Below are 111619 nucleotides of genomic sequence, written 5' to 3' on the forward strand. Positions count from 1 at the left end.
GAGATCGGGTCGCTGACAGCCCGAGCCGGCGACAATCCAGCGAGAAGAAAACAGACAACAAGCATGACACGTAGCATGGCGTATCCATCTGGGAATGAAGATGTCCCCAAGCATAGCAGTTTTTGGATAATTGTCTTTGACACGGGGAAGGTTCACTGGTGCAGGAATTTATCAGACCAGCAGCTGCAGCGGTTCTTCCTGCAGGGCGGCCAGCTGTTCGCGCAGTGAGACGATCTGCTCGCCCCAGAACCGCATACTGTTGAACCAGGGAAAGGCGCGCGGGAAGGCGGGGTCATCCCAGCGTCGTGCCAGCCAGGCGCTGTGGTAGAGCATGCGCAGGGTGCGCAGCGGCTCGATCAGGCGCAGTTCCCGCAGGTCGAAGTCGCAGAACTGGTGGTAGCCTTCAAGGATTTTGCCGAGCTGCTGTTGTTGTCGCGTCCGGTCGCCGGAGAGCAGCATCCAGAGATCCTGCACTGCCGGGGCGCTGCGGGCGTCATCGAAGTCGACGAAATGGGGCGCGCCGTCCCGCCACAGCATATTGCCGCTGTGGCAGTCGCCGTGGACCCTGATCCAGCGGCAGCTGCCGCCTTCCTCGAGGGCCTGTTCAAGTGCCTGCAGCAGTTGCCCGGTCAGGGCCTGCCAGCTTTCCCGGTATTCCGGCGGCACGAATCGTTCACTCAGCAGTTCGACACTTTCCCGGCCGTAGTGCGCGAGGTCGATGGCGGGGCGGTGGATGAAATCCCGGCCGGCACCGATGGCGTGGATGCGGCCCAGCAGGCGGCCGAGAATGAACAGGTTGTCGAGGTTGTCGAACTCGGGAGCGTGCCCGCCGCGGCGAGGAAAGAGGGCAAAGGAAAAAGGACCGAAGTGGAACAGGCTTTGTCCCGCCGGATCACGCCAGGGGGCGACCACCGGCAGTTCATGCTCGGCCAGTTCGAAGCAGAAGGCGTGTTCCTCGCCGATCTGGGCATCGCTCCAGCGCTGCGGGCGGTAGAACTTGACGATCAGCGGCGCGTCGTCTTCGAGGCCGACCTGGTAGACGCGGTTCTCGTAGCTGTTGAGCGCCATCACCCGGCAGTCACAGGTGAAGCCGAGGCTTTCCACCGCATCCATGACGAAATCGGGGGTGAGGGCGTCGAAGGGATGCCCGGTGGTCTTCGGCACGGTCATTTGCCTCCGGTTTCGTCAAGCAGGGCAAGGATCTTCGGTGTGCAGCGTTTGCCGCCGCAGGGTCCGGAACCGGCGCCGGTGGCGGCGCGCAGCTCTTCGAGCGTCCTCATGCCGGTGGCGATATGTTTCAGGAAAACCCGCTTCTTGACGTTTCTGCACAGGCAGACCGGCTTCAGCCCTTCGATGATGTCCTGCTGATCCATGACTCTGATTCCTTTGCGGCTTAAGCGGCCGCGCCCTTTTTAATCGCCGGGTTCAATTCCGTCAGCCGGGTCACGGTCACTGTCGGCTGGATCTCCCAGGGGTCGAAAACGGCCTGCGGGGTGCGTCGCACCCAGGCGCCGTTCATCCCGGCCGAGATCGCGCCGATAACATCGAACGGGTTGCTGGAAACCAGCCAGCTGGTGCCGCCGTGGGCGCCCGCCCGGCGGAGAAAGTGAGCGTAGACGGCCGGGTTGGGCTTGAAGCTGCCGATCTCGTCACAGCTGACAACATCCTCGAAACAGTCGCCGATGTCGGCGTGGGCGAGCAGCGACTGAAGATCATCGGCGCAGCCGTTGGAAAAGGCGAACAGTCTGAAACCCGCCGCCTTGAGGTCCGTCAGGGCCGGTTTCACTTCAGGGAAGGCCGGCAGCACCCGGTAACCGGCGAGCAGCAGTTCACGGTCGCTGCCATCGAGGACGACGCCGAGCCGGGTGCAGGCGTAGTCCAGGGCCTGGGCGGTACAGGTGGGGAAGTCGCGGTAGTTCTGCATCAGTCCGCGGCGGAAGGAATACTCCAGCTGTTTCTCCCGCCAAAGTTGCGACAGGGGCGCCGCCCGGTCACCGACCAGGCGTTTAAGGACGGTAATCACGCCGGCGGTATCGATCAGGGTTCCGTAGACATCGAAGGCCAGGGTCGCTGTCATCGTCGTTTCTCCTTCGGTTTCCCGGGGCAGGATTGCCGCTGGTTACTGCAGACTCTTCAGATCGCCCGTTCGGCAAGGTAGGCCTTGATGACGGCGGTGTCGGCGTCGACGATTTCACAACGCTGCTCCCGCTGTTCGATTCCTGCCAGACCGGCGGGCCGTTGCGGTTCCCGCCCGGTCGCCTCGCGGACCGCCTGGTCAAACTTGGCCGGATGGGCAGTGGCCAGGCAGACGGTTGGGTAGCGTCCGGAACCGAGTTTCCCGGCGGCGTGGACCCCGGTCGCGGTGTGGGGGTCGAGCAGGTAGTCGGTCCGGCGGAAAAAGTCGCCGATGGTCGCGATGGTCTGCTCGTTGTCGACCGTAAGGGCGGCGAACTCGTTCTGGACGCTGTGCAGCTGCTCCGCGCTGAATTCCAGCTTGCCGTCGCGGTTGAAGTCCTCCATGGCCTTTCTCAGAGCCCGGCTGTCGCCATCCAGCAGGTAATAGAGGTAACGCTCGAAGTTGCTCGCCTTCTGGATGTCCATCGACGGCGAGGGGGTGGGGCGGACCTCGCCAATCGAATAATCGCCGTGGTTGATGAAGCGGCTGAGGATATTGTTTTCGTTGCTGGCCAGGATCAGCTGGTCGATCGGCAGCCCCATCCGTTTGGCGATGTAGCCGGCGAAAATATCGCCGAAATTGCCGGTCGGCACCGAAAAATTGATTTTTTTGCAGCTGGTGTCCTTGTGGACCCGGCCCCAGGCGTAGAAGTAGTAGACCACCTGAGCCAGCACCCGCGCCCAGTTGATTGAATTCACCGCGCCGAGGCTGTGCCGCTGTTTGAAGGCGACGTCGCCGAAGATCTCCTTGACGATCGCCTGGCCGTCGTCGAAGGTGCCGCGGATCGCCAGGTTGAAGACGTTGGGATCGGTGACGGTGGTCATCTGCAGTTCCTGGATCGGTGAGACCTTGCCGTGCGGATGAAGGATGAAGATGTTGATGTTCTGCTTGCCGCGCACGCCGTAGATGGCCGCCGATCCGGTATCCCCCGACGTGGCGCCGATGATGTTCATCTTCTCGCCGTTCTGCCTGAGGAGATACTCGAACAGGTTGCCGAGAAACTGCAGGGCGACATCCTTGAAGGCCAGGGTCGGACCGTGAAAGAGTTCGAGGATGTAGACCCCGTCCCGGTGGACCACCGGGGTCACCTCGGGATGAGTGAAGGTGGCGTAGGAACGGTCGATCAGGTCTTTCAGATCGGCGGCCGGGATGTCGGTGGCGTAGCGGGAAATGATCTGAAAGGCCAGCTCCGGGTAGGCGAGCCGGGACCAGGCTTCGAGTTCGCCGCTGTTGACGCGGGGGATCTCGGCCGGCAGCAGCAGTCCGCCGTCATCGGCCAGGCCCATCATCACCGCCTGTTTGAAACTGAGGCCGTTGACCCGGCCGCGGGTGCTGAGATATTGCATCGGGATGTCTCCTCGGGTGTGATTGGAGGGTCATCATAGCAAAAAGGGCGGGAGAGCAAAAGCTCTCCCGCCCCGTCAGACGACTGAAAATGCCTGTCTTCCGTCCAGGTCAGTTGTTTCCCTGGGCGTCGACCACCGCCACCGCCGCCATATTGACGATGTCGGCGACATCGTCGCCGCGCTGCAGGACGTGGATCGGTTGTTTCATGCCCATCAGGATCGGACCGACCGCTTCGGCTTCTCCCAGTTTGTTGAGCAGCTTGTAGCTGATATTGCCCGACTGCAGGTCGGGGAAAATGAAGACGTTGGCATCCCCCTTGAGATCGGAGAAGGGGTATTCGGAGGCGATCAGTTCCGGGTCAAGGGCGACGTTGGCCTGAATTTCTCCATCGACGCTCAGGTGCGGAGCCCACTCCTTGACCAGCGAAGTCGCCTTCCTGACTTTGATCGCCAGCGGGTGCTGGGTCGAACCGAAGTTCGAGAAGGAGAGCATGGCGACCTTCGGCTCGATATCGAAGTGCCGAGCCTTTTCGGCGGTCAGGATGGCCGTTTCCGCCAGCTCCTCGGCGGTCGGCTCGATGGTCACGGTGGTGTCGGCGAAGAAGACCACCTGTTTCTTGGTGACGATCATGTAGGCGCCGTGCACCTTGGAGAGCCCTTCCTTCTTGCCGATGATCTCCAGGGCCGGCCGGATGGTATCCGGATAGTGGTGTTCGATGCCGGACAGCAGGGTGTCGGCGTCGCCCATGTGAATCATCATGGCGCCGAAGTAGTTGCGGTTTTTCTTGATCTGCCGTTTGCCTTCGGCCCGGGTGATGCCCTTGCGCTGGCGCATGGCGAACAGCTCGTCAATATATTTGCCGCGTTCGGCAAAGGTGTTGGGGTCGATAATCTCGACACCGTTCAGGTCAAGGTCCAGTTCCTCGATCCGGGCGCGGATTTCCGTTTCCTCGCCGAGCAGGATCGGTTTGGCGATCCCCTCGTCGAGGAGAATCTGGGCGGCGCGAAGAATCTTTTCGTTGTCTCCTTCGGGGAAGACCACCCGTTTCGGATCACACTTGGCCTTGTTGATCAGGTTGCGCATGATCTCCTTGGAGCGGCCCTGCAAAGCTTCAAGATGTTCGATGTACTTTGCCATGTCTTTGATCGGACGCCGGGCGACGCCGCTGTCCATGGCCGCCTGGGCGACCGCAGGCGCGACCCGCAGCAGGACCCTCGGATCGAAGGGCTTGGGAATCAGGTATTCACGCCCGAACTTGATCTCTTCACCGCTGTAGGCCTTGCGCACCGAGTCGGGAACATCTTCCTTGGCCAGTTCGGCCAGGGCCTTGACGGCGGCGGCTTTCATCTCCTCGTTGATGGCGCTGGCGTGAACGTCGAGGGCGCCGCGGAACAGGAAGGGGAAGCAGAGGACGTTGTTGACCTGGTTGGCGTAGTCACTGCGGCCGGTGCCGACGATGGCGTCCGGACGGACCGCCTTGGCTTCCGGCGGGGTGATTTCCGGGTCGGGGTTGGCCATGGCGAAGATGATCGGATCCTTGGCCATGGACTTGACCATCTCCTGGGTCAGCGCCCCCTTGGCCGAAACGCCGAAGAAGATATCGGCACCGACCAGGGCTTCGGCGAGAGTGCGGGCTTTGGTGTCGCTGGCGAGGCGCTGTTTGTACTCGTTCATCCCTTCGGTGCGTCCCTTGTAGATGACGCCCTTGGTGTCGCAGAGGATAAGGTTTTCCTGCTTGATGCCGAGGGTCATGGCGAGGTTGGCGCAGGCGATGCCGGCGGCACCGGCGCCGTTGACCACCATCTTGGCCGTATCAAAGGACTTGCCGACCAGTTCGAGGGCGTTTTTCATCCCCGCCGCGGCGATGATCGCGGTGCCGTGCTGATCATCGTGGAAGACCGGGATGTTCATGATCTTCTTCAGTTCTTCCTCGATGTAGAAGCATTCCGGCCCCTTGATGTCTTCCAGGTTGATGCCGCCGAAGGTCGGTTCCAGCAGTTTGACGGTGCGGATCAGTTCATCGCAGTCCTGAGTGTCGAGTTCGATGTCGAACACATCGACATCGGCGAAGCGTTTGAAGAGAACGCCCTTGCCTTCCATGACCGGTTTCCCGGCCAGGGCGCCGATGTTGCCGAGACCGAGGACCGCGGTGCCGTTGCTGACCACCGCGACCAGGTTGCCCTTGGCGGTGTACTGGTAGGCATCGTCCGGATTCTTCTCGATATCGAGGCAGGGCTCGGCGACTCCGGGGCTGTAGGCGAGGGACAGATCGCGACTGGTGGCGCAGGGTTTGGTGGTGATGACTTCGATTTTTCCTTTGCGTCCCTGACTGTGGTAGTCGAGGGCTTCCTGTCGTTTCGACATCTGATGTGCCTCCGTTGACGTGGTTTTACTCTCCCTAAAAAATACCCCATGAGACATGGGGTTCCAGATCGTGTGTGCTGGCTAAAAACAGTGTTTTAGAAAAAATACCTTGTCAATAAATTTAGTAAAATTAAAGGCGAACATAGTCCCGGTCCGAGAATGTGTCAAGCCTAAAGTGGTTGAAGCTCAGCAAGGCCGATGCCAAGGTGGTTTCTCCTAAGATATCCCCGGTTTTCGCGGCGTCAAGCGGGGTTCTGGTTTCCCCGTGGGGCGGAACGCGGGAGAGAAGTTGCCGTTCCTGGCGAAAATCAGCCGCTTTGCGGTTTGCCGGGGCAAGGGATTGCCGATGTCGACGGCGGTTTGACAGGACCGGTGGCAAGGGGTACAAACGACAGGAATTGAGAATCCGGGGTCTTCCGGTCCGTCGCCCGTGGGTGGGATGGGCCGGGGAAATAGAATGATTGATGACGATGATTGCAGGTGTTCTCTCTGATACCCATTTTTCCGATCTCGCGGAAGCCGACGCGGCGATCGGGGAACTGCTCGCCGGCTGTTTTGCGGATGTCGACCTGGTGTTGCATGCCGGTGATCTCGGTCCGCCGGAGGCCTTGTTCAGCTTTGCTCCCCTGCCGGTACTGGCCGTGCGCGGCAACACCGATGCCGGGCATGCCGATCTGCCGCCACAGCGGCTTCTGACCCTGGACGGTGTCCGTGTCGGCCTGGTTCATGGCTGGGGGGCGGCCGCCGGGCTGGATTCGCGGGTGATCCGGCATTTCGACGGGCAGGAACTGGACCTGCTGATTTTCGGACACAGCCATGTTCCGGTTTGCACCCGGCGCAACGGCTTGCTATTGTTCAACCCGGGCAGCCTCAGTCGGCCGCGATCATCCCGCGGACCGACCGTCGGTCGCCTGATATTGGACCGGGGAACCGTCAGCGGTGAGATTCTGACGCCCTGATCCCGGCATCATCAGTAAATTTTTTACCAATGCGGCAAGGAATGGCCATGAAACAACTCTGGGCACCCTGGCGGATGAGCTATATCAACGGCGACGACAAAGACGCGACAGCGGGCTGTATTTTCTGTGTGCGTGACTCTGCGGACGAGGATGGTGACCGGTTGATTCTTCATCGCGGGGAACATGCTTTCATCATCATGAACAAGTATCCCTATTCAAACGGCCACCTGCTGGTTGCTCCCTACCGGCACACCGCCGATCTCTCCGAATTGAGTGATGCCGAAGCGCTGGAAATGCATCGCCTGACGGTTTTGGCCCGCGACGCGCTGCGGTCGTGGGGCAACCCCGACGGCTTCAATATCGGCATGAACTGGGGCCGGGTGGCCGGGGCGGGCATCGAAGATCACCTGCATCTGCATATCGTGCCGCGCTGGAACGGCGACACCAATTTTATGCCGGTCTTTTCGGATGTCAGGGTGATTCCCCAGCATCTGCAGGAAACCTACACCCTGCTGGCGAAAGCGATGGCTTCTTTAACCTGATTGAAGCCTGAATCAGTGGGCCCCTTGTCGGAGGACAGCACAACGAGGGACTCACTGATTCAGGCGAACCTGAGGATGACGGAACAGACTATGTTTGAATTGTTCAACAAGGGCGGATTCCTGATGTGGGTACTGCTGGGCTGTTCGGTGCTGGCCCTGGCGATTTTCCTGATGAAACTTTTCTGGTACCGGCAGATTCGCGGCAGCGGACAGATCCTCTTCAGGGATGTCATCGACCTGGTGCAGAAAAAGAAAATCGATGAGGCGCTGGTGGTCTGCCAGCGGACGCCGTCACCCCTCTCGCGGGTGGTTCTTGCCGCTCTCCGCCAGTCAGGCCGCCCCCGCGAGCATATCAAGACCATCGCTTCGGAAGTCGCCAGCCGGGAAGGGGTGGCGCTCGAGTCCTACCTCGGTCTGCTGTCGACCATCGCCACGATCTCGCCGCTGCTCGGCCTGCTCGGAACCGTGCTCGGCATGATCCAGGCGTTCAATGTCATCGCCACCGCCGGGGTGAGCACCCCGGCGACCCTCGGCGGCGGCATTTCCCAGGCTCTGATCACCACTGCCGCCGGCATGGCGGTGGCGATTCCGGTTATCCTCGCCCACCGTTTTCTGACCGGTCAGATGAATCGCCTGGTGGTTGAAATGCAGGAATTCATCCTGCGGATTGTCGACCTGCTCGGTGGAGGCAGTGATGATGTTCAGCAGTAGGCGCGGCAGCGAAGAGCCCAAGGTTGACATGACGCCAATGGTTGACGTGGTCTTCCTGCTGCTGATCTTTTTCATGATTTCAACCACTTTCGTCGAAACTCCCGGCATCGATGTCAATCTTCCCAAATCCTCTCTCGAGGTGACCGAGAAGAAGCCGCAGGAGATCAAGGTGTTTATCGACGCCCGCGGGAAGATCGTGATTGATGAGAAGCAGGTCAGTCTCAAGGGGCTGAAAGAGCGGTTGAAGGCGATGGGCGCCAAGACCGCTGAAACCACCTTTGTCCTGATGGCCGACCGCGATGTCCGTCACGGGCGGGTGGTCGAGGTGATGGATGCCGCAAAAGAGGCCGGTTTCGTGCAGCTTGCCATCGCCACGGAAAAAACGTCGCGGTAAGGGAACTCCGCGAACGGACAAAGAATCACTTGACCCCGGTTTAAAATAAGTTAACATTGCCATATTATTGATTCTTTCGCGCCGCCCGGAACAGATCGCAGCGGAGGGCGCAGGAGGGTACGCGATGGCTCAGAGCAAAGGCCACGGATCTCTGGACCGGGCCGGGATATACGCGCTGCTCGGCTTTTGTCTGGGCGTCTCGGCCCCGGTCGGCTGGCTGCTGTTGCGGCTGGTTTTTTTCTGGCAGCCCGGCGTCGGAGTCGTTGCCCAGCTGGAGCAGGAGGTTTTCCGTTCCGGACAACAGCTTGCTCTCTATCTCTACATGGGGCTCGGGACCGCCCTGGTTCTCGCCTCTTTCGGTTTCCTCATCGGTCGCGCCTGGCAGCAGCTGCATGACCGGGCCGAACGCCTCGATCGTCTTCATCACGCCGTCGATGAGCAGAAGCAGGATTTCGAACGGCGCTTCCGCAATCTCAACAACGGCATCAAGAATTTTCACGCCATCAACACCTATATCCAGAAAACCGACGATCCCGGCGAGGTCCTGAAGCTTGCCGCCGACGGTCTGCACAATATTCTCGGCTACGACCGGGTCAATATCCTCATGGTCGATGATGACCGGAAGCGGCTGCGGCTGGTGGCCAGTCACGGTACCGAAGGAGATTTCAGCGACGCTGAATTTCCGCTCGATGAACGACTCGGCGTCATCTACAAGGCGGTTGTCGAACAGCGCCTGTTCCTGATCGATGACATGCGCAAGATGCCGGATGATTTTCACATCGCGGTCGATTTCAGCTCCCACCCGATTCTGCGTTCCCGGGTCTTTATCATCTGTCCGATCATTGTTCACGAAGAGGTCGTCGGCCTGTTCGGGGTCGACAACAAGCACAGTCGCGGCCAGCTTGATGAAACCGATGTCGACACCGTCAAGCTGTTTGCCGACCAGGTCGCCATGACCCTGACCAAGCTCAACCTGCTCGACGCGGTCGATTCCCTGACCCGCGAACTGGAACATACCTTCAGCGAAATGCTGCAGTATCGGTCCGAACACCAACGTCTCGACGGTGCCCTCAAGGACGCCAGCCGTTCGACCGGCGAAGCGATCCGCGATATTTCCGGTGCCGCCGGCGTGGTCCAGGAGGCGGTCGACGAAACCCGTTCCGCCGCCGGCGAGATCTCGGTCTCGATCCAGCAGGTGTCGGAAAATATCGGCACCCTGCAGGAATTCATGGACAACGCCGTGGCTTCGATCACTGAAATCGCCGCCACTATCAAGGAGGTCGAGGCGAGCGCAGTCAAATCGCAGGCGATGACCGAAGGGGTGCAGGAGAAAGCGGCCGGCGGGGTTGACCGGGTCGATCGCGCCATCTGCAGTCTGCAGGGGATTGCCGAAGCGGTGGAAACCGCCTACGCCGGTATTGAACGCCTGTCGGATATCGGTGAGGAGGTCGGGGGCATCACCACCGTGATCAACGAAATCACCCAGAAGACCAACCTGCTGGCTCTCAACGCCGCCATTATCGCCGCCCAGGCCGGTGAACACGGTCGCTCCTTCGCGGTGGTCGCCGACGAGGTCGGCAGCCTGGCGCGGGAAACAGCGCAGTCAACCGAGGCGATTTCGGCCCTGATCGGCGACATCCAGCAGGCGACCCGCGAGGCTGTCGGACACATCGCCAAGACCCGCAACCTGGTTCGCGAGGGGCTGGGGCACGGCGAAGAGCTGGAAACGGCTCTGCAGCAGATACTGCAGGGTACCGAGCAGGCGATGACCATGTCGCGGGATATCCGCCGCGCCACCTACGAGGTGGCGCGCAGTGCCGAATCGATCAACAAGGCGGTGGTGCATCTCGGTGAGATGGCCGCGCAGATCTCCCACGCGTCCAAGGAACAGGCCAACGGGACGCGCAGCATCGTGCACGCCATCGAGGAGGTCAAGCAGATGTCCGACGATATGGTCGACGCGACCGAGCGGCAGCGGCGCAACATGGACGATATCGACCGCTCCGTCGACCTGGTCAGCGGCATGGCCAAGCGCATTTTCGCCGAACTGGAGAAACGCCAGCAGGGCAGCCGTGATGTGCTGGAGAAACTTGAAGTGCTGAAGATGCAGGGACGGCGGATTGAGTAGCGGGAAGCCGGGGAAGGAAGCGCAGCGCATGCTGGGGTCAGGTTTGACTTTCTGCTCTCCCGAGGTATCCTGTTCGCATGCCCCGTAAACCCCGCATTCATTTTCCCGGCGCGGTCTATCACGTCATGCTGCGCGGCAATGCCGGCGATCCGGTATTTTTCAATGATCAGGACCGGTTTCGCTTCTACCTCTTTCTGCAACAGGCCATCGAAAAATTTCACTGCCGCATTCATGGCTTTTGCCTGATGGATAACCATATCCACCTGATTGTCCAGGTCGCGGAAATACCCCTTTCACGGGTGATGCAAAACATCTCTCTGCGTTACACCAAGTGGATCAATTATTCCCAGGGGCGCGTCGGGCACCTTTTTCAGGGACGCTACAAGGCTCTTCTGATCGATGCAGACGCCTATCTGCTGCAACTCGTCGGCTACGTTCATCTCAATCCGGTGCGGGCGGGAATGACAACTGTGCCGGAGCAGTATCGCTGGAGCGGGCACCTCGCTTATCTTGGCAGAGACGAGATCTCCTGGCTCACCACCGACTGGGTCCTTTCGCAGTTCTCGCCAAACCTCGCAAGAGCACGCCAAGGCTATGAGGAATATGTCCTCAATCATCTGGAAGAGGGGAAACAGGCGAAGTATCACTCCGGCACCGTTGAAGGAATTATTCTCGGAGAAGACCATTTTGCCGAAGAGGCCCTGCGGCACGTGGCCTGCGATATGGCGCCACGCTACTCAGTCGTGGATATCGTTTCCGGCGTCTGCCAGGCCTACTCGGTGGACATTGAACAGCTTCGGGCCACCGGCAAACAGCGGCCGTTCACCGAGGCGCGCGCTCTCGCGGCCTGCATGGTTCTGGAAGCCCCGCACCTGACTTTGACCGAACTCGGCAAAAAACTGAATCGCACGGTGGTCCCCCTCGGCCGTGCAGCCCGCAAGCTGGCACAAAGGATTGAGAAAGACCCTGAGCTGAGGAAACGGAAAACGGAAGTCATCGAGGTTTTGAAAAAGGCAGAAAGTCAGACCTGACCCCATTTGTTGACCTGACCCCATTTGTTGAAGATGCAGGGACGGCGGACCGAGTAGTTGAGTTGGTGAGATAGATCCTTCCGTTTGTTTTAGCTTGCAAGTTTTGATATTTTCTTCAGTATCTCTTTGTCATCGCCAAATTTACAAATTGCATCACAATTGTCCTTTAGTTCAGAAAACAATATATAGTGTATTTTAATTTCGCTATTTTTAATAGACGGCCTCTGTAGCTGTAGCAGTACTTCTTTTTCTCTATTGTCCGGTATTATAAGATACAATGTTGGTGGGTTTTCTTTGAAGGAAAAATGAAGATCGGTAAGTCTTAATATGCCAGAATAAATAGATGTGCTTTTTTCCACCTCAAACGCACAAGCAATCTTATTTGTTCCTTTTTCAAACCATACAGCATCAATGAGTGTAATGGTTTTGTATGTATCTTTGTCTACATCTATCTCTGGAAATTTACCAAGACTGATAAATGACAGGCTTTGACCATTATGGCATTTTGAACGGTCATTGGATGCAGCGATAACATCGTATCCTATTGAATTACCTATAGTCATTATGTGGTACTGCATTTCCGTATGAAGGTCTTCCTCCTCAATTTCGCTAATTACTTCTTTATGTCTTTTTTTAAGTTTCTTTTCAATCTTTGTTCGCTCTTCTTCTGATATATGATCATCACTGACTAATAGTTTCTTTTCGCCAATATCAAACAATAGGCCTGCAAAAGCACCTAGGTCATTTGAAAGGTATGGTTTAAACTCATTATTTTTTTCAATTATTATCTCTCTCATTCTTAGATATTCAGTCCATGACCCAAGTTTTATATTGTCTCTGAATAATGTATTGAATCCATTTACAATGGCAGTATTGAATGGCGGAATAATTGTTGGGTGTAAAAAATATAGAATGCTTGCAACAGCAGGACCTAGGCCTTTTATTTTCTTTTTGTCAAGCAGAATGATTTCTTTTAATATATGTTCTTCTTTTGTTGCATTTATACATTTTTCTAAAAATTGACCAAAAGCTAATTTGTTTTCTTCATTCTCATATATGTCTGGTATTCGTAGTTTAGGCTTCCAGTAAAACGGATGAGATGCACCCTTGAATACCTGCTTTTGTTCTGTGATGCAATTTAAAACAAATTCTAAAGAAGATCCTTTAAAATCATTGCCGAACTTGCTTGTTTTTATATCTTGTATTACGTCAAATACACCTCTGCGAATTGATCGAAATGCTTTTAATCTTTCATCATTATTAACAAACCAACTATTATAAACCGTTTCTTGGTCTTCTTTGTAATTTTTTATTATGGATTTAAAATCTTGACTCATAGTTCATTCCCGTTAGTTCATATTTCTACACAGCAAGGTATTGTTCAGATCTGTACAATCTGCCAACTCTCTATTCTTTGGCAAAGATAAATTTTGACAACACTTAAGTTCCGAACTGGATCTCAGAAAAAAGTTGAATATTTACGATAAGGATAACTCCGGGGCTATCAAAGCTTCTATCATGTCCATTCCTATCTGCTATAGCCCCTCCGGCCACTGTGCGACACGGTGATATTCTCCCGGCTGTACCACCCGTTCCCAGACGGGGAGGGCTATGCGGGGTTGCCGCGCAAGCGGATTGGGAGGCCCTGCCGCAGTGTTCGCTTTCACGGCAAATGACTACAGCGATAAATGTTCGGGGTTACGATGATATTTTCATGAGGAGCCACAGGCATACCCCGGCGATCAACAGACCAACTCCAATAAAGAGAAAATAAAGGAGCATTTTCAGTCCCCCCCCCCTGCAACTGACTATGGACTTGAGGGGGACTATTTTACTCTCGGGTTCTCAAAAAAATCTCAAATTTTTGGCAGATCAGCTTCCGGTGGTGGAAAAAATGGTGAACCAGGCCCGAAACAGTCATCATTTCACGACGGGAATGCAGTTCCACTTCGTCGTATAGGCCGGTGACAGATGCTCCTGCCGCATGAACCAGTCCTTCCGCGGGCGCTGTCCGCCGAACCGGATCATCCCCCGGCCGTCCCGGTTGATGCTGTCGACGGCCCGCATCAGGTTGTCGTTTCGCCGGTGGTCGGTCCCGGTGTCGAAGAGGTCGAGCTGGAGAATGTCCGGTGAACAGAAATCCCCGAGCATGACCCCGGCCTTGGCGTAGCGGCCGCCATTCTTCCAGACCATGTCGAACAGGCGGCTCACCAGGTGCAGAATCTCCAGGGTGTCGGAACTCGGCCGGGGCAGGGTGCCGGTGGCGGTGTTGCCGTAACCGGTGCCGGTTTCGTCAAACGGGCTGGTGCGGATGAAGACGCTGACCATCCGGGCCAGCAGTTTTTCCCGGCGCAGCTTTTCCGCCGCCCGGGCGGTAAACTCGCAGACCGCCTCGCGCACCTCGCGGTTATCGGTCAATTTTTCCCCGAAGGACCGCGAGCAGACGATCTGTTGTTTCGGCGTCGCCTCCTCCAGCGCGATGCAGTTCTCCCCGTTCAGTTCCCGCACCGTTCTCTCCAGGGTTACGGAAGAGAGCCGCCTGGCCCGGTGTGGCTCCATCCGCGCCAGGTCCAGAGCCGTCTTCACCCCGCGCCGTTGCAGGACGCGGGTAAGGTTGCGGCCGATCCCCCAGATGTCAGAGGCCGGAGTAATCGCCAGCAGCCGTTGCTGCCTGCGCGGGTCGCACAGTTCAACAACCCCCCGGGTCGCCCTGAACCTCTTGGCCGCAGAGTTGGCCAGTTTCGCCAGGGTCTTGGTCGGGGCGATGCCGATGCTGACCGGAATGCCGACATGCTGTTTCACGGTCGTCCGGATCTGCCGGCCGTAGTCATCCAGTTTGCCGATGCCGGACAGGTCGAGGAAGGCCTCGTCGATGGAGTAGATCTCCATCCGCGGAGTGAACTGTTCGAGGGTCTGCATCACCCGGGCGGAAATGTCGCCGTAGAGGGTGTAGTTGGAGGAAAAGATCCGGATGCCGTGCCGTTTGATGTCGTCCCGGACCTTGAACAGGGGCACTCCCATCCCGATCCCCAGGGCCTTGGCCTCCGGGCTGCGGGCGACAACGCAGCCGTCGTTGTTGGAGAGCACGACCATGGGAACCTGTTTCAGGTCGGGCCGGAACAGGCGCTCGCAGCTGCAGTAGAAATTGTTGCAGTCGACCAGGGCGAACATGGTCACGGGTTGCGCAGGGAATGGATGACGGTGGTGACCACGCCGAAGATTTCCAGCTCGGCCCCGTCCGGGATGGGAACCGGGGCATGCCGGCTGTTCATGGGCACCAGGCGGGTTTCGGGTTTCAGCTCCAGTTTCTTGACGGTCAGCTCGCCGTTGAACTCGGCGATGACGATATCCCCGTGCTTCGCCTCCAGGGAACGGTCAACCACCAGCACGTCGCCGGAGAAGATGCCGGCCTCGATCATCGAATCCCCCTGCGCCCGGACGAAATAGGTCGCGGCGGGAGTCCGGATGCACAGCTCGTTCAGATCCAGGGCACGTTCGCAGTAATCGGACGCCGGGGAAGGAAACCCCGCCGGGACTTTGTCCAGAAACAGGGGAATGGCCAGGGCATCAAAATGGTCGGCCCGGCCGAGCAGTTCAGCTTTCATGCGAAGGTCCTTCTTTCCGGGGAGTTCCCGCAGCATGCCCGCGTTCCGTGACAGGACAGGTCACGCCGTCGGCCGGGGCTTAAGCCTGGTCTTGTCCTGTTCGCATTCGTCATGTCCGGGGCAGTGGTCGGAGCCGCAGGGCTCCATGTGGATGGTGACATCGGCTCCCGGCAGGCTGTCCTCGATCCGTTTCTCCAGCGCGTCAGCGATGTCGTGGGCCTGCTCGATGGTCAGGTGGCGACAGACGGTGAGGTGGAAATCCATGATCTTCTGCGAGCCGGCGCGGCGGGTGCGCAGGTTGTGGTAGTCGATCAGGTCGTCGGGGTGACTTTCGATCAGGCGGGTGATCTCGGCGCGAACCGATTCCGGCAGTTCTTCATCCAGCATGTCGCGCATGCCGTGACGCAGCAGCTTGATCGCCTCGAAGATAATGTAGGCACCGACCAGCATGGAGAGAATCGGATCGAGCCAGGGAGCCTTGAGGATGTTGATCAGGATCAGGCCGAGCAGCAGCGCCAGGTTGGTGTAGACATCCATGGAGAAGTGCAGGCTGTCGGCCTGCAGGGCGGAGGAATCGGTCAGGCGCGCGGTGCGGCGCAGGTAGCGGCTGATGGCGCTGGAGACGGCGACGCTGAACAGCAGCACGATCATCCCCCCCTCGATGCGGGCCAGTTCGATCTCGCCGGTCAGCCGACGAACGGCTTCGAAGCAGATCCACGCCCCGGTCAGGGCGATGATGGTGCTCTGGATCAGGGTCGCCGCGGTTTCAAACTTGCCGTGGCCGAAGGGGTGGGATTCGTCGGCCGGCTGCTCGGCGTGCTTGATGGCGAAATAGTTGACACCCGACATCAGGATGTCGAGCAGCGAGTCGACTGCCGAGGCCAGCACCGCCAGGGAACCGGTCAGGACTCCGGCCACCAGCTTGATGGCGGCGAGGCCGGCGGCGGTGGAAACCGAGATCCGGGCGGCGCGGATTTTCAGACGGGAGGTGTCCATCAACGGCTCAGTCGGTCGGCAGCGGACAGGCGGCGGCCCAGCGGCTGTAGCCGTCCCCCTCGATGTCCCAGAAGCTGTCGATCCGCTCGCGGTAGAAGTCGCGATCGCCGCAGGCCCGGGCAATAGAGCCGCTCAACTGCGATGAACAGCGATTGTCGCTTTCGAGCCAGGCGTAGAAGGCCGCGACGCCGTCGAGGATGTCACCCAGTTCGACCGGGTTCGGCTCCAGGTTGCGGACGATGTACCAGTTGCCGGCGAACTGCCTGATCCGTTCGGCCGGGATCCGGTAGATGTTTTCGCGCCGGTCGCCGATGATGAATTCGCGCAGGAAATAATCGGCGCCGCGTGCCAGGCGACCGGCGTCCTCGGCGTCATCATCATGCCGGGTGATCCGGTACTGGAGAAAATCGCGCAGCAGCTCTCCCAGCAGGCGGTCGGCGCGGATCTCGTCTTCGAGATCGGCAATCTGGAAAGATGCCTCGTCAAGGGCCTCGGACGTGGCCCGGTCAGAATTTTGATCTGTCATGAAACCTCCGTGAAATCAGCCTTCTATTAACATTCCGCGGGTCCGTCGGTCAAGCTGGATCACGACTGAATTTGGGGCTGACAGGGGTCCGGTGGTCTGTTACCATGAGCGGCGTTGCAGCGCGACATTTCTTTCCCCGCTAAATAAAGATTTTGACAGGTAGTTCAGGCATGCCCCAGCAGACCCCGATGATGCGTCAGTACCTCCAGATCAAGAGCGAGTATCCTGACGCGATCCTCTTTTTCCGGCTCGGCGATTTTTACGAAATGTTCAACGAGGATGCGGTCAAGGCGTCACGCATTCTTGACATCACCCTGACCTCGCGCAACAAGGGAGCGGCCGAAGAGGTTCCCCTGTGCGGCATTCCCTACCACAGCTGCCAGCCCTATCTGAACAAGCTGGTCGCCAGCGGTCACAAGGTGGCGATCTGCGAGCAGGTCGAAGACCCGAAGGCGGCCAAGGGGATCGTCCGGCGGGAAGTGGTGCGGGTGGTGTCGCCGGGACTGGTGGTCGATACCGACAGCCTGACGCCGAAGGAGAACAATTACCTGCTCGCCCTGGCGCCGGGAGAGAAGGAGCAGTGGGGGGTGGCGGTTCTCGATATCACCACCGGCGAGTTCCGGGTCACCGAGGTGGCGGGCCTGGCCGGCGTGCGCGGCGAACTGGCCTCGCTGCAGGCCCGCGAGGTGATTCTGCAGGAAGACGGCTGGGGCGACGAGGTTGCTCGTGAACTGGCCGACCTGTTCGCCGGCCGGGCGCTGACCCGGCTTCCGGAATGGGCCTTTGCCGTCGACCGGGCCACGATCGAACTGCAGGAGTTCTTTGCCGTGTCGAGCCTCGAAGGTTTCGGCTGCCGGGGGCTTCCCGGCGCCATCGCCGCGGCCGGAGCGGTGCTGCACCTGCTCAAGGAGACGCAGAAAGAGGGCTTGACCCATATCCGGTCCCTGTCCACCTACCAGTCCAGCGAATACATGGTGCTCGACGAGGCGACCCGCCGCAACCTGGAGCTGACCGCCACGCTGCACGACGGCAGCCGCAAGGGGGCCCTGATCGGGGTGCTCGACCGCACCATGACCGCCATGGGCGGACGCCGGCTGAAGCAGTGGATCAGTCACCCGCTGCTCGATGTCGCCCGCATCCAGTCACGCCAGCAGGCGATCGCGGAGCTGGTGGAGCGCAGCCTGGAGCGCAACGATCTGCGGGTCGCCCTCGACGGCATCTACGACCTGGAGCGGCTCAACGCGAAAATTTCCATGGCGACCGCCAATGCCAAGGACCTGGTGGCCCTCAAGCTTTCCCTGCAGCGGCTGCCGGAACTGGTTGACCGCATGGCCTCGCTTGAGGCCGAATTCAGCCGGGAGCTGGCCGGTCGCATCGACCCGTTGCCGGATCTCTGTGAACTGATCGAAACGGCGATTGCCGACGAGCCGCCCTTCGTGCTCCGCGAGGGCGGGTTGATCAAGACCGGGTTCAACGCCGAACTGGACGAACTGCGGGCGATCGCCCGCGAGGGGAAGGGCTGGATCGCCGGTCTCGAACAGCGGGAACGGGAGCGGACCGGCATCGGCAATCTGAAGATCCGCTTCAACAAGGTGTTCGGCTACTTCATCGAGGTCACCAAAAGCCACCTTGACCGGGTGCCCGAGGACTACCAGCGCAAGCAGACCCTGACCAACGCCGAACGGTTCATCACGCCGGATCTGAAGGACTATGAAAGCAAGGTCCTCGGTGCCGAAGAGAAGCTGATCGACCTTGAATACCAGTTGTTCCAGCAGGTGCGGCAGCAGGTGGTCGCCGAAGGGCCGCGAGTGCAGGAAGTGGCCGACGCCCTGGCCGCCCTCGACGTCATCTGCGGGCTGGCCGACCTGGCCCATGAACGCAACTACGTCTGTCCGCAGGTGGATGACGGCGACCAGCTGAAGATCGTCGACGGCCGCCACCCGGTGGTCGAGGCGATGAATCTCGGGGAACGCTTCGTCCCCAATGACACCCTGCTCGACAACCGCAAGAACCAGCTGCTGATCATCACCGGTCCCAACATGGCCGGTAAGTCGACCTTCATGCGCCAGGTCGCCCTGATCACCCTGCTGGCCCAGATCGGCAGCCTGGTGCCGGCGCGGGAGGCTCATGTCGGGGTGGTCGACCGGATTTTCACCCGGGTCGGAGCGAGCGACAATCTCGCCCGCGGCCAGTCGACCTTCATGGTCGAGATGACCGAGACCGCCAACATCCTCCATCACGCCACCCCGCGCAGCCTGATCGTGCTGGATGAAATCGGCCGCGGCACCTCGACCTTCGACGGCGTCAGTATCGCCTGGGCGGTGGCCGAGTATCTGCACGATCATCCGTCGGTGGCCGCCAAGACCCTGTTCGCGACCCACTACCACGAATTGACCGACCTGGCGCTGACCCGCGAGCGGGTGCAGAATTACAATGTCGCCGTCAAGGAATGGAATGACCAGATTGTTTTCCTGCGGCGCATTGTCAAGGGCGGCGCCAGCCATTCCTATGGTATCCAGGTCGCCCGCCTGGCGGGCCTGCCGCGTCCGGTGATCGATCGGGCCAAGGAGGTTCTGAAGAATCTCGAAACCGGCGAATTCGTCGGCGAGGGTCAGCCGCGGCTCGCCAGGGAGAAGCGCGCTCCGGTGGAGCAGACACCGCAGCTTTCCCTGTTCGGGGCGGGGGACGATCAGTTGCGTCGCGCCCTGGAAGAGGTGGATGTCAGCGTACTGACGCCGCTTGAGGCCCTGAACCTGCTTGATCGATTGAAACGGATGCTCTGATGGTGGCCCTGCGCGCGAAACTCTCTGTCCTGCTGGCCCTGGTCGTGCTGCTCGGTTGCGTTGCGCCGGCCTCGGCCCTGGATGCCGAAAGCGCCTACCGGAAGGCCAAGCAGGGTTATATCCGCCTGCAGCAGTCGGCCAAAAAACAGCTCTACCGGGACAACTGGATGCGGGTGGTGGATGATTTTGTCGGCATCGCCCAGGCCTGGCCGGAAGATGATCGCGCGGCCGACGCGCTGTACATGGCCGGCAAGGCCTGTCGCGGCCTGTCGCGGGTTTCTCTGCTGGCGTCCGACGCCCGGCGGGCGGTCGGTTATTTCGATCGGGTGGCCGACAACTACCCCGCCAGTTCCCTGGCCGATGACAGCCTGCTGCTGGCCGGGGAACTGCTCGAAGATCCGCTGGCTGATTTCAGTGCCGCCTACCTCCATTATGCGCGCATTGTCCGTGATTATCCCCGCGGTGACATGTTTTCCCGGGCCCGGCCCCGCGCCAAGCGCCTGGCCGCTTTCGCCCCGGCCGAGACCCCGCCGGTTCGCGCGCGCTCAGCGGGCGGCAACAAGGCGGAACTGGTTGCCATCCGTAGCTGGAGCGGCAGCAACAAGACCCGCATCGTTCTCGATTTCAACCGCAAGGTCGGTTTTCGTTCCCATTTCCTTGCCGCCGGCAGCGGTAAGATTCCGGCTCGCATCTATCTCGATCTGAAAGGTGCCGACAGCCGCAGGGGGCTGGAAAAAGAGTGGAACTACCGAACCGGCCTGGTCAGCCAGATCCGTACCGGTCACCCCCGGGACGGCACCCTGCGGGTGGCCCTCGACCTGACGAAAGCGGTTGACTATCACATTTTTTCGCTGGCCGATCCCTATCGCATCGTCGTCGACCTGTCGCCCGGAAAGGGCAAACCGCCGGTCGCGGCCGGGCCGGAACTGCACGCTCCACCGCCGGCTGACGGCATCAGCGACGTTCTGGCCAACGCGCCCGCCGAACGGAAGATCAAGGTCCATATCCCCAGTCAGCAGAAGGACGGCAGCCTGCGGCTGATCGTGGTCGATGCCGGTCATGGCGGCAAGGATCCCGGGGCGATCGGACCCGGCGGCACCCGGGAGAAGGACGTGGCCCTGGCCATCGCCCGCGAGGTCGCCAGGCAGTTGCGCAAGACCCTGAAATGCAAGGTGGTGCTGACCCGCGACAGGGATGTCTTTCTGCCGCTTGACCGCCGTACCGAGATTGCCAACCAGCTCAATGCCGACCTCTTCATCTCGATCCACGCCAACGCCAGCCGCAACCGCAGGGCCTACGGTATCGAGACCTATTATCTCAACTTCTCCAAAAGTGATGCCGCGGTCGCTGTGGCCGCCCGCGAGAATGATACCAGCCTGAAGGAGGTCGGCGATCTGGAGCTGATCCTTTTCGATCTGATGGCCAATTCCAAGATCAACGAGTCGAGCCGGCTGGCGACTGAAATCCAGTCCTCTCTGGTCGGTGCCCTCGGTCGGAATTACAAATATGTCAAGGATCTCGGCGTTCGTCCCGGCCCTTTTTATGTCCTGCTCGGCGCGACCATGCCGTCGGTGCTGGTGGAAACCGCCTTCATCAGCAACCGGCGTGAGGAAAAGCGTCTCAAGGACCGTCGTTACCACCAGAAAACCGCCATCGCCATCGCCAGGGGCGTCCGGGATTATGCCCGGGCCCTGAAGCTGATTGCCACCAGGTGAACAGGACGGAAATGCCATCATCGATCGACAGCTGTTTCGCGTCTCCCCGGTTGACCGATACCGCTCTTCCCTATGAGGAACGCCGCGTCCTGCTGCTGCAGGCATCGCGTGACTACCTTGAGCGGGAACGGGCCGCTGTCCGTCGGCAGCATGAACAGGGGGCCTCCGGCCGTGAGGTGGTCCGGTTGCTGACGGTGATGACCGATGAGCTCATCCGGCGCCTTTATCATGCCGTGGCCGTCGATCTGACCGGGGTCGAGGATGTCGCCTGCGCCCTGCTGGCCATCGGCGGTTACGGGCGGGCCGAGCTCAATCCCCGTTCCGATATCGATCTGATGTTCTACTATCACGGCAGGGATCGGAGTATCGCCGAACAGATATCCGAGCGCATGCTCTACCTGCTGTGGGACCTTGCCCTCGATGTCGGCTACAGTGTCCGCACCGCCGCCGACTGCATCGAAATGGCGGATCGGGATATCACCGCCCGCACCGCGCTGCTTGATGCCCGCTACCTGGCCGGCAGCGAAAGTCTGTTTGAGGATTTCGAGAAACAGGTCCTCGGTATTGTGCTGGGGAAAAATTCCAACCAGTTCATCCGGCACAAGCAGGAAGAGAGCCAGCGGCGCCTGACCAAGTACGGGTCCACGGTCTACCTGCTGGAGCCGAATATCAAGGAAGGCGAGGGGGGACTGCGTGACCTGCAGGCGGCGGTCTGGATTCTGCGGGTCAAGTTCAAGGCGTCCGGCCTGCGGGAACTGGTGATCAAGGGGGTGATGACCGAACAGGAAAAAGAGGCGGTCGAAAACGCCTGCGACTACCTGTGGCGCATCCGCAACCAGCTGCACTACCTCTCCAGCCGCAAGAACGATCAGCTGCATTTCGAGCAGCAGGAGCAGATCGCCCGTTTTCTCGGCTACCGGGACAGCAAAAAAGCGCCGGCGGTCGAAGAGTTCATGCAGGATTACTATTCCCATGCCACCCAGGTCGAGCATCTCGCCTCGGTATTGATCAACCGGGCCGCCAACCGGGATCAGAACCCCAGTTTCTTTTCCTCATTCTCGAAACGCAAACTGGAGGACGGTTTCTACCTGCTGCGGCGCGAGTTGCGCGCCGGCAAACCTGAACTTTTTGAACAGAATCCGATTTTGCTGATGCGGGCCTTCCTGCTGGCGCAACGCCATGGCGTGGTACTCAGTCTTGATCTGAAAACCCTGATCCGGGACCATCTGCACCTGATCAATGACCAGTTCCGTCGTTCTCGCGAGGTGAACCGGGATTTTTTCGAGATCCTGCGCGGGCAGAGTTGCGGTCAGATCCTGCGGGATATGCATCACCTGCGTTTTCTCAACGCCTATATTCCCGAATTCGAACGCATCTACTGTCGTGTACAGCATGATGCCTATCACATCTACACGGTCGATATTCACACCCTGTTCGCGGTCGAGGAAATCCTCAAGCTCTGGGCAGGAGAGTATGCCGAAGAACGACCGCTGTTGACCGCGGTGGCCAATGATATCGAAAAACGTGAACTGCTGCTGCTGGCGGTGCTGTTCCATGATATCGGCAAGGGAGAGGGGAAAAACCACAGCGAAAAAGGGGCGAAACTGGTCAGGACCATCGCCCGGCGCATGGGGTTGAACAAGGAGGACAGTGAGCGGCTCGAATTCCTGGTGCTGCATCACCTGGAGATGGCCCACATCTCCCAGCGTCGCGACCTGCACGATGACAAGCTGATCGACCAGGTGGCGCGCAGCATGGGGATGACCGAGAATTTGAAGATGCTTTTCCTGCTGACCTTCGCCGACCTGCGGGCCGTGGGCCCCGATGTCTGGTCGGAGTGGAAGGGATTTCTGCTGCAGGAACTGTACGAGAAGACCTTCGATGCCCTCGAGCGCGGTAATTTCCGCGCCGATGCCCGCAGTGAAAGGGTGCGCAACCGCAAGCGCAAGGTCTATGACAACCTGGCCGAAGATTTCGGCCGCAGCAAGGTCAAAGCGGTGCTGCGTTCGCTCGGCAGTCGTTACCTGCTCAGTCACCGTTCGCCGGAGATTACTGAACACCTGCGGGTCTATTTCGGCCGCGGCAAGAAGCCGCTGGCCATGCGCGTCGAGCATCAGCCCGGCAGCCAGTTCTCGCAGCTGATGCTTTCGACCCTGGACAGTCCGGGACTTTTCTCTCTGGTCGCCGGGGTGCTGGCCGCCAACGGGGTGAGTATTCTCGGTGCGCAGATCTACACGCATAAAAACGGCGAGGCCTTTGACCTGCTGCAGGTGGTCGGCAGCAACGGTGAAATTATTGACAATCCCCGCCGCTGGCAGAAGGTTGAACAGGAATTGACCGCCGTCATCGAGGGGCGGCTGCAGGTCGATGCCCTGGTCGAAAAGAGCAGGCCGCCCAGTTTCCTGAGTGGAAAGGCGCTGCCCCAGTATCCCAGTCGGGTCGAGTTCGATACCGAGGTTTCCGATGATTATACGGTGGTCGATATCTATACCCATGACCGGGTCGGCCTGCTTTACGAAATAACCCGCAGCTTTGCCGACCTGGGGCTCTATATCGGGGTGTCGAAAATTTCCACCAAGGTGGACCAGGTGGCCGACACCTTTTACCTGCAGGACATCTTCGGTCAGAAGATCACGGCCGAGGACAAGTTGGATGAACTGCGTCGCGTGCTGCTTGACGTTCTGGAAGACAAGACGACGGAAGGGAGTGCCGCTGTCGATTAGGAATTTCCCCTCGCTCAGACGGCTTGTTATGGATCAATACCTCGACCTTTTTCTGAATTACCTGGTGGTGGAGAAAGGTCTCTCGAAAAACACCCTTGACGGCTACGGACGCGATCTTGTCCGCTATCTCGCCTATCTGAAGGAAGAGGGCATCACCGCGCCGGACGCCATTCGCACCGTGCACCTGCTGCGCTTTCTGGCGCTGCTCAAGCAACAGGGGCTGGCGCCGCGCAGCCGGGCCCGGGCCCTGGTCAGCCTGCGGAATTTTCATCGCTTTCTGCATGCCGAAGATCATTGCCGGCAGAATCCGGCGGATCGTATCGAAGCGCCGAAAAATCTTCCCGCTCTGCCCGGGATCCTCTCCATCGCCGAGGTTGACAGCCTGCTGGCCGCGCCGCGTGGTGACGAACCCCTTGCCCTTCGCGACCGGGCGATGCTTGAAGTTCTCTACGGCACCGGCCTGCGGGTTTCCGAACTGATCGGCCTGCAGCTCGGCCAGCTGCATCTCGATGCCGGATTCCTGCGCGCCAGCGGCAAGGGCGCCAAGCAGCGGGTGGTTCCCCTGGGGGAGCCGGCCATCGAGGCGGTTGTCATGTATATCGATGCGGCGCGGCCCTCACTGCTGAAGGACAAGTCCAGCGAGGCGCTGTTTCTCAACCGTTCCGGGCGGGGCTTGACACGCCAGGGCTTCTGGAAGATGATGAAGCGCCGCGCCCGCGAGGCGGGAATTTTCAAGAACATTACACCACACACCCTGCGCCATTCGTTTGCCACCCATCTGCTGGAAAATGGAGCCGATCTGCGGACCGTCCAGACCATGCTCGGCCATGCCGACATCGCGACGACCCAGATCTACACCCATGTCACCCGCGAGCGGCTGCGCAAGGTGCATGAAAAACATCATCCGCGCGGTTGACGCGCTACGGGGACAGATATGAAATACCTGGTATTGCTCGGTGACGGCATGGCCGACGAGCCGATGGAGGAACTGGGCGGCCTGACGCCGCTGGAAAAAGCATCGACGCCGCACCTGGACCGACTGGCCGGCGCCGGCACCCTGGGACTGGCACGAACCGTCCCGGTCGGCTTTCATCCCGGCAGCGATGTCGCCAACCTGTCGGTGTTCGGCTACGATCCGCACGACTGTTACAGCGGCCGTTCTCCCCTCGAAGCCGCCAGCATGCATGTCGACCTGGCTCCCGAAGATGTCGCCTTCCGACTCAACCTGGTGCATCTGGAGCCCCATTTCGCCCACCTCTACATGTCGGACTTCTCGGCCGGGCATATCCCTACCGACCAGGCCCGTGAACTGATCACGTCGCTCCAGGACCATCTTGGGAATGATGAATTCAGCTTTCATCCCGGTATTTCCTATCGTCATCTGCTGGTCTGGAAGGGGGGCAAGGACAGGCTGCAGTGCACGCCGCCGCATGACATCAGCAATCAGTGCGTCGGCGACCACCTGCCGCGCGGAGAGGGGGCCGAAGAGCTGATTCACCTCACCACCCAGGCGCAGATCATTCTCGGCAATCACCCGCTCAATCGCCGTCGCGAGGAGGCCGGTGAGGTGACCGCCAACTCGATCTGGCTTTGGGGACAGGGGCGGGCACCGCAGCTGGCCGATTACCGGCAGCTCTACGGCCTGAACGGCGCGGTGATCTCGGCTGTCGACCTGATCAAGGGCATCGGTGTCTATGCCGGACTCGACATCATCGAGGTTCCCGGTGCCACCGGTTATATCGATACCAATTATCGCGGCAAGGCTGACGCCGCCCTTGCCGCCCTGCAGAGCCGCGACTTCGTCTACCTGCACGTCGAGGCTCCCGATGAGGCGGCTCATGCCGGAAACCTGGAAGCCAAGATCCAGGCGATCGAGGATTTCGATGCCAAGGTGGTCGGCCGGGTGCTGGAGGGACTGAACGGCGGAGATGATTTTCGGCTGCTGGTGCTGCCCGACCATCCGACTCCGGTCAGCAAGAGGACTCATACTTCCGATCCGGTTCCCTTCGTGCTTTACGACTCGCGTCGCGGCGGAGAAGAAGAAACCACTGCGGTCTACAGCGAAAAGTCAGCCGCCGCGACCGGTCTGGTTGAAGTCGGCCATCAGCTGCTGCCGCGGTTGTTGGAACGCAAGGTTTAAGGTTCCTGGTCTGGCGGGTTTTCTGAAGATGTCTGCTCCCCGGGCTGAGTAAAAATGCCCAGATGCAAGGCGTCCGCAGCCCCGCGGCATAAGGCGTACCGGCAGGTACGTCGTTGACGCAGGGGAAGGACAACGCCGCAGATGGGCGTTTTTCCTCAGCCCGCTAAAACTGTCCCGGGCGGAAGTCGTAGGGGGTGTAGGGATACGCGTCGTAGTAACCCGGGTCATAGGGGTTGCCGTGCGGTTTTGCGTCCGGTCCGACGTAGGTCGGTGCGTAGCGGTTGGGACCGGGATGAATCATGGTGCGGAAAGGGGTATCCCAGAGATATTCCCGCTGCAGATGGAAGACCGGGTAGCGGCGGACGCCGTAGTTGTCGGAGCGGATCTGCTGACCGCGGACATCGGCGGTGAAGGTGATCAGCCGGCCGGTGAGGAAGCGTGCCGGGTCGAGCAGCCGGTCGCTTTCAACCAGGATGCGTTCGCTGCCGTCATCGAGGTCGATCGGTTCTCCCCAGCGGTCGAGTCGCCAGGGAGTGATCTCCAGGACTGAACCCTCCCGTTCATTGTCCAGTCCCATGATGACGCCGCCGAGCAGCAGGGTTTTTCCTCGATAGGCCTCGGGATCAGCACGAACCTCGGCCAGGTTGACGTCGCTGTCGATCCGGCTGCGTGCCTGCTCCGACAGCACGTGTCCGCAGCCGGTGAGGCCGACAAGGATCAGCAGGAGAATGAATCTGCGCATGGTGGCTCCTTCGCTGCTGTGAAGAAACGCATTTCTCATTTGATTATATCGGAACCATCGTCGTTTTGCTTTAACCTGAATCCGTGAGTTCCTGTTGGATGGAGAGTGCAAGTGCTTGGTCTGAGTGAGATTTCCAAAAATCTGAAGCGCACCCACAGGTTCGCTGGTGATTTTTGGGAAGCTCAGGCAGATCAATGACTTGTGCTATCCGCCTACAAGGCGCTCACTGATTCAGGTTTAACATCGAAAGCACTTATGCCCAAAGCCTATTTCGTCAAACTTCAGCGGCCGGAACGCGCCCGGCATCTCTGTGAACTGGCCGAGCGTTTCTATCTCCAGGGCTATCGGGTGCTGGTGACGGTGATGGATGAAAACCAGGGGGTCACCCTCGACCGCTTCATGTGGAGCTGGCAGAAAGGCTCTTTCGTTCCCCACGCTTACGACAACGGCGCGGTCGAGTGCCATGCCGAGCCGGTCGTCATCGGCAGTTGCGAACAGAACCCGAACTCCGCCCAGGTGCTGATCATGGGCGGGCACTGTTCACTCGAATTCATGCGGCGCTTCGAGATCGTTGTCGATTTTGCCGAGGTCTATGATCCCGGGGCGGCGGCGCGGTCCCGACAGCGCTTCAGTCGTTACCGCGAGGCCGGTTTTGCCCCCGAGATGCTGCAATAGCGGTGGTCATCCGAGCCGGTTGCTGCTGCCCGTGGTCCCGGTGGCCGAAGAGCCGCTTGTCCTCGATGGCACCGCCGTTGAGCGTCTGCGGCTCTGGCGGGCCAGGCCGGGAGAGATTCTCACCTTCGTCGATCCGTGTCAGACCGCCTGGCGGGGCCGGCTTGAGCGGGACGGGTCGTGCTGGCGGGTCGTCCCGTTTCAGTCTCTGAAACGGAATCCGGCCGGACCGTTGCGGATTGACCTTTTTCAGGCCCTTCCGCAGCGCGAACGTTTCGAGCTGGTGCTGGAAAAGGCGACTGAATTGGGTGTGGGCCGCCTCATCCCCTACCAGTCCGAGCGGTCGATTTCCCTGGCTGAACGGGACGCCAGGCAGAAGAAGTCGCATCGCTGGCCGGAGCTGGTGCTGCGCGCCGCGCGGCAATGCCGCCGCTCCGAACTGCCGGAACTCTACACCTGCTGCGGCTGGAATGAGGCGCTCGATATGGGAAGTCGTGCCGACCTGCGGCTGATGCTCTACGAGGGCGGCTGTTCCCAACAGATGGGAGAGGCGCTGGCGGTGTCCCGTGCGGAATCCCTCGCGCTGCTGATCGGTCCGGAGGGTGGATTCAGCGATGTCGAGGTCGCCGCGGCCGTCCGTCGCGGATTCCAGCCCGTCAGCCTCGGCCCCCGTCTGCTGCGGACCGAAACCGCGGCCATTGCCGCCATCGCCGTGGCCCAGGCTTGTCTTGGAGATTTCAGATGAAGGATGTCAATGCCCGCCTGGAGAATATCCTGGTGGTCCTGGTCGAGCCCCAGGGAGGACTGAATATCGGTTCGGTCTGCCGGGTGATGGCCAATTTCGGTCTCAGTCGTCTGCGGCTGGTCAATCCGCAGGTCGATCATCTCGGTGACGATGCCCGGCGGATGGCGGTCAAGGCCGCTCCGCTGCTGGAGCGGGCGGAGGTTTTCTCCGATCTGCCGTCGGCGCTTGCCGATTGCACCTGCAGCATCGGCACCACCCGTCGTTTCGGCAAGTACCGGGAGAACCTGTTCCATCCGGACCAGGCGGCCCGGCACTTTCTGCCGTTGAGCGCCGCCGGGCAGGTGGCGCTGATCTTCGGCCGCGAGGACCGGGGGCTGCACAACGAGGAACTCGATCTCTGCCAGCGGTTGATGACCATTCCGACCCGGGAACCGGTGGCCTCGATGAACCTCGCCCAGGCGGTGGCGGTCTGTCTCTACGAGGTGCAGAAGGTCTGGGGTGAACTGGCGGGAAAGGCGGCCGGGGGCAAACGTCTCGCGTCCGGCGAGGATCTTGAACAGATGTTCCGTCACATGCGCCGGACGCTGCTCGACATCGAATTTCTTGATCCGCAGAATCCTGATCATATTCTGCGCGCTTTCCGGCAGATTCTCGGCCGGGCCGGACTCTCCGCCCGCGAGGTCCGCATCCTGCAGGGGCTCTGGAGCCGGATCGACTGGGTCGAAGGCGAAAGGCGCAAATCTGTGGTGAAGGGTGAAGGATGATGACCGCAACCGGACCGTTTCGCAGCATCCCCCTTGAAGGTGGGTTGAAACTCGACTTTTTCGATCTCGGCAACCGGTATTTCGGCGACTACCATCGCATCAAGATCCTGGTGCGCTGCGAAGTTCCGCTGCGGGAGACGATGTTTGCCGCCGAGAGTGACCCGCGACGCGCCTTTGACCGTGCCCGGCGCCGGCTCGGCGAGCGGGTGGTTTATGAAAGGAGCCTCGAACGGATGGGGGTTGCCGGGGCCGATGTCGAGGCTGTGCGCGATCGGATGATCGATGCCTTTCTGAGCAGCGCCGGCCCCTACCTGCGCCACCCCGAGTTTCCCCGACGGCTGGTCGAAAGTCGATTGCGCTCGCATCGGGTCCACCCGCTGACGATCGCGGGACGCTGATGATCGAGGTTCGCATCGAGAGCCTTGCCTTCGGCGGTGACGGGGTCGGTCGTCACCGGGGGCAGGCGGTCTTCATTCCGCTGACGGCCCCGGGTGACCTGGTGCACTGCCGGGTGACCGAGCGGCGACGGCGTTATCTGCGCGGCGAACTGGTGGAGCTGCTCGAGGCCGGTGAAGGCCGGTGCCGGCCGCGCTGCCCGGTTTTCGGCCGCTGCGGCGGCTGCCACTGGCAACATCTCGATGAACAGACCCAGCAGCACTGGAAGGAACGCTTGTTCAGCGACATTCTCAGGCGTCAGTTGCGGCGTGACGCGTTGCCGCTGCAGCCCCTGCTCGCCGCGCGGCAGGCCTGGAATTATCGCAGCCGGGTGCAGTTCAAGTGTCACGCTCTCAAGGAAGGGATGGCGATCGGTTTCTTTCGTCGCGGCAGTCATTTCGTTGAGGCCGTCGACCACTGTGCGATTGCCGCCGATGCCGTCAACCTGGTTCTCCCCTGGTTGCGTGACCAGCTGCCGCAGGTCCCCCGCCCGGACCGGGTTCCGCAGGTCGACGTCGGTTGTGATGACCATGATCGGCTGCGGCTGGTGGTGCATGATATCGCCCCCGCCGGGGCAGGCGCCGGGCCGCGGTTGCGGACGGCGGCGGAAGACGCCGGCTGGGCGCTTTTTTCCCAGTCAGGACGCAAGCAGACCCTGCGGCAGCTGGTCGGTCCGTCTGAACTGGAGATTCTGGTCGATGAGCCGCCCCTTCGGCTCGGATACGGACCGGGTGGTTTTGCCCAGGTTCATCTCGAACAGAACCGGCAACTGGTCGCCGCCGCCCTGGAGATGCTCAGGCTGCAGGGAGACGAGCGGGTGCTTGACCTGTTCTGCGGTATGGGCAATCTCAGCCTGCCACTGGCCAGGCGGGTCGCCCGGGTTGACGGCGTCGAAGCTCATGCTCCGTCGATTGAGCAGGCACGGAAGAACGCCGCGGTCAACGGTATCGGCAATGCCGCGTTTTTCGTCGCCGACGCCGCCCGCTTCCTGCGTCAAGCCGACACGAGCTACGATCTGGTCGTTCTTGATCCCCCCCGCGGCGGCGCCCGGGACGTCACGCGCGCGCTGCTGAGCCACCGCCCGCGGCGAATCCTATACATCTCCTGCGATCCGATGACTCTCGCTCGTGATCTGAGCCCCCTGCTCGGCCAGGGTTATCGGTTGCTCTCCGCCCGTGCCGCCGACCTCTTCCCGCAGACCTATCACCTGGAAAGTCTTTCCCTGCTCGAAGCCGGATAACAGGTCCCGCGGGAGCTTTTTCTCTTGCACTTTCGGTCCCTTCATGCTAAGACATGTCAGGTTTTACCGTTCACTCGAAAAGTGAGCTTTCAGCTCGCTTTTTTTATTTTTGATGGTCGCAAAAAATTACCGGCAGCTGCGTTGCTGCGCTGGCTCTCGCTGCTTCGACGTACGGAAGTACGTCTCATTGCTCGACAATCACGCGCCTTGCTGCTGATGTTTTTTGCTCAGCCAACCTCTCTTTTGCTTTCTTGCGAAAGCATCTATATTGGGGATACGGGTGGTGCAGCAAGTCATGACAGAGCGGGTTGCCGAACTGGTGGCCCCGATTATCGAAGAATTCGGCCTGGAACTGGTCGATGTTGAATACAAGCGGGAGCGCTCGGACTGGTTCCTGCGCCTGTTCATCGACAAGCCGGGCGGCGTGACCCTTGATGATTGTGCCGATCTGAGTCGCGAGGTTGATCCGCTGCTTGAGGTTGAGGGTCTGATTCCGCATGCTTACCGGCTTGAGGTTTCATCGCCGGGGCTCGATCGGCCGCTGAAGAAAGCCGCTGATTTCGTGCGTTTTGTCGGCGAGCGGGTCCGGGTCAAGAGCCGGGACCCGCTCGATCCGGATCATCGCGGTCACGCCCGGAAGACTTTTCGCGGGATCCTGCAGCGGGCTGACGATGAGAGCCTGACCATTGCCCAGCAGGACAAGCGGGGCGGTGAAGTGACTTTCCGTTATGACGAGTTGGCGGAAGCCAATCTCGACCCGCAATTCTGACAGAGAACAAAAGACAGTCCTGATACAGGGGGATATTGATGGAGCAGAACCTGAACCAGATTATTGACCAGGTGGTCAAGGACAAAGGCATTGACCGGTCCGTCCTCGTGGAAGCCCTGGAGGCCGCGATCCTTTCGGCCGCCAACAAAAAATATCGCAATACCCGCGACCTTGAGGCGCAGTTCAATGACGAGATCGGCGAGGTCGAATTGTTCGAGTTCGTGACCGTGGTTGACGAGGTGGAAGATTCCTACCGGGAAATCGATATCGAAGAGGCACGCGAGATCGACCCCGAGGTTGAAGTCGGCGACTCGCTCGGCATGAAGATGGACGCCACCGGGTTCAGTCGCATTGCCGCCCAGACCGCCAAGCAGGTTATTATTCAGAAGGTCCGGGAAGCCGAGCGGGAAGGGATCTACAACGAGTTCAAGGACCGGATCGGGGAGTTGGTCAACGGTATCGTGCGACGTTACGAGCGTGGTGACCTGATCGTCGACCTCGGCCGTGCCGAAGCCCTGCTGCCGCATCGTGAGCAGGTGCCGCGCGAGAACTATCGCCAGGGGGATCGGGTTCGCGCCTATGTCGCCGATGTGCGCATGTCGACCAAGGGGCCGCAGATCATTCTCTCTCGTACCGCTCCCGGCCTGGTGGCTTCCCTGTTCAAGACCGAAGTTCCCGAGATCAGCGAGGGTATCGTCGAAATCGTTGGTGTCGCTCGTGAGCCGGGCAGTCGCGCCAAGATCGCCGTGGTGTCTCACGACTCCGATGTTGATCCGGTCGGCGCCTGTGTCGGGATGCGCGGTTCCCGGGTGCAGAATGTTGTCTCCGAATTGCGTGGTGAAAAGATCGACATCATTCCCTGGACTCCCGATATCGCCCGTTTCGCCTGCAGCGCCCTGTCACCGGCCGAGGTGACGCGGGTCTATGTCGACAACGAGGAGCAGGCGCTGGAGGTCATTGTTCCGGATGATCAGCTTTCCCTGGCGATCGGCAAGAAGGGGCAGAATGTCCGTCTGGCCGCCCGTTTGACCAGTTGGAAGATCGATATCAAGAGTGAGACCCGGGCCGCTGAAGCCGAGCTCGAAGAAGAGATCGAGAACGCCAATTTCGACAATGTCGCGGTTGAGGAAGAGGCTGTGGCCGATGTCGTGGTTGAGGAAGCCGCCGCCGAGTCGACCACCGTGACCGATCCCGCCGAGTTGAGCCGTGATCAGCTGTATGAGTTGGCCAAGGAACACAAGCTCGCCGGTCGCAGCGGCATGAGCAAGCAGGAACTGCTGGACAAGCTCCAGGAACTCGGCGTTTTCGCCGCGGCGGAGGATGATGACGCCGGCGGCGGGGAGCAGGAGTAGGTCGCTGGTGGCCGCCGGGCGCAAGCCGCAGCGGACCTGTCTCGGATGTCGTGAGACCTTCGATCAGCACTGCCTGATCCGTTTTGTCCCGGCTCCGGACGGAACCTTGCTGGTCGACTACCGGCGCAAGCTTCCGGGTCGCGGAGCCTATGTCTGCGCCCGCCGGCAATGCCTGCTGCAGGCTGCCGCGAAAAGCGGGTTCAGTCGTTCCTTCAAGCGCGAGTTGCGTGTTGAAGGTCAGCAGTTGCTGGCCCGGGTTGCCGAACAGCAGCGCCAGGCCATCGACAATCTCATCGGCATGGCGCGCAAGGCCGGCCAGGGGGTCGGCGGCAGCAATCTTGTCCTTGGTGAACTGCAGCGGGGCAGCGATATCGCTCTGGTGCTGCTGGCGAAGGATGTTTCAGCCGGCATCGGCGACAAGGTCCGCCGTGCTGCCGGTAACAGACCTGTCAGACAGCCGGACTGGCTTGACAAGAGCCGGTTGGGCGTCTTGTGTGGACGAGCGGAACGCAGTGTTCTGGCCTTGAGGTCGGGGCCGATAGCTGAAAAACTGCTGTACGAGTTTTCAAGATACGATCAAATTGCAGGGGATTGTTAATGTCAAAGATCAGGGTTTACGAATTGGCGCAGAAGCTCGGGCTCGAGAACAAGGATCTGCTGGCCAGGCTCAAGGATGCCGGCATTGAGGCGAAGACGCATATGAGTGTGCTCGAAGCAGATGCCGTGCAGAAGTTTGAAGCCGGCAGGGAACAGGCCGAGGATAAGCCGGCCATCATCGAGGAACGCCGCATCTCCTCGGGGTTGATTCGCCGTCGTCGCAAGGCGGTTCCCAAGCCGGAGCCCAAGCCGGAGCCGGTTGCTGAATCCGAATCTGTCGAGAAAGCGGCAGCCGCCGCGCCTGTGCCTGAAGCACCTGCTGCCGATGAGTCGTCCGCTGCTGCCGCTGCTGCTGAAAAAGCAGTGCCGGTTACGCCCGATTCCACCCCGCAGATTGACGTTGAGCCGACGGTCGAAGAACCGGCGGTCGAGGCTGCTCCGGAGGTATCCACCGAGAAAGAGGTCAAGACGGGGGCCAAGGTTAAAACCGAGGCCAAGGTCGGGGAGAAGGTTGAGGCCGAGGTCGAGGAGAAGGTCGAGGCCGAGAGTGCCGCGCCCGCTGCCGCGGAAAAGTCGCCCGCGACTGAAACTGCGCCGTCCAAGCCGTCCGCGCCCGCCGTGGTTGAAAAAGCTTCCCCGAATCGCGCCAAGATTCTCGGCCGGGTCGAACTGCCGCAGGCGGCCCCGCCACAGCGTCGCCAGGGCCGTCCCGCTGGAGGTCAGCCGGGTCGTCGACCGGCCGGCAATGCCCCGGGGCGTCCGGGTGCCCCCGCCCGTCCCGGAAGACCCGCGCCCGGCCCGGCGCCGGCGCCGGTGGGTGATATCCCCGGCGGCAAGGAAACCCGCAACAAGCGCAAGAAGAAGGGCAAGGGCGGCGATGGCCCGGCGGGTGCCGATCGGCATGAACGTCGCAGCAAACGCGCCCGCATGGAGGTCTTCGAGCCGGACCGGAACGACCGTTATCGTCGCGCCAAGCGTTCCGGCAAGCAGCAGAAGAAGACCGAAATCACCGTGTCCAAGGCGATCAAGCGCAAGATCAGAATTTCCGATGTCATCACTGTCGGTGAACTGGCGAAGCGCATGGGGGTCAAGGCCAATGACCTGATCCGCGAGCTGATGAGCCAGGGGAATATGGTGACCATCAACCATCCCCTCGATTATGAAACCGCCGCCATCCTCGCTGCGGAGTTCAACTACGAGGTCGAAAATGTCGGTTTCAACGAGGAAACCATCCTCAACGTCGACAAGGCTGCTGTTGGTGAGGACAAACCTGAAGATCTCGAACCGCGGCCGCCGGTGGTCACCATCATGGGCCATGTCGATCACGGCAAGACCAGCCTGCTCGATGCCATCCGCGCGACCAACGTGATTGCCGGCGAGGCCGGCGGCATCACCCAGCATATCGGTGCCTATGACGTTGAACTGGACGGCAGGAAGATCGCCTTCCTCGACACTCCCGGCCATGAGGCGTTCACCGCCATGCGTGCCCGCGGGACCAGCGTAACCGATATCGTGATCCTGGTTGTGGCCGCCGATGACGGCGTCATGCCGCAGACCCGCGAGGCGATCAACCACGCCAAGGCCGCCGGAGTGCCGATCATCGTCGCGGTCAACAAGATCGACAAGCCGGGCGCCAACCCGGAGAAGGTCAAGCAGGAACTGACCGAGTTTGAACTGGTTCCTGAAGACTGGGGCGGCGATACCATCTTCGTCGAGGTGTCAGCCAAGGAAAAGACCAATATCGACGGCCTGCTGGAGATGATCCTGCTGCAGGCCGAGGTCCTCGATCTCAAGGCCAATGCCAAGAAACACGGCTGCGGCGCCATCGTCGAGGCCCGTCTCGACAAGGGACGCGGCCCGGTGGCGACCCTGCTGGTCCAGGAGGGTACCCTGCGCATCGGCGACCCGCTGGTGTCCGGCGCTCACTACGGTCGGGTACGGACCATGACCAATGATCGCGGCGAGCAGGTTCAGGAGGCCGGACCGTCGACGCCGGTTGAGGTGACCGGCCTGTCAGGTGTTCCCGACGCCGGTGATACTTTCAACGCCCTCGATGACGAAAAGGCGGCCAAGGAGGTTGCCCAGCATCGTGCCCAGAAACAGCGCGAGGCCGAGCTGGCCAAGACCAGCAAGGTGTCTCTTGACCAGCTTTACGCCCGTCTCCAGGAAGGAGACGTCAAGGAACTCAAGGTCATTCTCAAGGCCGACGTCCAGGGTTCCGTCGAGGCGGTCAGGGATGCACTGGTCAAGCTCTCCAACGATATCTGTCGGCTGGTGGTCATTCATACCGGGGTCGGCGGCATCATCGAGAGCGATGTCACCCTGGCGACCGCGTCCGATGCGATTATCATCGGCTTCAATGTCCGTCCCGAACCGAAGGCCGCGACCCTGGCTGAGCACGAAGGGGTCGACATCCGCCTCTACAGCATCATCTACGATGCCGTGGCGGATGTGAAGAGCGCCATGGAAGGTCTGCTGGCGCCGACTCTCAAGGAGGTCGCCCTCGGTCGCGTTGAAGTCCGTGATACCTTCCATGTCTCCAAGGTCGGCACCGTTGCCGGCTGCTACGTCCTTGACGGCAAGGTTTCGCGCAACGCCCAGGTGCGGCTTGTGCGCGACAGCGTGGTCATCTGGGAAGGCAAACTCAACAGCCTCAAGCGTTTCAAGGATGACGCCCGCGAGGTTCAGGCCGGTTACGAATGCGGTATCGGGCTGGAGAACTACAATGATGTCAAGGTCGGTGATATCATCGAAGCCTTCGAAATCGAAGAGACGGCAACCAAGCTTGACTGATGCCCGTCGCGGCGGCTTCTGCTACCGCGCGGAGCGAAGGGTGGGGAATGATTGTCGGTATCCTGCGGCTGGAGTTGCTGCTGCACGGTCCTCAGAGCCTGAAGGAGAAGCGCGGGTTGCTGAAAAAGCTGATTGCCCGGTTGCGCAACCGTTTTCCGATCAGTATCGCCGAGGTTGATCACCAGGATTGCTGGCAGCGGGCCGGTCTCGGTATCGTTGTGGTCGGGGTCGAATCCGCTCCGATCGAAAGACTTGCCGATCGTCTGGAAGAGGAAATCGCCCATTCCGGTCTGGCGGAAACCGGTCTTCGGCATTTCGAATTGCTGCATTACTCCGGAGTTGACGATTCCGGTTGTATTTAAAGTGGAGAAAAATATTACGTGGAATTCCAGCGTTCACAAAGGGTTGCCGAGGTTCTGCACCAGGAAATCTCGCGCCTGATTCAGTTTGAATTAAAAGATCCCCGGCTCGGTTTTGTCACCATCACCGCCGTTGATGTCAGCCGGGATGTGCAGCATGCCAAGGTCCATTACACGGTGATTGGTGACGAGGCGGCACAGAAGGACTCCGGTCGTGCTCTGCAGAGTGCCGCCGGGTTCATCCGCCGACAACTCGGACGGGTTCTGCATCTGCGCACCGTGCCGGAGATTGTTTTCCTGTACGATAAGTCGATCGCCTACGGAAACCACATCGAATCCCTGATCCGGGATGTCAACAAAGACCGGGATGATGCTGCAGAAGATAAGTGAACTGATCAACAGCAGCCGTTCTATCCTGATCGCCTCTCATTCGAGTCCGGACGGAGATGCGATATCCTCCACGCTCGCCCTTTACAATGCCCTGAAAAAAATCGGCAAAGAGGTGGTGGCCTACAATCGTGACGAGGTCCCCGGTGATCTGCGTTTTCTTCCGGGAAGTGACGCGTTGACCCGTGAGCTGCCGCCCGGGTGTTCCTTTGACCTCGGGCTGGTGCTTGATGCCGGCGAGTTGCGTCGTGCCGGGACCGAACTGCGTGACCGTTGCGCCCGACTGGTCAATATCGATCACCATCCCCACTCCGAAAACTTTGGTGAAATCAACTATGTTGATGTCAAGGCCAGCGCCACCGGTATCCTGATCTACCGCCTGCTGAATGAACTCGGCTACGCCATCGATTATCCGGTCGCGCTCTGTATCTACACCGCCATACTGTCCGATACCGGATCCTTCCGTTACTCAAATGCGGACCCGGAGAGCTTCGAGGTCGCCGGAAAGCTGGTGGCGATGGGCGTCGATCCCTGGCAGGTGGCCTCCGGTCTCTATGAAAGCCAGGAAGAGGTGCGCCTGAAGCTGCTCGGTCTGGCATTGCAGACCCTGGAGGTTTCTCCCTGCGGTCGTTTCGCCGCCCTGACGGTGACCGGCGAGATGCTCGCCGCGACCGGAGCGACGGCCGAGCATACCGATCGCTTCATCAATTATCCCCGTTCCATCGAAGGGGTCGAAGTGGCGGTTTTCTTCCGCCAGGTCGATGCCGGACAATTCAAGGTCGGGTTTCGCTCCAAGGGACATGTTGATGTCGGGTCCCTGGCCCGCGAGTTCGGTGGGGGCGGGCACCACAATGCCGCCGGCGCCCTGCTCAAAGGGACCGCCGCTGCCATCCGCCGACAGGTGTTTGAACGTCTCGGTGAACTGCTCTCCAATCCATGACCGGACTGCTGCTGATCGATAAACCCGAGGGGCTCAGTTCCTTCGATGTCGTCCGACGTGTGCGTCGTTCCCTGAAGATCAAACGGGTCGGGCACGGCGGCACCCTCGATCCATTTGCCACCGGCCTGCTGCCGGTGGCGGTCGGGGACGCGACCCGGCTGCTTGAATACCTGCTCGGTGACTGGAAACGTTATCGGGCCGTCATGCGTCTCGGCATCGCCACCGACACTCTCGACAAAACCGGGAAGGTGATCGCGCAGTCCCGCCCGGATGACGGGGTCCACAACCGGCTGGGTGAGGTTTTTGCCGCCCACACCGGCCTGGTCATGCAGGTTCCGCCGATGTATTCAGCTCTCAAGCGTGACGGAGTTCCCCTGTACAAGCTCGCCCGCCGGGGAACCGAGGTCGAGCGAAAGGCCCGGCAGGTTGAGATCCGCGAGCTGAAGCTGCTGGCGGTCGAGGGTGACGATGTCAGCTTCGAGGTCTATTGTTCCAAGGGAACCTATGTGCGGACCCTGGCCGATGACATCGGTCGCGAGCTCGGTTGTGGGGCACACCTGACGGCGTTGCGGCGCCTGGCCAGCGGCCCCTTCAGTCTGGATGACGCCCTGCCGCTGGAGACGATTGAAACCTGGGACTGGAGCACCCCCCATCCGCGCCTGTTGAGTCCGCTGCAGGCCATGTCCGGATATCCGGTGGGACAGTTGTCCTGCTCCGCGCGGCGTCGGCTGGCCCATGGTGTGCCTCCGGCCGCCGTGGATGTCGCTTTCGACCATGCGCCCGAGGCCGGCGAACTGGTCTGCCTGGCCGCCGGCGGACAACTGCTGGCGATGGCCCGCTGCGCGCCGGATCGCGAGCGGGAGAAAAGGGGTGATTTTGAGCTCCGCAAGGTGTTTAATACCTGAATGGATAATCTCTCCGAGCTTTACAGGTCGGGGGTTTTGTGTTAAAAGGTCCGGTACTCTGAACGCCGGTATGGCCGGCATGAATCAACACATCACGTAAGAAGGAGGTGGCAACGTGTTCGCCACGGAACGTAAACAGGAAATCATCAACAAATTCCAGAAGCACGAGGGTGACACCGGGTCTCCCGAAGTCCAGATCGCCCTGCTTTCTGAGCGCATCACCTATCTGACGGATCATTTCCGCACCCACAAGAAGGATCATCATTCCCGACGTGGCCTGCTGAAGATCGTCGGTCAACGCCGTCGTCTGCTCGACTACCTGAAGAAAAAGGATGTTGAGCGTTATCGGACGATTATCAAGGAACTCGGCATCCGTCGCTGATCGGGCAACAGGTTCTTCGTCTGGGCGAAGGGCGGTTGCCCTTCGTTTTTTTTGGGTTCGGTGGAGGTTGTCCTAAGAGAGGGTTTGCTGTCGCGACATTGCGGCACGAATTCTGTCTCAGGCCATCCTCCTTCAGCCGGTCCTTGTCCGCGACGAAGAACCTGCCGTTTCATCGATTGATGCCCCAACAGGCTTGAGGAGGAACTCACATGGCCTATCACAAGGTAGAAGTAGAATTCAATGGACAACCGTTGTCCCTTGAAACAGGAAAAATGGCTCGTCAGGCTGACGGAGCGGTGGTCATCAGTTATGGTGGCACCAAGGTGCTCTGTACGGTTGTTTCGGCGCGAAAAATGCGCGAAGGTCAGGATTTCTTTCCCCTGACCGTCAATTACCAGGAAAAATTCTATGCCGCCGGCAAGATTCCCGGCTCCTTCTTCCGCCGCGAACGCGGCGCGACTGAGCGTGAAACCCTGATCTGCCGGTTGATCGATCGTCCGATGCGGCCGCTCTTTCCCAAGGGTTACCTGTTCGAAACCCAGATCATGCCGACCGTCATTTCGGCTGACTGCGTCAACGATCCCGATACCCTGGCGATGGTCGGGGCCTCGGCCGCCGTGGTCGTCTCCGATATTCCCTTCGAGGGTCCGATCGCCGCCGTGCGCGTCGGCCGGGTCGATGGGAAGCTGATTGCCAACCCGACCCTGGACCAGCTGCAGGAGAGCGACATCGAAATCGTCGTTTCCGGTTCGCGCGAGGCGGTGATGATGGTTGAAGGCGAGGCCGACCTGATTTCCGAAGATGAGATGCTTGAAGCGATCTTCTTCGGTCATGAGGCCCTGCAGCCGTTGATCGACCTGCAGCTCAAGCTGCAGCAACTGGTCGGCAACGAGAAGCGCCCCTTTGAAGTGGCCGAGGTCGATACTGAACTCGAAGCGAAGGTTGTCGAACTGGCCGAGGCCCGTCTCGCTGAGGCGGTGCGCATCCAGACCAAGCAGGAGCGCTACGCTGCCATCGACCAGGTCAAGGCCGATGTCAAGGAAGCGCTGGCCGAAGAGTACGAGGGTCGCTCCGAAGAGATCAGCAGCATCCTCGGCGCCATCGCCAAACGCCTGGTACGGCAGATGGTCACTAAAGAGAAAGTACGGATCGATGGTCGCGACATGACCACCGTGCGGCCCATCAGCTGTGAAGTCGGCGTACTCCCCAATGCCCACGGCAGCGCGCTGTTCACCCGCGGGGAAACCCAGGCGCTGGTTGCGGTGGCGCTCGGTACCTCGATGGACGAGCAGCGGATGGACAATATCCAGGGCATGGAATTCAAGAAATTTCTGCTGCATTACAACTTCCCGCCGTTCTGCGTCGGCGAGACCAGCATGCGGCTCTTCCCCGGTCGGCGTGAAATTGGTCACGGCATGCTGGCCGAGCGGTCGGTTGCCAAGATCCTGCCGGAGCATGACGATTTCCCCTATACCATCCGCCTGGTCTCCGACATTCTCGAGTCGAACGGCTCTTCGTCGATGGCCAGCGTCTGTGGTTCCTCCCTCGCCCTGATGGACGGCGGCGTACCCACGAAGGACGCGGTCGCCGGTATCGCCATGGGGCTGATCAAGGAAGGGGACGATATCGCCATTCTCTCCGATATCCTCGGTGATGAGGATCATCTCGGCGATATGGACTTCAAGGTGACCGGCACCAAAGACGGCGTTGCCGCCCTGCAGATGGACATCAAGATCACCGGGGTCGACAAGGCGATCATGAAGCAGGCGCTGGAACAGGCCCGTGAAGGCCGGATTCATATTCTCGGCAAGATGGCCGAAGCGCTGCAGGCTCCGCGTACCGAACTTGCGCCGAACGCTCCGCGCATCACCATCGTCCAGGTCAAGCCCGAGCAGGTGCGTACCGTCATCGGTTCCGGCGGCAAGACCATTCGCAGTATTATCGAGGCGACCGGCTGCCAGATCGACATCGAGGACGACGGCAAGGTCAAGGTCTTCTCCTCCGATGCCGCTGCCGCCGAGGCCGCCAAGAAAATGATTCGCGACCTGACCGAAGAGCCGGAAGTCGGCAAGCTTTACCAGGGAACGGTCAAGCGGATCATGGAATTCGGCGCTTTCGTCGAAATCATTCCCGGAACCGACGGCCTGGTGCATATCTCCGAACTCGCCAAAGAGCGGGTCAAGGCCGTGACCGACATCCTCAAGGAAGGGGACTCGGTGCTGGTCAAATGCATTGGTATCGATCGCCAGGGGAAAATCAAGCTCTCCCGCAAGGAAGCCCTTGGTGAATCCGTCCCGGAAGAGAAGTAATATCAGCGGCGGGGCATGATTCAGTCCACGACGCTGCAGAATGGCCTGCGGGTCATTACCGAATACGTGCCGGGAGTCCATTCCGTATCCATAGGTTTATGGGTCGCGAATGGTTCCCGGCACGAACCTTTTGAGCACAATGGCGTCGCTCACTTTGTCGAACACATGTTGTTCAAGGGGACGACCCGTCGCACGGCTCGTGCCATCGCCCGGGAGATCGACGCGGTCGGTGGCTTTCTCAATGCCTTCACCACGCGTGAATTCAGCTGTTTTTATGCCAAGGTCATGGGAGACAAGCTGCCCATGGCGCTCGACCTGCTGGCTGACATCATCCTCGATTCGACCTTCGATCCCGAAGAGGTGGAAAAAGAACGGAAGGTTATTCTCCAGGAACTGCACATGGTGGAGGATGCTCCCGAGGATTGCATCCATGATCTTTTCTGCCAGTTGTTCTGGAAAAAACATCCGCTCGGTCTGCCGACGGCCGGCACGGCGAAAACCGTTTCCGGGCTGCAGCGACAGCAGCTGATTGACTATCGCGACCAGCGATTCGTCGGTCGAAACCTGATGGTCTGCGCCGCGGGGGCGGTCAATCATGATCGCCTGCTCAATGATGTTGAACGGTTGCTCGGGAGTCTGCCCGCCGGCTCCCTTCCCGCCGGCGGCGGCGGATTTGAACCCCAACGTCGGGTCAGTATTGAACACCGGGACCTGGAGCAGGTCCATTTCTGCCTCGGGACCAGGGCCTTGCCGCAGAATCATCCCGACCGCTTTGCCGGTTTTTTGCTCAACGCCATACTCGGTGGCGGCATGAGCTCTCGCCTTTTTCAGGTGATCCGCGAGGAACGCGGACTTGCCTATTCTGTCTACAGTTATCTCAACTGTCATGTCGACAGTGGTTGCCAGGTGGTCTATTCCGCCACGTCGCCGACCGATTCAGCGGATGCCATCCGCCTGGTGCTGGCGGAAATGCGGCGCCTCAAGGAAGAGCCGGTTGAAGATGACCTGCTCCATGACATCCGTGAGCAGTTGAAGGGCAACCTGATCCTTTCCCTGGAAAGCACCGACAACCGGATGAGCCGGCTGGCCAAAAATCAGTATTATCTTGGTGGACAACTTGAAATTGACACCGTTATTGAACAGTTTGACCGGGTGACCGCAGAGGATGTGCGTCACCTGGCCGCTGAACTTTTCACCAACCGGAGTCTCAACCTGCAGTTTCTCGGCAAGCTGGAGGTGAGCGGTTTTCCGATGTTCGATCTAAACCTGGACCCGAATCCGTGAGTACCTTGCCTGTGAGTAGTACTTGCACTCTTCATCCGGCATAAACTCACTGATTCAGGTGGACTGAGAGGTTTTCGTGTCATTACCAGTCGTTCGTTGTCTTCGTCTGCATCCCGATGCCGTTTTGCCGCGTTACATGACCGCCGGGGCCGCCGGTATGGATCTGCATGCCGTCATCGACGGGAGCCTGCTGCTGACGCCCGGTGAACGCTGCCTGGTACGCACCGGCCTGGCGCTGGAAATCCCTCCCGGTTTCGAAGGTCAGGTTCGTCCACGGTCCGGTCTCGCTCTGCGTCATGGCCTGAGCATGGTTAATGCGCCGGGGACCATTGATTCCGATTACCGTGGTGAAATCGGGGTGCTGTTGATCAATCTCGGCCAGGAGTCGATTCGAATCAGCAGCGGCGACCGGATCGCCCAGTTGGTGATCGCTCCCGTTGTCCGGGTGGAACTGGCCGAGGTCGCCGAACTGAACGACAGTGAACGGGCCGATGGTGGTTTCGGTCATACCGGTATCCGCAGGGAGGTGTGATCGTGGGTCAGGCGGATTCCCCGGAAGAGTTGTTTGATTTTCCCTGTGATTTCCAGTTCAAAGCCTTCGGTGAGACGGCGTGTGAGGAAAGCTTCTGCCGCGAGGTCCTGCAGGCGGTCAGCCGGGTGATTCCGGTGGATCGGGAGGCCCTGTGTTCGCGGACCAGTTCCGGCGGTCGCTATGTCTGCGCGACCATCACCGTCCGAGTGAGCAGCCGTGGCCAGATGGAGGCCATCTATGCCGAGCTGCGGACTCTTGAAGGCCTGCGTTACCTGCTCTGACCACTGTCGCGCGGAGGTGGCGGTTGTTGCAGATGCCGGTTAATCAGTGTATTCTCACAGCTGATTCAGACGATATTCATACCTGAATCCGTGAGTCCCTTGTCGGCGGATAGCGCAAGTCATTACCCTGCCTGAGCTTTCCAAAAATCACCGGCGAACCTATGGGTGCGCCTCAGATTTTTGAAAAACCCATTCAGGCCAAGCACTTGCACTCTCCACCCAACAGAAACTCACGGATTCAGGTCATAGTCAGGAGCCCCGATCATGCTGATGCCCATCAATGCTGAAACTCCACAGCTCCGTCTCGTCCGCCGGGTTGTCGAGACCCTGACCCGGGGCGGAGTGATTGCCTATCCCACCGACACGATCTACGGGATCGGTTGCGATATCTTCAACAAAAAAGGGGTCAGGAAGATCTACCAGATCAAGCAGCGGGATGCCCGCAAACCCTTTTCCTTCATCTGTTCCGACCTTTCCGAGGTTGCCAATTATGCCCGGGTCAGCAATTTCGCTTTCAAATTGATGAAACGCCACCTGCCGGGCCCCTATACCTTTGTTCTTGAGGCGAGCCGCGTGGTTCCCGATCTGCTGGTGACCCGGCAGAAAACGGTCGGCATCCGGATTCCCGACAATCCCATCGCCACCGCGATTGTCCGGGAACTCGGTCATCCCCTGGTAACGACCAGCGCCAACCTGGCCGGTGATGAAATTATTCAGGATCCCGCCGATATCGAAGAGAGTCTTGGTAAAAAACTCGACCTGGTGGTCGACGGCGGCATCCTCAACAGCCAGCCTTCGACCGTGATCAGCCTGGTGAATGATCAACCCGAGGTCCTGCGCCTGGGATGCGGTCCGGTGGACTGGTTGGAGCAGGGCTGATGCGTAAAGAGGTGACGGTAGCCTTTCATCCCTGTCGCTTTGAAACGGAGACCTGGTCATACGAGATCGACCGTACCCTGATCAACGCCCGGCTTGAGTCTCAGGGGGCGGAGTTGGCCGGGCTGGGTGTGCGGTTGCGGATTGTTGATGACAACAGTCGGACCATCGAGGTCAGGGGGTACGGTGATCTGCTCAACAGCATTCGCCTTCGGTCTCCGGCCGACGGGATTTCCAACCTCTGCCTCGGACATATCATCGGCCCGAGTCGTGACTGTGACCTGATCGAAGATATCCGGCGAGGGATCAACCGCGTCGCTTTCGCGCCGGAAATGATTCGCCCCGAGGATGAAAACCTTCGAGTTTGTCATAATTGCGGTTGCGGCTGCTGAAATCGCCGGGATTTCTTTCCGGTTCCTGTTTTTTGTTCCGAATTTTAAAAATTTCATTGTCCACAGTGGTACACTGCATCTATACCCCGAACCATGAATCCGGAAGGATGAGCTGTTAATGGCTCGAAAGATTTTCATTGCCGCCACCAGTCAGAACTGCGGCAAGACCACCACCAGCCTGTCATTGATGCACATGGCCCGCAAAAAGTATCCGCGGGTCGGTTTCATCAAGCCGATCGGACCGAAACCGGTACTTTACCGTGGCCTCAGCGCCGACAAGGACGCGGTGGTCATGGCGCGGGTTTTCGGCCTTGAAGACGATCTGCGGCTGATGTCACCTTTTGTTCTGCAACCGGGCGATACCCGCCGCGTTCTGGACGGCAAGATTGACCGCGGCCTGATCGCCGAACGGATGCTCGAGGCGATTGAGGAACTTGACGCCAAAAATGATTTCCTGATTATCGAAGGCGCCGGTCATCCGGGCGTCGGTTCGCTGCTCGGCTGCAACAACGCCCGCCTGGCCGCGGAATCAGGCGCGGCGGTGATGCTGGTGACCGGCGGCGGACTCGGCAACGTGGTCGACAGCGTCTGCATGAACCTGGCCTTGTTCGAGAAAGAACAGGTCGATGTCAGGGCCGTGCTGGTGAATAAGATCATACCTGACAAGCGCGAGCGGACCCTGGATTACCTGGAACGCGCTTTCGCCGACCATGCTCTCAAGCTGATCGGCGGTTTCAACTATCAGCCGATCCTGGCCAACCCGACTCTGCGGCGGATTGCCGGGGTGCTTGATATCGAACTGCATGCCGACGAGGAGGAGGCGCAGCGGATCGTTCATCACGTCCAGCTTGGCGCGGCCAGCGCCCAGCGGGTCGCGGGGCTGTTGCAGGATTCAACCCTGGTTATTGTCAACAGCAGTCGGGATGAGTTGATCGTCACCCTGGCGAATCTCTATCAGATCCCCGAATGGCGTACCAAGCTGGCCGGGATCATCATTCCCGGAACGGGTGAGGTCAGCGCCATCTCCCAGCAGATCATCGAAACCAGCGGTATCCCGTACATGCGTGCCGGGCGGACATCGACCAGGGTGTTTGAAATCATCAAGGAAGATGTTTCCAAGCTGACCGCTGAAGATACTCACAAAATAGCTTTGATCAGTGAACTGGCTGAAAAACGCTTTGATTTCGAAGCGATTGACGCCTTGTTCGACCAGGAGACCAGGTCTCCCGGACGACCGACAACCTCCAACGACACGGAGCATTTATGAACGACTGGGGCCAGGGTTCTCCTGGCGATGAATTTGAAAAGAAAGTTGTCGAGATCGGTAAGCATATCAAGAATAATTTTCGTCCGAAAAAGGAGCTGCTGATAGTCATCGTGCTGCTGGTGCTCGGTTTTGGCGCCTTCAACAGCTTCTACGAGGTCGACACCGAGGAGACTGGTGTCCTGCTGCGGCTGGGCAAATTTGTCGGTTATACCGAGCCGGGCCTGCATTTCAAGCTTCCCTTCGGTATCGATCAGGTCTACCTGGTAAAAACCGGACGGGTTCTCAAGGCCGAGTTCGGGTTCCGGACCGTGAATCCCGGTGTGCGGACGACCTACACCAAACGGGGGCTGGAGGAGGAAGCTCTGACCCTGACAGGGGATCTCAACGTCAGCGATGTCGAGTGGATCGTGCAGTACCAGGTCGCCGATCCGTTCAAGTATGTTTTCCGCATCAAGGACCCGGTTGAAACCATTCGCGACCTGTCCGAAGCGATGGTGCGACGGGTGATCGGCAACTCCAATGTCAGCGCGGTGCTGACCACTGAACGCGCGCAGTTGGCGACCGAAATCCAGAAGGACCTGCAGCAGGCGCTCAACGATTACGATATCGGCGTGCGTATCGTCACCGTCAAGTTCCAGGATGTGACCCCGCCGGACCAGGTCAAGGCGGCTTTCAACGAGGTCAACGAGGCCGAGCAGCAGAAGGAGAGCCTTATCTTCAAGGCCCGCGAACAGTACAATCGCGAGGTGCCGAAGGCGCGTGGCACGGCCAAGAGAACCGTGCAGGAAGCCGAAGGCTACGCGGTCGAACGAATCAACAAGGCACGCGGTGAAACCGACCGTTTCCTGGCGTTGTTGACCGAGTACCACAAAGCGCCGGAAGTCACCCGCAGACGAATCTATCTTGAAACCCTCGAAAAGGTGCTGCCCCGATTGAAGGAGATCTATATCATGGACGGAGCCGGTACCGGAGCGCTCCCGCTGCTGCCGCTGCGCGCGGAAACGAAAGGGGGTGGCAAATGAAAGCCCCGATCCTGATTGTTGTCGTGGCGCTGGCCGTTATCCTGGCCAGCAGCAGTCTTTACGTTGTCAATGAAGCCGAGCAGGCGATTGTCACCCAGTTCGGCAAGCCGGTCGGTGATGTCAGCACGCCCGGTCTGCATTTCAAGATTCCCTTTATCCAGAACGTCAACAGGTTTGAAAAACGGATTCTGAAATGGGACGGTGATCCCAACCAGATCCCGACCAAGGACAAGAGGTTTATCTGGGTGGATACCACCGCCCGCTGGCGGATTGTTGACCCGTTGCTCTTTTTCAAGACCGTGGCTACCGAACGGGGCGCCCAGAGCCGCCTGGATGACATTATCGACTCGGTGGTCAGGGACGCGGTTTCCGAACGGCTGCTGGTTGAACTGGTGCGCGGCAAAGATTACAAGCCCCAGAAGCAGGAAGCGGAAAAATTTGTCGTCGAAGGGGTCGAGATCCGGCCCGAACAACTGGTCGGTCGTGAGGAGATCCTTGCCGGTCTGCTGGCCAAGGCCCAGGCCAGTACCCCGGAATACGGCATCGAACTGATCGACGTGCAGATCAAGCGCATCAATTATGTTGAACAGGTCCGCAAGCGGGTCTATGAGCGGATGATCAACGAGCGTAAGAAGGTGGCGGCCAAGTACCGCTCCGAAGGGGAGGGTGAACAGGCCGAGATCCTCGGCCGGATGAACCGTGAGCTGAAGGGCATTACCTCCGGGGCGCTGCGCAAGGCTCTTGAAATACGCGGCAAGGCGGACGCCGAGGCGGCTGCGATCTATGCCGGTGCCTACAATCGGGACCCGGAATTCTACTCCTTTCTGCGAACCCTTGAATCCTACAAAAAGACGATCCGGGAGAACGGTCGGCTGGTTATTTCCACCGATTCCGATTTTTATCGTTATCTGAAAGAGCTCGCGCCGAAGGATACCCGACGTTAGCACCGCTGTCCCCCGGCCGGAACCGGGGGATTGTTTTTACGAGGAGGAAGGAATGGAAAATCGTTTCATCATGACCGCGTTCGGTGAGGATCGTCCGGGGATCGTCGCCGATGTCACCCGCATCCTGTTTGACAACGGCTGCAATCTCGAAGAAACCAGCATGACGCAGCTGGCCGACGAATTTACCCTGATCCTGCTGTTCTCAGCGGATCGTCCGGAGATGACCGAGCTGCTGGAACGTGAATGCCGTCGGCTGGAAAAGGAGAAGGGCATTTCCGCCTTTGTCAGGCCGTTGCGGAACCGGAGCGGGCGAACCACGGTCGCGCGGGCTGGCTCGGTGCTGCATGTCGAAGGGGTCGACCAGGCCGGCATCGTCTATAAAGTCAGCCAGTTCCTGGCCGACAAGGGGCTGAATATCTGTGATCTGAAATCGCAGGTCAGCCCGTCCCCCGGCAGTGGTACCATCCTTTATATTATGGATATCCATGTCCAGTTGCCGGAAGGAACCGACCTGTCCACCTTTGAGCAGGGCCTGGCCGTTGTTGCCGATGACCTGAATGTCGATATCAGCTTCAGCGCCTGAGCAACGAACTTCAGAGGGCGATTGAACGATGGAGATGGAACAGGAACTGAAGCCGACGCCGCGTGAAACCCTGCTGCATGGTCTCTGGATCGATACCGGCAGCCGCATGGAGAAAGACGCGACCTGGCAGCGTATCCTGTGGCTTGTCGGAAACCATCTGCAGCTCCTTGCTGAAGTCGAGGATGGAAAGCTCTACAGGGATCCGACCGATGGCCGCTTGTGGGAACTTGTCAAGACCCGTCCCGAACTGCCCGATGGCGGTCCGCCGATCCTGCGCGTCATGGAAAGCGCCCGTGCTGAGGAGATATACGGAGTAAGCTTGTAAGCCGTTGCCGGGGTCACTCGCAAGGTGATGAAAAAGTCGTGTTCTCCGGGCTGAGCAGAAATGTCCCGCTGCCAGGCGTCCGAAACCCCTCGGAACAGGGTGTGCCGGACGGTACATTGGAGCACAACAGATTTTCATCAGCCTGCTGGGAGAAGGAGGTTGAGATGGCGGCTATTGAGATCGTTCAGGGCGATATCACCTCACTGGAGGTCGATGCGATTGTCAACGCGGCCAATCGAACTCTCCTCGGCGGTGGCGGGGTCGATGGCGCGATCCACCGCGCCGCCGGGCCTGAATTGCTGGAGGCTTGTCGAAGCCTGAACGGCTGTCGGACCGGTGAAGCGAAGATCACCCCGGGATTTCGGCTCTCGGCGCGGTACGTTATCCATACGGTTGGCCCGGTCTGGCATGGCGGGGATCGCCAGGAGGAACAATTGCTGGCAGCCTGTTACCGCAACAGCCTGGAGTTGGCCGAACGGCATGGCCTTACGAGCATTGCCTTTCCGGGGATCAGCACCGGGGTCTACGGTTTTCCCGTTGCGCGGGCCTGTCCGATTGCGATCGGTGAAGCGCGTGGTTTTCTTGAAAGGACGGAAATGATTTCAAGAATTGTTTTCTGCTGTTTTTCCGGCGCGGACCTGGATGTGTACCGGAAAAACCTGGCTGCAGAACAGTAAGCAGGAGAATGAGATAAGAAATATACGAGCGGCTGTCGAAAGACAGCCGCTCGTTCTATTTGATCCCTGTTCCAGGTTATCGCCTGGCGAGTTTTTCCATTGCCAGCTTGATGCTGACCCGGAGTCGTTCCAGCACATCGGCCAGCCGGGCAATTTCATCCTTGCCCTTGACCTCGATTTTCTGATTGACCTTGCCGCCGGCCAGGTCCGCGGCGTGGGCGGTCAACTCCTGCAGAGGCTTCAGGGACTGGTTGACCACCAGGAAAACCGCAATCACGCAGACCACCAGGGTGCCGAGCATGATCATCAGCAGGGTCGCCTTCAGCCTGGCCTGGGCCATGCGGGTTTTTTCCAGGGAGAAGCCGATGCGGAATCCGCCCCAATGTTTACCCTTGACGATGATCGGGCTGGAGATATCCCACATCGTTTCACCGGTATCCCGGTGGTAGACCTGCAGAAACGCCGGCTGTTTGTTCTGCGCGGCGGCAATGCCGACCGGGTCGTTGAAAATCCGCTTGGTGCGGTTGCCGACCAGATCCTTCTGCTGGTCGCCGGTGATCGGCTGCTGGTAGCGGGTATTGTGGGTCGGCAGGTAGCCGTTGACATCGACGGCGACGGCGAAAACCACTGATTCATCCTTGGTGAACTCGTCCTCCATGGCGAGGATCGCCTTGTCCATATAGGAATCGTAACGGGTGTGGTATTTGGGCGGCGTAAAACCGGGGATCAGCTGGTAATCGTGGTCAAAGGCGTCCTTGACGCTGAAAACGCCGTTGTCGATGGCCTCCTCAAGAACTTTGCCGACAAGTTTCGCCCCGATAAGGGATTCAATCTTGCCCCTCTCCAGAAGCTGGTCTTCGAGGCTGGAACTCTGCTGCTGAATGATATAGAACGATCCGGCAGCAATGACGATCAGCAGCACGACGCTGACCAGTACCGCCACTTTGACGGCGATCTTGTTGAACATACGACACTCCTCCTGATGACAGTTGCGTCCCTCAATCGATGGGACAAAATGATAATGGACGTGGAATTGTTTACTGTTTCATGTAGCCGATGCGGACCGCGCCCCAGTGACGGCCTTGGATCCAGACCGGCACCGAGAGGTCGGTCATGACTTCTCCGGTGTCGCGGCTGTAGCGCTGCAGCAGGTAGGGTTTTATGTTGCGTGCCGCCGCCAGCCCGGTGCGGTCGTTGAAGATGCGCTTGGTGCGGTTCCACTTGGTGTCATGATCGCCGTCACCGGTCATCGGCTGGGAATATTTGGAATTGTGGGTCGGCAGATAGCCGTTGCGGTCGACGGCGACGACGAAGATGAAGCGTTTGTCGGCGGCCAGGCAGGAGTCAAGAATCGGCAGCAGCACACCATCGGTGAGGCGGTCGTACTGGGTGTGAAATTTCTGCGGGTCGGTTCCCGGAATAGGGATATAGAAGGTGTCGAACAGTTGCGGCAGGGTCAGTCTGCCGGAGGTGAGCAGCAGATCGAACTGCCGGGTTATCTTGTCGGCACACTGTCGGGCCAGCTTTTTCGCCTTCTGATCAAGCGGGCTCAACTCGGCGGCCCGGGCTGTTCCGGCGGACAGCAGAAGGCAGAGGCAGAGCGCGGCCAGGACGGTCGGCCGTAGTGCGAAACGAGTTGGCAGCATGTCTCCTCCTGAAATGATCACCTGAAACAGGTAGTAATAAAACGTAATTATATTTCTAATGAATTGGTTTGGGCAAGGGAAATCTTTTAACGATCTGGAATAACAATGTTTGTTGTGGTGGGTTGAATCATGTCCGGAAAAATGGGATGTGTGCTGCCGTAGTTTTTTGAATTGCAGTAAAACGCGATTTCACCTAACTGCGATCTCAGTCTGAGCGCTTCGGGCATGATCCTGATTGACCTGGTAGATAAAGGCCAGCAGTTCCGCAACGGCCTGGTAGAGTTCGAGGGGGATTTCGTCGCCGGTCGGAACCCGTGACAACAGTTCGACCAGGTCGGGATCGGAGACGATATTGACGCCCGATTCTGCCGCCAGCTGGACGATCTTTCTGGCCAGCTCCCCGCGGCCGCCCGCCACCACCTTCGGGGCCCGGTCATGGTTCTTGCGGTAAAGCAGGGCAACAGCTCTGTCTTCAGCCGATACCGTGTCCATCTCAAACCCTCGTGTCAAAGACGGTGCTGCGACCGCCGCTCAACAGGTTGACCAGGTGCTGTTGGGGCGCGGTCGCGTCACTGCTGAAGTTCAATCCGGCGAGGCGCCAGGGCTGCAGCCGTTGTTCCAGTTCGTCCCTGTAGCCCTCCAGGAATGCCATGCTCTGCCGTGATTCGGTCCTGATCCTCAGGGTCAATCCCCGCTGATCGAACAGCATATTGATATTCAGGGCGCCGATGGAGCTGAGCTGCAGGTAGAGACTGAGCATGCCGCCCGACCGGGGCGTGTCCCCGTTGCCCCTCGGGTGTCGCTCTGCCAGCAGGTAACCGTAGTCAAGAAATGGAAAGGGCAGGGGGAGCAGCAGAAAGCCATCCTCGTTCAGCCGCGCGCGGAAAATCTGTGTCGCTTCAATGAGTTGATGTAGATGCCGGATGCGGTCCGCAGTCGGGTTGTCCTGCCCCTGAACCCGGTCAAGCAGTTCCAGGACCGCGCCCTTGAGGTTGGCCAGGGGGGCCTCGGCCGGGTCCTGTTGCAGTCGTTGCTCAAGGTCAAGCCCCAACACCCTGACCAGGGATTTCAGAAAACGTCCCTCGGTTCCTTCCGTCTGACCACTGAAAAAGAGCAACGCTCCCTGGAGGGCATCCCTGGCCGCGGGTGAGAGAGCCCCTGCCAGGGGATGATTCGGCGCGGCCAGTTCTTCCAGCAGGGGCAGCAGGTCGAATGATTGACCCGCCAGATGCAGGACCTGCCGCACCCGGTCCGACAGGCTGAATGTCAGCAGCCGCAGTTCCACCCCTTCAGAGTTTTCGACAATCTGCAGCGAGAGTTTCTGTCCCGTCATCAGCGGGGTTTCGGTTTCAACCAGGAATTTCCTGCCCCCCAGCTGCAATACCGCCTTTTCCAACCCTCCCTCGGCGACAGTAGCCCGCACCACCTGGTCTCGTCGCAGGTGCTGATCTCGGCTCTCCCGCAGATTGATCGTCGCGGCGGCCGGGACAAGTGTGTTGGCGGCTGCCAATGGGTTGATAAGAGTCATCACCCTTCACATCGACCGCCGCCGGGAAAAACTTAAGTTCGGTTTTTTCTGCCGCCGGGGTGGAATCAGTTTTCCGATGACTCTTCGTGCTGTTCGAGGCTGGGACTGAGAACTTCGCCGAGCAGTTTGACGCGGTTGTGCATGGAACGGAAATGGCGGGTGAGTAAAAAGGTTTCCAGTTGATCCCGGTTCTCCTGGCTGAGATCGGTGAAGGAAACAATGACTTCATAGCGGGACAGTTCCAGCGGCTGGCAGCGGATGACGTCGCCGGTGACATTGACCCTGCTCCGGGGCTGTCCGGGAAGGGATATCTCAAGGTGAAGCTGCTGCCCGGGATGAAAGTGGTCGGGCCCGATAAAACGGATGCTTCGGTTGCTGAGAGTGACCTGGCGGGTCCGGGCTTTGCGCAGTCGTGACCATCTGGCCGAGCCGGTCCATTCGCGGATCTGGATTTCGGCATCGATGCGTTGGGCGCTGCGGGTGGCGGCATGCTGGACGACGGATTCGATCCGTAGGGAAAAACGCCGCGGCGCGAGGCGGTGTTCGAGCCGGCCCCGGTAGAGGAGAACGGACTCTCCGAGGTCTCTGGTGATGACCCAGTTCTCCGTATCTACAGCAGGCGGAACCCCGGTCTCCGATCCGTCGATGCAGACTGTCAGGTTCTGATCGATACGTTCCACCGCCGCGTCAAGGGTCCGGCGTGTGCCTCCCGAGAGGGGAATGGTGACGCGCAGCAAGGCCCCTTCTGTCAGGCCGACCATGAGATTATCGGTCATCACGGCTCTCTTCCGGTTTGACCTTGACCCGTTTGCGCAATTGTTCCCGTTGCTGGGCGAAACAGTAGGAAATAATCCGGTCGCGGTCCCGCGGGGCGATTTCAACAAAGGCCAGGGCGATTTCAACTTTCCCGTTGTCGGTTTCATCGATCCTGACGACGCGGCCGACGCACTCGGCATCAACTTCGGGGAAGCCTTTCAGACAGAGTTTGACATCGACCTTGTCGCGCATGCGGAAGCGGCCTTCGACCGGGAAACGGATACCGCCGCCGCTGAGGTTGACCCGGGCGTTGGAAACCCGTTTCTGAATCGGTTCCTTGTCGCTGCGATAGAGCAGGGAGACTTCGGTATCAACCCGGAAAAACTCCCGTTTCTGCATGTTGCTGTAGCTCTGGACATTGGCCAGGCGCAGGCGTCGGGGGGGGATGATTTTGTCGATGTTGGCACGGACCACGTACACCAGGCCGCCGACATCGAAGGAGATGGTACATTGGCCGCCGGGATCGATTTCGTCGATCGGCAGCTGCCCGGGGGAAAAGGTCACCTCGAAAAAAGGCGGTATGGTTTCTTCGGGGGTGCAGTCGAGCGCAAGCATCCGTCGACCGATCAACGGAACGTTGATGCGGACCAGCGGACATTCGGCGAGAAGATCGATCGGGGCCATAAATCAATCCCATCCTGGGAGGTTTGCAGGGGCTCCCACCCCGATTGCAGATCAGGTTGTATAGTGGAAGGTGGTCCCTTTGCGGCCGGTCGATTTGTATTTGCCGAGGGCGCTTCTGCCGCGGCGGTTGCGCTCCAGTTCGTCGGCCATCACCGACATTTTACCTTCCAGTTTATCAACCAGCAAGCGGTTGCATTCACCGATTCGATTCAGCAGTTCCCGGCGCTGTTCGACCAGCTTCTGCGGCAGGACGGAGATCCCGCTCTCCTCGACGCGTTGTTTCATCCGGGTGTCGAGACGTGCGGCTTCGGCCTGCAATGCTTCCAGTTCCTTGAGTTTTTCACGGATCACCAGCGGCCGGTTGCCGGTGATTTCTTCCAGCAGTGTTTCCATGAAGCCCGCCATGCTCAGGTACTGGGCGTTGCAGGTCGCCAGCAGGGCGGCAATTTCATCAGTTGTGTTCATTGCTGATCCTAAACCTGGGCCTGGGCGGTCAACCTGCGCGCCGGTTCCGGGGGCGCGGCCTCCTGGCGCTTCTCCGCCAGTTCACGGTTGCGGATTTCAATCGCTTCGCTCCAGGTCTGGCGCAGGTCCCGCAGCAGATCCTCGACTGTCCGAAGGGGGGCCGGGTCGTTCTTCAGGTTGCCGTTGGTCAGTTCGCGGATGATAAAATTATAGAGCGCGTCAAGATTCTCGGCAATTTCGCCGCCGATCTCGTGGTCCAGGGTGTCGGAGAGGGTGGTGACGATATGGATGGCCTTGCTGATCGATTCCGCCTTGCGGACCCGGTCGGCGTTGGCCAGGGCCTGGATCGCCTGCACCGTGTTTCTGATCGCGCCGTCGTAGAGCATGATCAGGATCTGCTCGGGGGTTGCCTGGTTCACCTGGTTCTGCTGGTATTGATTCCAGAAGGCATTCATTTTTTAGAACTCCATATGTTCGCCAGCATCGACATCTGCTGGGTGAGGTAGTCTCCCTGGGCATTGAGCCCACTGACCAGTTCTTCCATGGCGCTGAATTGCTGCTGAAGGGTTTTTTCCCGCTGGTCGAGCCGGGTCTGCATCTGCGTAATCCGGTTGTCGATACGGTCCATAATGCGATTGATGCTGTTTTGGCGGCTGGCGAGAAACCCTTCGCGACTGTCGGTCATTGCTTTCAGGTAGGTTTCGAACTGGACGGAAATTCCGTCCTTGGTGCCGTTTCCGGCCAACAGGCTGACCACCCCGTCCAGGTCGGTTGCCAGGGCGTTGTCCAGGGTGTCGTTGTTGAGAACCAGGGTGCCGTCGCGTTGGGTTTCGAGCCCCAGTTCGGCCAGGCTTTTGAAATTGCCGCCGGTGTCCACCATGTTGGTGAGAATATTCTGCAGATGACGCTTGATGGTGTTCATCCCCGAGTCGCCGGCCAGCAGACCGGCGGTTTTGCCGTCCTTGGCCGACTGGCTCGAAACGAAGGTCATGATCTGGTTGTAACTGTTGACGAAATTCTGGATTTTCCCTTTGACCACGTCCTTGTCCTGGAGGATGGTCATGGTACTGACGGTGGCACCGTTGTCGGCCTTGTCGAGGGTCAGGGTGGTGCCGGGGATGGCATCGGTGAAAACGTTGCTGTTGCTGTAAAGATCGACCCCGTCAACCGAGATGTGGGCCTGGCTTGCCGGCTGGGTTTCGGTGAAAATCGGGTTGGCATAACTGCCGCCGGTCAGACCGCTGACGTCGATGGTGAAGCCGACGTCGGCCGGGTCTCCGGCCTTGGTGCCGGAAACCACCAGCCGGTAGGGGGTGCTGGTGCCATCGTTGATGATGGCGGCCTTGACGCCGATGCCGGCATCGTTGATCGCCTTGACGATCCCTTCGAGAGAATTGTTGCTGCTGTCGATGGTGATGTTGTGGCTGACCGGCGTGGTGGTTCCGGTGGTGATGACCAGGGTCCCGGTTCCGAACGATGTTGCGGCTTTGTCGGCGTATCCCTGGCTGACATCCTTCTCAACCTGCGCGAAACTGTAGGAACGGATCTGGTAGCTGCCTTCGATGGCATCCTTGGTGGTGGTTGTCGCCGTGACCAGGGATTCCCCGGTAAAGGAGGCTTTTTTGGCCAGCAGGTTGTCGCTGGAATTGAGGGCCTTGACGTCGGTCAGCAGCTTGTCGAGGGAACCGCTCAGGACGCCATAGGCGTCGAGCCGGGCACTCTGGTATTCCTTGTCCGACTTTAAGCGGTCGATCGGTTTGCGGTCGGCCGCCATGATCCCTTCGATCAGGGTGGTGGTGTCGATGCCGGTTGCGAGCCCGTTGAAATTGATCGTCATGAAGAATGCCCTCTGTGCTGCTTCAGCTTTCGGTGTCGACCATCAACCCCCGAAGGTCCTGCAGTGCTTTGGACGAGCGGAGCAGCTCTTCGCTGGGAATCTGCCGGACCAGTTCACCTGATTCCCGGTCGACAATGCGGATCACCAGGGAGTTCACATCCTTGTTCATCTCGAACTGGATGCTGTACTGGCCGTTGCTGGTAATCTGCTTGATCTTGTCGAACAATTCTTCCGAATTGACTTTCTGTTCCTTCTTTTCGGCATCGGGGAGTGCCCGCGCGACCTGCCGGTCCTGTTCGACCTGTTCGACCTGTTCGGCCATCTCGAATTTGGGCGGTGCGCCGACGTTCCCGGGTGCGATCGCTTCGACTTTCATGCCTGACTCCCTTCGCTGAAATTTTTTCTCATCAGATGCCCCGGGTTAAAAAACGGGGGCCGGAGCGCCCGGCCCCCATACCCGGTTTACCTGATTATTTCAGCAGCGAGAGGGCCAGCTGCGGGGCCTGGTTGGCCTGTGCCAGGATCGAAACACCGGCCTGCTGCAGGATGTTGTTCTTGGTCATCGCCGAGGTTTCCTGGGCGATATCCGCGTCGAGAGTCCGCGAACGGGCGGCGGAGAGGTTCTCGGCGACATTCTGCAGGTTGGCGATGGTGGTTTCGAAGCGGTTCTGCACCGCGCCGAGATCGCCGCGGATCTGGTCGATGGCGCCGAGGGCGGCGTCGACCCGCTTGATGGCGGTCTGGGCGCCGGCGGCGGTTGAGATATCGATGGAATCGACCCCGGCGGTGTCCTTGGCGATGCTGGTCAGTCCCGATTCGGTGCCGCCGCTGACGGTGATGGTGTCGGTGGCGTCCATGCTGATCTTGCCGCGGTTGACGCTGCCCGACGAGCCCACGGTACCATTGCCGGCGAAGCCGGTGGCGGTGCCGCTTTCAGTGACGACGATGTTGCGGCCGTCGGCGGCGGTCAGAGTGAGGTTGGTACCGTCGTCGGAGGCGACCACGCCGGTCTTGTCGGAGACGGAATTGATGGCGTTGCGGACGTCGGTGACGGTCAGGGCGGAGCCCGAAACGTCGGTGCCGGATGTGTAGACGGTGACGCCGTTGATGTCGAGACCGTAGGTGTCGCCGGTGGTGCCGCCGATGTTGGCCCAGGTGGTGGTCGCGATCTCGGTCTTGGCCGAGACCGAGAGCCCGGCGATGCCGGCGTCATTGATCGCCGCCGCCTTGGCGTAGGCCGAATCGGCGCCGCGGTAGGTGGTGTCGGTGGCGTGGGCGAAGTTGGCGCTGGAGGCGATGCCGGTGGCGGCGCCGGAGCCGACGGCGATGGTCATGCCGGTGGTGGTGTTGGCGGTGACCGTGGTGCCGGTGCCGGTGGCGATGTGGCCGAGGCTGGAAGCCTTGGCGCTGGAGATGTTGAAGGAGATGGTCTCACCGGCGTTGGCGCCGACCTGGAAGGTGGCACCGGTGAAGGAGCCGTCAAGAACGCGGCGACCGTTGAAAGTGGTGGTCGTCGCGATCCGGTCCAGTTCGCTCTGCAGCTGGCCGACCTCGGCCTGCATCGAAGCGCGGTCGGACGAGGTGTTGGTGTCGTTGGCCGACTGCAGGGAGAGTTCGCGGATACGCTGCAGGATATTGGTACTTTCCTGCAGGGCGCCTTCAGCCGTCTGCGCCAGGGAGATGCCGTCGTTGGCGTTCCGGGAGGCCTGGTTGAGACCGCGGATCTGCGACGTCATCCGGTTGGCGATGGCGAGGCCGGCGGCGTCGTCCTTGGCGCTGTTGATGCGCAGACCGGACGAGAGACGCTGCATCGATTTTCCCAGGGCGTTCTGGGACCTGTTCAGGTTTCGCTGGGCGTTCAGAGAAGCGACGTTGGTGTTGATTGTCAGTGCCATTGTAATTTTCCTCCGTGAAGGTGGTGTTGGTGGGCTTCCGTGCCCGGTTCAAATGAAAGTGAACGTCCATGGGGGGGCCGCGTCCTGAAACTTTGTACCTCCTGGGCCTGGTATTCCCCGCGTTCAGAAAGACATATCGGCCGCCCGGGGCTGGAGGTTTAGGTGAATTTTTATTCGAGCCGAGGCCGGGAAGAGGTTTGTCGAGGGGTGTTTGAAGCGGTCGCAGCCTCGGTCGGTGGATGTTCCGGCTGTCGCTGATCGTCCCACTCCATGGCGGCTTTCAGCAGTAGTGCGCGTCCCTTGCGGTAAAGACTTGCTGTTTCCGCCGGAGTGCGGGTGGCGACCATGAAACGAAACCAGGTGGTGAGCAGGTCCTTGATGATCCGCAGGTAGGGCAGGGGGCGAAGATCCGGTATCGTTCCGCTCTGGCATGTCTGGAAGAGGTCGTGTTGGGCACGGTTGAGGGTCGAGGCCAGGTTTTTCCAACTGATGGTCTGCTGGTCGAACAGGCGGTGCAGCCCGATGGCCAGGAGGTCTGCCGTCTGGTCGGTCCCCGCGGTAAAGGGTTGCCAGTGTGTCCCTCTGTGGGGTGGTTCAAAGGCGGCCCTGAGAGCGGCGAGGGCCGCGTCCTTGCCCGGCCAGGGATCGAGTTCAAGTTCATTCGAGCGGACTGCGTCCGCGCCGGCGATACGGGCACCGTCCGAGAGGTTGAGGATGCGTGTCCCTGCTTCGAGTCGACGCAGGGTCTTTTCGGCCAGCAGCCGGGCGTCATTGAAGTAGGGGCGGGTCAGCAGCGGTTGCCGTGAGGGGAAGTTGGCGGCAACCGGAAGCTGCCGGTTGCCGGTTATTTCGACGCCCTGATGCGCCTGTTCATCGAAATGTCCCCCCTTGACGTGAATCCGTTCGCTGTCGCGAAAACCGAAATCCATGCCCAGCAGCAGCAGGGTATGCGGATGACAGGCACAGGCGAAGGCGAGGGCCAGGTTACCGGTTGTCTGCAGTCCGAAAGGAAGTTGATAGTTGAAGGCAACTGGTTGCGGCAGACCGTCGACGGCGACCAGCAGGGGCAGATCGAACTGTCGCAGAATAGCCGGGTCCTTGTGGTTGCTCACCAGCAGCGGAATGCGGCGGTCAAGGTCGAGCCGCCGCAGGGTCGCGTCATCCCATTCCGGATCGAGACTGACCTGGAAATCGGGCCTGATGCCGTTTTTCAGCAAGACCCGGACCGCGGTATGGGCAGCGATGATGATCATCCGCTGCTGCTGCTTTTTGAGCCATGCCAGGTCGCCGGCCAGTGAGGGACCGGCGCCGACCACGGCAATCCTGGTTTCCGGTCCCGGTTGTGGTTCCGAGGTCAGCATCGGCAACCCTGCCGCCAGGTTCTTTTTCGCGTGAGCGAGGGCGCGCAGTTCGCGGTCGGCCGGCACCCAGGCATCGGTCAGGGCCAGCCAGGCCAGCCGCAGCCGTTCGACAATCCCGTCGATTTCGGGGAGCCGGTAGCCGGGCAACACCCGCAGCCAGACGGTGCTGGTGATCCAGCTGCGGGTGAGGGTTGCCTGCAGGAAGGTATCCGGGACCGGGTCGCCGATGTGCAGTTGCAGATTGCCGCAGCGTTGTTCGAGCCGGGCGTAGTCGAGAAAATGGCAGGAGACCAGGAACTTGAACCTGTCCGGTTCGATCAGCGTGACATCGGCGACAGAAGTCCGACTGAGATAATGGTCGATGTGCAGGCCGTGGAAGATACCGACGAAGACCACCGCCGGGGAAAAACGGCGGCCGTTTTCGATCTGAGGAAGCTGGAACCGCCCTTCGGCCAGGCGCTCTTCAAATTGGGGAAAGGCTGCCAGCAGCGATGCGCTGAACGCCATCAGCTGTCGGCCGTGGTTTTCATCCTGCGGAAAATGACGCAGCCGGGGGTCGAGAAAATCGATCCATCCGGGGTGGTGCCAGTCGCCCAGCTGTTCGGCAAAGCTGTCGAGACCGCTCTGCGGATGACAGAGCAGGTTGCTGGCGGTGTCGATCAGATCAAGAAAATGGTCATTGATGCTGACCTGGTAAGGGTTCTGCACGCCGCTTTCAAGCAGGCTCGCGAGGGCCGGATCGCGGCGTTTGAAAAAGGTCAGGTTGGCCTGGAAGGTTCGCGTCAGCAGGTCCGCCCGCTGCTGCGGCGTGCGTTTGCGCAGACGTTCCAGCATGGTGCCGGTGGATTTGGTGCGACGGTGTTTCGGTCTGTTCCGCGCCATCGTCTCAGATCCTCTGCAGCCGCTGGCGGGGCGTGTAGTCCCGCGCGCCGCGGAAATGGTCGTTGCGGCCGTTGTAGAGGTCTTCGAACTCCCGGATCAGTCGTTGCGCCTCTACCATGTCACCCCCGGTGTGCCGGTAATGATCGAGGATCAGGTCGCGGTTCGCCTCCAGCAGCAGCTGGTAGAACCGGTCCAGGGGAAGGTCCGTGAAGTTGACCAGGTAGCGATCCGAGTTGCTGAAGCGGTCGAAGAAATCGTCCGGGCCGGTCAGCAGGCCCTGCTCAATGGCGTACTGGTAGAGCGCGCTGCCGGGATAGGGGGTCGGTGGGCGGATGGTTCTGACCTGCTGGTAGTTGTTGTAGCGCTTGATGAATTCGACGTTGGTGCGCAGGCTTTCCTCGGTATCGCCGACGTTTCCCCACAGCAGGTTGAGAGAGAGCCCGATGCCGCCGACTTCGTTGACCGCTTCCACGGCCCTGATGTTCTTCTCAAGGGTGGTGTTCTTGCGCATCAGCCGCAGGACGTTGTCGTTGGTCGATTCGATGCCGAAGGTAATGAACCGGCAGCCGCAGCGTTTCAGAATGCCGGCCACCTCACGGTCGATGATATCGACCCGGGCGGCACAGGAGAACCGGATCTGCATGCCGCGCTGATCCAGTTTGCGTTCAAATTCGAGCAGTCTTTTCTTGTTGAGGATGAACATTTCGTCCAGGAAGAGGAAATATTCGATCCGGTAGCGTTCGATCAGCAGCTGCAGTTCATCCAGCACGTTGTCAACGCTTCGCACCCGGTAGCCGCTTTCGAGACGGTGGCAGAAACTGCAGGCGTTGACACAGCCGCGGGAGGAAATCAGCGCCAGGCTGCGGTCGACATTCTCCGGCTGCCCGGCGAAGTGGACGCTGCCGATATAGTCCTGCATCGGGAACAGCTCCCAGGCCGGCAGCGGCAGGCTGTCGAGGTTGCGGATGGCGGGACGTGGCCGGTTGTGGTGAACTTCACTGCCGCGGCGCCAGGCGATTCCCCTGATGTCGCCGATGGCCGGGGTTCCCGAGATTCTGCCGTGCAGGAGTTCAACGATCGTCTGCTCGGCATCGCCGATGGCGACCACGTCGGCGCCGGTTCTTTGCAGCATGTAGGCGGGCAGGGCCGATGGTCCATGGCCGCCGAGTACCAGCCAGGCCTCCTTCTTGTGCCGGGTGACGACCCGGCACAGCTCTTCAACGGTTTCCTTGAAACGAGCGGCCAGGAAGCCGATGCCGATCAGGTCGAAGGTGTTGTCGTCGAGATACGCGGCCAGCTCCTCGTTCGACTGGTGGTAGAGATCCTGGCAGTAGACCTGGACATCCGCCCCGGCATCGCGCAGGACGGCGGCCAGGTAGGCCACCCCGAGGGGGAAGTAATTGAAATCCTGGTAGTTGTCATGAATGATGAACAGGACGCGTCCGTTTCTCATGTTGTTTCCTTTTCCGGAAGGGCGGTTTCTTGGTTCTCGTGGCCGTCGAAGGTGCCGTTCAGGCAGGAACTGCAGACCGGGTGATCATGCCAGCAGCGGCTCCGCATCATCCGCCGCAGATTCATCGCCTGCGGACCGGTCCAGATCTTCGCCAGGCCGGTGTCGTCCCAGCGGCCGAGAACGATCTCCGCCCCCTGTGGCGAGCAGCAGGGCAGGACGTTGCCGTCGACCGTGACCACCAGTCGTTCAAAGGGTTGGGAACAGGTCACGTTGGCACTCTTTGCCTGCTGATCCGGGTGCAGCGTCATCGATTCATCATCATTGCTGTGCGGAACGTAACTTTGAATCGAAACGTAATCTGCGCGTTGTTGCCAGTCGTTGATGAAGGCATCAACTTCATGTTCGTTTTCACGGATCTTGACCAGGGTGCAGCGCAGTACCGGCAACACTGCCTGTAGTTCGTCGCGGATGGCGACAAAAGCCTCCAGGTTGTTCAGCAGCCGCCGGTAGTCGCCGCCGGTGCGGATGCGGCGGTAGGTTTCCTCACTGGCGGCGTCAATGCTGACCGACAACCGCGTCAGTCCGGCGGCGATCAGCGCCCGCGACTTCTCCGGGGTCAGCAGGATGCCGTTGGTGTTGAGGCGGATATCGATGAACCCGGCTTCTCTGGCCAGGGCGACCCGTTCAACCAGCAGCGGGTCGAGCAGAGGTTCATTGTTGAGGTTGAGGGAAAGAGACGGACAGCCGAGTCGGCCCGCTTCCCGGATCAGCCGACGGTAATCGTCAAGGGACATCATCGCCGGCTGCGGGCTCGGCGTCCGGCTGCGGAAGCACATGGCACAGCTGAGATTGCAGGTGTTGACCGTCTCGACCACCAGGAACAGGGGGTAGGGGAAGAATCGCAATTCCTTTTCCGCCTGACGCCATTCTTTTCGGTAGCGGCGGAAGGCTTCACCCTGCAACTGTCCCAGGTAGGCGTCGATGTCGCCGCGGCGGCTGTAATCGGTGACCTTTTCAGTTTCAGTGGTGGTTGTCACGGTCATGGCTCCTCCGGCATCATCGGCGTACTGCAGCGTGAACAGAGATCGATCTCCCTGATGCGTCCCTGTTGCTGCAGTTCGCGGTAGGCCTGCATCTGCGCACCCTGCCAGGCCTCTTCGATGGGGGTGTCAATGATCGTGCCGAGGGTCACCTCGTCGAGGTCGTCGAGGTGGCAGAACTTGATGCGGCCGTCATGGGCGATGCCGAGCCGCTGCCAGGGTTTTTCACAGACGAAATCTTCCTGGTAGCGGACCGGATGAACGTAGCGATCCCGGTCGTCCCACTGGTAGTAGTTGATGTATTCAAGAAAGCCGAGGCCGTCGATCCGCTCGCGCCAGAAGTCGATCATCTGCTGCCGTTCATGGTGGTTCTCCTTCATTTGCACCATGTTGATGCGGATGAAGGGCGTCAGGGAACGCAATTCCTTTTTCAGGTCAATGGCGCGGTTGATATTGGCGACCACTGCGTCGAAGCGGGCATTCTTGCGCAGCTGTTCGTAGTGCTCCGGGATCGGCGAATCAAAGGAGATGATCAGCTTGGTCAGACCGCCTTCGATCAGCGATCGGGCCATGGCCTCGTCGAGGTGGACGGCGCTGGTATGCAGCATGATGTCGAGAATGCCGAGATCCGCGGCCAGCTTCACCATCCGCGGCAGGTCGGGGTGCAGCAGCGGCTCCCCGCCGGCGTTGAGATTGATCGCCAGCAGGCCCTTTTCGGCGCCCTCGCGCAGGGCCTTTTCATAGACTTCGAACGGCATCCGGTAGGTTCCCGGATAGCGGCCCTGCCTGACCAGTTGGGTGCGCGGGCAGAAGGGGCAGGCAAGGGTGCAGGCGTTGGTCAGGTCGAAATCGAGATGCATCGGGAAGCGGGTCAGGGTTTTATGGCGGGTGTTTTCCTGCCAGGCCCGGCGATAGCGGAGAAAATCGTCGCCCATGTCCGCTTCCCAGGTGGTGTTGAAGTTGAGAAAGGAGCAGAGGGTGTTGACATCCCGCTCGCGCTTGCTTGCTGTCATTTCGGTCTCCTGTTCAGCCCATGCGAATGAAATGAAGGATCAGGGTTCGAGCCACTTCACCACTTCAAAAACTTCGGCGTAAGGCACGCCGATCCGCTGGCCGGCGTTTTCCGCCTCGTTCTTGAAAAACCGCAGCCACTTGTAGCCGGTGCGTTCCAGCTCCGAGGTGTGGGCTTTGACGGCCGCCTCCTTGGTGCTCCAGAAGTCAGTGATGTCGATATAAAAATTACCTTTGAAATCAGTGGTTGAGTGGTACCAGTTACTGCGATACATGAGCATGCGCGGAACGTGGCGACAGCTGTGCAGAGAGGCCCTGGCCAGGGCCTGGTGGTCATGGTGGATGTCACTGTCCCAGTGGGTGTAGACGCGGTGAATATGTTTTTCTTCGACGATCCGGAGAATCTGGACATTGAGGGCTTCGGTGAACTCGACCGCGAAGGTTTCGCAGTCACCGCAGAAAAGTTCGACCCCGAGGATCTCCATCGCCCGCTGGCCCTCGTTGAGAGCGGTTTCGTTGGAGCGGATCATTTCCTTATTGTAGCCGGTGAAGCCGGAGGTCGAGGCGACGAAGGCGTAGACCTTGTCCCCCTGGGCGATGTGTCTGGCCAGGGCGCCGCCGCAGCCGAGTTCGATATCGTCGAAATGGGCACCGATGGCGAGGATGTTCATGACCGCACTCCTTCCATGGTGGATCGCAGGATGGCGCGGGATTGTTCGATCCCGCAATTGAAGAACAGGTCGATGCTGCTCAGGCCGGGGATGAAGTCACCATGCAGCTGCGGATAGACCGGGTGGCGGAAACTCTGCCAGCAGACCTTGATCCCGGCCTTCCGAAAGGGCTCCGGATCGAAATAGGCGCGGGCGCCGTTCCCCGACAGGTAACGGTCGGCGGCGGTTTTTTTCAGCAGATCAACCAGCATGGCATTGCTGCTCCCGGCGGGGTTCAGTTCGCCGGCAAAGCGCAGCGGGATGTCGATGGCGAACAGGCGCAGCAGCATTTTGATCGAGCGCAGGTTGAAATCGAGCAGGGTTGTCGCCGGAGACCGGTAGAGATGTTCCAGTTCCGGATAGATCTGGTCGAAAAACGGGGCACGCCGGTAATGGTGCTTGAGCAGCGAGAGATTACGTCCCCGCCAGTCGGTGTTGTCGGCCAGCAGCACCTGGTTGATCGGGGTTTTCTGTGCCGTTTTCCTGACACTGACGGTAAGCCAGCGTTCGCCCTGCGGAGTCTTGATCTTGTCGCGGTTGTGCCAGCTCCTGCTGTTGTTGAGAAACTGGGCGTTGTCGAGCACCAGGTAGAGGTCGGCGGACAGCAGACGCTGGAAGAAGCCGAGCCAGGGCAGGAAGTCGGGCTGGTGGATGACGACCGTTTTTTCAGAGCACATGACGGATTTCCCGGACGATATTCATCGCGCCGCGGTCAGGATTTTGACGCAGGCCGCGGCGGCTCATGGTTTCCAGGGTCTGTTGTGCAATGTCGAGGCCAAGCCGCAGCTGACGGACACTGAGCTGCTCATGGTGGGCGAGAAACAGGGAACTGCCGCGCTGCTGCAGGTACTCCCCGACCTCCACCTCGAAGTCCTCGTTGGCGACCACCAGGCAGGGCAGACCGGCGGCATTGGCCTCGAAGGGCGTGACCCCGCCGCCGGTGATGGCGAGATCGAAGCCGGCGAAGGTCGCCGCCAGGGAGTCGACCTGCTCCAGGATCGGCCAGGGCCGGTCCGCCAGCCTCTGCAGTTCGTTCCGATGGGCAAAGGCGGGGCCGGTGTGGATCGTCGCCGGCTGGTCAAGCTCCCTGAGCAGCCTCAGGACCTTGAGGGTGACGCCGTAGGTGTCGCTGCCGCCGAGGGAGACGATCAGCTGCTGCAGCTGTTTGCGCGGCCGCCGTTGGTCGTGGATCTCCGGTGTCAGAATCAGGAACTCCGGGCCGGTGAAAATTTTCCGTCCCCGCAGCCGGGTTCGGTCGTTGAAGACCAGCGGCGCAAAATGCAGGTCGGCATGAGCGGCGCCGGGACCGCGGTCGTCGAAGGTGACCAGGGGAATGCCGGCTGCGGCGATGCGCAGGCCATGGGCCTCGGAGGTGTCATGACGGTCATCGATCCAGGCCCGTGCCCCGAGCCTGTCGATCCAGTCACGTTCCCAGGGGGACGGATCGTCAAGGTCGATGACCGAATGCCTGATGCCCCGTTCGGTCAGCAGCCGCAGGGAAGGGGGATGATGGTTGATCAGCAGATGGCAGGGGAGATTCTCGACTTCCAGATGGCGGCACAGGGTCATTGCCCGGAACAGATGGCCGAGCCCCTTGCGGTGGGACGCTTCGACGCACAGGATCAGCATCACGGCAGGTCGGACGGTGTTGTTTCGGCCGCCCGTTCGGCAAAGAGTTCACTGAGATTGATCGCCTCGGGCGTGGTGACGCTGTCGGCCGGGCGGTTGGCGGCGATGAAGCAGGCGCGACGATAATCTTCAGGGGTGTCGACGGTCAGTCGGATGTCGGGCCGATGCTTGGCGGGGGCAACACGCAGGTGGACGGTCCTGAAGTCCCGGGGGCGCTCCTGGATGAATTCGTTGACATGTTCGCGGTGATGCGGCAGATGGCCGTGGTTGAAGCTTTCCTCCAGAGCCCGGTAACTGAAGATCTCGGCGCCGACCCCAACCGGCAGGCTGGCGAAGGAATGGCTGTAATCGGCTTGAGAGTCAAGATGTCGCCGTATCAGGCGGTCGAGTTCGGCGACATCGACGAAGGGGTTGTCGGCGGTCAGTCGCACGATCTGGCTGAACCGGTATCCGGTTGCGCAGCGATAATAACGATCGAGGACATCCTCTTCGCTGCCGCGAAAACAACGGACGCCGGTTTGCAGGCAGAAGTTGACAACCGGATCATCGCGTTGCAGTTCACTGGTGGCGACGATGATCTCGGCCGGACTCTGCAGTCTCTCCAGGCGGCGGAGGATGACGCCGAGCAGGGGACTGTCGCCGACCGGTTTCAAGACCTTGCCGGGCAGCCGGGTTGAACCCATGCGGGCCTGGATGATGACTCCAAGCCGTTCATTGTCGCTGACCGGCGGTGCCGCGACCGGCGACGAACGATGTTCAGCTGCCGGCAGCACGGGGCTCTCCTTGTCTGGCCCCTCTCGGGGTGTGCAGTTCTTCAATCATGTTCTTCAACCCCTGCTCAAGAGAGGTTTTCGGTCGCCAGCCGATCATCCCGGTTGCCCGGCTGATGTCGGCGACGACATCGTCCAGCTCGTTTTTCCGGCGGACATTTTCTGTTGTCACCTCCTTGTCGGTGCCGAGCAACGACTGGACCAGGGTGACGGTTTCCGCCACGCTGACCGATGTGCCGGAACCGATGTTCAGGGTTGTCAGTCCGGGAGCCGGGGCCAAGGTCAGCAGCAGCGCGTCGATCAGGTCGTCGACGAAGACAAAATCCCGACGCGGTTGCAGATCCCTGAGAGTGATCCGTTCTTCATGCAGGGCCTGGTGAATGATCCATGGAATCAGGAAGCGTTTGTCCTGGCCCGGTCCGTAGACGTTGAAAGGGCGCAGGATGGTGATCGGAACATCGAACTCGCGCGCGTAAAATCCGCACAGCTGCTCGGCCAGGGCTTTGGACTGGGCATAGGGATTGTCGGGGTGCAGGGGATGATCTTCAGCGACCGGCAGCTTTTCCGGGGGGCCGTAGAGATAGGCGCTGACAAAGGTCAGGCCGGTGCCGGTGGCGCGGCAGAATTCGAGAACGTTCTGGGTGCCGGTGAGGTTGGTATGAAAGAAGGCTCCCGGCTCGCGCCAGCTGTCGGGAACGAAAACCCGTGCCGCCAGGTGAATGACGTGGCGGATCCCGCAGGCGGTAAAGGGACGGAAATTGTCCGGTCGGGTGACCCCGCCCCTTTCGGAGTTGATCTCTCGGTACGCCAGCGTCTGCTGTCGCAGTCGTGCGGTCAGGGCGCGACCGATGAAGCCGCGGCTGCCGGTCAGGAGTAGCATGGCAGGAAACGGGCCTTCAGCTGATCGAATTCCTCGATCGCCTGGATGTAATCGTCAGCCCGGCCGATGTCGAGCCAGTAACCGTCGAAGCGCTTGATGCGGGGCAGTTTGCGGGCCTTGATCATGTCGTACATCAGGTGGTCGAAACCGTAGGGCTTCGCGTCAGGGATGAAGTCGAGAGCCCTGCGGTTGAGCATGTAGATGCCCATGCTGACATCGTAGTTGATCACCGGCTTTTCCCTGAATCCGCACAGGCAGTCCTGTTCATCGACTTCCAGCACCCCGTATTCGCTGCATTGGGTGCGGTTGAAGGCGGAGATGGTGAACAGATGCTTGTGACTGACGTGGTACTTGTAGAAGAGGCCGAAATTGAGGTCGGTGAGGATGTCGCCGTTCATCACCAGGAAGTTTTCCGGCAGGTCGTCAATCAGCTTCAGCGGGGCCATGGTGCTCAACGGGATGTTCTCCAGGGAGTAGTCGATCCTGATACCCCACTTGTCCCCTTCACCGAAATAGGCCTTGATGATTTCCGCCTGGTGGTTGACCGCCAGGGTGATGTGTTTGAAGCCGAAATGGGACAACTGGCGAATGATCACTTCGAGGATCGGGTAGTCGCCGACCGGCATCAGCGGTTTCGGCAGCACCACGGTGTAGGGACGCAGACGGGTTCCCTGGCCGCCGGCGAGGATGACAGCTCGTTTACACATTGTAGATACCCCCTTTGTAGCGGGCGAGATTCCGTTCATCGGTGAACCAGGCGATGGTTCTCTCCAACCCCTTTTTCAGGCTGGTTTCGGGGACAAAACCGGTCAGCTCCCTGAGTTTGCTGTTGTCGCATCTGAGACGGAAGACCTCGGACTTCTCAGGACGCAGCCGTTGTTCATCACTGACGATGGTGATGCTGCTGCCCATCATGTCCCTGATCAGACGCGCCAGTTCGCCGATCGAAATTTCATCGTTGGAGCCGATGTTGACCGTTTCACCGAGGGTGGCTTCACTGGCGGCCAGGGCCCGCAGGCCGCGGCAGGTATCGTCCACGAAGGTGAAATCTCGGGTCGGTGTGAGGTCGCCGAGACGCAGTTCCGGCTGTCCTTCGGCAATCTGACTGATGATGCCGGGGATGACGGCGCGGGCGGATTGCCGCGGGCCATAGGTATTGAACGGTCTGGCGATGGTCAGGGGCAGGTCGAAGGCGCGGTGATAGCTCTCGGCGATGGCGTCGGCGCCGATTTTGCTGGCGCTGTAGGGGGATTGCGGCTGCAGCGGATGGTTCTCGTCGATCGGCACGTAGCGGGCGGTGCCGTAGACCTCGCTGGTCGAGGTCTGGATCATCCGCCGGCAGCCGTTTTCGAGGGCCGCCTGGCAGATATTGAGGGTGCCGTTGACGTTGGTTTCGATGTAGCTGGCCGGCGCTTGGTAGGAGTAGGGGATGGCGATCAGGGCGGCGAGGTGAAAGACGGTATCAATGCCGGCGGTGATTTTCTTGCAGAAAAACGGGTCACGGATGTCACCACAGACAACTTCGACCTGGTCGAGGATGTCGGTTGATTCCAGCCAGCCCCAATGATTGAAGGAGTTGTACAGGGAAAGGGCCCGGACCCGGGCTCCCTGGCGAACCAGCTGTTCTGTCAGGTGTGAGCCGATGAAGCCGTCAGCGCCAGTTACCAGGACCTGTTTCCCTTTCATGGATGATCGTCACTCCCTGCTGATATGCTCCGGCCGCAAAGGCTGCTCGGCCTTGAGATGGGTTGCCGCCCGGCAACCGATGACCTCGTCCCACATCCGGGGCGGCAGTCCGTCGCCGGGGCGGCGGATATCGAGGTTGGCGGCGGTCAGCAGCGATCCGGCCGCGATATCCTCCATGACGATGATGCTGACCCGGTTGGTCCGCATGTTGCGCAATTCGTCGGGAGTCGGTTTTTTGACTCCGTTCCCCCTTGCTGCAGCGATATAATGCGAGGACTGTACCAATCGAGAAAATTCCTTTTCATCCGAAGAGATAGGCCGATCCGGACCCTCCAGGTTGCCTTCCACCCAGAAATGCCGTTCAATCATGTCGGCGCCGAGGGCGATGGCCGCCCGAGCGATGTCGATGCCGATGGTATGATCGGAGAAACCGGTCGGCAAGCCGAACTTTTCCTTCATGGCCACCATCGCCAGCAGGTTCTGTTCGGCGGGGTTGCCCGGGTAGTTGGAGACGCAGTGGAACAGCAGCACCGGGCTGCTGCCGGCCTGCTGAATCGCGTTGACGGAGGTTTCAACCTCGGCCATGGTACACATGCCGGTCGACAGGAAGATCGGTTTGCCGGTCGTTGCCAGTTCCCGCAGCAGGGGGATATGGGTCGCCAGGTCGGAGCCGATTTTGTAGGCCGGGCTGTCGAAGCGGGAGATCAGGTCCAGGTCTTTGAGGTGACTGGGTGCCGAGAAGACCGTGATGTTGCGGCGTCGACAATAGTCGACCAGGAAGAGCTGCAGAGTTTCCGGAGTTGCGGTTTCGGCAAAGACTTCGTACTGCAGCCGGGTGCCGACCGCCTCCATGTCGAAGCGGTTGGAGCGGGTGGTGATGGTTTCGGGGTCGAGGGTCTGGAACTTGATCGCCCTGGCGCCCGCTCTGACGGCGGCATCGACGATCCTGACAGCTTCTTCCTCGTTGCCGAAATTGCCGGCGATTTCCGCCATGAAGTAGCAGGGATGGCCGTTTCCGATTGGAATGCCATCGACCGATACGCATTCAGACATGGTTCACTCCCGTTGTCATAAAAAAGCCGGGCAGCCGAATCCGAGGATCGGAAGCCCGGCCTTTTACCTGAATCAGTGAGTGCCTTGTCGGCGGATAGCACAAGTCATTGATCTGCCTGAGCTTCCCAAAAATCACCAGTGAACCTGTGGGTGCGCTTCAGATTTTTGAAAATCTCATTCAGACCAAGCACTTGCACTCTCCATCCAACAGGGACTCACGGATTCAGGTTTTGTTCAGCAGGGGATGCGGCGCAGGGCCGGTATCACGTCGTGTTCCATCCCGGGTGACGGGCGCGCGCCGGCTCAGGACGCGATCTGCGGCAACGGCGTGCGGGTGTTGTAGGGGGCCCCTTCGAGGATGACCTGAATGGCCCGGTTGGTCTCCGGCGAGAAGATGATCGGAGCCGCCAGGTTGAGAGTCACCGATTTGTCATCGTGGATCGTCACCACCGCCAGGGCATAGCATTCATCCGCGCCGGACACCTTGAGTTTGCCCTGCTCGGTCTTGTCCGGGACCACGTTGTAGTCGAGAAAGAAGTTGTTCGGATCGGTGAGCAGAAAGGCGATATCGGCATCGTCAACGCTCTGAATCCAGAACAGGGGGCTTTCCTGTCGGTTCGGCATGACGATGAAGTCGTGCAGGTCCTCAAAGCCGATCAGCCCGTCCGGAAAGTGGATGGTGTTTTCCGAACTGTATTCAATATCGCCGAAGCGGGTTCCATTGATCTTCATGGCCGGGGCTGCTTTCTGGTGGTGTCGAGTTTCCTGGTTAATTCCTGCAGATCCGTCGGCTGCCATTGGGTCGCCTTCCTGTTTTCGGTTTTGATGCGTTCATAGACTTCGAGACGATGGATTTTTTTGCTGCGCGGCGCGTCGATGCCGATCCGGATGCTGCCGCCGCGAACATCGACCACGGTGATTTTGACGTCATCACCGATGATGATTCCTTCGCCGCATTTTCTTGTCAGTACGAGCATTGCTGCCCTCCATGGCTTATCGGTCGAAGGTGACCGAAAGGTTAATAAAACCTGAATCAGTGAGCCCCTTGTCAGCGGACAGCACAAGTCATTGTCCTGCCTGAGCTTTCCAAAAATCACCAGCGAACCTACGGGTGCTCTTCAGATTTTTGAAAATCCCATTCAGGCCAAGCACTTGCACTCTCCATCCGACAGGAACTCACGGATTCAGGTTAAAGTCAGGCCGTCTGTGGCCGAACAGTTTATCAGACATAATTGAGAATTGACAATTGCGAAAGGCGCCCGGTGACCGAAAGGGCCGCCTGCAGAGCCGTTTCCTGCTGGGTCATGTTGGTGATGGTTTCGACCAGGTCGGCATCTTCGTAGCGGGACAGGATGGTCTGCATCTGAATATTGGTCTGCTCCATCCGGTCCTTGGCGGTCTCCAGCCGCCTTCCGGCGTTTCCCATCAGGCTCTGGTTGCTGCGAATCTGTTCCAGGCCTGTTTCGATATTGTCGAGCTGGCCGCTGACGGCGGCCGGGTCATTGTTGCGCAGCGCCTGTTCGACGGACGCCATGACCGCGAAGATATCGACCGCGCCGGGGTCGGTAACACCGTCGAAATCGGCATCGCCCATCAGCAGCTCGTTGCCGGTCAGGTTGATCTTGGCCTTCTCCGAAGGTCCGATTTCCAGGTTGAATTCACCGCTGTCGCCGTTGTAGAGCACCGGCCGCGGGTCGAGTACCGGGTCGTAGGCCGGATTGTCGACAAAGGGCTTGGTGTGAACCTGGAACCCGGAAAAAAGATATTTGCCGTCAAGCTGGGCATTGGCGCTGTCGTACATCTCCTGGCGCAGCTGTTTGACCTCTTCGGCGTAGGTGAGCCGGTTCTGGGAATCGAGACTGTCATTGATGGAGGCGATGGAAATTTCCTTAAGCCGCACCAGCACGTCGTTCATGTGCGACAGGTGCCCGTCCATGCTGTTGATCTGGTCGAGGCCGGAATCCATGGTGCGGATGAAACGGTCCGAGCTCTTGATCTGGGTCCGCGCGTTCAGCATCGGACGGATGGCTGACGGATCGTCCGAGGGTTTGTTAATCTTCTTGCCGGTGGCGCTCTGGACACGAAGGTCTTCAAGGGTGCGGTTGATCCGGTTGAGATGAGCAAGGAGCGTATGATAGGTGGTGCCCATGGTTGCTTTCATGGCTTACCTCTTGATCATCAGGATGCTGTCCATCATTTCGTCGACGGTACCGAGGAATTTGGCGGAAGCTTCGAAACCCTTCTGGTACTGGATCAGGGAAATCATTTCCTCTTCCAGGGAAACGCCGACGGTTGAATCCCTGACGTTGTTCAACTGGGTCAGGGTATCTTCCAGCCCGGACAGGGAGAGTTCGTTCTGACTCGCTTCCATGCCGACCGTGGCGGCCATTTTTCCGTACCAGGCGGTATAACTGTCCTGGCCGTTGACCATCGGTGTCGCTTTCAGCCCGGCAATCTGCAGGGCGTTGGTGTTGTCTCCCGGCGCCATGGTCGCTCCGGCGGCGACGAAATCGTTGTTGCTGAAGGCCATGGACAGGGAGGTCGCGGCTCCGGCAACGGCTGCCGGCTGGTTGAAGAAATCACGACCACTGATGCCGTCGAGACCACTTCCGGCCCGATGCTGGGTGTTGATCGCCGTGGCGAAATCATAGGCCAGCTGGTCCAACCGGCCCTGCAGGTCGGGAACCAGCTGATCACGGATATCGAGCAGCCCGCGAAATTCTCCACCCATTCCTTCGCGCGGCAGGTCGATGATGGTGCTGCCCAGTTTCAACTGCAGCTTGAGGGTGCTGCCGGTCGGTACTCCTTCGATCTGCAGCGCCTCGGTGCCTTCGACCAGCGGCAGACCGCCGGGCAATTGCAGCATGACCATGTGGCGGCTGTCTTCCAGGGCCTGAACGCCCAGCGAGTTGGCCAGTTCCTTGACCAGCTGGTCACGTCGGTCGCGATCCGAGTTGGCGTTGTTGCCGGAAAGCTCGACGGTGGCGATACGGTTGTTGAGTTCGGCCACCTGGTTCAATTTCAGGTTGACCCCGTCGATTTTCGAGACCAGGGCGTTGTCGATGTTGGTCGATACGCTCTGCAGGTCATTGTAGGTGTTGAGGAAGGCGTCGGCGACCAGTCCGCCATGCTGCATCACCAGATCGCGTTCGACACGGCCGTCAGGGTTGGTCGAGAGTTCCTGCCAGGCATCGAAGAACCGGTCGATTTCGGCGGCGACGCCGGTGTCGTCGACCGGCAGGGTGCGTTCGACACTTGCCAGCGGGCTCGCCTTGGAACTTTCCATGCCGAGATCAGCGGTTTTGGTCTGGATCTGTTTGGTCAGAAACGCGTCGCCGGCGCGTTCGATGGAACTGACCCGCACCCCCTGGCCGATAAAGAAATCACCCATGGAAAGGGTGGGGAAGGGCGTCAGGGTCGGCGTCTGGCGGGAATATCCGGGCGTGTTGACGTTGGCAATATTGTTGCCGACGACCTCCATCGCCTTCTGCTGGGTGGTGATCGAGGTCTTGGATGCGTTCAGTGCCGCAAGCAGACCGCCCATATCAGACCTTCCCTGAGAGCAGACTGCCGCCGTTGACGTTGGTGATCTGTCTGCCGCTCTCTCCGTAAGCCGGGTTGGCAATCTGCCGGCTATAGAAATTCATCGTCTCGCGGACCCAGTTCAAAGATGACCAGAACAGGTAGGCGTTACGTCGGTTTTCCTTCTGGATCTTTGCTGCCAGTTCACGCAGTTCCGGGGTCAGCTCATCTTCCCTGGTCGGGGGCAGGGCGCCGAGCAGGGCGCTTTTTTCCTTCACCGTCCGCTGCAGCCCCTCCAGGTCGAGGTTCATGGCGTATTCGCGCTCATCAAGCAGCAGTCGGTGCAGTTTACGGTATTGCTGGAGGGTTCCGGTCATCGCTCAGCGATCCTTCAGAATGTGTTTGAGCAGGCTGGTTGCGACCGCCCGGGAGTCGGGCTGGTAGCTTCCATCGGCGATCTGTTCCTTGAGCGCGGCGATCCTGTCGGCCCGTCGGCTGTCACGGATCGGGCCCGACTCACGGGCCTGTCCGGCTTCGCGGGCAAAGGCCGAAATCTTGACCTGGTCGGTCTGCCGCGTTTCGATGCTGGATTTCTTATCCTTGACGTCCGGCTTCTGTCGGCGGTCAAGATGGTCAAGACGGGCAACTGGCTTGCCGGTATTCAGTTTAACGGTCATAACATCCACCTTTGTTTCAATGCCCCGCGGGACAGGATCGTCCGGGCCGCTTCAGGGCTGTCTAACAAGCCGCATGGGGCTTTCCCTGATGCTCTTTTCGGTTGTCGGGCGATGAGAGTTTAGCAAAAAACATCAGAAAACGGGTTTATTTACCCCCCCCCTGATCTATCCGTTCTGATCGGCGATTCTTTTGGCAACGGACTCACGGGGCCGTGTTCAAGTTTCTGCAATTGCCGATAGAGGGCATTGGCGATCCCCATCCCGCCATGCTGCTCGGCCACCCCGCGGGCGACCTGGGCATCAAGCAGATCGGTATACATGTCGTGAGAGGCGTCCTTTTCAAGCAGTCCGCTCTGCGGGATTGTGGCCCGCATGCCTTTCAGCATCTGCTGCATGAACAGGGCTTCGAACTCCCGGCAGGCGGCCCGCAGTTTTTCCTCCCTGCCGGCAGATGCGGCGGCATCGATGCGGCTGAGAGAGACAACGGGCAATGCGTTATTGATTCTCATCTGAAGTGTCCTTCAGCGTCTGCTGCAGATCTTGTTGCGCGGCAATCCGCTCGTTGCGAAAGCATCAGAGAACGACCAGTTCCGCGTGCAGGGCTCCGGCCGCCTTGATCGCCTGCAGGATGGCGATCAGGTCACGCGGCGAGGCGCCGATGGCGTTCAGCGCCTGGGCGATTTCCGAAATGCTGACGCCCATGTTCATCACCACCAGTTCGCCGTCCTCCTCGTTGACCTCGATATCGGTTTTCGGAACGGCGACGGTTCGGCCGCGGCTGGCAAAGGGTGCCGGTTGCGATACATCGGCCGACTCGCTGATCACCAGGCTGAGGTTGCCGTGGGACACGGCCACGGTGTCGATCCGGACGTCCTGTCCCATGACGATGGTGCCGGTTTTTTCATTGACCACGATGCGCGCCGGGCTGTCGGTTTTGACATCTAGGGCTTCGACTTCGGAAAGGAACTTGACCATCCGGCCGCGGTAGTCATCGGGGACCCGAATCGTGACACTGGCACCGTCGACGGGACGGGAGGTGTTCGGACCAAAGCGGCGGTTGATGGCGTCGGCAATGTGGCTGACCGTGGTGAAGTCTGTTTCTTCAACCCGGTAGGTGAGCTTGTCGCTGCTCGGCAGGTGGAAGGGGACCTCTCTTTCCACCAGTGCGCCGCCGGGAATCCGTCCCGCGGTGGGATGGTTCTTCTGTACCTTGGCCGCCTTGCCGCCGAAGGAGAGAGCACCGACCACCACCGGTCCCTGGGCGACGGCGTAGACCTTGCCGTCCGGTCCCTTGAGAGGTGTCATCAGCAGGGTGCCGCCGGCAATCGACTCGGCGTCACCGATGGAGGAGATGGTGACATCTATTTTGTTGCCCGGTTTGGTGAAGGGCGGGAGTTCGCTCGTGACCATGACGGCGGCGACATTGTCGACCTTCACCTTGTTGCGATCAACCGTGACTCCCATCCGCTCGAGCATGTTGACCAGGGTCTGGGTGGTGAACTCGGTGCTATAGCTGTCACCGGTGCCGTTGAGTCCGACCACCAGGCCGTAGCCGACCAGCTGGTTGTAACGCACCCCTTCGAGCCGAGCGATATCCTTGATTCGCGCCGCCTGCAGAGTTCCGGGGAGGAACAGCAGAAGTATGATCAGCCATTTCATGGTACGCATGTGTCGTCCTCCGGTCGACTCAGAAGGGCCAGACATTATCCAGGACCCTGGTCATCCAGCCCGGTCTCTGCTTGTCGCTGACGACCCCTTTGCCGGTATAGGCAATGCGGGCATCGAGAATATACTTGGAGTCGATGATATTGCCCGGGGTGATGTCGCTCTGGCGCACCAGGCCGGTCAACTGGATGTACTGGGTTTCTTCGTTGACAGTGACCGCCTTGTTCCCTTCGATGCGCAGGTTGCCATTGGGAAGAACTTCGATCACCTGGGTGGTCAGGGTGGCGATCAGGTCTTCCTTGCGGGTGGTTTTACCGTTCCCTTCGAAATCGTTCTTGTAACTGGCACTGATCAGGTTGCTCGGGTCGATCCCGCTGGCGAGGTTGGCGAGATCCTTTTCGAAACGGAAAAATTTGGTGATGTCCGCCGAAGCGGTGCTGGTGCGGTCGGTGGCCGTGGTCGCTTCCTTGCTGGCACTGGCTTTCTCGAAAATGGCCACGGTGAGGATGTCGCCGACCCGACGGGCCTTGAGGTCGGTGAACAGGTCACTGCCGCGATCCGCCCAGATCGACCCGGTCGGTTTGCGCTGTTCGGCCGGGGGGTACTGGCGGGACTGTACCGCCGGCGACTGACGCAGGGGTTCGGGAGGCTTCGTCGTCGCGCAGGCGGCAAGCAGCAGGGGGAAACAGAGAATCATCAGCTTGTTCATGGTCAGAACCCCACTTTGACCTGGCCGGGAGCAATCACCTTGCAGAGAATGTCCCGTTGCGAATTGCTGTTGCGGACCGGGATGGTGTCGCCGATTTCCCCGTTGTGCCGGGCGATCCCTCTGGTTGAAATGCTGAGGCCGCCGTGCTGCAGAGAGATGGTTACTATTTCGCCTCGTTTGACGACCGGCGGTGAGATCACCATCGAGCGTGTCAGCGGCTGTCCCCGGCGCAGGCTGCGTCGGGTTTTCTTGCCGATCAGCTGGTTCAGGTCGAGACAAGGGTTGCGCATCGGCACGATATTTCGGCGTACCAACTGCAGATCAGTCGCCCTGAGAATCGATCCTCGCGGCAGGTCGCGAATCATGGTCGGCACCTCGGCCAGTGCTTCGATCTGGCCGCGAACGGTCAGGTTCCTGACCGGCCGGTCTTCAACCCGGAACAGGATATTGAAGCTGCGGCTGTGAAGGATGTCCGGGTCGGACGGTCTGATTTCGGTGCGCAGTGTGCCTTTCGGCAGCACGAAGGGACGCGGCAACTGGAGGTTGACCAGGTTGAGCGTCATGCCGGGGAAGCGTTGCTGCTGGGATTGCAGGTATTTTTCCAGCAGGGTCTGCACCTTCCGCGGTCCAAACGGGACACCGGCGCGTCTAATGACGACAACATCGGCCCCCTGGTGGTCGGCGCCGGCCAGGTCCGGTTCGAGCCTGCACAGCCTGGCCCAGAGGTCGCGGCTCTGCATTCGCAGTTCGCTGCCGGGGGCGGGAGCGGCGGCCAGACTTATTCCCGCCAGGCTGCGGGATCTTTTTCCCGCGGGAGTGATCGAGGCAATGGCGCCGAGGGTGACATCCTCGCCGTCTACAACGGCCTGAGGGTGAAACCGGACCGTCAGGGCCTGGCTTGCGGATGCTCCCAGCAGAATCAGCAGCAGACTTGAGATCGTGATAAAGAGTTTCATCTCAGCCGGCTTTCTAGACAAGGTTGTTGGTCATCTGCAGCATCTCATCCGCGGTTTTGATCGCCTTGGAGTTGATTTCGTAGGCCCGTTGTCCGGCGATCATGTTGACCATCTCTTCCATGACGCTGACGTTGCTGCCCTCGATATACCCCTGGGAGATAGTGCCGAGGCCGAGCAGACCGGGTGTTCCGGTGGTCGGCGCGCCCGAGGCCGGGGTTTCCTGCAGCAGGTTGCGGCCGAGACTCATCAATCCGGCCGGATTGCTGAAGTTGGCCAGTTCAATATTCCCCACCTGCGTGCCCTCGGTACTGCCGTCGAGAAACGCTTCGACGGTGCCGTCGTCATGGATGGTGACCCGGGTGGCATTTTCGGGAATGCTGATCTGCGGCACAATCGGATTGCCCTCGGACGTGACCAGGCGACCGGTGCTGTCCTTTTTCAGGGTTCCGGCGCGGGTGTAAACGGTTTCGCCGTCAGGCATCTCAACCTGGAAAAAGCCGGGGCCCTCAATGGCCAGGTCGAGTTCATTGCCGGTCTGGGTGATGTCGCCGGAGGTGAAAATTTTCTGTATCGCGGCGGTGCGGGTTCCCAGTCCGACCTGGATGCCGGTCGGGATTTCGGTACCGCTGCTGGTGTTGCCGCCGGCATTGCGAATCGTCTGGTAGAGGAGATCCTGGAAATCGGCCCGGCTTTTCTTGAACCCGGATGTGTTGACATTGGCCAGGTTGTTGGCGATCACGTCCATGTTGAGTTGCTGCGCTTCCATGCCGGAGGCTGCAATCGACAGTGCCTTGATCATTTTCGACTCCTCACTGGTTAGAATGCCCCGAGTTCAGCGGCCTTGGTGGCCAACTGCCCGTAGGCCTTGATCATCTTCTGGTAGGTTTCAAATTCGCGCTCGTAAGTCACCATGCGGGTCATTTCCCTGAGCACATTGACGTTGCCGGCTTCGAGGGCACCCTGGATCAGCCTGGGGTTGGCCACCGTGGTCGGGGCGGTCGTTTTGGGAGCGATGAACAACCCGTCCCCGACCTTCTCCAGCGGGGTGCCGGCGGGGAATTCATACAGGGTGATGACCCCCGCTTCCTGTTCGTCAATGAGCACCGAACCATCTTCACTGATTTCCACTTCGCCGTCACCGCTGACAATGATCGGGCCGCTTGCCCCGAGGACCGGGTAGCCTTCGCGGGTCACCAGTCGATCCTGGTTGTCGCGGGTCAGGTTGCCCTGGCGGGTGTAGCGGTCACCGGCCGGTGTCCGGACCTTGAAGAACCCGGGGCCGTCGATGCCGAGGTCAAAAGGGTTGCCGGTGGTTTCGAGATCTCCCTGTTTGCGGTCGATGCGGGTTTCCTTGAGCCGGGTGATAGTGACCAGACCGTCACGGCTGCGACCCCGCTGGGCCTGGATCAGCCGGGATTCGAAGTCGGGAATATCCCGTTTGAAGCCGATGGTTTTGGCATTGGCCAGATTGTTGGCCGCTACGTCGAGGGCCTGCAGCCTGGCCATCGCCCCGGACACCGCTGAAAGCAGGCCGGCGTTGTAGGCGACATCCTTCATGCCGGACTCCCCTGGGTGGAATGCATTCCGCGACGCAGGTTGGCCAGGCTGACCAGTTGTTCCGCTTCGCCGCGACCGATCTGCAGGACCTGGGATATCTGCCCGGAGTCGAGTCCCTGGGCGACCAATGAGGTGATGTAGCGGTACTTGTCGGGGACCGCGACCTCGGGGCGTTTGTTGTTGATCCGGGCCTTCAGCTCGGCCAGGGCGAGGTTCTGATCGAAGGAGGGTTGTTCGGTCTTCCGGCGGGTCTTGTCGCCATTGACCTCGTTGCGCATATCGAGCAGTTCACGGTTGACGCGGTTCAGCTTCCAGTACAGAAAGCCGAACAAAACCATTGCCAGGGTGACCGTGGCCAGCAGCATGAAAAAAAGAATTTCCGGTTTCAGCATGGCGTCCTCCTCGGCACTATTTTTTCGGGAAAGGGGGCATGCTGGTGCGACGTGAAAGCCTGACCTTGAGCTTGATCAGCGCCTGGCTGTGAATCTGGGAAACGCGCCCTTCCGAGATGCAGAGAATTTCGGCGATCTCTTTCTGGGTCAGTTCCTCGTGGTAGTAGAGCGCGACCACCAGGCGTTCCTTCTCGGACAGTTTTTCGATGTGTGCCGCCATCTCCCGGGTGAGGTCACTCGCTTCCAGTTCCTCCAGGGGACTTTTGCCCTTTTCATCTTCAAGGTTGTCGATGATGCTGCGGCCGGTTCCGGAGTCGTCGAGATATTCGTTGAGGCTGATGCAGCCCAGATGGGAAACCTCGCCGAGCAGAGTCTGGTAGTCTTCCAGGCTGATTTCCAGTTCGGCGGCGACCTCCTCCTCTTCGGGAGCACGACCGAATTTTTTCTCCAGCCGGTCAATGGTTCTGGCGACCCTGGCGTGTTTTTCCCGCAGGGTCCTGGAGAACCAGTCCATGCGCCGCACCTCGTCAAGCACCGCGCCGCGAATACGTCGTTCGGCAAAGGTCTTGAACAGCACCCCCTTGGCCGGATCGAAGCGGTTGGCGGCGTCAACCAGACCGAGCATGGCCGCGCTGCAGATCTCGTCGCGGCTGACGAAGGCCGGGACCTGGGTCACCATCCTTTCCACCAGGAAATTGACCATCGGGAGATGGGATCGAATCAGTTCATCCTTGTCGAACATTCCGGTTTCGCGATAGGTGGCGGTTTTGTTCATGACTCACCTCCCTTATTCATTGTGAAAAATTGTTTCCAGAAAAACTGCATGGTTCCCTTGGGATCCCGGTCACGAGGCGACTCGATCAGCGTCCGGGCCAGTCCGGCAAAGGCGGAACTGATGCGCAGGCCGGGGTACAGCTCGACAATCGGTTTCTGTCGGCGTACCGCTTCCTGCATGCGCTGGTTCTGGGGGATGCAGCCAAGGTAATTGATGGAAATATCAAGATAGCGGTTCGAAACAATGGTCAGCTTCTGGTAGACTTCGAGACCTTCATCGTCTCCATGGGTCTGGTTGACCACCAGGTGGAAATGTTTCTGATGAAAACGGGTCGATAGCAGTTTCATCAGGGCGTAGGCATCGGTGATGGCGGTCGGTTCCGGTGTGGTGATGACCATGATGTCCTGGGCGGCGACATTGAAGTAGGTGACGTTCTCCGAAATGCCGGCCTCGGTATCGATCAGAACCATGTCAAAGCGTTCATGCAGGGCGTCGAGATCTTCCAGAAAACGAAGTTTCTGGGCACTGTTGAGATGGGTCAGCTGCTGGATTCCGGAACCGGCCGGCAGGATACTGGTTCCGGCGGGCCCGTTGATCATGATCGATTCCAGGGACTGCTGCCCCCTGAAGTAGTGATTGAGGTTGTACCTGGGAGTCAACCCGCACATGACATCGATATTGGCCAGGCCGAGGTCGGCATCGATAACCAGCACCCGCTGTCCGCAGCGTGCCAGGGAAACGGCGATGTTGGCAGCCAGCGAGGTTTTGCCGACGCCCCCTTTACCCGATGTAACCGACACCACTCGGGGTGTCGACGGAACCGGCGTGGTCGCCTGGGCCTTGGTTGCCATGTGCGGCTGCAGGTTGCGCAGGGTTCCCGCCTGATCAAAGTGTCCTTGAACTACAGTCATGAATTTCACCTCTATTGCCTGCCCAGAATACATTCGGCCACCAGTCGTGGTTCGGCCACCAGCAGGTCCTCGGGGACGCGTTGGCCGTTGGTCAGATAGGAAATGGGAAGATTCCTGCGCAGCGGAATGTCGAGTAGGGCGCCGCGCTGGGTGGCCTCATCAATCTTGCTGAAGATCAGTCGATGCAGCGGCATGCGGCTGAAACTGCCGACGATGTCGCCGAGGTCCCGGCCACGGGTGCCGGTTGCCAGCACCAGGTGATTTTCGGTTTCCGTTTCCGGGACCAGGAAGGATGCCAGTTCGGCCATGCCCTGCTCATCGCGATGGCTGCGGCCGCTGGTGTCGATCAGAATCAGGTCCTTGTCGCTGTGGCGGGTAAAGGCCTCCAGCAACTGCTGCGGGGAATAGATCACCTCGACCGGAAGTTCCATGATCTCGGCGTAAACCTTGAGTTGCTCGATGGCGGCGATGCGATAGGTGTCAATGGTGAACAGGGCGACCTTTCCCGACTGATTGCGGAGAAATTCCGCGGCCAGCTTGGCGACCGTGGTGGTTTTGCCGACTCCGGTGGGACCGACCAGCGCGACCCGTTGCTGTCCCTTGCGGGAGGGCAGGGGCGGAGCGAATTCCACCAGTTCGCCGATGGTGTCAAGGAAGAACTGGTCGAGCAGGGCCGGATTGCCGAACTGCTGCGGGTCGAGCCGGTCTCCGGCATAGCGGGCCAGAGTTTCAGCGGTGTCCGGCGCGATGTCATGCCCGGTCAGATCGGCGATCAGCCGATCGACTTCGTTCGCCGGCTGCGGCGCGGGGGTGTAAGTCCGGGTCGCGGGGACGGCAGCAACCGGCTGCTGTTCCCGCAGGCTGAGCTGGCGGATGATGGCTTTCAGATCATCGATTTCTTCCCGCAGGGTGCCGATATCCTGGCGGGCGACCATTTCGCGAAGGTCGTGCAACTCTGCTTCCAATGGATCGATGACCTTCTTCTGTTTCCAGATATCCCGGTAATTGATATCGTCCAGGGCCCGGGCGGTTTTTTTCTTTTTCTCAGCTGTGATTTGCGCCGCGGGCGTGTAGTTCGCGGCGGCGGTCTGCGGCTGCTGGTCGGGTGTTTCGACAGCGGCGGTGATTTCGACCTTCGGTCGGCCCAGCAGCCCGAGGCCGTTTTTACGCAAAGTGCGGGTCGAGAGGATCAGTGCGTCCGGGCCCAGGGTTTCCTTGACCTTGGCAAGGGCCGCCGGCATGGTTTCGGCTTCGAAAACTCTAACCTGCATTGAGGCTCACCGTTCCCAGGGAACGCACCATCATCTGCGGTGCGATTTCATTGTGCGAGAGCACCACCAGTTGCGGCAGGTAGCGCTCGGTCAACCTTTTGACATGGGGGCGGATGGTCGGGGCCGTCAGCAGCACCGGCACATTGCCGCCGCCGGCTCCGGCGACCAGGTCGCTGAGACGTTCGATAATGTTGTGAGCGAGGCCCGGTTCGAGTGCCAGGTAGCTTCCCTCCTGGCTGGTGTGAATGGCGTTGTGCAGGGTTTCCTCGATCTCGCGGTCGAGGGTGATCAGGTTGAGATTTTTCCCGTCCACAGCGTACCGGTCGCTGATGGAGCGGGCCAGGGCGCCGCGGACATACTCGGTCAGCACCATCGCGTCCTGGGTATGGGGCGCGTAGTCGGCCATTGTTTCCAGGATGGTGCGGATATCCCGGATGCTGACGTGTTCTTTGAGAAGATTCTGCATGACGCGCATAATGAGTCCGATGTTGAGAATGTCGGGTACCAGGTCTTCGACCAGTTTCGGACAGGTCTTGGAAAGACTATTCAGCAAGTTCTGTACCTCTTGTCGTCCAAGCAGCTCGTGGGCATGATTTTTTATCACCTCGGACAGGTGGGTACTCATCACCGTGGCACAGTCAACCACTGTATATCCGGCTATTTGCGCGCGATCCTTCTTGTCTTCGGAAATCCATACCGCCGGCAGACCGAAGGCCGGTTCGGTGGTTTCTATCCCCTTGATAACCTCGGTCGCGGTGCCCGGATCCATGGCGAGATATTGACCCGGGAACACTTCTCCGACACCCACTTTCACGCCCTTGAGCAGGATGCTGTACTGGTTCGGCGTGAGCTGCAGGTTGTCCTTGATATGGACCGGCGGAATGATGAAGCCCATATCCATGGCAAACTGTTTGCGGATCGCCTGGATGCGCGGCAGCAGTTCACCCTCCTGGTTTGAATCGACCAGGGGAATCAGGCCGTAGCCGACTTCGAGTTCAAGCAGGTCGACATGCAGCAGCTCATCAAAATCGACCTCAACGTCCTGTTCTTCCACATCTTCCACCGTTTCGGCCTCGGCCAGCAGGGAACGCTCCCGGGCTTTCTGTACCTGGAAAGCGATGAATCCGAGGACGATCGAAATCAGCACGAAAGGAATGTGGGGCAGGCCGGGAATCATGGCGAAGACCAGCAGGATGCCGCTGACCAGCCACAGGGCCCGGGGATGGAGGGTCAATTGCCCCTTGAGGGCGGTGCCAAAATCCCGACTGCCGGCGGCCCTGGTAACCAGGATGCCGGCGCCGGTGGAAATGATCAGAGCCGGGACCTGGCCGACCAGGCCGTCACCGACGGTCAGGATGGTGTAGGTCTGGGCGGCGCTGACGGCCGGCATGCCGTTCTGCAGCACTCCGATGACGAAACCGGCGCCGATATTGACCAGGGTGATGATGATGCCGGCGATGGCATCGCCGCGGACGAACTTGCTGGCGCCGTCCATCGCGCCGTAGAAGTCGGATTCCTCGGCGATCTCCTTGCGGCGGCTGCGGGCGGTTTCCTCGTCGATCAGCCCGGCGTTGAGATCGGCGTCGATGGCCATCTGCTTGCCCGGCATGGCGTCGAGGGTGAACCGGGCGGCGACCTCGGCGACCCTTCCCGCGCCCTTGGTGATGACCATGAAGTTGATCACCACCAGGATGCAGAAGATGACGATGCCGACCACGTAGTTGCCGCCGACGACAAACTGGCCGAAGGACTTGATCACCGTGCCGGCCGCGTCGGCACCCTCATGCCCGTGCAGCAGGATCAGCCGGGTTGAGGCGACATTGAGCGACAGCCGGAACAGGGTCGTCGCCAGCAGCAGGGACGGGAAACTGGAAAAATCGAGGGTCCGGGTGGTGTACAGGGCGATGATCAGGATCACCAGGGAAACGGTGATGTTCAGGGTCAGGAAGAGGTCGAGCAACAGCGAGGGCAGGGGAATGATCATCACCATCAGGATCATTACCACTCCGGATCCGACAATGACGTCATTGCGCAGCACCTTCTGCGCCAGGTTCTGATTCTTCAGCAGTGCCAGCATACCCGTCTCCTAAAATTATTAATTCTTCAATCCATAGACGTAGGCGAGGATCTCGGCGACGGCGGTAAAAAGTTCCTCCGGTACCGCCTGCCCGATTTCCAGCTTGTAAAGCGCCCGGGCGACCGGTTTGTTTTCCACCATGACGATCCGGTTTTCACGGGCGATCTCGCGGATTTTCATCGCCAAGTGATCGGCGCCTTTGGCGATGACCTGCGGGGCGGCCATGGTTGCGCGGTCATATTTCAGGGCGATCGACAGGTGGGTCGGATTGGTGACCACCACGTCGGCCTTGGGCACTTCGCTCATCATCCGTTTACGTGCCATTTCCTGCTGCAGGGAGCGCACCCGAGCCCGCAGCTGCGGATCACCCTCGGTTTCCTTGAGCTCTTCCTTCTGTTCCTGCTTGGTCATTTTCATCTTCTGTTCCATCTCCCAGCGCACGAACAGGTAATCGAACAGCGCCAGTATGATCAGCACGCCGCAGCTTTTGAACAACACCAGACCGGCGGTCCGACCGAGAAAACGCATGGTCTCCGACGGCGGCATATCAACCAGCAGGATGCTGTTGCCGAATTCGTTGTAGACGGTTTTGAAGGCAACCACCCCCACCAGGCCGACCTTGGCGAGTGATTTGATGACCTCGACGGCCGAGCGCCTGGAAATGAACTTTTTCGCTCCCTGGATCGGGTTGAGCTTGCTCAGGTCCGGCTCCATCGGCTTGCCGGTCAGCAGAAAGCCGATCTGCATGATGCTGGAAAGGGCCCCGACCACCAGCACCAGCAGCATGATCGGAGCGAGCAGCATGGCGACCTGTCCGAAAATGGCCATCCCGAGGTCATACATCGATTCCGGGTTCACCCTGATTTCACCGGACCGGCTCCAGATGCCGGCCACCAGTTTCTGCAGCCGCGGCCAGAAGAAGGGCAGGTAAAAGAACCACATCAGCAGCATCGCGGTGAGCAGCATCGCGGTCTGAACTTCGCGGCTCTGGGCCACCTGACCCTTGCTGCGGAACTCCTCGCGTCGCTTGTCTGTTGCCTGTTCTGACCGTTCCTGGTCCTGCTCTTCAGCCATAATCGAATCCTAGAGCGCTTCGAACAGCAGTCGGAAGCGCTGTTCGAGATCGGAAAACTCCTGGTTCAGCAGTGCCACCATCAGGTTCAGGGTCAAGCCCATCAGCAGAAACGTGATGCCGATATTGAGCGGGAAGGAGAGCAGAAACACATTCAGTTGCGGAAAAACCCTGGCCATGATGCCGAGCACCAGTCCCGAAAGAAGCAGCACCGCCAGTATCGGAGCGCTGAGCTGGATGCCGAGGACGAACATTTTTCCGGCCAGCTCCAGCAGGTAGGGGACGGCACCTCCGGAGAAATCCCAATGTCCCGGCGGCAGCATCTCAAAGGAATTGACCAACGCGCGAATGAAGTAATGATGGATGTTGAGGGAGAGAAAAATCAGGATCGCGAGAACATTCTGAAATTGCGAAATCAGCGAGACCTGACGCTGGTTCTGGGGATCGAAGACGTTGGCGGCGGCAAACCCCATCTGGTAGCCGATCACCGTTCCGCCGAGTTCCACCGCGGTGAAGATGAACCTTGCCAGGTAACCGACCATCAGTCCGAACATGCCTTCCCCGGTCAGCAGGATCAGCAGCGAGACCGGTTCCATCGAGGCCTGCGGCAGGGTGGCCCGGACCAGCGGGAAAATCATCAGTGTCAGCATAACCGTCAGTCCGGCGCGCACCCGCATTGGTGTCTGCCCGCCGCTGTAGAGTGGCAGGGTGCCGATCAGGGCGGCCACCCGAACCAGGCAGATCAGGAATGCCTGGATGGTTTCAACGGACAGCTGCGGCAGGGTCATGACGCGATCTAACCACCAAGATGATTGATGTTGCCGTAAATTTCCCTGGTGAAGGTCAGCATCAGCTGAATCATCCAGGGCGCGAACAGCACCAACGCGACCAGAACCGCGACGATTTTCGGGATGAAGGTCATCGTCTGCTCGTTGATCTGGGTGGCGGCCTGCAGAACACTGATCACCAGGCCGACGACCACGGCGCAGATCAGCATCGGTGCTGAAAGCAGCAGGACCAGTTCTACGGCGCGACGGCCGACATCGATAACCATTTCGGGAGACATGGGCAATCCTTTCGGATTGCAGGCGCGAAGCGCGAGGTCCGAGGCGCGAGGTCCGTTGCGACCTCCTGTCCCCGGTCTCAGCCGGCGACCTGCGTCAGTGAAAACTCTGTACCAGCGAGCCGACCACCAGCCCCCAGCCGTCGACCAGTACGAACAGCAGCAGCTTGAAGGGCAGAGAGATGATCGGCGGCGGCAGCATCATCATGCCCATCGCCATCAGGACCGAGGCGACGACCATGTCGATCACCAGAAAAGGGACATAGATGAGAAAGCCGATCTGAAAGGCCCGCTTCAATTCGGAAAGCATGAAAGACGGAATCAGCGCCACGGTCGGAACATCGGTCAGATCCTGAGGTTGATCGATGCCGGCGATATTGACCAGCAGGGCGAGGTCTTTCTCATCGGTCTGTCGGTACATAAACTCCCGCATCGGCGCCAGCGCTCGTTTCAGGGCCTGTTCCTGGGATATTTTTTTGGCCAGATAGGGCTGCAGAGCGGTGTCATTCATCTGGTTGAAGACCGGCGCCATGATGAAGAAGGTGAGAAACAGCGAGAGGCCGATAATGACCTGGTTGGGCGGCATCTGCTGCGTTCCCATGGCCTGCCGGACAAAGGAGAGGACGACCACGATGCGGGTGAAGGCGGTGGTCATCAGCAGGATCGCCGGGGCGATGGAGAGAATGGTGAGCACCACCAGGATCTGCAGGGCGGTGGACACCTCTCCCGGGCTTGACGCCTCGCCGATGCCGAAGGTGATGGTCGGCAGGCCCTGGGCATGCGCGGCCGGCGGAATGAGAAGAATGGCAAGGATGAAAAGGATTCGTTTCACGCCTGCTCCTTCAATTGATCCTGCAGAGTGGTTTCGAAGTCTGTCGGAGTGTCCAGCCGGTGCAGCAGGTTGACTTGCTCCTGGCCGATTCCGAGCAGCAGTTCCTGCCCTCGGACCTTGACAAGCGCGACGGCTTTTTTGGGGGCCAGGTAGCGCATCTCAAGTACCTGGATGGCTCCCTGGTGTCGGCCGGGAAGGAGTTTGAAGCGTTTTTTTGCCAGGGCATAGATCACCAGCACCAGGCCGATGATAAGCACCAGCGTGCCGATTACCCGCATGCCGCTGCTCAGCAGTTCGCCGCTGGAGCTGTCCGCCGCCGCAAATCCCAGGGTCGGTTGCGTCAGCAGCAGCCCGACGATCCAGAGAATCCTTTTCATCAGCCGAGGTTCTCGATGCGTTCCGCCGGGCTGATGACATCGGTCAGGCGCAGGCCGAACTTGTCATTGGCCAGCACCGCTTCGCCGCGGGCGATCAGTTTCGAGTTGACATACAGGTCCAGGGGCTCTCCGGCGAGCTTGTCCAGCTCGATGACATAGCCTTCGCGCATCTGCAGCAGTTCCTTGACCAGGATGCGCGACCGACCGACCTCGACCGAGACATTCAGTGGAATGTCGAGCAGAAAGTCGATGCTGCGCGGATTTACGGTGCCTGCGTTCAGATCCCCGTTGCCGGCGTCTGTGGTGTTTCGAGTATCAGTTTCCATGCTCTGCTCCCTCTTGATAGATTCCCGAGATGCGTACGGCCTTGTTGCCGTTGCGGATACCTGCCTGGGCAAAATACTTGGGCCGACCTTCGACATGAATGGTCAGGGGTTCGGACGGGCTCCAGGGCAGGTCAATGATGTCGCCGACCTGGAAGTTGATGAAATCACGCATTTCGAGGTTGATGGTTCCGAGTTCTGCCGACATCTCGACCTGGACCAGGGGCAGTTCTCTCCGCAGGTGCTTCTGCCAGCCGTTGTCCCCGAGGTTGTCCGGCTGATCCCTGGCCTGCAGTTTCTCGCGCAGTGGGTCAATGACCGAATTGGGGATGACCAGGTGCATCTGACCGCTGGCGCCGTTCATTTCGACGTTCAGTTTGGCGACGATGGTCATCGCGTCGGCGGGAATCAGGTTGACCATGCGCGGGTTGTTCTGAATCCCCTGCGGCTCAATGGTGAGTTCCTCAAGGTCGCCGAGCGCCTTGACCAGGTCGAGAGACGCATCCCCGATGCTGTTGTCGAGGATATTCAGCTCGATGGAGGTCAGCGGCCGTTGCGCCGTTCGCGACTTGGTGCCGAGGTTGCCGCCGAGCAGGAGCTCGACCATCGCAAAGGAAAGCTCGGATTCAAAGACGACAAGGATGCCGTGCCGCAGGGGCTCGAGTTTGTAGACGCCGATGGCTGCGCCATCCTTGAGATGGTTGAGATAGGATTCACATTCCATCGAAGAGATGGCGGTGCGTTTGACGTTGGCCGGCTGCTGGATGCGATTGGTCAGGGTGATCGCGTAATTGCGCGCGAACGAATCGAGGATCAGGTCGAGGTTGTTGAGCCTCAGTTCGTTGTTCGACCCGGCCCGTACCAGGTCCAGGCGACAGACGGACCCGCTGTCGGAGAAGGCGGTCTCTTCGGGCTCGGGCTCGATGTCGCCGTGTTTGACGGCGGTGAGCAGTTCGCTGATCTCTTCCTGACTCAGGATGCGTTCCACGTGGTTCTCCTACTGAACGACGAAATCGGTGAAGTAGATACGTTTTATCTGACCACTCTTGAGAAGATCGTTGAGCTTTGCGCTCAGTTCGGCCCGCAGCTGCATTTTCCCCTGCAGATCCTGCAGTTCGCTGAAGGACTTGTTGCCGATCAGCAGCAGGATGGCATCCTTGATCTGCGGCATGCGCTGGTTGATCTCCTCGACCGTCTTGTCGGAGGTGACTTCGAGAGTCATGGCGGCCTTGAGGTAGCGGGTGCCGGAATCATCGAGAATATTGACGATGAAGGATTCGATGTTGACCATCGGGCCGATGTTGGTGCTGGCGATGGCTTCGGCATCCTTTTTCGCCTGTTCAGCTTTGGCGTCGGCATCGCTGTTGCCGCTCAGCAGCAGGAAAGCCGCGACGCCGCCGCCGATCAGTACCACCGCGGCGATAATGATGATCAGCAGCATCTTTTTTGATTTACCGCCCCCCTCGGGAGCATTTTCAGGTTTGTCGGCCATATCAACCTCGTCCGGTTAGAAGGGTAGCTGGTCCTGGGCATCGATCAGGTAGGGAAGGTCCTCCCGATAGTTGCCGAGGTTTTCGAGAACAAATTCAACGCGCCGGTTCATGGCCCGGTGTTCGGGTGAATCGTTGGGGACGACCGGCTGCATCGACCCGTATCCGACCGCGGACATGCGCTCCAGCGGCATCAACTTGCGTTTGGCCATGAATTTCAAAACATTGACAGCACGCTGTACCGAGATATCCCAGTTGCTCACGGCGGCATGACGGCTGGGGATGTCATCCGTATGCCCCTCGATGCGCAGGCTCATCGGCAGGGGCCGGACCAGTTCGGAAATTTTCTGCAGGATCACTTCGGCCTCCGGTTTGACCCTGGTCTGCCCGGGATCGAACAGGATGGCGCTGTTGACCCGCAGCACGACCGCGCCGCGATCCTTGACCAGTTCGATTTCACGGTCGATCCGCAATCGCTGCAGGTGAGCCAGGACCCGCTTGTAGACCCGGCTCACCAGGTCGTCGTAGACCGGAGCGACATCGATGATACGCGGCTTGGTGACCTCGGCCTTGTCCGAAGAACCCAGCACGCCAAAGGCGCCACGCAGGGAGCCGGCGGCATCCATGAACTTCATCTTGTCGAGGCGTGCCATCGACAGCAGCAGCACGAAAAAGGTCAGCAACAGGGTGACCATGTCACTGAAGGTGACCATCCATGCCGGTGCTCCGGCTTCCGCTTTTTTTTGTTTTCTGGCCATGGGTTATCAGTTGTTGAAGTTGCTTTCGCGCAGTTTCGGGGCGATGAAGGCATGCAGTTTCTGTTCGATGATGCGCGGGTTCTCGCCCTTGAGAATCAGCTTCAGTCCTTCGGCGATCAGTGATTTGTCGAGGACTTCGGTCGCCGAACGGCCCTTGAGTTTGCCGCTGATCGGCATGCAGAAGACGTTGGCGATAATGGCGCCGTAAAAGGTGGTCAGCAGGGCGACCGCCATCGCCGGGCCGATGGAGGATGGGTCGTTGAGGGACTGGAGCATCTGCACCAGGCCGATCAGGGTGCCGATCATGCCCATGGCCGGGGCGTAGGTGCCCATGGCGATGAAGATATCCGCTCCCTTGTCGTGACGTTCCTGGATGTAGTCGATCTCCCGGTCGAGCAGTTCCTTGAGGGTGTCCGGTTCCTGGCCGTCGACCGCCATCTGCAAACCTTTTTCCAGGAACGGATCGTTGATGTTGTTGAGTACCGACTGCAGCGAGAGAACGCCCTCCTTGCGGGCCTTGCCGGCGTACTCGACCATGGTTTTGACCCGTTCCTTGGGGTCGACCGATTTGTGCAGGATCGCTTTTTTGAAGACACTGATCGAACTGAACACGTCGCCGAAGGGAAAGTGCACCAGCACCGTCCCGACGGTTCCACCGATGACGATCATGACCGACGGGATGTCGATGAAAATACCGATGTTGCCGCCGCTCGACATGGCGGCGAACATCAGACCGAAGGCTGCGAGGATTCCGAGAATGGTTGACAGGTCCATGTTGTCCTCAAGAATTTCTGACGGTTTTCAACGTAACAACAAACGAACTGCAGTGGTGCCATATCAAAAGACATGCCACCCACTTGGGGTTGATTTTTTGACAACATCATCGCGTTGTAAACAGCCGATAAAACAGGCGGTTATGAAATTTATTTTCTGCGAAAAATAAGCCGGGCCGACAACCGGAAAGGTTGTCGGCCCGCAACGGGGTCATGATTTTGACCCGAAGAGTAAGCCCGAAAGTCTCCTAGCGCTTCAGGTTGATCAGGTCATTGAGCATTTCATCGGTGGTGGTGATGATTTTCGAGTTGGCCTGGAATCCGCGCTGGGTGGTGATCATTTTCACGAACTCCTGCGCCAGGTCGACATTCGACTGCTCCAGGGAATTGGTGAAGATCTTGCCGACCCCGGAACCGACGGTCCCGATGATCGGCGGGCCGGATGAGTCGCTGGCTTCAAAAAGATTGTTGCCCGCTTTGCTCAGTCCGCCGGGGTTGGAAAATTTTGAAAGGGCGATCTGGGCCAGTTTGCGCGGCTGTCCGTTACTGAAGTTGCCGATGATGTATCCGTCATTATCGATGTTGAGTTTAACCAGGGTGCCGGTACCGAAACCATCCTGCTCCTGGGCGACGACCACCGAGGCGCTCGAATACTGGGTGGTCTGGAAATCAATGTTGATCTGCTGGTTCTGGGCCGCCGAGTTGCCCCAGGTCAGAGCGCCGGCGGTGGTTGTGCCGACCGTGGGGGTGACCAGGTTGCCGGATGTGTCGAACTGCAGGGTGCCGGTTCCGACCTGCTGCAGGGTGCCCGGGGTGCCGCCGAGTTCACCGGCATCCATGGTGGCATACCAGCCCCATTGCAGTGGATTGGTGGCTGGATCGAGTTTGGTGAAATAGGTGGTCAGCAGGTGGGTCTGGCCGAGAGAGTCGAAGACCCGAATCGACGCGGCGTAGTTCGATGTGGTCGCCGGATTGTTGATGTCGAAGGGACCGACGTAAGGGGAATTGGCATTGAGGTTGGTGTTCAGGGTGACCATCGCTGTCTGGTTGGCGGGACTGAAGGAGCGGGTGTTGGCCTTGATGTTGGTCAGGTCGCCGACGGTATTGCCCTGGTCATCGAGGATATAGCCCTGAACATTGTAGCCCTCGGGATTGATCAGATAGCCGTCCGCGTCGAAACGGAAAGCGCCGGCCCTGGTGAAGCGCAGCTCGCCGGTACTCGGGTCGGTGACCATGAAGAATCCCGGTCCCTCGATCGCCAGGTCGGAATTGAGTTCGGTGTTCTCGAAGGTTCCCTGGCTGAAGATGTTGTCAACCACCGACATGCCCGAGCCGCGGCCGATCTGTGATTGCCCGCCGGAGCCGGAAATGGTGCTGGACAACAGGTCGGCAAAAATCGAACGGCTCGATTTGAAACCGATGGTGTTGCTGTTGGCGATGTTGTTGCCGATGACGCTCATGGCGTTGCCGTTGGTTGTCAGGCCGGAAACACCACTGAAGAGACTGCTTGCGATTCCCATGTTTTGTTCCTCCGTAGGGCCGCGTCTGTCGGTCGGCGGCCCACGAACCTCCTCGCGTGAGGACCGGTTCGGTTGGGGCGGTCAGGCGATGACCGCACTATCGATGTTGGTGAAGACATTCTCCCGCAGGCTGCCGCGGTCACTGACCGTGACGACCGTGTTGTTGGGGACGCTGACCACCAGCGCCAGGTTGTCGAGCAGCACCAGCGAGTCACGGCCGCCCTTGTCGGCAACTTTCCGCATCGCCTGCTGCAGGCGTTGCGATTGCTCCCCGCTGATCCGCAGGCCGCGTTGCTGCAGCCTTTGATCGGCATGACGGGAGAATCTGACGTTTTGCCCCGCCATGCGGTCCTGAAGCAGAGATTCGAACCGTGTATCACTGACCTCCGAATTCCGCCCGGTTCCGGTTGTCGGGCGGGACGTCGGTCGGCCGATTGGTGTCGGCATGATGGTGATCGGGCTGCTCATGGCGAGCCTCCGTTGACATTCAGCAGTTTGCTCATCAGGAAACTGCCGTTTCCGGTGACTACGCTGCTGCCTGAGGGATCGAGATCAACGCCGGAAACCGTACCGCGAACCAGGGGGACGGTTTCAATGGTCCTGTCTTCGCTGTCAAGGGCGTTGACTGCCAACCGGTAGCTTCCCTTCGGAACGGTCACGCCATTGTCGGCGGTGCCGTCCCAGGAGAGGAAATGTTCGCCGGCCAGTTTGCTCGGCGGTGCCAGGGTGGCGACCGTGTTGTTGTTGGCGTCGAGGATATGGACCGTGACCCGGGCCGCCGAATCGGGCAGGCGATAGCCGAGTTCGATCGGTGCGCCCTCGAATTTCAGCAGGTCGGTTTGCGCCGTGACTTCGCGCCCGATCAGGCCGAGCGCCGACAGGCGTTCCATATCTCCGCTCAGGGACGAAAGTTTCTGCAATGACTCATTCATGGTGAACATCTGCTCAAGTGAACTGAACTGTGCCAGTTGAGCGGTGAACTCGGTGGCATCAGCCGGGTTGAGCGGATCCTGGTTCTGCAGCTGGGCGACCAGGAGCTGGAGGAAATCCTCCTTGCCGAGGGCCTGACTGGCGATATTGCCGGTAGCGGCGGCCAGGTTCGCCTGACTGCCGATGCCGTTGATGGTTGCCATTGCTGCTCCTTTCCACGCGGATCAGATCCGCAGGCTGAGACCTTGACCATGACGGTAAGGTCGGTTCGGTTCGACTGTCGTCTCCAACTCCTGCGGCAGCCCGGGTTGTCGGTAGGGCTGATGCGGAGTGGGGGGACGATGTTGCTGGAACTGTCCGGCAAACTGCTGTTGCCAGTTCCCGGTCTGACTGTGTCCGGAATCGACACTGACCTGCAGCGATTCGATGTGCAGTCCCTGTTGTTCCAGGGCGTCACGCAGACGGGGAAGATTGCGTTCCAGCACTCCCTGCACCTGGCTGTTCTGGGCGTGAATCTCCGCCCTGACGCGGTCATGATGAACGCTCAGGTCGAGTTTGACTTCACCGAGTTCAGCCGGGTGCAGCCGCAGGCTGGCATGACCGGACTTTCCGTTGCGGCTGCCCTGGATGTGGCCGGCAACCTGTTCATAAATGGCCTTTTCCTCGACAACGCGTCCGGACGGCAGGCTGATCGTTGCCGTGGGAGGCCGTGCCGACGGAGTGACCGGTTGGGGCGCCTGCCGGTGCAGGTTGAATCCCGCCTGCAGATGGGAGGGCTCGATGCGCGGCGGATCGTTTGCCTGATCGCCCGGATCACGGCCCTGGTTCTGCAGAAGATCACCGAACGGGTTGTTGCTCCCATCGGCTGCCGGTTGGAGCTGCTGGACTCCGGAGAGCCAGGTTTCAGAACGCGGTGGCGTTGCCGGTACGGTTGACGCCTCCTTCCGTTGAGGGTTGGATTCAGCAAGTTTGCCGAGCAATTTGCCGAAACGTGGGTCGCCGGATTCAACGGCCCCGGTCTGCGTCGGGATCACGGGTTCGATGGTCTGCGATACCGGTTGAAGAGCCTTGACCGGATCGAGGGGTGGTCCGTTTGCCGTCTGCTGCAGCTTCCCGGGCTGTGGCTGCTCCGGGAAAGCCTGCGCCGGGGTTGTCGTCGGCAAGGGCTTGTCGAGCGGCAGCCCGAGCTGTTTGAACCCGGTGGTTTCCTCGGCCTTGACAATCTGGGCCGATTCAGGAGTGATGCCGGGTTTTTCTGTTGTCGGCAGCTGTGGTTCTGCCACCTGTCCGGATGGGACCGCAACGTTCGGAACTCCGCCGACCGGTTGCAGTCCCTGCAGCAGGCCCTGTTGCGGCAGCCTGCGAATCGCCAGCTGCATCTCCTCGGGCAGCTGTGCGATAAGATCCTGCGGCAACTGCGGCATGGCCTGCCCACCCTGCCCCCGGCCTGCCAGCAGGGCGAGCAACTGGCCGTCGTCGAGCATCCTGGTCAGGTCCTCCTTCTGCAGTTGACCGGTCAGGGTGCCCAGCAGCAGCTCGAATCCGGTCCCCGGTTGCGGGGCGGCAGCTGCTGTTTCCATGCCGGCAGTTGTCGGGAGTGCGGCATTGATGTTGAGTAACGGGATGGCTTCCATGGTATTCACCTCCTTTCTGTGTGACCCTGGTGCGGTGAGCGTTTCAACACCAGTGCGGGTCTGAGATCTCCCGTCCGTGACGGGCTATGGTCAACCACCTTGAATCAATCCTGTTTCAGGGTGGAGTAAGCCTTGGTGTAGTGAAGGGCGTACTGCGGATCCATCTGGCTGATGATCTTGCTGCGGATCTTGGTCTTGATCTGGCTCATGATCGCCAGCGACAGATCCCAATCCATTTTGCCGAGCAGCTCGGCCGCCTTGGCCTTGTCCATCTTTTCATACATCTGGCTCAGGGCTTTGATGCGTTCGTTCTCGGCCTGTTTCTTCTGCTTGAGCAGGTCCGCGATCTGTTTGCGCAGTTTCTGCATCTCCTCCAGTCGTCGATCAAGTTCGATCGCCAGGCTGGATAATTTCTCTTCTTTCAACTGCAGGGCTTTTTCCTTTTCGGCAAAGCGGTTTTTTCGCTCTTCGATCGCTGCCAGCAACCGGCGTTCCTCGACACTGGCAATCCCGTCAGCCTCGGGCGGCAGGGCTGCCGCCACGGGTCGTGGAACCAGGCAGAGTGCCAGCAGCAGGAGCAGGCAGAGCTGTTTCATGCCAGTCCTCCCTGTCGTTCGCGCAGCGCGATCTCGTCGAGACTGAGGTTCTCCCGATGCAGGTTTTCCCGTCGAGTCTGAACGGCCTGTTTCTGTTTCAGTTTTTCCACCATCCGCCGGTCCTGACAGCTGCGCATCAGTTCTTCCCGGCACTTGCAGACCTCGGCATTCGACTGTTCGAATTCCTTCTCCAGGCTGCGCAGCTGCTGTTCTGAATAACGGATGTGGGAACGGTAGAGGTTCAGGTCGGCCATTGACAGCCCCTGCCGCTTGCGATTTTCGAAATCGCTGGTCAGGTAGTCGAGCTCGGCCCGTTGGCGGGCCAGTTGCGCCATCAGGTCCCCCTGGCGCGTCAGGGCGCGAGCCAGCACCTGCTGGGCTTTACGTTCGATGATTTGCCGATAGTTCAGCACCGATTGAAGTTTGAAGGCCTTACCCATGATTTAATCCTTTCAGCTGTACGCCGATGGCGGGGGAGCTGTCTGTACCGGTCTTGCCGGTGTCGTTGCCGGTTGCAGTGGCGGGGTCGGTTGCGGCGGCGCCTGCGGTTTGTCGGCAGCCAGATCCCGCAGTGCGCTGATGGTCGACTGCAGGTCGGCCTGGTCTTTGATCCCCTGGCGGAGGAAGCGGTTGACCGCTTCGATCTTGGCGATGGCGTGGTCGATTTTCGGGTTGCTGCCGGCGGCGTAGGCGCCGATGTTGATCAGGTCTTCAGCCTCACGATGAGTTGCCAGAATCTCTCTGATCTGTCCCGCCGCCCGGATCTGCTCCTCGTCAACGATTTCACGCATCACCCTGCTGGCGGAGGCCAGGATATCGATGGCTGGATAATGGTTGCGGGCGGCCAGATCTCGCGACAGGACGATATGTCCGTCAAGGATCGAGCGTACCGAGTCGGCCACCGGTTCATTCATGTCATCGCCCTCGACGAGGACCGTGTAGAGCCCGGTAATGCTGCCCTTGCCTTTGAAACTTCCGGCTCTCTCCAGAAGTTTCGGCAGGGTGGCGAAAACGGACGGCGTGTAGCCCTTGGTGGTCGGCGGTTCGCCGATGGCCAGTCCGACTTCGCGCATGCCCATGGCGAACCGGGTCACCGAATCCATCATCAGCAGAACATTTTTTCCCTCGCGGCAGAAATATTCGGCAATGGTTGTTGCCACAAAGGCCCCGCGCATGCGCAGCAGCGGCGATTGATCCGAAGTCGCGACCACCACCACGGAACGCGCCAGCCCCTCCGGACCGAGATCGCTTTCGATGAACTCCCGGACTTCGCGCCCTCGTTCCCCGATCAGGGCAATGACGTTGACATCGGCCCGGGTCTGTTTGGCCATCATTCCGAGCAGGACGCTCTTGCCGACGCCGGACCCGGCCATGATCCCCATCCGCTGCCCGATGCCGCAGGTCAGCAGCCCGTTGATGGCGCGGACGCCGAGATCGAGCGGCCGGTCGATTTTCTTGCGTTCCAGGGGGCCGGCGGGGAGGGCGTAGATCGGCATCTCCCGGTCGCAGCGTTGCAGGGCGGTGCCGTCCAGAGGTTGGCCCATGGCATCGACGACACGGCCGAGAAGGCCCGGGCCGACCGGCAGGGAAGCGCTGTCACGACAGACCCGGATCAGGCTTCCCGGTCCCATGCCGCGCAGTTCTCCGAGGGGCATCAGCAGGGCCCGGTTGCCGCGGAACCCGACCACTTCGGCACTGACCGGAGCGCCGCCGTTCAACGGTTCGATCTGGCACAGGGTGCCGACCGCGGCGGTGGGGCAGAATCCTTCGACCACCAGTCCGACAATCTGGGTAACCTTGCCGCAGATGCGCATCGGGTTGAACCCTTCGATTTGCGCTACCAGGCGTTTCATCAGGATTCCTCTATGGCCCCAAGCAGAGTTTTGCGTACTTCTTCAAGCTGTCCGTCGATGGTCGCGTCAACCTGCCCGAGATCTGATTCGACCAGGCAACCGCCGGAGGCGATCGAGTCGTCAGCCTTGAATACGATGTTTTCCAGACCCTTGATGCTGGCCAGAAAAAGCGGTTTGCGTTCTTCGACCAGGGCCAGATCCTTCGGGTTGACCTTGACCAGGAAACTGTCGGAATCGACCGCCGCCTGCAGGGCCATGTCGATGGTCGACAGGACGATTTCCGGGTCGACGGTCACTTCGCGGTGAATAACCTGCCGGGCGATGGTCAGGACCAGGCGCAGCATGTCGCGGCTGCTGTTGCTGAGAATGGATTCACGCAGCCGGCTGATTTCTTCGAGACCTTTGGCCAGGGCGTTGGCGGCCTGTTCGAAGCGTTCCTCGGCTTCCCTGATTCCCGCCTGCCGGCCGCGGGTAAAGGCTTCCTCACTGCTGGCGGTTGCCGCCGGTTGCTCAAATCCGCCCACCTCCGCTCCCGTGGGCATGCCCGGTGAAACGGACCCGAAGTCGGCGAAATGTACCTGTTGCAGGTTGGCGAATTCCTGCGCTCGATGCACTTTAGACAAGGACATCACCACCTCCGCGGCCGGCAATAACGATCTGACCTTCTTCCTCGAGCTTCAGGGCGATGTCGACAATGGTCTGTTGCATGGTCTCCACTTCCGAAAGCCGAACCGGACCCATGGCCTCGAGATCTTCTTCGATCATCGAGGCGGCCCGTTCGGAGATATTGGCAAAAATCTTGTCCTTGACGCCGTCAGAGCAGCTCTTCAGGGCCATGGTCAGCTGGTCGTTGTTGACTTCCCGCAGGATGGTCTGCAGGGCCCGGTTATCCAGCTCTCCCAGGTCTTCGAAGGTGAACATGCGGCGTTTGATTTCTTCGGCGAGTTCGGTGTCTTCCTCGTCGATGCTGTCGAGAATGTCCCGGTCCAGTCCACCTTCCATGCGGCCGAGGATCTCAACCACCTTGTCGATGCCGCCGACCTGCTGCTGGTCTCCTTCATTGACGACGCCGATTTCCCGTTGCAGTGCCTCCTCGATCTGGGCGATGACCTCGTGGGATACCTTGTCGATGCGGGCGATGCGGTACATGATGTCGGCCCGCAGCTCTTCGGGAAGAAAGCTGACCACGCGGCTGGTATGCTCCGGTTTCTGGGTCGACAGGATCAGGGCGACGGTCTGCGGGTGTTCCGACTGCAGCAGGCTCGCGACCATACGCGGCTGCATCAGCGAGATCGTTTCCAGGGGGCGTTCATCGGCGGTGTTTTCTACCTGTTCGATCAGGCTGTTGACCCGTGCCGGGTCGCCCGCCGAAGAGATCGCCTTGCGGACGAATTCACGCCCCTGAACGAAGAGGCCGGTGTATTCAGCGGAATCTTTTTTGAAGGCCTCGATCACATCCTTGGCCAGGGGCGCGGAGACGTGGCTGATGTTCATCATGCAGCGGCTGATGATGCGGACATCGTCATCCGGCAGTTCCTCGAACACCTTGGTGGTGGTTTCCTCGCCGAGACAGAGCAGCAGCACGGCGGCCTTCTCGACCCCGGTCAGCTTGGAAAAACTTTTGTCGCCGACCATCATGTCAATTCTCCTGCAGCCAGGCCTTGACCACCTGGGTCGGCGAGGATTCGGAATTCATCAGCTGGCGCCGCAGGCGTTCAGCCGGGTCCTTGGCGGCGAGCAGCCGATTTTCTCCCCCTTCGATCATCTCCTGCTCCATCTCCTGAACGGTCTTGTATTGCGCAACCGGCCCGCTGCCGCCCCGCAGGCTGCGGACCATCGGCCGGACCAGGACCAGGTAGGCGATGAGGAAGGCGATGCTCAGCAGGGCATACTTGATCAGGGGCATAAAGACATTGATGTGGTCGAGGGGACTGCTTTCGGGAATCGGTTCGGTCAGGATGTCGGTTTCGAAGGGCATCGAAGTGACACTGATCACGTCACCGCGGTCCTGGTTGATGCCGAGGGCGCTGCGTACCATCTTTTCAATGGCCGCCAGTTCCTTGGCATCGCGGGGTTCAAAGCTGGTTTCGCCGTCTGCGCCGGTCACCCGGCGATCCGCGACCAGAACGGCGACGGAAAGGCTTTTCAGTTTGCCCACCGGTTCCACCAGCTTGTTGACAATCTTGCTGACCTCATAATTGGTGATTTCATCGGTCCGGCTCGATGGCGTGGTGCTGGTCACGGGCGGAGCGCCGTCGAGTGTACCCTGAACGCCGGCAACGCCGCCGGTGGTTTCGCTCGCGCCTTTTTCTTCGGTCACATGCTCGCTGACCACGGCGGTTTTCTGGGGGTCGTAAATTTCCTCCAGCCGTTCATGCTTGCTGAAATCGATGCTGGCTGTAACCTGGACCAGGGAGTTGCCGGCACCGAGGGCCCGGTCAAGCAGTGATTGCGCTCGACGTTCCAGGCGCTGTTCAATGCTCGCCTGGTGAGTGAGCATCGCCGGTGAGGTGCCGTCTTCACCGACGTCGGCGGCCGGTTTGGAGAGGATTTTTCCGCTGGCGTCGACAATCGTCACCTGTTCCGGTTCAAGCCCTTCGACACTGCCGGCGACCAGGTGAACAATGCCGCTGATCTGGGACTGGCTCAATCGCCGGCCATTGGTCAGCTTGACAATGATCGAAGCGGAGGGCTGCTGCTGTTCCGACTTGAACAGCCGTCGTTCGGGCAGGGCCAGGTGAACCCTGGCTCCGGCCACCGGCGCCAGGGAGGAGATGGTACGTGCCAGCTCTCCCTGCAGGGCACGGCGATAATTGACCTTCTGCACAAAATCGGTCATGCCGAAGCTCTGCTTGTCGAAAATCTCGAAGCCGACGCCACCGCCCTGGGGGAGTCCCGCTCCGGCGAGTTGCAGGCGGCTTTCGTGGACTTTGTCCGCCGGGACATAAATGGCCTGCCCGTCATTTTTCAACTCATAGGGAATCTTGTGGTCCTTCAGCCAGTCGACCACTGCGGACGCATCACTGCCGTCGAGATTGGCAAACAGCAGGCTGTAATCGGCGATCCGTGCCTGGATAATGAGGACGGCGAAGAAGATCAGGCAGAGCAGGGCGACGCCGACCAGGCTCAATTTGCGCGACGTGGGCCAGTTCTGCAGCAGGTTGGTGTTGGTTGTCTCGGTCGTGGTTTCAGCCATGGGTCAAAACTCTCCGTTTCATCGCAAGTTGAACAGTTCACCTGAATGAGACAGGGGTTTCAGGTCAAACCTGCATACGCATGATTTCCTGGTAGGCTTCGATCACCTTGTTGCGCATCTGAACCAGCAGACGCATCGAAATGTCGGCCTGAGCCATGCTCAGCATGACGTCCGGCAGGCTGGCGTCCTGGCCACTCTGCAGCTTTTTGATGCCGTCATTGGCTTTGGCCTGGATCTTGTTGACATCGTTCAGGGCCTTGCCGAGGGCGCTGCCGAATTTTTCCGCCGGGTTTTTTGCCGCGGGTCCGCCCGGGGTCAGTTTCGGCAGCAATTGACTCTGCAGCGAAATTTTTTCCATGACTTATCCTCAACGTCCTATTTCTAGGGCTTTCAAGGCCATCCGTTTGGCCGCCTTGATAACATTGGCATTGGCCTCATAGGCCTTGGTGGCGCTCATCATATCGGTCATTTCCTCCACCGGGTTGATGTCCGGTTTGGCGACATAGCCGTCACTGTCGGCGTCCGGATGCCCCGGGTCGAAAACGCGTCGCGGCATGCGATTGCTCTCGACGATGGCCGGGACCCTCACCCCCTGCACCCCTTTGCGGGTCACCTGGTCGAGACGATCACCGAAATCAAGCCGGGTACTCTGAAAGACGACATTCTTTTTCCGATAGGGTCCGCCCTCCGGGGTGCGCGTGGTTTCAATGTTGGCCAGGTTGGAACTGATAACGTTTAACCGGATCCGTTGCGCCTTGAGAGCTGACGCGCTGATTTTCATGGTGTCAAAGATGTTCATGACTATCTCCCATCCTGGGTTACGTACTTGAGCAGGGCGAGTTTCTTGTTCAGCATCTGCACCGCCGCTTCATAAAGAATCTGGTTCTCCGACAGTTTGATCATTTCCTGATCAACATTGACCGCCCCCTTTTCGGTGACCACCTCACCGGTTATGCCGGTGAGGGTGCCGTCGGTGGAGAGATGCTCAGGGCGGGTCGCTTTCTGGTTCATGCCGCCGGATACCGCCCGTGCCAGGCTTTTTTCGAATTCGAGACGCCGCGGCTGGTATCCGGGGGTATCCGCGTTGGCGATATTACTGGCAATGACCTGCTGACTTTTCTGCCGCAGCTCGATAACTTTTCTGAGCATCTGCATGCTGGTATCGAAAAATACCGGTCCGGCCATCGGTGTACCCCTTCAACAGTCAGGTTGGTTCTACATGGTCAGGCTGAGCAGTCTGTCCGCAGCCAGGCGGCTCCACCGCTTGTCGCGGGTATCCGCGGCAACTTCCTTGAGAAGTTGGCTGCCCGCTTCAAGCTTGTTTTTGTCGAGCAGGATGGTCGCCGCCCGATATCGCGCCTGGGCGGCGGCTTCCGGCTGATTGAACAGATCCTGGAAATATTTCAGCGCTTTTTCTTTCCGACCGAGGCGATAATAGGCTTCCGCCCGCCAAAGTGCCGCCTGCAGCGGAAGCCTGGTCGTCTCTTTTTTCGCCCGGTCGAGGTTCTCCACGACCCGGTCATAGCGTTTCAGTTCCCAGTAGAGCTGCGCCGCGTAGAGTGCCAGTTCAGAATCCGCGGTGACCTTCTGCCGGTCGAACCAGGCGACGGCATTTTTGGTACCGTCCCGGGCGACACGCGCCCGCAACTGCAGCAGCCAGGAACGAGCCAGGTCACTGCCACGCGGTTGCAGGGTGCGGTAGCGTTCACTGTACTGTTCGACCAGGTCCAGCTCGCCGAGTTGCAGATAATTTCGGGCCAGCAGCAGGCAGGCCCGCGCTTTCTGTTTCCTGTCCTTTGCCCGGTCGTAGAGATAGAGAAAAATCTTGTCAGCGCGGCTGTCGAGTTCCAGTCGATCGTAGGCAAGGGCAATCTGGTAGAGGAAATCCCAGGACAGCGGTTGTTGAATCAGCAGGCTGCGATCTCTTTCCACCAGTACCAGGGCGTCAAGATTCCGTCCCTTGCGGATCTGGTCGGTGATGGTCGGCGGCAACAATTCGCCGAGCAGGGAGACCGCTTCATTGCGCAGGCTGCCGCGTTTGAAATCCCTCAGGTTTTTTTCCAGTTGATGGATGGCGGATTCGTTGTTGCCCTGCAGATGCTGCAGGATGGCGATCTTGATGCCGGCCTCCTGGCGTAAGTCCATGATCGGGGCTTTTTCGGCCACGAGACGGTAGTCTTTCAGTTGCCTGCGGATCGCCGCGTCTGTTTTGCCGGGCGCCATCAGGTCACTGAGTTTCATCATCACCCGATAGGCAACTTCGCTACCGTCATTGTCCCAGCGCAAAGATTCCAGTTTGTCGAGGTAGACCAGCGAGCGACTCTGCTTTTCATAACAGGTCAATTCGCCGTAACGGGCCAGGGCCCTGTCTTCGCCCGCCGGTAGCAGGTGGGCCAGGGCGTTGAATACCTCACGCGCGCGACCGTAATTTTCGGTCATCTGACAGCAGAGTGCCTGCTGGGCGAGACTGAACCCGCGTTCGGCGGTCAGTTCTTCGGGCAGAGACAGGTAGGCCTTCATGGCGGCGGGGTAGTCACCCTTGAGACTCAGGCTGTCGGCATGACGCAGTTCCTTGATAAGACGTAATTTCTCATTGTCTCCCGGGGAGATTGCGGCCAGGGCTTTAAGTGCTTTGTCAGCGTGTCCGAGACCGAGTTCGACTTCTGCGCGCAGCAGGGCGATCCATGGCTGCCAGGACGTGTTCCGGCCCGTATTGTCCCCCGGTTGGGTGAGGCTGAGCAGGGCCGCGTAAGGCTGGCCGGTACGGACCTGGGCGTGAGCCAGGAAATAATGGAGGCGGTCTTGCGGCACTCCCCGCGGATCTGACAGTTTGATTTCGCGCAACACCTGGAGAGCCTGTTCCGGCTGCCCGCCGCGCAGCAACGCCTCGCCGCGCAGCAGTTTTCCAGCGGTCGTCGGCGCGCCGGCTGTCAGCTTCTGCAGCTCCTGCCAGTCGGCTTTGCGCAGGGCGATACGCCATTGTTCAGGATATTTGCCACGCAGTCCGTCATCCGGAAGTTCCGCATGGTCGGGAAGACTGTAGGCGGGCCTGACCTGCAGTCGAATCGGCGTGTGGGAGCGTTGCAGAAAAGCGGTCCAGTTTCCCTTGTAGTGCGACCTGGCCAGGCTGGTACGTTTCAGCTGCACACCGTTTTTACGGACTGCCGGCATATCCGGAAGGTCAAAGACGATCCCGGGACGGACCGTGTCGGCGTCATCCCAGCGTATGGCGAGTTTCAACTGATGAAGGTTGTCATCCGGGGTGGCAACGACGTGCGATGGAATGCGGCGCAGCAGCAGCGAAACAATCAGGTTGTCGAGGTCGCGGGCGACCAACACCTTGATGATCTTGTCATCCTCGGGCAGGTGTTTCAGCCCGATTCCCGCGGCGCTGTGCTTCAGAATCAGGTCAATTCTCTGCCCCGAAGTCTTGAGATCGTAGTTCGGCAGCCGGTCAAAATCGAAAGTGACCCGACTGATCCCCATATCCGAACGGCTGGAAAGATCGTTGAGGACCGACTTTTTCCCTTCCCCCGCAGCCGCCGGGGACGTCTGCAGCAGGCCGATGATGATCAGCAGCAGGAAGAAGGAAACGTACGTATGTCGTCTGGATAAAGATCTCATGGTTTTGTCCTGCGATCACCGTCTGCCATTCGCGTGCCAATTGATAACTCACTGAAAATAAAGGATTAAACCGCAAGATTCGGTTTTGTGATGATCTCGGGACGGAGTTTTGACAGGTTCGCGGATGGCGTCCGATGCCATCGGTGTTCAACACGCATTTGGTGTTAAACCTGAATCAGTAAGTCCTTTGTCGGCGGACAGCACAAGTCATTGATCTGCCTGAGCTTCCCAAAAATCACCAGCGAACCTGTGGGTGCGCTTCAGATTTTTGGAAATCTCATTCAGACCAAGCACTTGCACTCTCCATCCAACAGAAACTCACCGATTCAGGTTAAAGGAAATTTGTCGCCGGTCGATATGAGGAAATGACAGCACCAGAACTGTTTGCGGTGGTTGCGCGGCATCAGTACGCGGAGTGAAATCAGGACCAGGTAAACCTTTAAAAGCATCATTGCTGACGAGGTGAAATCAATGGGCAATATCCCGGACGATCAAATTGAAATTATCAACGACTTTATCCAGGAAAGCCGCGATATGCTCGACAATCTCGAGCCGACCATCATCGAGTTGGGCCAGAGTTGTCAAAAAGTCGACTGCTGGTCGGTTCTTGATTGCAGCAACAAGACCTGCAAGCGTCACGGAAAGAGCATGGAGACCCCCTGCTGGCTGGATGAAGGTTATGTCGGTGCCGGGCTGCAGACCTGCGTTTTCGCCGAGTCTGAAAGCGATTGTCTCTCCTGCCAGGTCTTTGTCCTGACCAACGGCGACCCGGAAACTATGAATGCCATCTTCCGTCTCTTTCATTCCATGAAGGGGAGTGCCGGTTTCCTGGAATTCGACCATATCGCCCATGTTGCCCATCTGGCGGAAAATCTTCTTGATCGAATCCGCTCCGGCAAGGTCATGCTTGAAGCCGACCATGTCGATCTGCTGTGCCAGGGGTGTGATTTTGCCCGGGAAGCGCTTGATTACGTTGAAAAGAATCTCGATGACCAGGGGGTGTCGGAAGAAGCCGCCGGCATCGGCGCCCTGCTGGAAAAGGCGGTCAGCGAAGCCCAGCAGAAGGCTGAGCGCGTTCATGCGCCGCAAGTCGATGTTGCCGCCGCCGATGTTGAATCTGAAACGGAAGCGTCGGGGGAAGAGCTGCCCGGTCTGGAAGACCTGATTACACCGGAGATGCTGTCCAGATTTGTCCAGGAAGGGGATGAACTGTTGACAGACAGTGAGCAGTTGCTGCTGGCCTGGGGAGAAGATCCCGGCAACAGCGACAGTCTTGCCGAACTCTTTCGCGACATCCACAGTTTCAAGGGGAATTGCGGTTTTTTCGGCTTTGCCGATCTGGAAAAGCTGAGTCACCAGATGGAAACCGTCCTTGATGCCGCCAAACAGGGGTGTGACTTCGGGGAGCAAAAGCCGGCCGATATCCTGCTGAAGATGGTCGATCAGCTGCGTACCGGCCTTGGTTCGATCGCTGACGGCGGCAGGGGCAAACTGGAAAATCTTGAAGACTGTCTGGCCGAGATGAAGAAGCTGCTGGTCAAGACCGACCAGCCGCCGGCGCCCGATCCCGAGGAGCTGCGTCTTGCCGATCTGCTGGTCCAGCAGGGCGTGGTTGCTTCCGGGACCATTGCCACCCTGATGCGAACCAAGTCACGGCCGTTGGTTGATGCCCTGGTCGGTTGCGAAATCGCCACCCGGGAACAGATAGAACAGGCTGTCAAGCAGGCTGAAAAGGCGGCCGCTGAAAAAACAACGGCCGCGGAAACGAGCGCGCCCGCAGTGGTCAAGCCGGCCAGATCGGTTGTCGGCAAGGCGGTCAAAGCGGCGCCTAAAGGCGGCACGATCAAACGCCAGGACATCCGTGTTGATCTCGACAAGCTGGATAAGTTGATCAACCTTATCGGTGAAATGGTTATTGCTGAAAACATGCTGGTCAACAACCCTGACCTGGTCGGGCTGGAACTGGAAAACTTCAATAAAGCCAGCCAGCAGATGAGCAAAATTGTCCGTGAACTCCAGGAAATGGCGATGGTTATCCGCATGATTCCGGTTTCGGGACTTTTCCGGCGCATGATACGCCTGGTTCACGACCTTTCGGTCAAGTCGGGGAAAAAGGTGGAACTGGAATTGTCCGGTGAGGAAACCGAGGTTGACAAGACGGTTATCGAGCAGATTACCGACCCGCTGGTTCATCTGCTGCGAAACTCTCTTGATCACGGGCTGGAATCCCCTGAAGAACGGGTTGCCGCCGGGAAACCGGAAAAGGGTGTGGTCAGGCTTTCCGCAAAACACGAAGAGGGTGAGGTCTGGATCACGGTGGAGGATGACGGACGCGGCCTGAACCGGGAGCGGATCCTGGCGAAGGCCATCGAAAAGGGACTGGTGCAGGGGGATGGTGCCGAGTTGAGCGATCGCGCCGTTTTCAACCTGATCTTCCAGCCGGGATTTTCGACCGCGGACAAGATTACCGATATCTCCGGTCGTGGCGTCGGCATGGACGTCGTGAAGCAGAATCTTGAAAAAATCAAGGGCAAGATCGAGGTCTACAGCAAACCGGGGCAGGGGTCGAGCATCAAGTTGCGCATCCCCCTGACCCTGGCCATCATCGACGGGCTGATGATTCGGGTCGGCCGTACCCGCTGCATTCTGCCGCTGCTGTCGGTCAGGGAGATCTTCCGGCCGACGGCCGAAGCCATCACCCATACTCCCGACGGCCAGGAGCTGGTCAAGGTTCGGGAGAATTTCGTCCCGGTGCTGCGACTGCATAATGTTCTTCGCAAGAAGCCCGACTCCTTCGTACTTCACGAAGGTACCCTGGTTGTTCTTGAGCATCAGGATGATCGCATCGGTCTTTTTGTCGACGAAATCGTCGGCCAGCAGCAAACCGTCATCAAGGGCCTTTCCAATTATCTCGGCAATGTCAACTGCGCTTCCGGCTGCACCATCCTCGGCAACGGCGATGTCTGCCTGATTCTTGATATCGGCAGCCTGGTCGATGTGGTGGAGCAGGGGCTTTGCCGGTTGGACAGCGAGCCCGCCGGTGGCGAAATGCCAGCCGTCGTTACGGCTTAACAAACTCTTGATCCGGTCAACGTCAAGCATGAAAGAACAAAGGAGTCTGATTATGCAGAACAACACCGCGTCAGCTGTTTCGGAAGAGCCTCTGGATCTTGCCGAGGATACCCAGCGGGGGAAATTTCTGACTTTTCACATCGCCGACGAGGATTACGGCATCGAGATCCGTTACGTAACCGAAATCATCGGCATCCAGTCGATCACCGATGTTCCTGATATGCCCGATTACATCAAGGGGGTCATCAACCTGCGGGGTAACGTGATCCCGGTGATGGATGTGCGCAAACGTTTCAATCTGCCGGAGAAAGCCTACGAGGAGCGGACCTGCATCGTGGTCGTGAATGTCGATGACAAGACCGTCGGCCTGGTGGTTGACAAGGTCAACGAGGTGATCGATATCCCCGATGGACAGATTGAACCGCCGCCCCGCACCAAGGCGGAGAGCGGACAGTATATCCAGGGAATGGGAAAAGTTGAGGAAGAGGTGAAGATCCTGCTTGATGTGCGCAAGCTGCTCTACAGTGAAGACCTTGAACAGATGACGAAAAATTCCGACTAACCCGGAAAGGCGGAAATCATGGGCTGGACTCAGGTGAGCCAGGCTGTCGCGTCAAACGGGACGGCCGGGCATAATCACATGATGGTCATCAGTGATGATGAATTCAACGCCATGCGCAAGCTCATCTACGAGCGGTTCGGGATCAACCTGACCGACCAGAAACGTTCGCTGCTGGTCGGGAGACTGCAGAAACTGGTGCGCGGCAATGGTTTCAATTCTTTCCAGGCCTATTACCAGCATCTGCTGAATGATTCCAGCGAACGTGCCTTGAGCGAACTGGTCGACCGGGTTTCGACCAATCACACCTATTTCAATCGGGAAAATGATCATTTCGATTACTTCCGCAACACCGCACTGCCGGCGGTTGTCGAACGACTGAAAAAGGAAAATCGTCTCGATCTGCGAATCTGGTGTGCCGGCTGTTCAAGTGGTGAAGAAGCCTACATGTTGCTGATGCTGATCCGTGAGGTCCTCGGCAGTGACCACCGTCGCTGGGACGCCGGTATCCTGGCCACCGATATTTCCGACCGGGTGCTCGCTGTTGCCAGGCAGGGGCTTTATCCCGAGGAGAAGTTGAGCAACATGCCGGCGGAACTGAAACGGAAATATTTCCGTCAGCAGCCCGACGGCCGCTGGCAGGTTGATGAAAGCCTGCGCCGGGAAGCGACGTTCCGTCGTTTCAACCTGATGAACAAAACCTTTCCGTTCAAGAAGCCGTTTCAGATTATCTTCTGCCGCAATGTCATGATCTATTTTGATCAGCCAACCCGAGATACGCTGGTGAAGAAGTTTCATCGCCTGACCGAGCCGGACGGGTATCTCTTCATCGGTCACTCCGAGACCCTCGGCCGCAGCCAGACTCTTTATCGTTATCTGCTGCCGGCCGCCTATCAGAAGATGGAGGTCTGATGTCCGGAAAAGTTCGTGTGTTGATTGTTGATGATTCCGCGCTGGTCCGCCAGCTCTTGTCCAAGGGACTCGGCAGCGATGCGGGAATCGAGGTTGTCGCGACCGCCGGCGACCCCTATGCGGCCCGTGACCATATCGCCCGGCTGCGGCCGGACGTGATGACCCTGGATGTTGAAATGCCGCGCATGGACGGTGTCGAGTTCCTGCGGCGGCTGATGCCGCAGTACCCGATCCCGGTGGTGATGGTCAGTTCCCTGACCCAGCGCGGCAAGCAGATCACCATTGATTCCCTGAACGCGGGCGCGGTCGATTTTGTCGCCAAACCGACCACCGATGTCGCGCGCGGACTGAAGGCGATGATTCTTGAATTGTGCGCCAAGGTGAAGTTGGCCGCGACGGTGGATGTTTCCCATTGGAAAAATCGTCGCAAGGAATTGCCGAAACTGCTTAAAGCCAGTGGCGGCGCTCTGGCCGAGTCGACCGACAAAGTTATCGTCATCGGCGCGTCGACCGGCGGCACCGAGGCTACGCGACGCATTATCACCCGCCTGCCGGCCGGGTTCCCCGGTATCGTCATTACCCAGCACATGCCGCCCGGCTTCACACAGATGTACGCCGAGTCGCTCAATCGCGAGAGCGCCATGCAGGTGCGTGAAGCCAAAACCGGCGACCGGGTCGCTCCCGGCCTGGTGCTGCTCGCCCCTGGCGGCAAGCAGATGCGGGTGATTCGCAGCGGCGGGCGATACGAGGTTATCTGTGAGGCTGGACCCAAGGTCAGCGGTCACTGTCCATCGGTTGATGTGCTGATGGAATCGGCCGCCCGGTCCGTCGGCGGCAACGCCATCGGCGTGATGCTGACCGGCATGGGCAGTGACGGCGCCCGCGGGATGCTGGCCATGGCCCGGGCCGGAGCCCGGAATATCGCCCAGGATGAAGCCTCGTGCGTCGTTTTCGGCATGCCCAAGGTCGCTTTCGAAATGGGAGGAGCCAAACGGCTGGTTCCGCTGGATGATATTCCACCTCTGCTGGTCGGTATGTTGACGGAGCGCGCGGCATGAGTGACCTGGTTCTCGGTATCGGCGATTTCGGTGCTTCGGCAAGCAGCGGTTGCGCGATCAAAACCTACGCTCTTGGCAGCTGTGTCGCGGTTATCATGCTCGATCCACGCACCCGGACGATCGGCATGATCCATATTGCCCTGCCCGATTCAAAAATCAATCCGTCCAAGGTGCGTGAACGTCCCGGATACTTTGCCGACACCGGTCTGCCGCGCCTGCTGGAGAAGATGGCGGCCGTCAGCGGCAACAGCAATACCCGTTCCTATGTCGTCAAGCTGGCCGGCGGCGCCTCGATCATGGACCCCAATGACACCTTCAATATCGGTAAGCGCAATGTCCTGGCCGCCAAGAAAATTCTCTGGGCCAACGGCATGGGGCCGGTCGCCGAAGATGTCGGCGCGAATTACAGTCGGACCGTCACCGTTTCGGTCGATACCGGGGAAGTGACCATCTCTTGTCCCGGCC

General features: G+C 59.6%; 118 protein-coding genes (2 of these 118 cut by a window edge). 42 read left to right on the forward strand and 76 right to left on the reverse strand.

All coding sequences use genetic code 11. From position 1 onward, the window contains the following. The 6 genes from B5V00_RS00735 to B5V00_RS00760 form a co-directional block, all read right to left on the reverse strand. Window positions 1-77, reverse strand: partial view of a TlpA family protein disulfide reductase gene (locus B5V00_RS00735; protein WP_085008495.1) — the 5' portion only. 1033 nt of this gene lie to the left of the window's left edge; only the first 77 of its 1110 coding nucleotides appear in the window; it begins with the start codon at window positions 75-77; the stop codon falls past the left edge of the window. 94 nt (window positions 78-171) lie between these two features. Then, complete coding sequence (locus tag B5V00_RS00740; protein ID WP_172399559.1) at window positions 172-1170, reverse strand: serine/threonine protein kinase; 999 nt, start codon at window positions 1168-1170, stop codon at window positions 172-174. Beyond that, on the reverse strand, window positions 1167-1373 hold the full coding sequence (locus tag B5V00_RS00745) for a (2Fe-2S)-binding protein (RefSeq protein WP_085008497.1): 207 nt from the start codon (window positions 1371-1373) through the stop codon (window positions 1167-1169). The genes B5V00_RS00740 and B5V00_RS00745 overlap by 4 nt, the downstream gene beginning before the upstream one ends. Window positions 1374-1393: 20 nt before the next feature. After that, window positions 1394-2077 carry a haloacid dehalogenase type II gene (locus B5V00_RS00750; protein ID WP_085008499.1) on the reverse strand — a complete coding sequence of 228 codons (684 nt, stop codon included), beginning with the start codon at window positions 2075-2077 and terminating at the stop codon, window positions 1394-1396. A 56-nt stretch (window positions 2078-2133) separates the two neighbouring features. After that, the gene (gene thrC, locus B5V00_RS00755; RefSeq protein ID WP_085008501.1) at window positions 2134-3522 is read right to left on the reverse strand and encodes a threonine synthase; all 1389 of its coding nucleotides are present in this window, start codon (window positions 3520-3522) and stop codon (window positions 2134-2136) included. A 109-nt stretch (window positions 3523-3631) separates the two neighbouring features. Continuing rightward, window positions 3632-5887: an NADP-dependent malic enzyme gene (locus tag B5V00_RS00760; protein ID WP_085008503.1), complete on the reverse strand. Its 2256-nt coding sequence runs from the start codon at window positions 5885-5887 to the stop codon at window positions 3632-3634. 464 nt (window positions 5888-6351) lie between these two features. On the opposite strand from B5V00_RS00760, the gene B5V00_RS00765 reads away from it, so the two are divergent. The 6 genes from B5V00_RS00765 to B5V00_RS00790 all read left to right on the forward strand — a co-directional run bounded on the left by B5V00_RS00765 (window position 6352) and on the right by B5V00_RS00790 (window position 11652). Further along, a complete protein-coding gene (locus B5V00_RS00765) occupies window positions 6352-6846 on the forward strand; it encodes a metallophosphoesterase family protein (RefSeq protein WP_085008505.1) in 495 nt (164 codons plus the stop codon). 47 nt (window positions 6847-6893) lie between these two features. Further along, the gene (locus tag B5V00_RS00770; protein ID WP_085008507.1) at window positions 6894-7388 is read left to right on the forward strand and encodes an HIT family protein; all 495 of its coding nucleotides are present in this window, start codon (window positions 6894-6896) and stop codon (window positions 7386-7388) included. Window positions 7389-7463: 75 nt separating this feature from the next. Next, a complete protein-coding gene (locus B5V00_RS00775) occupies window positions 7464-8099 on the forward strand; it encodes a MotA/TolQ/ExbB proton channel family protein (protein ID WP_245803883.1) in 636 nt (211 codons plus the stop codon). Beyond that, complete coding sequence (locus tag B5V00_RS00780; protein ID WP_245803884.1) at window positions 8083-8493, forward strand: ExbD/TolR family protein; 411 nt, start codon at window positions 8083-8085, stop codon at window positions 8491-8493. Before B5V00_RS00775 ends, B5V00_RS00780 begins: the two co-directional genes overlap by 17 nt. A gap of 124 nt (window positions 8494-8617) precedes the next feature. Continuing rightward, window positions 8618-10621: a methyl-accepting chemotaxis protein gene (locus B5V00_RS00785; RefSeq protein ID WP_085008511.1), complete on the forward strand. Its 2004-nt coding sequence runs from the start codon at window positions 8618-8620 to the stop codon at window positions 10619-10621. 77 nt (window positions 10622-10698) lie between these two features. Next, window positions 10699-11652 carry a transposase gene (locus B5V00_RS00790; protein WP_085008513.1) on the forward strand — a complete coding sequence of 318 codons (954 nt, stop codon included), beginning with the start codon at window positions 10699-10701 and terminating at the stop codon, window positions 11650-11652. A gap of 89 nt (window positions 11653-11741) precedes the next feature. Here the strand turns inward: B5V00_RS00790 and B5V00_RS00795 are convergent, their stop codons facing one another. The 5 genes from B5V00_RS00795 to B5V00_RS00815 all read right to left on the reverse strand — a co-directional run bounded on the left by B5V00_RS00795 (window position 11742) and on the right by B5V00_RS00815 (window position 16779). Beyond that, on the reverse strand, window positions 11742-12989 hold the full coding sequence (locus B5V00_RS00795) for a hypothetical protein (protein ID WP_085008516.1): 1248 nt from the start codon (window positions 12987-12989) through the stop codon (window positions 11742-11744). A gap of 583 nt (window positions 12990-13572) precedes the next feature. Next, a complete protein-coding gene (gene umuC, locus B5V00_RS00800) occupies window positions 13573-14823 on the reverse strand; it encodes a translesion error-prone DNA polymerase V subunit UmuC (protein WP_085008518.1) in 1251 nt (416 codons plus the stop codon). A 2-nt stretch (window positions 14824-14825) separates the two neighbouring features. Then, window positions 14826-15257: a translesion error-prone DNA polymerase V autoproteolytic subunit gene (umuD, locus tag B5V00_RS00805; protein WP_085008951.1), complete on the reverse strand. Its 432-nt coding sequence runs from the start codon at window positions 15255-15257 to the stop codon at window positions 14826-14828. Between the two features lie 60 nt (window positions 15258-15317). Further along, window positions 15318-16253, reverse strand: coding sequence for a cation diffusion facilitator family transporter (locus B5V00_RS00810; RefSeq protein WP_245803885.1), 936 nt, complete (start codon window positions 16251-16253; stop codon window positions 15318-15320). A gap of 7 nt (window positions 16254-16260) precedes the next feature. Beyond that, window positions 16261-16779 (reverse strand): hypothetical protein, encoded by a 519-nt coding sequence (locus tag B5V00_RS00815; RefSeq protein WP_085008522.1) that lies wholly within the window; start codon window positions 16777-16779, stop codon window positions 16261-16263. Between the two features lie 170 nt (window positions 16780-16949). On the opposite strand from B5V00_RS00815, the gene mutS reads away from it, so the two are divergent. The 5 genes from mutS to B5V00_RS00840 are packed head-to-tail and all read left to right on the forward strand — an operon-like array spanning window position 16950 to window position 26140. Continuing rightward, a complete protein-coding gene (mutS, locus tag B5V00_RS00820; protein WP_085008525.1) occupies window positions 16950-19562 on the forward strand; it encodes a DNA mismatch repair protein MutS in 2613 nt (870 codons plus the stop codon). Continuing rightward, a complete protein-coding gene (locus tag B5V00_RS00825) occupies window positions 19562-21277 on the forward strand; it encodes an N-acetylmuramoyl-L-alanine amidase (RefSeq protein WP_085008527.1) in 1716 nt (571 codons plus the stop codon). Before mutS ends, B5V00_RS00825 begins: the two co-directional genes overlap by 1 nt. 11 nt (window positions 21278-21288) lie before the next feature. Beyond that, window positions 21289-24000, forward strand: a complete 2712-nt coding sequence (glnD, locus tag B5V00_RS00830) for a [protein-PII] uridylyltransferase (RefSeq protein ID WP_085008528.1) — start codon at window positions 21289-21291, stop codon at window positions 23998-24000. Window positions 24001-24028: 28 nt separating this feature from the next. Then, window positions 24029-24916, forward strand: a complete 888-nt coding sequence (gene xerD, locus B5V00_RS00835) for a site-specific tyrosine recombinase XerD (RefSeq protein WP_085008530.1) — start codon at window positions 24029-24031, stop codon at window positions 24914-24916. Window positions 24917-24934: 18 nt separating this feature from the next. Beyond that, on the forward strand, window positions 24935-26140 hold the full coding sequence (locus B5V00_RS00840) for a cofactor-independent phosphoglycerate mutase (protein WP_085008532.1): 1206 nt from the start codon (window positions 24935-24937) through the stop codon (window positions 26138-26140). A gap of 163 nt (window positions 26141-26303) precedes the next feature. On the opposite strand, the gene B5V00_RS00845 is transcribed toward B5V00_RS00840, so the two are convergent. After that, entirely contained in the window at window positions 26304-26882 is a 579-nt protein-coding gene (locus B5V00_RS00845) for a Slp family lipoprotein (protein ID WP_085008534.1), read from the reverse strand. 255 nt (window positions 26883-27137) lie between these two features. On the opposite strand from B5V00_RS00845, the gene B5V00_RS00850 reads away from it, so the two are divergent. The 26 genes from B5V00_RS00850 to B5V00_RS00975 all read left to right on the forward strand — a co-directional run bounded on the left by B5V00_RS00850 (window position 27138) and on the right by B5V00_RS00975 (window position 49714). Beyond that, a complete protein-coding gene (locus B5V00_RS00850) occupies window positions 27138-27557 on the forward strand; it encodes a DNA polymerase III subunit chi (protein ID WP_085008535.1) in 420 nt (139 codons plus the stop codon). Continuing rightward, the gene (locus tag B5V00_RS00855; RefSeq protein ID WP_172399560.1) at window positions 27535-28299 is read left to right on the forward strand and encodes an RsmE family RNA methyltransferase; all 765 of its coding nucleotides are present in this window, start codon (window positions 27535-27537) and stop codon (window positions 28297-28299) included. Before B5V00_RS00850 ends, B5V00_RS00855 begins: the two co-directional genes overlap by 23 nt. After that, window positions 28296-29063 carry an RNA methyltransferase gene (locus B5V00_RS00860; protein WP_085008539.1) on the forward strand — a complete coding sequence of 256 codons (768 nt, stop codon included), beginning with the start codon at window positions 28296-28298 and terminating at the stop codon, window positions 29061-29063. The genes B5V00_RS00855 and B5V00_RS00860 overlap by 4 nt, the downstream gene beginning before the upstream one ends. Then, window positions 29060-29461, forward strand: a complete 402-nt coding sequence (locus tag B5V00_RS00865; protein ID WP_139800609.1) for a hypothetical protein — start codon at window positions 29060-29062, stop codon at window positions 29459-29461. Before B5V00_RS00860 ends, B5V00_RS00865 begins: the two co-directional genes overlap by 4 nt. Next, complete coding sequence (locus B5V00_RS00870) at window positions 29461-30738, forward strand: class I SAM-dependent RNA methyltransferase (RefSeq protein WP_085008543.1); 1278 nt, start codon at window positions 29461-29463, stop codon at window positions 30736-30738. The genes B5V00_RS00865 and B5V00_RS00870 overlap by 1 nt, the downstream gene beginning before the upstream one ends. 295 nt (window positions 30739-31033) lie before the next feature. Then, window positions 31034-31507, forward strand: coding sequence for a ribosome maturation factor RimP (locus B5V00_RS00875; protein ID WP_245803886.1), 474 nt, complete (start codon window positions 31034-31036; stop codon window positions 31505-31507). A gap of 38 nt (window positions 31508-31545) precedes the next feature. Next, a complete protein-coding gene (gene nusA / locus B5V00_RS00880; protein WP_085008546.1) occupies window positions 31546-32859 on the forward strand; it encodes a transcription termination factor NusA in 1314 nt (437 codons plus the stop codon). 7 nt (window positions 32860-32866) lie between these two features. Continuing rightward, window positions 32867-33457 carry a DUF448 domain-containing protein gene (locus B5V00_RS00885; RefSeq protein ID WP_172399561.1) on the forward strand — a complete coding sequence of 197 codons (591 nt, stop codon included), beginning with the start codon at window positions 32867-32869 and terminating at the stop codon, window positions 33455-33457. Next, window positions 33457-36249, forward strand: a complete 2793-nt coding sequence (gene infB / locus B5V00_RS00890; RefSeq protein WP_085008551.1) for a translation initiation factor IF-2 — start codon at window positions 33457-33459, stop codon at window positions 36247-36249. Before B5V00_RS00885 ends, infB begins: the two co-directional genes overlap by 1 nt. Before the next feature lie 47 nt (window positions 36250-36296). After that, a complete protein-coding gene (locus B5V00_RS00895; protein WP_172399562.1) occupies window positions 36297-36611 on the forward strand; it encodes a DUF503 domain-containing protein in 315 nt (104 codons plus the stop codon). Between the two features lie 18 nt (window positions 36612-36629). Further along, the gene (rbfA, locus tag B5V00_RS00900; protein ID WP_085008555.1) at window positions 36630-36998 is read left to right on the forward strand and encodes a 30S ribosome-binding factor RbfA; all 369 of its coding nucleotides are present in this window, start codon (window positions 36630-36632) and stop codon (window positions 36996-36998) included. Further along, window positions 36958-37935 carry a DHH family phosphoesterase gene (locus B5V00_RS00905; RefSeq protein WP_245803887.1) on the forward strand — a complete coding sequence of 326 codons (978 nt, stop codon included), beginning with the start codon at window positions 36958-36960 and terminating at the stop codon, window positions 37933-37935. The genes rbfA and B5V00_RS00905 overlap by 41 nt, the downstream gene beginning before the upstream one ends. After that, entirely contained in the window at window positions 37932-38840 is a 909-nt protein-coding gene (gene truB / locus B5V00_RS00910) for a tRNA pseudouridine(55) synthase TruB (RefSeq protein ID WP_085008559.1), read from the forward strand. The genes B5V00_RS00905 and truB overlap by 4 nt, the downstream gene beginning before the upstream one ends. Before the next feature lie 115 nt (window positions 38841-38955). Further along, window positions 38956-39222, forward strand: a complete 267-nt coding sequence (gene rpsO, locus B5V00_RS00915; protein WP_085008561.1) for a 30S ribosomal protein S15 — start codon at window positions 38956-38958, stop codon at window positions 39220-39222. Between the two features lie 209 nt (window positions 39223-39431). Further along, on the forward strand, window positions 39432-41531 hold the full coding sequence (pnp, locus tag B5V00_RS00920) for a polyribonucleotide nucleotidyltransferase (protein WP_085008563.1): 2100 nt from the start codon (window positions 39432-39434) through the stop codon (window positions 41529-41531). A 15-nt stretch (window positions 41532-41546) separates the two neighbouring features. After that, window positions 41547-42815, forward strand: coding sequence for a M16 family metallopeptidase (locus B5V00_RS00925; RefSeq protein WP_085008565.1), 1269 nt, complete (start codon window positions 41547-41549; stop codon window positions 42813-42815). Between the two features lie 76 nt (window positions 42816-42891). Continuing rightward, on the forward strand, window positions 42892-43347 hold the full coding sequence (dut, locus tag B5V00_RS00930; RefSeq protein ID WP_085008567.1) for a dUTP diphosphatase: 456 nt from the start codon (window positions 42892-42894) through the stop codon (window positions 43345-43347). A gap of 2 nt (window positions 43348-43349) precedes the next feature. Then, complete coding sequence (locus tag B5V00_RS00935) at window positions 43350-43628, forward strand: YbeD family protein (RefSeq protein ID WP_172399563.1); 279 nt, start codon at window positions 43350-43352, stop codon at window positions 43626-43628. 264 nt (window positions 43629-43892) lie between these two features. Continuing rightward, window positions 43893-44507, forward strand: a complete 615-nt coding sequence (locus tag B5V00_RS00940) for an L-threonylcarbamoyladenylate synthase (protein ID WP_085008571.1) — start codon at window positions 43893-43895, stop codon at window positions 44505-44507. After that, on the forward strand, window positions 44507-44896 hold the full coding sequence (locus B5V00_RS00945; protein WP_085008573.1) for a hypothetical protein: 390 nt from the start codon (window positions 44507-44509) through the stop codon (window positions 44894-44896). The genes B5V00_RS00940 and B5V00_RS00945 overlap by 1 nt, the downstream gene beginning before the upstream one ends. 118 nt (window positions 44897-45014) lie before the next feature. Continuing rightward, window positions 45015-46163 (forward strand): phosphotransacetylase family protein, encoded by a 1149-nt coding sequence (locus B5V00_RS00950; protein WP_085008574.1) that lies wholly within the window; start codon window positions 45015-45017, stop codon window positions 46161-46163. Further along, window positions 46160-47185, forward strand: a complete 1026-nt coding sequence (hflK, locus tag B5V00_RS00955; RefSeq protein WP_085008577.1) for an FtsH protease activity modulator HflK — start codon at window positions 46160-46162, stop codon at window positions 47183-47185. Before B5V00_RS00950 ends, hflK begins: the two co-directional genes overlap by 4 nt. Next, complete coding sequence (hflC, locus tag B5V00_RS00960; RefSeq protein ID WP_085008579.1) at window positions 47182-48129, forward strand: protease modulator HflC; 948 nt, start codon at window positions 47182-47184, stop codon at window positions 48127-48129. The genes hflK and hflC overlap by 4 nt, the downstream gene beginning before the upstream one ends. 52 nt (window positions 48130-48181) lie before the next feature. Next, the gene (locus tag B5V00_RS00965; RefSeq protein ID WP_085008582.1) at window positions 48182-48712 is read left to right on the forward strand and encodes a glycine cleavage system transcriptional repressor; all 531 of its coding nucleotides are present in this window, start codon (window positions 48182-48184) and stop codon (window positions 48710-48712) included. A gap of 28 nt (window positions 48713-48740) precedes the next feature. Next, window positions 48741-49037 carry an Imm27 family immunity protein gene (locus B5V00_RS00970; protein WP_085008584.1) on the forward strand — a complete coding sequence of 99 codons (297 nt, stop codon included), beginning with the start codon at window positions 48741-48743 and terminating at the stop codon, window positions 49035-49037. Window positions 49038-49201: 164 nt separating this feature from the next. Next, window positions 49202-49714, forward strand: a complete 513-nt coding sequence (locus B5V00_RS00975) for an O-acetyl-ADP-ribose deacetylase (protein WP_085008587.1) — start codon at window positions 49202-49204, stop codon at window positions 49712-49714. Between the two features lie 76 nt (window positions 49715-49790). On the opposite strand, the gene B5V00_RS00980 is transcribed toward B5V00_RS00975, so the two are convergent. The 64 genes from B5V00_RS00980 to B5V00_RS01295 form a co-directional block, all read right to left on the reverse strand. Beyond that, window positions 49791-50681 carry a HAMP domain-containing protein gene (locus B5V00_RS00980; protein ID WP_085008589.1) on the reverse strand — a complete coding sequence of 297 codons (891 nt, stop codon included), beginning with the start codon at window positions 50679-50681 and terminating at the stop codon, window positions 49791-49793. Between the two features lie 70 nt (window positions 50682-50751). Continuing rightward, window positions 50752-51360: a chemotaxis protein gene (locus B5V00_RS00985; RefSeq protein WP_085008591.1), complete on the reverse strand. Its 609-nt coding sequence runs from the start codon at window positions 51358-51360 to the stop codon at window positions 50752-50754. Between the two features lie 189 nt (window positions 51361-51549). Then, a complete protein-coding gene (locus B5V00_RS00990; protein WP_085008593.1) occupies window positions 51550-51852 on the reverse strand; it encodes an EscU/YscU/HrcU family type III secretion system export apparatus switch protein in 303 nt (100 codons plus the stop codon). 1 nt (window position 51853) lies between these two features. Beyond that, a complete protein-coding gene (locus B5V00_RS00995) occupies window positions 51854-52888 on the reverse strand; it encodes a hypothetical protein (protein ID WP_139800610.1) in 1035 nt (344 codons plus the stop codon). Window positions 52889-52953: 65 nt separating this feature from the next. Then, window positions 52954-53664, reverse strand: coding sequence for a PilZ domain-containing protein (locus B5V00_RS01000; protein WP_172399564.1), 711 nt, complete (start codon window positions 53662-53664; stop codon window positions 52954-52956). Then, window positions 53654-54328, reverse strand: coding sequence for a flagellar brake protein (locus B5V00_RS01005; protein ID WP_085008599.1), 675 nt, complete (start codon window positions 54326-54328; stop codon window positions 53654-53656). Before B5V00_RS01005 ends, B5V00_RS01000 begins: the two co-directional genes overlap by 11 nt. Before the next feature lie 51 nt (window positions 54329-54379). Continuing rightward, entirely contained in the window at window positions 54380-54793 is a 414-nt protein-coding gene (locus tag B5V00_RS01010; protein WP_085008601.1) for a hypothetical protein, read from the reverse strand. 8 nt (window positions 54794-54801) lie between these two features. Next, complete coding sequence (gene fliS, locus B5V00_RS01015; RefSeq protein WP_085008603.1) at window positions 54802-55248, reverse strand: flagellar export chaperone FliS; 447 nt, start codon at window positions 55246-55248, stop codon at window positions 54802-54804. Beyond that, the gene (gene fliD, locus B5V00_RS01020) at window positions 55245-56630 is read right to left on the reverse strand and encodes a flagellar filament capping protein FliD (protein WP_085008606.1); all 1386 of its coding nucleotides are present in this window, start codon (window positions 56628-56630) and stop codon (window positions 55245-55247) included. The genes fliS and fliD overlap by 4 nt, the downstream gene beginning before the upstream one ends. Window positions 56631-56652: 22 nt before the next feature. Next, window positions 56653-57006: a flagellar protein FlaG gene (locus B5V00_RS01025; protein ID WP_085008608.1), complete on the reverse strand. Its 354-nt coding sequence runs from the start codon at window positions 57004-57006 to the stop codon at window positions 56653-56655. 94 nt (window positions 57007-57100) lie between these two features. Beyond that, window positions 57101-58525, reverse strand: coding sequence for a flagellin N-terminal helical domain-containing protein (locus B5V00_RS01030; protein ID WP_085008610.1), 1425 nt, complete (start codon window positions 58523-58525; stop codon window positions 57101-57103). 170 nt (window positions 58526-58695) lie between these two features. Next, window positions 58696-60768 (reverse strand): 6-hydroxymethylpterin diphosphokinase MptE-like protein, encoded by a 2073-nt coding sequence (locus tag B5V00_RS01035; RefSeq protein WP_085008612.1) that lies wholly within the window; start codon window positions 60766-60768, stop codon window positions 58696-58698. Between the two features lie 4 nt (window positions 60769-60772). Then, window positions 60773-62221, reverse strand: coding sequence for a B12-binding domain-containing radical SAM protein (locus B5V00_RS01040; protein ID WP_085008614.1), 1449 nt, complete (start codon window positions 62219-62221; stop codon window positions 60773-60775). Beyond that, a complete protein-coding gene (locus tag B5V00_RS01045) occupies window positions 62218-63264 on the reverse strand; it encodes a radical SAM/SPASM domain-containing protein (RefSeq protein ID WP_085008617.1) in 1047 nt (348 codons plus the stop codon). The genes B5V00_RS01040 and B5V00_RS01045 overlap by 4 nt, the downstream gene beginning before the upstream one ends. Then, entirely contained in the window at window positions 63261-64274 is a 1014-nt protein-coding gene (locus tag B5V00_RS01050) for a radical SAM/SPASM domain-containing protein (protein WP_085008619.1), read from the reverse strand. The genes B5V00_RS01045 and B5V00_RS01050 overlap by 4 nt, the downstream gene beginning before the upstream one ends. Window positions 64275-64313: 39 nt before the next feature. Continuing rightward, window positions 64314-64943, reverse strand: a complete 630-nt coding sequence (locus B5V00_RS01055; protein ID WP_085008621.1) for a PIG-L deacetylase family protein — start codon at window positions 64941-64943, stop codon at window positions 64314-64316. Continuing rightward, window positions 64940-65659 (reverse strand): WbqC family protein, encoded by a 720-nt coding sequence (locus B5V00_RS01060; protein ID WP_085008623.1) that lies wholly within the window; start codon window positions 65657-65659, stop codon window positions 64940-64942. Before B5V00_RS01060 ends, B5V00_RS01055 begins: the two co-directional genes overlap by 4 nt. After that, complete coding sequence (locus B5V00_RS01065; protein WP_085008625.1) at window positions 65649-66611, reverse strand: hypothetical protein; 963 nt, start codon at window positions 66609-66611, stop codon at window positions 65649-65651. Before B5V00_RS01065 ends, B5V00_RS01060 begins: the two co-directional genes overlap by 11 nt. Continuing rightward, complete coding sequence (locus B5V00_RS01070) at window positions 66611-67384, reverse strand: glycosyltransferase family protein (RefSeq protein WP_245803888.1); 774 nt, start codon at window positions 67382-67384, stop codon at window positions 66611-66613. The genes B5V00_RS01065 and B5V00_RS01070 overlap by 1 nt, the downstream gene beginning before the upstream one ends. Beyond that, window positions 67368-68261, reverse strand: a complete 894-nt coding sequence (locus tag B5V00_RS01075; protein ID WP_085008627.1) for an NAD-dependent epimerase/dehydratase family protein — start codon at window positions 68259-68261, stop codon at window positions 67368-67370. Before B5V00_RS01075 ends, B5V00_RS01070 begins: the two co-directional genes overlap by 17 nt. Further along, window positions 68249-68968, reverse strand: a complete 720-nt coding sequence (locus B5V00_RS01080) for a nucleotidyltransferase family protein (protein ID WP_085008629.1) — start codon at window positions 68966-68968, stop codon at window positions 68249-68251. The genes B5V00_RS01075 and B5V00_RS01080 overlap by 13 nt, the downstream gene beginning before the upstream one ends. Then, complete coding sequence (locus tag B5V00_RS01085) at window positions 68961-69947, reverse strand: NAD-dependent 4,6-dehydratase LegB (RefSeq protein ID WP_085008631.1); 987 nt, start codon at window positions 69945-69947, stop codon at window positions 68961-68963. Before B5V00_RS01085 ends, B5V00_RS01080 begins: the two co-directional genes overlap by 8 nt. Before the next feature lie 9 nt (window positions 69948-69956). Continuing rightward, a complete protein-coding gene (locus B5V00_RS01090; RefSeq protein ID WP_085008633.1) occupies window positions 69957-71000 on the reverse strand; it encodes an N-acetylneuraminate synthase family protein in 1044 nt (347 codons plus the stop codon). Window positions 71001-71303: 303 nt separating this feature from the next. Next, window positions 71304-71732 (reverse strand): flagellar assembly protein FliW, encoded by a 429-nt coding sequence (locus tag B5V00_RS01095; RefSeq protein WP_085008637.1) that lies wholly within the window; start codon window positions 71730-71732, stop codon window positions 71304-71306. Further along, entirely contained in the window at window positions 71729-71977 is a 249-nt protein-coding gene (gene csrA / locus B5V00_RS01100) for a carbon storage regulator CsrA (protein WP_085008639.1), read from the reverse strand. Before csrA ends, B5V00_RS01095 begins: the two co-directional genes overlap by 4 nt. A gap of 245 nt (window positions 71978-72222) precedes the next feature. Next, on the reverse strand, window positions 72223-73161 hold the full coding sequence (gene flgL, locus B5V00_RS01105; RefSeq protein ID WP_085008641.1) for a flagellar hook-associated protein FlgL: 939 nt from the start codon (window positions 73159-73161) through the stop codon (window positions 72223-72225). Between the two features lie 3 nt (window positions 73162-73164). Further along, window positions 73165-74544, reverse strand: a complete 1380-nt coding sequence (gene flgK / locus B5V00_RS01110; RefSeq protein ID WP_085008643.1) for a flagellar hook-associated protein FlgK — start codon at window positions 74542-74544, stop codon at window positions 73165-73167. 1 nt (window position 74545) lies between these two features. After that, window positions 74546-74899 carry a hypothetical protein gene (locus B5V00_RS01115; RefSeq protein WP_085008646.1) on the reverse strand — a complete coding sequence of 118 codons (354 nt, stop codon included), beginning with the start codon at window positions 74897-74899 and terminating at the stop codon, window positions 74546-74548. Window positions 74900-74902: 3 nt separating this feature from the next. Next, window positions 74903-75199 carry a flagellar biosynthesis anti-sigma factor FlgM gene (flgM, locus tag B5V00_RS01120; RefSeq protein WP_085008648.1) on the reverse strand — a complete coding sequence of 99 codons (297 nt, stop codon included), beginning with the start codon at window positions 75197-75199 and terminating at the stop codon, window positions 74903-74905. A 149-nt stretch (window positions 75200-75348) separates the two neighbouring features. Continuing rightward, a complete protein-coding gene (locus B5V00_RS01125; protein WP_085008650.1) occupies window positions 75349-75708 on the reverse strand; it encodes a rod-binding protein in 360 nt (119 codons plus the stop codon). A gap of 64 nt (window positions 75709-75772) precedes the next feature. Next, window positions 75773-76867 carry a flagellar basal body P-ring protein FlgI gene (locus tag B5V00_RS01130; protein ID WP_085008652.1) on the reverse strand — a complete coding sequence of 365 codons (1095 nt, stop codon included), beginning with the start codon at window positions 76865-76867 and terminating at the stop codon, window positions 75773-75775. Window positions 76868-76886: 19 nt separating this feature from the next. Continuing rightward, window positions 76887-77573 (reverse strand): flagellar basal body L-ring protein FlgH, encoded by a 687-nt coding sequence (locus B5V00_RS01135; protein WP_085008655.1) that lies wholly within the window; start codon window positions 77571-77573, stop codon window positions 76887-76889. A 2-nt stretch (window positions 77574-77575) separates the two neighbouring features. Next, entirely contained in the window at window positions 77576-78529 is a 954-nt protein-coding gene (gene flgA / locus B5V00_RS01140) for a flagellar basal body P-ring formation chaperone FlgA (protein WP_085008657.1), read from the reverse strand. Between the two features lie 13 nt (window positions 78530-78542). Continuing rightward, a complete protein-coding gene (flgG, locus tag B5V00_RS01145; protein ID WP_085008659.1) occupies window positions 78543-79328 on the reverse strand; it encodes a flagellar basal-body rod protein FlgG in 786 nt (261 codons plus the stop codon). A gap of 17 nt (window positions 79329-79345) precedes the next feature. Continuing rightward, on the reverse strand, window positions 79346-80086 hold the full coding sequence (flgF, locus tag B5V00_RS01150) for a flagellar basal-body rod protein FlgF (protein ID WP_085008662.1): 741 nt from the start codon (window positions 80084-80086) through the stop codon (window positions 79346-79348). Continuing rightward, complete coding sequence (locus B5V00_RS01155; RefSeq protein WP_085008664.1) at window positions 80083-80478, reverse strand: hypothetical protein; 396 nt, start codon at window positions 80476-80478, stop codon at window positions 80083-80085. The genes flgF and B5V00_RS01155 overlap by 4 nt, the downstream gene beginning before the upstream one ends. A 16-nt stretch (window positions 80479-80494) precedes the next feature. Further along, complete coding sequence (locus tag B5V00_RS01160) at window positions 80495-81253, reverse strand: FliA/WhiG family RNA polymerase sigma factor (protein WP_085008666.1); 759 nt, start codon at window positions 81251-81253, stop codon at window positions 80495-80497. Beyond that, the gene (locus B5V00_RS01165; RefSeq protein ID WP_085008668.1) at window positions 81250-82164 is read right to left on the reverse strand and encodes a MinD/ParA family protein; all 915 of its coding nucleotides are present in this window, start codon (window positions 82162-82164) and stop codon (window positions 81250-81252) included. Before B5V00_RS01165 ends, B5V00_RS01160 begins: the two co-directional genes overlap by 4 nt. An 11-nt stretch (window positions 82165-82175) precedes the next feature. Continuing rightward, window positions 82176-83435, reverse strand: a complete 1260-nt coding sequence (flhF, locus tag B5V00_RS01170; protein WP_085008670.1) for a flagellar biosynthesis GTPase FlhF — start codon at window positions 83433-83435, stop codon at window positions 82176-82178. Next, complete coding sequence (flhA, locus tag B5V00_RS01175) at window positions 83425-85512, reverse strand: flagellar biosynthesis protein FlhA (RefSeq protein ID WP_085008672.1); 2088 nt, start codon at window positions 85510-85512, stop codon at window positions 83425-83427. The genes flhF and flhA overlap by 11 nt, the downstream gene beginning before the upstream one ends. 18 nt (window positions 85513-85530) lie before the next feature. Next, the gene (flhB, locus tag B5V00_RS01180) at window positions 85531-86586 is read right to left on the reverse strand and encodes a flagellar biosynthesis protein FlhB (protein ID WP_085008674.1); all 1056 of its coding nucleotides are present in this window, start codon (window positions 86584-86586) and stop codon (window positions 85531-85533) included. A gap of 9 nt (window positions 86587-86595) precedes the next feature. Next, on the reverse strand, window positions 86596-87372 hold the full coding sequence (fliR, locus tag B5V00_RS01185; RefSeq protein ID WP_085008676.1) for a flagellar biosynthetic protein FliR: 777 nt from the start codon (window positions 87370-87372) through the stop codon (window positions 86596-86598). Window positions 87373-87380: 8 nt separating this feature from the next. After that, complete coding sequence (fliQ, locus tag B5V00_RS01190) at window positions 87381-87650, reverse strand: flagellar biosynthesis protein FliQ (RefSeq protein WP_085008678.1); 270 nt, start codon at window positions 87648-87650, stop codon at window positions 87381-87383. A 94-nt stretch (window positions 87651-87744) separates the two neighbouring features. Continuing rightward, the gene (gene fliP / locus B5V00_RS01195; protein ID WP_342748505.1) at window positions 87745-88470 is read right to left on the reverse strand and encodes a flagellar type III secretion system pore protein FliP; all 726 of its coding nucleotides are present in this window, start codon (window positions 88468-88470) and stop codon (window positions 87745-87747) included. Window positions 88471-88475: 5 nt separating this feature from the next. Then, complete coding sequence (locus B5V00_RS01200; protein WP_085008682.1) at window positions 88476-88856, reverse strand: FliO/MopB family protein; 381 nt, start codon at window positions 88854-88856, stop codon at window positions 88476-88478. Continuing rightward, window positions 88856-89182, reverse strand: a complete 327-nt coding sequence (gene fliN, locus B5V00_RS01205) for a flagellar motor switch protein FliN (RefSeq protein ID WP_085008683.1) — start codon at window positions 89180-89182, stop codon at window positions 88856-88858. The genes B5V00_RS01200 and fliN overlap by 1 nt, the downstream gene beginning before the upstream one ends. Continuing rightward, a complete protein-coding gene (fliM, locus tag B5V00_RS01210) occupies window positions 89172-90167 on the reverse strand; it encodes a flagellar motor switch protein FliM (protein WP_085008685.1) in 996 nt (331 codons plus the stop codon). The genes fliN and fliM overlap by 11 nt, the downstream gene beginning before the upstream one ends. Window positions 90168-90176: 9 nt before the next feature. Beyond that, window positions 90177-90671 (reverse strand): flagellar basal body-associated FliL family protein, encoded by a 495-nt coding sequence (locus B5V00_RS01215; RefSeq protein ID WP_085008687.1) that lies wholly within the window; start codon window positions 90669-90671, stop codon window positions 90177-90179. Between the two features lie 15 nt (window positions 90672-90686). Next, a complete protein-coding gene (locus B5V00_RS01220) occupies window positions 90687-91427 on the reverse strand; it encodes a flagellar motor protein MotB (protein WP_085008689.1) in 741 nt (246 codons plus the stop codon). 6 nt (window positions 91428-91433) lie between these two features. Next, window positions 91434-92201, reverse strand: coding sequence for a motility protein A (locus B5V00_RS01225; protein WP_085008691.1), 768 nt, complete (start codon window positions 92199-92201; stop codon window positions 91434-91436). Between the two features lie 247 nt (window positions 92202-92448). Next, a complete protein-coding gene (locus tag B5V00_RS01230) occupies window positions 92449-93720 on the reverse strand; it encodes a flagellar hook protein FlgE (protein ID WP_085008693.1) in 1272 nt (423 codons plus the stop codon). A gap of 81 nt (window positions 93721-93801) precedes the next feature. Further along, on the reverse strand, window positions 93802-94188 hold the full coding sequence (locus B5V00_RS01235; protein WP_085008695.1) for a TIGR02530 family flagellar biosynthesis protein: 387 nt from the start codon (window positions 94186-94188) through the stop codon (window positions 93802-93804). After that, the gene (locus tag B5V00_RS01240; RefSeq protein WP_085008697.1) at window positions 94185-94853 is read right to left on the reverse strand and encodes a flagellar hook assembly protein FlgD; all 669 of its coding nucleotides are present in this window, start codon (window positions 94851-94853) and stop codon (window positions 94185-94187) included. Before B5V00_RS01240 ends, B5V00_RS01235 begins: the two co-directional genes overlap by 4 nt. Window positions 94854-94874: 21 nt before the next feature. After that, window positions 94875-96284 carry a flagellar hook-length control protein FliK gene (locus tag B5V00_RS01245; protein ID WP_085008699.1) on the reverse strand — a complete coding sequence of 470 codons (1410 nt, stop codon included), beginning with the start codon at window positions 96282-96284 and terminating at the stop codon, window positions 94875-94877. Window positions 96285-96388: 104 nt separating this feature from the next. Then, window positions 96389-96880: a MotE family protein gene (locus tag B5V00_RS01250; protein WP_085008701.1), complete on the reverse strand. Its 492-nt coding sequence runs from the start codon at window positions 96878-96880 to the stop codon at window positions 96389-96391. Then, window positions 96877-97320: a flagellar export protein FliJ gene (gene fliJ / locus B5V00_RS01255; protein WP_085008703.1), complete on the reverse strand. Its 444-nt coding sequence runs from the start codon at window positions 97318-97320 to the stop codon at window positions 96877-96879. The genes B5V00_RS01250 and fliJ overlap by 4 nt, the downstream gene beginning before the upstream one ends. A gap of 12 nt (window positions 97321-97332) precedes the next feature. Continuing rightward, on the reverse strand, window positions 97333-98733 hold the full coding sequence (locus tag B5V00_RS01260) for a FliI/YscN family ATPase (protein ID WP_085008706.1): 1401 nt from the start codon (window positions 98731-98733) through the stop codon (window positions 97333-97335). Further along, entirely contained in the window at window positions 98733-99362 is a 630-nt protein-coding gene (locus tag B5V00_RS01265) for a FliH/SctL family protein (protein WP_085008708.1), read from the reverse strand. The genes B5V00_RS01260 and B5V00_RS01265 overlap by 1 nt, the downstream gene beginning before the upstream one ends. Then, window positions 99349-100371 (reverse strand): flagellar motor switch protein FliG, encoded by a 1023-nt coding sequence (gene fliG / locus B5V00_RS01270; protein ID WP_085008710.1) that lies wholly within the window; start codon window positions 100369-100371, stop codon window positions 99349-99351. Before fliG ends, B5V00_RS01265 begins: the two co-directional genes overlap by 14 nt. 1 nt (window position 100372) lies before the next feature. Beyond that, window positions 100373-101929 carry a flagellar basal-body MS-ring/collar protein FliF gene (gene fliF / locus B5V00_RS01275; protein WP_085008712.1) on the reverse strand — a complete coding sequence of 519 codons (1557 nt, stop codon included), beginning with the start codon at window positions 101927-101929 and terminating at the stop codon, window positions 100373-100375. A 64-nt stretch (window positions 101930-101993) separates the two neighbouring features. Then, window positions 101994-102287: a flagellar hook-basal body complex protein FliE gene (fliE, locus tag B5V00_RS01280; protein WP_085008714.1), complete on the reverse strand. Its 294-nt coding sequence runs from the start codon at window positions 102285-102287 to the stop codon at window positions 101994-101996. A gap of 9 nt (window positions 102288-102296) precedes the next feature. Then, a complete protein-coding gene (flgC, locus tag B5V00_RS01285) occupies window positions 102297-102728 on the reverse strand; it encodes a flagellar basal body rod protein FlgC (protein WP_085008716.1) in 432 nt (143 codons plus the stop codon). Window positions 102729-102730: 2 nt separating this feature from the next. After that, window positions 102731-103114: a flagellar basal body rod protein FlgB gene (gene flgB, locus B5V00_RS01290; RefSeq protein WP_085008718.1), complete on the reverse strand. Its 384-nt coding sequence runs from the start codon at window positions 103112-103114 to the stop codon at window positions 102731-102733. Between the two features lie 30 nt (window positions 103115-103144). Continuing rightward, complete coding sequence (locus tag B5V00_RS01295; protein ID WP_085008720.1) at window positions 103145-105553, reverse strand: tetratricopeptide repeat protein; 2409 nt, start codon at window positions 105551-105553, stop codon at window positions 103145-103147. A 471-nt stretch (window positions 105554-106024) separates the two neighbouring features. Here B5V00_RS01295 and B5V00_RS01300 point away from each other — a divergent pair, with 471 nt between their 5' ends. The 5 genes in view from B5V00_RS01300 to B5V00_RS01320 are tightly spaced (at most 52 nt apart) and all read left to right on the forward strand, a layout consistent with a single transcriptional unit that may run on beyond the window. After that, window positions 106025-108625 carry a chemotaxis protein CheA gene (locus B5V00_RS01300; RefSeq protein ID WP_085008722.1) on the forward strand — a complete coding sequence of 867 codons (2601 nt, stop codon included), beginning with the start codon at window positions 106025-106027 and terminating at the stop codon, window positions 108623-108625. Window positions 108626-108677: 52 nt separating this feature from the next. After that, window positions 108678-109187, forward strand: a complete 510-nt coding sequence (locus B5V00_RS01305; RefSeq protein ID WP_085008724.1) for a chemotaxis protein CheW — start codon at window positions 108678-108680, stop codon at window positions 109185-109187. An 18-nt stretch (window positions 109188-109205) separates the two neighbouring features. After that, window positions 109206-110096, forward strand: coding sequence for a CheR family methyltransferase (locus tag B5V00_RS01310; RefSeq protein ID WP_085008726.1), 891 nt, complete (start codon window positions 109206-109208; stop codon window positions 110094-110096). Further along, window positions 110096-111154, forward strand: coding sequence for a protein-glutamate methylesterase/protein-glutamine glutaminase (locus B5V00_RS01315; protein WP_172399567.1), 1059 nt, complete (start codon window positions 110096-110098; stop codon window positions 111152-111154). The genes B5V00_RS01310 and B5V00_RS01315 overlap by 1 nt, the downstream gene beginning before the upstream one ends. After that, window positions 111151-111619 carry the 5' portion of a chemotaxis protein CheD gene (locus B5V00_RS01320; protein ID WP_085008730.1) on the forward strand. The gene runs 20 nt beyond the window's last position, so 469 of the gene's 489 nt are visible here — the first part of the coding sequence; it begins with the start codon at window positions 111151-111153; its stop codon lies off the right edge, out of view. The genes B5V00_RS01315 and B5V00_RS01320 overlap by 4 nt, the downstream gene beginning before the upstream one ends.

Origin of the sequence: Geothermobacter hydrogeniphilus (assembly GCF_002093115.1) — a bacterium.
Taxonomy (GTDB): Bacteria; Desulfobacterota; Desulfuromonadia; order Desulfuromonadales; family Geothermobacteraceae; genus Geothermobacter_A; species Geothermobacter_A hydrogeniphilus.

Excerpts from the sequence above, each read along its gene's own strand:
- B5V00_RS00740 (WP_172399559.1), bottom strand. The coding sequence starts at position 1,170 with ATGACCGTGCCGAAGACCACCGGGCATCCCTTCGACGCCCTCACCCCC.
- B5V00_RS00745 (WP_085008497.1), bottom strand. The coding sequence starts at position 1,373 with ATGGATCAGCAGGACATCATCGAAGGGCTGAAGCCGGTCTGCCTGTGC.
- B5V00_RS00750 (WP_085008499.1), bottom strand. The coding sequence starts at position 2,077 with ATGACAGCGACCCTGGCCTTCGATGTCTACGGAACCCTGATCGATACC.
- thrC (WP_085008501.1), bottom strand. The coding sequence starts at position 3,522 with ATGCAATATCTCAGCACCCGCGGCCGGGTCAACGGCCTCAGTTTCAAA.
- B5V00_RS00760 (WP_085008503.1), bottom strand. The coding sequence starts at position 5,887 with ATGTCGAAACGACAGGAAGCCCTCGACTACCACAGTCAGGGACGCAAA.
- B5V00_RS00765 (WP_085008505.1), top strand. The coding sequence starts at position 6,352 with ATGACGATGATTGCAGGTGTTCTCTCTGATACCCATTTTTCCGATCTC.
- B5V00_RS00770 (WP_085008507.1), top strand. The coding sequence starts at position 6,894 with ATGAAACAACTCTGGGCACCCTGGCGGATGAGCTATATCAACGGCGAC.
- B5V00_RS00775 (WP_245803883.1), top strand. The coding sequence starts at position 7,464 with ATGACGGAACAGACTATGTTTGAATTGTTCAACAAGGGCGGATTCCTG.
- B5V00_RS00780 (WP_245803884.1), top strand. The coding sequence starts at position 8,083 with ATGATGTTCAGCAGTAGGCGCGGCAGCGAAGAGCCCAAGGTTGACATG.
- B5V00_RS00785 (WP_085008511.1), top strand. The coding sequence starts at position 8,618 with ATGGCTCAGAGCAAAGGCCACGGATCTCTGGACCGGGCCGGGATATAC.
- B5V00_RS00790 (WP_085008513.1), top strand. The coding sequence starts at position 10,699 with ATGCCCCGTAAACCCCGCATTCATTTTCCCGGCGCGGTCTATCACGTC.
- B5V00_RS00795 (WP_085008516.1), bottom strand. The coding sequence starts at position 12,989 with ATGAGTCAAGATTTTAAATCCATAATAAAAAATTACAAAGAAGACCAA.
- umuC (WP_085008518.1), bottom strand. The coding sequence starts at position 14,823 with ATGTTCGCCCTGGTCGACTGCAACAATTTCTACTGCAGCTGCGAGCGC.
- umuD (WP_085008951.1), bottom strand. The coding sequence starts at position 15,257 with ATGAAAGCTGAACTGCTCGGCCGGGCCGACCATTTTGATGCCCTGGCC.
- B5V00_RS00810 (WP_245803885.1), bottom strand. The coding sequence starts at position 16,253 with ATGGACACCTCCCGTCTGAAAATCCGCGCCGCCCGGATCTCGGTTTCC.
- B5V00_RS00815 (WP_085008522.1), bottom strand. The coding sequence starts at position 16,779 with ATGACAGATCAAAATTCTGACCGGGCCACGTCCGAGGCCCTTGACGAG.
- mutS (WP_085008525.1), top strand. The coding sequence starts at position 16,950 with ATGCCCCAGCAGACCCCGATGATGCGTCAGTACCTCCAGATCAAGAGC.
- B5V00_RS00825 (WP_085008527.1), top strand. The coding sequence starts at position 19,562 with ATGGTGGCCCTGCGCGCGAAACTCTCTGTCCTGCTGGCCCTGGTCGTG.
- glnD (WP_085008528.1), top strand. The coding sequence starts at position 21,289 with ATGCCATCATCGATCGACAGCTGTTTCGCGTCTCCCCGGTTGACCGAT.
- xerD (WP_085008530.1), top strand. The coding sequence starts at position 24,029 with ATGGATCAATACCTCGACCTTTTTCTGAATTACCTGGTGGTGGAGAAA.
- B5V00_RS00840 (WP_085008532.1), top strand. The coding sequence starts at position 24,935 with ATGAAATACCTGGTATTGCTCGGTGACGGCATGGCCGACGAGCCGATG.
- B5V00_RS00845 (WP_085008534.1), bottom strand. The coding sequence starts at position 26,882 with ATGCGCAGATTCATTCTCCTGCTGATCCTTGTCGGCCTCACCGGCTGC.
- B5V00_RS00850 (WP_085008535.1), top strand. The coding sequence starts at position 27,138 with ATGCCCAAAGCCTATTTCGTCAAACTTCAGCGGCCGGAACGCGCCCGG.
- B5V00_RS00860 (WP_085008539.1), top strand. The coding sequence starts at position 28,296 with ATGAAGGATGTCAATGCCCGCCTGGAGAATATCCTGGTGGTCCTGGTC.
- B5V00_RS00865 (WP_139800609.1), top strand. The coding sequence starts at position 29,060 with ATGATGACCGCAACCGGACCGTTTCGCAGCATCCCCCTTGAAGGTGGG.
- B5V00_RS00870 (WP_085008543.1), top strand. The coding sequence starts at position 29,461 with ATGATCGAGGTTCGCATCGAGAGCCTTGCCTTCGGCGGTGACGGGGTC.
- B5V00_RS00875 (WP_245803886.1), top strand. The coding sequence starts at position 31,034 with ATGACAGAGCGGGTTGCCGAACTGGTGGCCCCGATTATCGAAGAATTC.
- nusA (WP_085008546.1), top strand. The coding sequence starts at position 31,546 with ATGGAGCAGAACCTGAACCAGATTATTGACCAGGTGGTCAAGGACAAA.
- infB (WP_085008551.1), top strand. The coding sequence starts at position 33,457 with ATGTCAAAGATCAGGGTTTACGAATTGGCGCAGAAGCTCGGGCTCGAG.
- B5V00_RS00895 (WP_172399562.1), top strand. The coding sequence starts at position 36,297 with ATGATTGTCGGTATCCTGCGGCTGGAGTTGCTGCTGCACGGTCCTCAG.
- B5V00_RS00905 (WP_245803887.1), top strand. The coding sequence starts at position 36,958 with ATGTCAACAAAGACCGGGATGATGCTGCAGAAGATAAGTGAACTGATC.
- truB (WP_085008559.1), top strand. The coding sequence starts at position 37,932 with ATGACCGGACTGCTGCTGATCGATAAACCCGAGGGGCTCAGTTCCTTC.
- pnp (WP_085008563.1), top strand. The coding sequence starts at position 39,432 with ATGGCCTATCACAAGGTAGAAGTAGAATTCAATGGACAACCGTTGTCC.
- B5V00_RS00925 (WP_085008565.1), top strand. The coding sequence starts at position 41,547 with ATGATTCAGTCCACGACGCTGCAGAATGGCCTGCGGGTCATTACCGAA.
- B5V00_RS00940 (WP_085008571.1), top strand. The coding sequence starts at position 43,893 with ATGCTGATGCCCATCAATGCTGAAACTCCACAGCTCCGTCTCGTCCGC.
- B5V00_RS00945 (WP_085008573.1), top strand. The coding sequence starts at position 44,507 with ATGCGTAAAGAGGTGACGGTAGCCTTTCATCCCTGTCGCTTTGAAACG.
- B5V00_RS00950 (WP_085008574.1), top strand. The coding sequence starts at position 45,015 with ATGGCTCGAAAGATTTTCATTGCCGCCACCAGTCAGAACTGCGGCAAG.
- hflK (WP_085008577.1), top strand. The coding sequence starts at position 46,160 with ATGAACGACTGGGGCCAGGGTTCTCCTGGCGATGAATTTGAAAAGAAA.
- hflC (WP_085008579.1), top strand. The coding sequence starts at position 47,182 with ATGAAAGCCCCGATCCTGATTGTTGTCGTGGCGCTGGCCGTTATCCTG.
- B5V00_RS00965 (WP_085008582.1), top strand. The coding sequence starts at position 48,182 with ATGGAAAATCGTTTCATCATGACCGCGTTCGGTGAGGATCGTCCGGGG.
- B5V00_RS00970 (WP_085008584.1), top strand. The coding sequence starts at position 48,741 with ATGGAGATGGAACAGGAACTGAAGCCGACGCCGCGTGAAACCCTGCTG.
- B5V00_RS00975 (WP_085008587.1), top strand. The coding sequence starts at position 49,202 with ATGGCGGCTATTGAGATCGTTCAGGGCGATATCACCTCACTGGAGGTC.
- B5V00_RS00980 (WP_085008589.1), bottom strand. The coding sequence starts at position 50,681 with ATGTTCAACAAGATCGCCGTCAAAGTGGCGGTACTGGTCAGCGTCGTG.
- B5V00_RS00985 (WP_085008591.1), bottom strand. The coding sequence starts at position 51,360 with ATGCTGCCAACTCGTTTCGCACTACGGCCGACCGTCCTGGCCGCGCTC.
- B5V00_RS00990 (WP_085008593.1), bottom strand. The coding sequence starts at position 51,852 with ATGGACACGGTATCGGCTGAAGACAGAGCTGTTGCCCTGCTTTACCGC.
- B5V00_RS00995 (WP_139800610.1), bottom strand. The coding sequence starts at position 52,888 with ATGACTCTTATCAACCCATTGGCAGCCGCCAACACACTTGTCCCGGCC.
- B5V00_RS01000 (WP_172399564.1), bottom strand. The coding sequence starts at position 53,664 with ATGACCGATAATCTCATGGTCGGCCTGACAGAAGGGGCCTTGCTGCGC.
- B5V00_RS01005 (WP_085008599.1), bottom strand. The coding sequence starts at position 54,328 with ATGGCCCCGATCGATCTTCTCGCCGAATGTCCGCTGGTCCGCATCAAC.
- B5V00_RS01010 (WP_085008601.1), bottom strand. The coding sequence starts at position 54,793 with ATGAACACAACTGATGAAATTGCCGCCCTGCTGGCGACCTGCAACGCC.
- fliS (WP_085008603.1), bottom strand. The coding sequence starts at position 55,248 with ATGAATGCCTTCTGGAATCAATACCAGCAGAACCAGGTGAACCAGGCA.
- fliD (WP_085008606.1), bottom strand. The coding sequence starts at position 56,630 with ATGACGATCAATTTCAACGGGCTCGCAACCGGCATCGACACCACCACC.
- B5V00_RS01025 (WP_085008608.1), bottom strand. The coding sequence starts at position 57,006 with ATGAAAGTCGAAGCGATCGCACCCGGGAACGTCGGCGCACCGCCCAAA.
- B5V00_RS01030 (WP_085008610.1), bottom strand. The coding sequence starts at position 58,525 with ATGGCACTGACAATCAACACCAACGTCGCTTCTCTGAACGCCCAGCGA.
- B5V00_RS01035 (WP_085008612.1), bottom strand. The coding sequence starts at position 60,768 with ATGGCGCGGAACAGACCGAAACACCGTCGCACCAAATCCACCGGCACC.
- B5V00_RS01040 (WP_085008614.1), bottom strand. The coding sequence starts at position 62,221 with ATGAGAAACGGACGCGTCCTGTTCATCATTCATGACAACTACCAGGAT.
- B5V00_RS01045 (WP_085008617.1), bottom strand. The coding sequence starts at position 63,264 with ATGACCGTGACAACCACCACTGAAACTGAAAAGGTCACCGATTACAGC.
- B5V00_RS01050 (WP_085008619.1), bottom strand. The coding sequence starts at position 64,274 with ATGACAGCAAGCAAGCGCGAGCGGGATGTCAACACCCTCTGCTCCTTT.
- B5V00_RS01055 (WP_085008621.1), bottom strand. The coding sequence starts at position 64,943 with ATGAACATCCTCGCCATCGGTGCCCATTTCGACGATATCGAACTCGGC.
- B5V00_RS01060 (WP_085008623.1), bottom strand. The coding sequence starts at position 65,659 with ATGTGCTCTGAAAAAACGGTCGTCATCCACCAGCCCGACTTCCTGCCC.
- B5V00_RS01065 (WP_085008625.1), bottom strand. The coding sequence starts at position 66,611 with ATGCTGATCCTGTGCGTCGAAGCGTCCCACCGCAAGGGGCTCGGCCAT.
- B5V00_RS01075 (WP_085008627.1), bottom strand. The coding sequence starts at position 68,261 with ATGCTACTCCTGACCGGCAGCCGCGGCTTCATCGGTCGCGCCCTGACC.
- B5V00_RS01080 (WP_085008629.1), bottom strand. The coding sequence starts at position 68,968 with ATGTGTAAACGAGCTGTCATCCTCGCCGGCGGCCAGGGAACCCGTCTG.
- B5V00_RS01085 (WP_085008631.1), bottom strand. The coding sequence starts at position 69,947 with ATGAAAGGGAAACAGGTCCTGGTAACTGGCGCTGACGGCTTCATCGGC.
- B5V00_RS01090 (WP_085008633.1), bottom strand. The coding sequence starts at position 71,000 with ATGTCTGAATGCGTATCGGTCGATGGCATTCCAATCGGAAACGGCCAT.
- B5V00_RS01095 (WP_085008637.1), bottom strand. The coding sequence starts at position 71,732 with ATGAAGATCAATGGAACCCGCTTCGGCGATATTGAATACAGTTCGGAA.
- csrA (WP_085008639.1), bottom strand. The coding sequence starts at position 71,977 with ATGCTCGTACTGACAAGAAAATGCGGCGAAGGAATCATCATCGGTGAT.
- flgL (WP_085008641.1), bottom strand. The coding sequence starts at position 73,161 with ATGAAAGCAACCATGGGCACCACCTATCATACGCTCCTTGCTCATCTC.
- flgK (WP_085008643.1), bottom strand. The coding sequence starts at position 74,544 with ATGGGCGGTCTGCTTGCGGCACTGAACGCATCCAAGACCTCGATCACC.
- B5V00_RS01115 (WP_085008646.1), bottom strand. The coding sequence starts at position 74,899 with ATGACCGGAACCCTCCAGCAATACCGTAAACTGCACCGACTGCTGCTT.
- flgM (WP_085008648.1), bottom strand. The coding sequence starts at position 75,199 with ATGACCGTTAAACTGAATACCGGCAAGCCAGTTGCCCGTCTTGACCAT.
- B5V00_RS01125 (WP_085008650.1), bottom strand. The coding sequence starts at position 75,708 with ATGAGAATCAATAACGCATTGCCCGTTGTCTCTCTCAGCCGCATCGAT.
- B5V00_RS01130 (WP_085008652.1), bottom strand. The coding sequence starts at position 76,867 with ATGCGTACCATGAAATGGCTGATCATACTTCTGCTGTTCCTCCCCGGA.
- B5V00_RS01135 (WP_085008655.1), bottom strand. The coding sequence starts at position 77,573 with ATGAACAAGCTGATGATTCTCTGTTTCCCCCTGCTGCTTGCCGCCTGC.
- flgA (WP_085008657.1), bottom strand. The coding sequence starts at position 78,529 with ATGAAACTCTTTATCACGATCTCAAGTCTGCTGCTGATTCTGCTGGGA.
- flgG (WP_085008659.1), bottom strand. The coding sequence starts at position 79,328 with ATGATCAAGGCACTGTCGATTGCAGCCTCCGGCATGGAAGCGCAGCAA.
- flgF (WP_085008662.1), bottom strand. The coding sequence starts at position 80,086 with ATGAAGGATGTCGCCTACAACGCCGGCCTGCTTTCAGCGGTGTCCGGG.
- B5V00_RS01155 (WP_085008664.1), bottom strand. The coding sequence starts at position 80,478 with ATGCTGAAACCGGAAATTCTTTTTTTCATGCTGCTGGCCACGGTCACC.
- B5V00_RS01160 (WP_085008666.1), bottom strand. The coding sequence starts at position 81,253 with ATGAACAAAACCGCCACCTATCGCGAAACCGGAATGTTCGACAAGGAT.
- B5V00_RS01165 (WP_085008668.1), bottom strand. The coding sequence starts at position 82,164 with ATGACTGTAGTTCAAGGACACTTTGATCAGGCGGGAACCCTGCGCAAC.
- flhF (WP_085008670.1), bottom strand. The coding sequence starts at position 83,435 with ATGCAGGTTAGAGTTTTCGAAGCCGAAACCATGCCGGCGGCCCTTGCC.
- flhA (WP_085008672.1), bottom strand. The coding sequence starts at position 85,512 with ATGCTGGCACTGCTGAAGAATCAGAACCTGGCGCAGAAGGTGCTGCGC.
- flhB (WP_085008674.1), bottom strand. The coding sequence starts at position 86,586 with ATGGCTGAAGAGCAGGACCAGGAACGGTCAGAACAGGCAACAGACAAG.
- fliR (WP_085008676.1), bottom strand. The coding sequence starts at position 87,372 with ATGACCCTGCCGCAGCTGTCCGTTGAAACCATCCAGGCATTCCTGATC.
- fliQ (WP_085008678.1), bottom strand. The coding sequence starts at position 87,650 with ATGTCTCCCGAAATGGTTATCGATGTCGGCCGTCGCGCCGTAGAACTG.
- B5V00_RS01200 (WP_085008682.1), bottom strand. The coding sequence starts at position 88,856 with ATGAAAAGGATTCTCTGGATCGTCGGGCTGCTGCTGACGCAACCGACC.
- fliN (WP_085008683.1), bottom strand. The coding sequence starts at position 89,182 with ATGGAAACTGATACTCGAAACACCACAGACGCCGGCAACGGGGATCTG.
- B5V00_RS01215 (WP_085008687.1), bottom strand. The coding sequence starts at position 90,671 with ATGGCCGACAAACCTGAAAATGCTCCCGAGGGGGGCGGTAAATCAAAA.
- B5V00_RS01220 (WP_085008689.1), bottom strand. The coding sequence starts at position 91,427 with ATGGCCAGAAAACAAAAAAAAGCGGAAGCCGGAGCACCGGCATGGATG.
- B5V00_RS01225 (WP_085008691.1), bottom strand. The coding sequence starts at position 92,201 with ATGGACCTGTCAACCATTCTCGGAATCCTCGCAGCCTTCGGTCTGATG.
- B5V00_RS01230 (WP_085008693.1), bottom strand. The coding sequence starts at position 93,720 with ATGGGAATCGCAAGCAGTCTCTTCAGTGGTGTTTCCGGCCTGACAACC.
- B5V00_RS01235 (WP_085008695.1), bottom strand. The coding sequence starts at position 94,188 with ATGAGCAGCCCGATCACCATCATGCCGACACCAATCGGCCGACCGACG.
- B5V00_RS01240 (WP_085008697.1), bottom strand. The coding sequence starts at position 94,853 with ATGGCAACCATCAACGGCATCGGCAGTCAGGCGAACCTGGCCGCCGCT.
- B5V00_RS01245 (WP_085008699.1), bottom strand. The coding sequence starts at position 96,284 with ATGGAAGCCATCCCGTTACTCAACATCAATGCCGCACTCCCGACAACT.
- B5V00_RS01250 (WP_085008701.1), bottom strand. The coding sequence starts at position 96,880 with ATGAAACAGCTCTGCCTGCTCCTGCTGCTGGCACTCTGCCTGGTTCCA.
- fliJ (WP_085008703.1), bottom strand. The coding sequence starts at position 97,320 with ATGGGTAAGGCCTTCAAACTTCAATCGGTGCTGAACTATCGGCAAATC.
- B5V00_RS01260 (WP_085008706.1), bottom strand. The coding sequence starts at position 98,733 with ATGAAACGCCTGGTAGCGCAAATCGAAGGGTTCAACCCGATGCGCATC.
- B5V00_RS01265 (WP_085008708.1), bottom strand. The coding sequence starts at position 99,362 with ATGTCCTTGTCTAAAGTGCATCGAGCGCAGGAATTCGCCAACCTGCAA.
- fliG (WP_085008710.1), bottom strand. The coding sequence starts at position 100,371 with ATGATGGTCGGCGACAAAAGTTTTTCCAAGCTGACCGGGGTCGAGAAG.
- fliF (WP_085008712.1), bottom strand. The coding sequence starts at position 101,929 with ATGGCTGAAACCACGACCGAGACAACCAACACCAACCTGCTGCAGAAC.
- fliE (WP_085008714.1), bottom strand. The coding sequence starts at position 102,287 with ATGGAAAAAATTTCGCTGCAGAGTCAATTGCTGCCGAAACTGACCCCG.
- flgC (WP_085008716.1), bottom strand. The coding sequence starts at position 102,728 with ATGAACATCTTTGACACCATGAAAATCAGCGCGTCAGCTCTCAAGGCG.
- flgB (WP_085008718.1), bottom strand. The coding sequence starts at position 103,114 with ATGGCCGGACCGGTATTTTTCGATACCAGCATGCAGATGCTCAGAAAA.
- B5V00_RS01295 (WP_085008720.1), bottom strand. The coding sequence starts at position 105,553 with ATGAGATCTTTATCCAGACGACATACGTACGTTTCCTTCTTCCTGCTG.
- B5V00_RS01300 (WP_085008722.1), top strand. The coding sequence starts at position 106,025 with ATGGGCAATATCCCGGACGATCAAATTGAAATTATCAACGACTTTATC.
- B5V00_RS01305 (WP_085008724.1), top strand. The coding sequence starts at position 108,678 with ATGCAGAACAACACCGCGTCAGCTGTTTCGGAAGAGCCTCTGGATCTT.
- B5V00_RS01310 (WP_085008726.1), top strand. The coding sequence starts at position 109,206 with ATGGGCTGGACTCAGGTGAGCCAGGCTGTCGCGTCAAACGGGACGGCC.
- B5V00_RS01315 (WP_172399567.1), top strand. The coding sequence starts at position 110,096 with ATGTCCGGAAAAGTTCGTGTGTTGATTGTTGATGATTCCGCGCTGGTC.